This is a genomic window from Parasediminibacterium paludis (genome assembly GCF_042651445.1).
In the GTDB taxonomy this organism is placed as follows: domain Bacteria; phylum Bacteroidota; class Bacteroidia; order Chitinophagales; family Chitinophagaceae; genus Parasediminibacterium; species Parasediminibacterium paludis.
The window spans coordinates 1-115,343 of record NZ_JBHSDC010000027.1 but is presented as its reverse complement, the minus strand read 5'-3'; the positions used below and the strand labels follow the sequence as shown (position 1 = coordinate 115,343).

105 protein-coding genes and 3 tRNA genes (1 of these 108 running past the window's edge) are annotated in these 115,343 nt (G+C 36.8%); 52 read left to right on the top strand and 56 right to left on the bottom strand.

The features are described from left to right. Positions 1–1,146: the 3' portion of a glycoside hydrolase family 28 protein gene (locus ACFOW1_RS13060; protein ID WP_379014831.1), read on the top strand. Its footprint begins 96 nt before the window's first position; the window shows 1,146 of its 1,242 coding nt (coding positions 97–1,242); the start codon falls outside the window, past its left edge; its stop codon occupies positions 1,144–1,146. Between the two features lie 64 nt (positions 1,147–1,210). Further along, on the top strand, positions 1,211–1,801 hold the full coding sequence (locus tag ACFOW1_RS13055; protein WP_379014829.1) for a riboflavin synthase: 591 nt from the start codon (positions 1,211–1,213) through the stop codon (positions 1,799–1,801). Positions 1,802–1,913: 112 nt separating this feature from the next. Here the strand turns inward: ACFOW1_RS13055 and ACFOW1_RS13050 are convergent, their stop codons facing one another. After that, entirely contained in the window at positions 1,914–2,624 is a 711-nt protein-coding gene (locus ACFOW1_RS13050) for a head GIN domain-containing protein (protein ID WP_379014827.1), read from the bottom strand. 141 nt (positions 2,625–2,765) lie between these two features. Between ACFOW1_RS13050 and ACFOW1_RS13045 the strand changes: the two genes are divergently transcribed. Both ACFOW1_RS13045 and ACFOW1_RS13040 read left to right on the top strand, forming a co-directional pair. Further along, entirely contained in the window at positions 2,766–3,182 is a 417-nt protein-coding gene (locus tag ACFOW1_RS13045) for an NUDIX hydrolase (protein WP_379014826.1), read from the top strand. Between the two features lie 33 nt (positions 3,183–3,215). Beyond that, positions 3,216–3,632, top strand: a complete 417-nt coding sequence (locus tag ACFOW1_RS13040; protein ID WP_379014824.1) for a YqaE/Pmp3 family membrane protein — start codon at positions 3,216–3,218, stop codon at positions 3,630–3,632. Here the strand turns inward: ACFOW1_RS13040 and holA are convergent. From holA to ACFOW1_RS13015, 5 genes are all read right to left on the bottom strand, one after another. Then, a complete protein-coding gene (holA, locus tag ACFOW1_RS13035; protein ID WP_379014822.1) occupies positions 3,629–4,627 on the bottom strand; it encodes a DNA polymerase III subunit delta in 999 nt (332 codons plus the stop codon). The two genes, ACFOW1_RS13040 and holA, sit on opposite strands and share 4 nt — an antisense overlap. A gap of 160 nt (positions 4,628–4,787) precedes the next feature. After that, complete coding sequence (locus ACFOW1_RS13030; protein ID WP_379014820.1) at positions 4,788–5,600, bottom strand: ankyrin repeat domain-containing protein; 813 nt, start codon at positions 5,598–5,600, stop codon at positions 4,788–4,790. Positions 5,601–5,756: 156 nt separating this feature from the next. Beyond that, positions 5,757–6,803, bottom strand: a complete 1,047-nt coding sequence (locus tag ACFOW1_RS13025; RefSeq protein WP_379014819.1) for an ABC transporter permease — start codon at positions 6,801–6,803, stop codon at positions 5,757–5,759. Positions 6,804–6,841: 38 nt separating this feature from the next. Next, the gene (locus ACFOW1_RS13020) at positions 6,842–7,939 is read right to left on the bottom strand and encodes a BT_3928 family protein (protein ID WP_379014817.1); all 1,098 of its coding nucleotides are present in this window, start codon (positions 7,937–7,939) and stop codon (positions 6,842–6,844) included. An 82-nt stretch (positions 7,940–8,021) separates the two neighbouring features. Then, on the bottom strand, positions 8,022–8,564 hold the full coding sequence (locus tag ACFOW1_RS13015) for a DUF1599 domain-containing protein (protein WP_379014815.1): 543 nt from the start codon (positions 8,562–8,564) through the stop codon (positions 8,022–8,024). A gap of 156 nt (positions 8,565–8,720) precedes the next feature. On the opposite strand from ACFOW1_RS13015, the gene folP reads away from it, so the two are divergent. Beyond that, the gene (gene folP / locus ACFOW1_RS13010) at positions 8,721–9,491 is read left to right on the top strand and encodes a dihydropteroate synthase (RefSeq protein WP_379014813.1); all 771 of its coding nucleotides are present in this window, start codon (positions 8,721–8,723) and stop codon (positions 9,489–9,491) included. Between the two features lie 115 nt (positions 9,492–9,606). On the opposite strand, the gene ACFOW1_RS13005 is transcribed toward folP, so the two are convergent. From ACFOW1_RS13005 to ACFOW1_RS12980, 6 genes are all read right to left on the bottom strand, one after another. Further along, positions 9,607–10,317, bottom strand: coding sequence for a gluconate 2-dehydrogenase subunit 3 family protein (locus tag ACFOW1_RS13005; RefSeq protein ID WP_379014812.1), 711 nt, complete (start codon positions 10,315–10,317; stop codon positions 9,607–9,609). Positions 10,318–10,386: 69 nt separating this feature from the next. Further along, positions 10,387–12,129, bottom strand: coding sequence for a GMC oxidoreductase (locus tag ACFOW1_RS13000; protein WP_379014811.1), 1,743 nt, complete (start codon positions 12,127–12,129; stop codon positions 10,387–10,389). A 71-nt stretch (positions 12,130–12,200) separates the two neighbouring features. Further along, positions 12,201–12,686 (bottom strand): asparaginase domain-containing protein, encoded by a 486-nt coding sequence (locus ACFOW1_RS12995; protein ID WP_379014809.1) that lies wholly within the window; start codon positions 12,684–12,686, stop codon positions 12,201–12,203. 35 nt (positions 12,687–12,721) lie between these two features. Then, on the bottom strand, positions 12,722–13,549 hold the full coding sequence (locus ACFOW1_RS12990; protein ID WP_379014808.1) for a class I SAM-dependent methyltransferase: 828 nt from the start codon (positions 13,547–13,549) through the stop codon (positions 12,722–12,724). Positions 13,550–13,557: 8 nt separating this feature from the next. After that, positions 13,558–15,003 (bottom strand): B12-binding domain-containing radical SAM protein, encoded by a 1,446-nt coding sequence (locus tag ACFOW1_RS12985; RefSeq protein ID WP_379014807.1) that lies wholly within the window; start codon positions 15,001–15,003, stop codon positions 13,558–13,560. Between the two features lie 11 nt (positions 15,004–15,014). After that, complete coding sequence (locus ACFOW1_RS12980) at positions 15,015–15,983, bottom strand: hypothetical protein (RefSeq protein ID WP_379014805.1); 969 nt, start codon at positions 15,981–15,983, stop codon at positions 15,015–15,017. A 134-nt stretch (positions 15,984–16,117) separates the two neighbouring features. Here ACFOW1_RS12980 and ACFOW1_RS12975 point away from each other — a divergent pair, with 134 nt between their 5' ends. From ACFOW1_RS12975 to kynU, 5 genes are all read left to right on the top strand, one after another. Next, the gene (locus ACFOW1_RS12975) at positions 16,118–17,215 is read left to right on the top strand and encodes a glycosyltransferase family 4 protein (RefSeq protein WP_379014803.1); all 1,098 of its coding nucleotides are present in this window, start codon (positions 16,118–16,120) and stop codon (positions 17,213–17,215) included. Next, positions 17,212–18,336 carry a glycosyltransferase family 4 protein gene (locus ACFOW1_RS12970; protein ID WP_379014802.1) on the top strand — a complete coding sequence of 375 codons (1,125 nt, stop codon included), beginning with the start codon at positions 17,212–17,214 and terminating at the stop codon, positions 18,334–18,336. Before ACFOW1_RS12975 ends, ACFOW1_RS12970 begins: the two co-directional genes overlap by 4 nt. A 146-nt stretch (positions 18,337–18,482) precedes the next feature. Beyond that, positions 18,483–19,373, top strand: coding sequence for a hypothetical protein (locus ACFOW1_RS12965; RefSeq protein WP_379014800.1), 891 nt, complete (start codon positions 18,483–18,485; stop codon positions 19,371–19,373). 105 nt (positions 19,374–19,478) lie between these two features. Next, positions 19,479–20,783 carry a bifunctional folylpolyglutamate synthase/dihydrofolate synthase gene (locus ACFOW1_RS12960; RefSeq protein ID WP_379014799.1) on the top strand — a complete coding sequence of 435 codons (1,305 nt, stop codon included), beginning with the start codon at positions 19,479–19,481 and terminating at the stop codon, positions 20,781–20,783. A gap of 3 nt (positions 20,784–20,786) precedes the next feature. Then, the gene (gene kynU, locus ACFOW1_RS12955; protein WP_379014798.1) at positions 20,787–22,049 is read left to right on the top strand and encodes a kynureninase; all 1,263 of its coding nucleotides are present in this window, start codon (positions 20,787–20,789) and stop codon (positions 22,047–22,049) included. A gap of 328 nt (positions 22,050–22,377) precedes the next feature. On the opposite strand, the gene ccsA is transcribed toward kynU, so the two are convergent. The 11 genes from ccsA to pdhA form a co-directional block, all read right to left on the bottom strand. Then, the gene (ccsA, locus tag ACFOW1_RS12950; RefSeq protein WP_379014797.1) at positions 22,378–24,822 is read right to left on the bottom strand and encodes a cytochrome c biogenesis protein CcsA; all 2,445 of its coding nucleotides are present in this window, start codon (positions 24,820–24,822) and stop codon (positions 22,378–22,380) included. Positions 24,823–24,923: 101 nt separating this feature from the next. Continuing rightward, complete coding sequence (locus tag ACFOW1_RS12945) at positions 24,924–25,379, bottom strand: cytochrome c maturation protein CcmE domain-containing protein (RefSeq protein ID WP_379014796.1); 456 nt, start codon at positions 25,377–25,379, stop codon at positions 24,924–24,926. 300 nt (positions 25,380–25,679) lie between these two features. Next, complete coding sequence (locus ACFOW1_RS12940; protein ID WP_379014794.1) at positions 25,680–26,408, bottom strand: DUF4197 domain-containing protein; 729 nt, start codon at positions 26,406–26,408, stop codon at positions 25,680–25,682. A 65-nt stretch (positions 26,409–26,473) separates the two neighbouring features. Further along, positions 26,474–27,166 (bottom strand): Sir2 family NAD-dependent protein deacetylase, encoded by a 693-nt coding sequence (locus ACFOW1_RS12935; RefSeq protein WP_379014793.1) that lies wholly within the window; start codon positions 27,164–27,166, stop codon positions 26,474–26,476. 13 nt (positions 27,167–27,179) lie between these two features. Beyond that, entirely contained in the window at positions 27,180–28,043 is an 864-nt protein-coding gene (locus tag ACFOW1_RS12930; RefSeq protein WP_379014792.1) for a DUF4349 domain-containing protein, read from the bottom strand. A gap of 67 nt (positions 28,044–28,110) precedes the next feature. Continuing rightward, positions 28,111–28,509, bottom strand: coding sequence for a hypothetical protein (locus ACFOW1_RS12925; RefSeq protein WP_379014791.1), 399 nt, complete (start codon positions 28,507–28,509; stop codon positions 28,111–28,113). Between the two features lie 174 nt (positions 28,510–28,683). Next, a complete protein-coding gene (locus ACFOW1_RS12920) occupies positions 28,684–29,163 on the bottom strand; it encodes an EVE domain-containing protein (RefSeq protein ID WP_379014790.1) in 480 nt (159 codons plus the stop codon). 55 nt (positions 29,164–29,218) lie between these two features. Continuing rightward, the gene (locus ACFOW1_RS12915; RefSeq protein ID WP_379014789.1) at positions 29,219–29,938 is read right to left on the bottom strand and encodes a (Fe-S)-binding protein; all 720 of its coding nucleotides are present in this window, start codon (positions 29,936–29,938) and stop codon (positions 29,219–29,221) included. 22 nt (positions 29,939–29,960) lie between these two features. Beyond that, on the bottom strand, positions 29,961–30,443 hold the full coding sequence (gene ribH, locus ACFOW1_RS12910; protein WP_379014788.1) for a 6,7-dimethyl-8-ribityllumazine synthase: 483 nt from the start codon (positions 30,441–30,443) through the stop codon (positions 29,961–29,963). 3 nt (positions 30,444–30,446) lie between these two features. Next, entirely contained in the window at positions 30,447–31,145 is a 699-nt protein-coding gene (locus ACFOW1_RS12905; RefSeq protein ID WP_379014787.1) for a tetratricopeptide repeat protein, read from the bottom strand. Between the two features lie 67 nt (positions 31,146–31,212). Beyond that, positions 31,213–32,211 (bottom strand): pyruvate dehydrogenase (acetyl-transferring) E1 component subunit alpha, encoded by a 999-nt coding sequence (gene pdhA / locus ACFOW1_RS12900; protein ID WP_379014786.1) that lies wholly within the window; start codon positions 32,209–32,211, stop codon positions 31,213–31,215. A gap of 391 nt (positions 32,212–32,602) precedes the next feature. Here pdhA and ACFOW1_RS12895 point away from each other — a divergent pair, with 391 nt between their 5' ends. Together ACFOW1_RS12895 and ACFOW1_RS12890 are read left to right on the top strand one after the other, a co-directional pair. Further along, on the top strand, positions 32,603–33,700 hold the full coding sequence (locus ACFOW1_RS12895; protein ID WP_379014785.1) for a vWA domain-containing protein: 1,098 nt from the start codon (positions 32,603–32,605) through the stop codon (positions 33,698–33,700). 92 nt (positions 33,701–33,792) lie between these two features. Beyond that, positions 33,793–34,722: an SPFH domain-containing protein gene (locus ACFOW1_RS12890; RefSeq protein ID WP_379014784.1), complete on the top strand. Its 930-nt coding sequence runs from the start codon at positions 33,793–33,795 to the stop codon at positions 34,720–34,722. A gap of 56 nt (positions 34,723–34,778) precedes the next feature. Here the strand turns inward: ACFOW1_RS12890 and ACFOW1_RS12885 are convergent, their stop codons facing one another. Then, positions 34,779–35,219: a hypothetical protein gene (locus ACFOW1_RS12885; RefSeq protein WP_379014782.1), complete on the bottom strand. Its 441-nt coding sequence runs from the start codon at positions 35,217–35,219 to the stop codon at positions 34,779–34,781. A 556-nt stretch (positions 35,220–35,775) separates the two neighbouring features. Here ACFOW1_RS12885 and ACFOW1_RS12880 point away from each other — a divergent pair. From ACFOW1_RS12880 to ACFOW1_RS12870, 3 genes are all read left to right on the top strand, one after another. Then, positions 35,776–36,894 carry a 5-(carboxyamino)imidazole ribonucleotide synthase gene (locus ACFOW1_RS12880; protein WP_379014781.1) on the top strand — a complete coding sequence of 373 codons (1,119 nt, stop codon included), beginning with the start codon at positions 35,776–35,778 and terminating at the stop codon, positions 36,892–36,894. 49 nt (positions 36,895–36,943) lie between these two features. Beyond that, positions 36,944–37,525 carry a hypothetical protein gene (locus tag ACFOW1_RS12875; protein WP_379014779.1) on the top strand — a complete coding sequence of 194 codons (582 nt, stop codon included), beginning with the start codon at positions 36,944–36,946 and terminating at the stop codon, positions 37,523–37,525. A 76-nt stretch (positions 37,526–37,601) separates the two neighbouring features. After that, positions 37,602–38,900, top strand: coding sequence for a radical SAM protein (locus tag ACFOW1_RS12870; RefSeq protein WP_379014777.1), 1,299 nt, complete (start codon positions 37,602–37,604; stop codon positions 38,898–38,900). A 374-nt stretch (positions 38,901–39,274) separates the two neighbouring features. Here the strand turns inward: ACFOW1_RS12870 and ACFOW1_RS12865 are convergent, their stop codons facing one another. From ACFOW1_RS12865 to ACFOW1_RS12840, 6 genes are all read right to left on the bottom strand, one after another. Then, entirely contained in the window at positions 39,275–39,820 is a 546-nt protein-coding gene (locus tag ACFOW1_RS12865) for a hypothetical protein (protein ID WP_379014775.1), read from the bottom strand. A gap of 46 nt (positions 39,821–39,866) precedes the next feature. Beyond that, on the bottom strand, positions 39,867–40,004 hold the full coding sequence (locus tag ACFOW1_RS12860) for a hypothetical protein (protein ID WP_379014774.1): 138 nt from the start codon (positions 40,002–40,004) through the stop codon (positions 39,867–39,869). Between the two features lie 99 nt (positions 40,005–40,103). Next, positions 40,104–40,361: a transposase gene (locus ACFOW1_RS12855; protein WP_379014985.1), complete on the bottom strand. Its 258-nt coding sequence runs from the start codon at positions 40,359–40,361 to the stop codon at positions 40,104–40,106. Positions 40,362–41,096: 735 nt separating this feature from the next. After that, a complete protein-coding gene (locus ACFOW1_RS12850) occupies positions 41,097–42,569 on the bottom strand; it encodes an RHS repeat-associated core domain-containing protein (RefSeq protein WP_379014773.1) in 1,473 nt (490 codons plus the stop codon). 374 nt (positions 42,570–42,943) lie between these two features. Next, the gene (locus ACFOW1_RS12845) at positions 42,944–43,435 is read right to left on the bottom strand and encodes a hypothetical protein (RefSeq protein WP_379014771.1); all 492 of its coding nucleotides are present in this window, start codon (positions 43,433–43,435) and stop codon (positions 42,944–42,946) included. A 2-nt stretch (positions 43,436–43,437) separates the two neighbouring features. Further along, positions 43,438–44,559, bottom strand: coding sequence for an ABC transporter permease (locus tag ACFOW1_RS12840; RefSeq protein ID WP_379014769.1), 1,122 nt, complete (start codon positions 44,557–44,559; stop codon positions 43,438–43,440). 113 nt (positions 44,560–44,672) lie between these two features. Between ACFOW1_RS12840 and folK the strand changes: the two genes are divergently transcribed. The 6 genes from folK to ACFOW1_RS12810 all read left to right on the top strand — a co-directional run bounded on the left by folK (position 44,673) and on the right by ACFOW1_RS12810 (position 51,926). Next, positions 44,673–45,167: a 2-amino-4-hydroxy-6-hydroxymethyldihydropteridine diphosphokinase gene (folK, locus tag ACFOW1_RS12835; RefSeq protein WP_379014768.1), complete on the top strand. Its 495-nt coding sequence runs from the start codon at positions 44,673–44,675 to the stop codon at positions 45,165–45,167. A 23-nt stretch (positions 45,168–45,190) separates the two neighbouring features. Further along, on the top strand, positions 45,191–45,823 hold the full coding sequence (locus tag ACFOW1_RS12830) for a deoxynucleoside kinase (protein WP_379014767.1): 633 nt from the start codon (positions 45,191–45,193) through the stop codon (positions 45,821–45,823). Between the two features lie 340 nt (positions 45,824–46,163). Then, on the top strand, positions 46,164–47,414 hold the full coding sequence (locus ACFOW1_RS12825; protein ID WP_379014766.1) for an MFS transporter: 1,251 nt from the start codon (positions 46,164–46,166) through the stop codon (positions 47,412–47,414). Positions 47,415–47,500: 86 nt separating this feature from the next. Next, positions 47,501–49,135 carry a peptidase dimerization domain-containing protein gene (locus tag ACFOW1_RS12820; protein WP_379014764.1) on the top strand — a complete coding sequence of 545 codons (1,635 nt, stop codon included), beginning with the start codon at positions 47,501–47,503 and terminating at the stop codon, positions 49,133–49,135. Positions 49,136–49,290: 155 nt separating this feature from the next. Continuing rightward, entirely contained in the window at positions 49,291–50,298 is a 1,008-nt protein-coding gene (locus tag ACFOW1_RS12815) for an MlaD family protein (RefSeq protein WP_379014763.1), read from the top strand. Further along, complete coding sequence (locus tag ACFOW1_RS12810; protein WP_379014761.1) at positions 50,295–51,926, top strand: OstA-like protein; 1,632 nt, start codon at positions 50,295–50,297, stop codon at positions 51,924–51,926. Before ACFOW1_RS12815 ends, ACFOW1_RS12810 begins: the two co-directional genes overlap by 4 nt. A 58-nt stretch (positions 51,927–51,984) precedes the next feature. Here ACFOW1_RS12810 and ACFOW1_RS12805 read toward each other — a convergent pair whose 3' ends face one another. From ACFOW1_RS12805 to ACFOW1_RS12790, 4 genes are all read right to left on the bottom strand, one after another. Then, positions 51,985–52,989, bottom strand: coding sequence for a Hint domain-containing protein (locus ACFOW1_RS12805; protein WP_379014760.1), 1,005 nt, complete (start codon positions 52,987–52,989; stop codon positions 51,985–51,987). A gap of 215 nt (positions 52,990–53,204) precedes the next feature. Beyond that, entirely contained in the window at positions 53,205–54,386 is a 1,182-nt protein-coding gene (locus tag ACFOW1_RS12800; protein WP_379014759.1) for a pyridoxal phosphate-dependent aminotransferase, read from the bottom strand. Between the two features lie 94 nt (positions 54,387–54,480). Further along, positions 54,481–56,022, bottom strand: a complete 1,542-nt coding sequence (locus ACFOW1_RS12795; protein ID WP_379014757.1) for a flavin monoamine oxidase family protein — start codon at positions 56,020–56,022, stop codon at positions 54,481–54,483. A gap of 239 nt (positions 56,023–56,261) precedes the next feature. Then, a complete protein-coding gene (locus tag ACFOW1_RS12790; protein WP_379014756.1) occupies positions 56,262–57,212 on the bottom strand; it encodes a DUF3078 domain-containing protein in 951 nt (316 codons plus the stop codon). Between the two features lie 218 nt (positions 57,213–57,430). Here ACFOW1_RS12790 and miaB point away from each other — a divergent pair, with 218 nt between their 5' ends. The 8 genes from miaB to ACFOW1_RS12750 all read left to right on the top strand — a co-directional run bounded on the left by miaB (position 57,431) and on the right by ACFOW1_RS12750 (position 66,661). After that, entirely contained in the window at positions 57,431–58,855 is a 1,425-nt protein-coding gene (gene miaB, locus ACFOW1_RS12785) for a tRNA (N6-isopentenyl adenosine(37)-C2)-methylthiotransferase MiaB (RefSeq protein WP_379014755.1), read from the top strand. A 29-nt stretch (positions 58,856–58,884) separates the two neighbouring features. Continuing rightward, positions 58,885–60,171 (top strand): sigma-54 interaction domain-containing protein, encoded by a 1,287-nt coding sequence (locus ACFOW1_RS12780; RefSeq protein WP_379014753.1) that lies wholly within the window; start codon positions 58,885–58,887, stop codon positions 60,169–60,171. 25 nt (positions 60,172–60,196) lie between these two features. Next, positions 60,197–60,739, top strand: a complete 543-nt coding sequence (gene lptE / locus ACFOW1_RS12775) for an LPS assembly lipoprotein LptE (protein WP_379014752.1) — start codon at positions 60,197–60,199, stop codon at positions 60,737–60,739. 22 nt (positions 60,740–60,761) lie between these two features. Continuing rightward, the gene (locus ACFOW1_RS12770; RefSeq protein WP_379014751.1) at positions 60,762–62,174 is read left to right on the top strand and encodes a hypothetical protein; all 1,413 of its coding nucleotides are present in this window, start codon (positions 60,762–60,764) and stop codon (positions 62,172–62,174) included. A 2-nt stretch (positions 62,175–62,176) separates the two neighbouring features. Then, the gene (gene secG, locus ACFOW1_RS12765) at positions 62,177–62,485 is read left to right on the top strand and encodes a preprotein translocase subunit SecG (protein ID WP_379014749.1); all 309 of its coding nucleotides are present in this window, start codon (positions 62,177–62,179) and stop codon (positions 62,483–62,485) included. A 71-nt stretch (positions 62,486–62,556) separates the two neighbouring features. Continuing rightward, entirely contained in the window at positions 62,557–63,597 is a 1,041-nt protein-coding gene (mltG, locus tag ACFOW1_RS12760; protein ID WP_379014748.1) for an endolytic transglycosylase MltG, read from the top strand. Then, on the top strand, positions 63,590–64,534 hold the full coding sequence (locus ACFOW1_RS12755; protein WP_379014746.1) for a YihY/virulence factor BrkB family protein: 945 nt from the start codon (positions 63,590–63,592) through the stop codon (positions 64,532–64,534). Before mltG ends, ACFOW1_RS12755 begins: the two co-directional genes overlap by 8 nt. 735 nt (positions 64,535–65,269) lie before the next feature. Further along, positions 65,270–66,661, top strand: coding sequence for a Gfo/Idh/MocA family protein (locus tag ACFOW1_RS12750; protein WP_379014745.1), 1,392 nt, complete (start codon positions 65,270–65,272; stop codon positions 66,659–66,661). On the opposite strand, the gene ACFOW1_RS12745 is transcribed toward ACFOW1_RS12750, so the two are convergent. Genes ACFOW1_RS12745 through ACFOW1_RS12735 form a run of 3 tightly spaced genes read right to left on the bottom strand, consistent with a single transcriptional unit; the run spans position 66,658 to position 72,561 of the window. Next, on the bottom strand, positions 66,658–67,701 hold the full coding sequence (locus tag ACFOW1_RS12745; RefSeq protein ID WP_379014743.1) for a phosphotransferase enzyme family protein: 1,044 nt from the start codon (positions 67,699–67,701) through the stop codon (positions 66,658–66,660). The genes ACFOW1_RS12750 and ACFOW1_RS12745 overlap by 4 nt on opposite strands. 15 nt (positions 67,702–67,716) lie before the next feature. After that, a complete protein-coding gene (locus tag ACFOW1_RS12740) occupies positions 67,717–69,507 on the bottom strand; it encodes a hypothetical protein (RefSeq protein ID WP_379014742.1) in 1,791 nt (596 codons plus the stop codon). A gap of 12 nt (positions 69,508–69,519) precedes the next feature. Then, positions 69,520–72,561, bottom strand: a complete 3,042-nt coding sequence (locus ACFOW1_RS12735) for a tetratricopeptide repeat protein (RefSeq protein WP_379014740.1) — start codon at positions 72,559–72,561, stop codon at positions 69,520–69,522. A 160-nt stretch (positions 72,562–72,721) separates the two neighbouring features. Between ACFOW1_RS12735 and ACFOW1_RS12730 the strand changes: the two genes are divergently transcribed. Continuing rightward, a complete protein-coding gene (locus ACFOW1_RS12730) occupies positions 72,722–73,132 on the top strand; it encodes an acyl-CoA thioesterase (protein WP_379014739.1) in 411 nt (136 codons plus the stop codon). 57 nt (positions 73,133–73,189) lie between these two features. Here the strand turns inward: ACFOW1_RS12730 and ACFOW1_RS12725 are convergent, their stop codons facing one another. From ACFOW1_RS12725 to ACFOW1_RS12715, 3 genes are all read right to left on the bottom strand, one after another. Continuing rightward, on the bottom strand, positions 73,190–73,618 hold the full coding sequence (locus ACFOW1_RS12725; protein WP_379014738.1) for a DUF6526 family protein: 429 nt from the start codon (positions 73,616–73,618) through the stop codon (positions 73,190–73,192). Between the two features lie 114 nt (positions 73,619–73,732). After that, entirely contained in the window at positions 73,733–74,653 is a 921-nt protein-coding gene (locus ACFOW1_RS12720; RefSeq protein WP_379014737.1) for an FKBP-type peptidyl-prolyl cis-trans isomerase, read from the bottom strand. Positions 74,654–74,751: 98 nt separating this feature from the next. Beyond that, the gene (locus ACFOW1_RS12715) at positions 74,752–75,759 is read right to left on the bottom strand and encodes a DHH family phosphoesterase (RefSeq protein ID WP_379014736.1); all 1,008 of its coding nucleotides are present in this window, start codon (positions 75,757–75,759) and stop codon (positions 74,752–74,754) included. Between the two features lie 121 nt (positions 75,760–75,880). On the opposite strand from ACFOW1_RS12715, the gene ACFOW1_RS12710 reads away from it, so the two are divergent. After that, positions 75,881–76,297 (top strand): nucleoside-diphosphate kinase, encoded by a 417-nt coding sequence (locus tag ACFOW1_RS12710; protein ID WP_379014734.1) that lies wholly within the window; start codon positions 75,881–75,883, stop codon positions 76,295–76,297. A gap of 262 nt (positions 76,298–76,559) precedes the next feature. Here the strand turns inward: ACFOW1_RS12710 and ACFOW1_RS12705 are convergent, their stop codons facing one another. The 3 genes from ACFOW1_RS12705 to ACFOW1_RS12695 all read right to left on the bottom strand — a co-directional run bounded on the left by ACFOW1_RS12705 (position 76,560) and on the right by ACFOW1_RS12695 (position 80,078). Beyond that, complete coding sequence (locus tag ACFOW1_RS12705; RefSeq protein ID WP_379014733.1) at positions 76,560–77,222, bottom strand: HAD family hydrolase; 663 nt, start codon at positions 77,220–77,222, stop codon at positions 76,560–76,562. 203 nt (positions 77,223–77,425) lie between these two features. Then, positions 77,426–79,117 (bottom strand): sodium/sugar symporter, encoded by a 1,692-nt coding sequence (locus ACFOW1_RS12700; protein ID WP_379014732.1) that lies wholly within the window; start codon positions 79,115–79,117, stop codon positions 77,426–77,428. Positions 79,118–79,373: 256 nt separating this feature from the next. Further along, on the bottom strand, positions 79,374–80,078 hold the full coding sequence (locus ACFOW1_RS12695; RefSeq protein ID WP_379014730.1) for an NUDIX hydrolase: 705 nt from the start codon (positions 80,076–80,078) through the stop codon (positions 79,374–79,376). 90 nt (positions 80,079–80,168) lie between these two features. Between ACFOW1_RS12695 and truB the strand changes: the two genes are divergently transcribed. Together truB and ACFOW1_RS12685 are read left to right on the top strand one after the other, a co-directional pair. Then, the gene (truB, locus tag ACFOW1_RS12690) at positions 80,169–80,876 is read left to right on the top strand and encodes a tRNA pseudouridine(55) synthase TruB (RefSeq protein WP_379014729.1); all 708 of its coding nucleotides are present in this window, start codon (positions 80,169–80,171) and stop codon (positions 80,874–80,876) included. Positions 80,877–80,927: 51 nt separating this feature from the next. Continuing rightward, a tRNA-Ala gene (locus ACFOW1_RS12685) sits at positions 80,928–81,000 on the top strand. A 110-nt stretch (positions 81,001–81,110) separates the two neighbouring features. On the opposite strand, the gene ACFOW1_RS12680 is transcribed toward ACFOW1_RS12685, so the two are convergent. After that, a tRNA-Lys gene (locus ACFOW1_RS12680) sits at positions 81,111–81,183 on the bottom strand. 58 nt (positions 81,184–81,241) lie between these two features. Then, positions 81,242–81,314, bottom strand: a tRNA-Lys gene (locus ACFOW1_RS12675). Between the two features lie 203 nt (positions 81,315–81,517). Between ACFOW1_RS12675 and ACFOW1_RS12670 the strand changes: the two genes are divergently transcribed. Continuing rightward, positions 81,518–82,324, top strand: coding sequence for an SDR family oxidoreductase (locus ACFOW1_RS12670; RefSeq protein ID WP_379014727.1), 807 nt, complete (start codon positions 81,518–81,520; stop codon positions 82,322–82,324). Between the two features lie 30 nt (positions 82,325–82,354). After that, a complete protein-coding gene (locus ACFOW1_RS12665; RefSeq protein WP_379014726.1) occupies positions 82,355–83,176 on the top strand; it encodes an SAM hydrolase/SAM-dependent halogenase family protein in 822 nt (273 codons plus the stop codon). A gap of 144 nt (positions 83,177–83,320) precedes the next feature. Here the strand turns inward: ACFOW1_RS12665 and ACFOW1_RS12660 are convergent, their stop codons facing one another. From ACFOW1_RS12660 to ACFOW1_RS12650, 3 genes are all read right to left on the bottom strand, one after another. Further along, positions 83,321–83,563: a hypothetical protein gene (locus ACFOW1_RS12660; RefSeq protein WP_379014724.1), complete on the bottom strand. Its 243-nt coding sequence runs from the start codon at positions 83,561–83,563 to the stop codon at positions 83,321–83,323. 14 nt (positions 83,564–83,577) lie between these two features. After that, on the bottom strand, positions 83,578–83,799 hold the full coding sequence (locus ACFOW1_RS12655) for a hypothetical protein (RefSeq protein ID WP_379014723.1): 222 nt from the start codon (positions 83,797–83,799) through the stop codon (positions 83,578–83,580). Between the two features lie 366 nt (positions 83,800–84,165). After that, entirely contained in the window at positions 84,166–84,366 is a 201-nt protein-coding gene (locus ACFOW1_RS12650; RefSeq protein ID WP_379014721.1) for a hypothetical protein, read from the bottom strand. Between the two features lie 195 nt (positions 84,367–84,561). Here ACFOW1_RS12650 and lpdA point away from each other — a divergent pair, with 195 nt between their 5' ends. Then, positions 84,562–85,971: a dihydrolipoyl dehydrogenase gene (gene lpdA, locus ACFOW1_RS12645; protein WP_379014720.1), complete on the top strand. Its 1,410-nt coding sequence runs from the start codon at positions 84,562–84,564 to the stop codon at positions 85,969–85,971. Between the two features lie 86 nt (positions 85,972–86,057). Here the strand turns inward: lpdA and ACFOW1_RS12640 are convergent, their stop codons facing one another. The 4 genes from ACFOW1_RS12640 to ACFOW1_RS12625 form a co-directional block, all read right to left on the bottom strand. Then, on the bottom strand, positions 86,058–86,447 hold the full coding sequence (locus ACFOW1_RS12640; RefSeq protein ID WP_379014719.1) for a hypothetical protein: 390 nt from the start codon (positions 86,445–86,447) through the stop codon (positions 86,058–86,060). A gap of 81 nt (positions 86,448–86,528) precedes the next feature. Further along, positions 86,529–88,433, bottom strand: a complete 1,905-nt coding sequence (locus tag ACFOW1_RS12635) for a gamma-glutamyltransferase family protein (protein WP_379014718.1) — start codon at positions 88,431–88,433, stop codon at positions 86,529–86,531. Between the two features lie 136 nt (positions 88,434–88,569). Further along, positions 88,570–89,259: a 3-keto-disaccharide hydrolase gene (locus ACFOW1_RS12630; protein ID WP_379014717.1), complete on the bottom strand. Its 690-nt coding sequence runs from the start codon at positions 89,257–89,259 to the stop codon at positions 88,570–88,572. A 3-nt stretch (positions 89,260–89,262) separates the two neighbouring features. After that, the gene (locus ACFOW1_RS12625; RefSeq protein ID WP_379014716.1) at positions 89,263–89,655 is read right to left on the bottom strand and encodes a c-type cytochrome; all 393 of its coding nucleotides are present in this window, start codon (positions 89,653–89,655) and stop codon (positions 89,263–89,265) included. A 248-nt stretch (positions 89,656–89,903) separates the two neighbouring features. On the opposite strand from ACFOW1_RS12625, the gene ACFOW1_RS12620 reads away from it, so the two are divergent. From ACFOW1_RS12620 to ACFOW1_RS12600, 5 genes are all read left to right on the top strand, one after another. Further along, positions 89,904–91,112: a nucleoside permease gene (locus ACFOW1_RS12620; RefSeq protein ID WP_379014715.1), complete on the top strand. Its 1,209-nt coding sequence runs from the start codon at positions 89,904–89,906 to the stop codon at positions 91,110–91,112. A 25-nt stretch (positions 91,113–91,137) separates the two neighbouring features. Next, positions 91,138–92,016: a hydroxypyruvate isomerase family protein gene (locus ACFOW1_RS12615; RefSeq protein ID WP_379014714.1), complete on the top strand. Its 879-nt coding sequence runs from the start codon at positions 91,138–91,140 to the stop codon at positions 92,014–92,016. Between the two features lie 105 nt (positions 92,017–92,121). Next, positions 92,122–93,804, top strand: a complete 1,683-nt coding sequence (locus ACFOW1_RS12610) for a GMC oxidoreductase (RefSeq protein WP_379014712.1) — start codon at positions 92,122–92,124, stop codon at positions 93,802–93,804. Positions 93,805–93,828: 24 nt separating this feature from the next. Then, positions 93,829–94,401 carry a gluconate 2-dehydrogenase subunit 3 family protein gene (locus ACFOW1_RS12605; RefSeq protein WP_379014711.1) on the top strand — a complete coding sequence of 191 codons (573 nt, stop codon included), beginning with the start codon at positions 93,829–93,831 and terminating at the stop codon, positions 94,399–94,401. 69 nt (positions 94,402–94,470) lie between these two features. Then, the gene (locus tag ACFOW1_RS12600) at positions 94,471–95,352 is read left to right on the top strand and encodes a sugar phosphate isomerase/epimerase family protein (protein WP_379014709.1); all 882 of its coding nucleotides are present in this window, start codon (positions 94,471–94,473) and stop codon (positions 95,350–95,352) included. A 75-nt stretch (positions 95,353–95,427) separates the two neighbouring features. Here the strand turns inward: ACFOW1_RS12600 and ACFOW1_RS12595 are convergent, their stop codons facing one another. After that, on the bottom strand, positions 95,428–96,897 hold the full coding sequence (locus ACFOW1_RS12595; RefSeq protein WP_379014708.1) for a Gfo/Idh/MocA family protein: 1,470 nt from the start codon (positions 96,895–96,897) through the stop codon (positions 95,428–95,430). A 98-nt stretch (positions 96,898–96,995) separates the two neighbouring features. Continuing rightward, positions 96,996–98,048: a sugar phosphate isomerase/epimerase family protein gene (locus tag ACFOW1_RS12590; RefSeq protein WP_379014706.1), complete on the bottom strand. Its 1,053-nt coding sequence runs from the start codon at positions 98,046–98,048 to the stop codon at positions 96,996–96,998. 246 nt (positions 98,049–98,294) lie between these two features. Here ACFOW1_RS12590 and ACFOW1_RS12585 point away from each other — a divergent pair, with 246 nt between their 5' ends. From ACFOW1_RS12585 to ACFOW1_RS12575, 3 genes are all read left to right on the top strand, one after another. Next, the gene (locus tag ACFOW1_RS12585; protein ID WP_379014705.1) at positions 98,295–99,311 is read left to right on the top strand and encodes a threonine aldolase family protein; all 1,017 of its coding nucleotides are present in this window, start codon (positions 98,295–98,297) and stop codon (positions 99,309–99,311) included. A 61-nt stretch (positions 99,312–99,372) separates the two neighbouring features. Further along, positions 99,373–101,028 carry a glucose-6-phosphate isomerase gene (pgi, locus tag ACFOW1_RS12580; protein WP_379014704.1) on the top strand — a complete coding sequence of 552 codons (1,656 nt, stop codon included), beginning with the start codon at positions 99,373–99,375 and terminating at the stop codon, positions 101,026–101,028. Positions 101,029–101,148: 120 nt separating this feature from the next. After that, the gene (locus tag ACFOW1_RS12575; RefSeq protein WP_379014703.1) at positions 101,149–101,637 is read left to right on the top strand and encodes a GNAT family N-acetyltransferase; all 489 of its coding nucleotides are present in this window, start codon (positions 101,149–101,151) and stop codon (positions 101,635–101,637) included. 7 nt (positions 101,638–101,644) lie between these two features. Here ACFOW1_RS12575 and ACFOW1_RS12570 read toward each other — a convergent pair whose 3' ends face one another. Both ACFOW1_RS12570 and ACFOW1_RS12565 read right to left on the bottom strand, forming a co-directional pair. Then, positions 101,645–102,439: a cysteine peptidase family C39 domain-containing protein gene (locus tag ACFOW1_RS12570; RefSeq protein ID WP_379014701.1), complete on the bottom strand. Its 795-nt coding sequence runs from the start codon at positions 102,437–102,439 to the stop codon at positions 101,645–101,647. Beyond that, on the bottom strand, positions 102,439–102,678 hold the full coding sequence (locus ACFOW1_RS12565; RefSeq protein ID WP_379014700.1) for a TlpA family protein disulfide reductase: 240 nt from the start codon (positions 102,676–102,678) through the stop codon (positions 102,439–102,441). Before ACFOW1_RS12565 ends, ACFOW1_RS12570 begins: the two co-directional genes overlap by 1 nt. A 643-nt stretch (positions 102,679–103,321) precedes the next feature. Between ACFOW1_RS12565 and porW the strand changes: the two genes are divergently transcribed. The 8 genes from porW to ACFOW1_RS12525 all read left to right on the top strand — a co-directional run bounded on the left by porW (position 103,322) and on the right by ACFOW1_RS12525 (position 114,933). After that, positions 103,322–106,198: a type IX secretion system periplasmic lipoprotein PorW/SprE gene (gene porW / locus ACFOW1_RS12560; protein ID WP_379014699.1), complete on the top strand. Its 2,877-nt coding sequence runs from the start codon at positions 103,322–103,324 to the stop codon at positions 106,196–106,198. Between the two features lie 16 nt (positions 106,199–106,214). Continuing rightward, positions 106,215–108,692 (top strand): transglycosylase domain-containing protein, encoded by a 2,478-nt coding sequence (locus tag ACFOW1_RS12555; protein ID WP_379014697.1) that lies wholly within the window; start codon positions 106,215–106,217, stop codon positions 108,690–108,692. Positions 108,693–108,781: 89 nt separating this feature from the next. Next, complete coding sequence (locus tag ACFOW1_RS12550) at positions 108,782–110,122, top strand: sigma-54-dependent transcriptional regulator (RefSeq protein ID WP_379014696.1); 1,341 nt, start codon at positions 108,782–108,784, stop codon at positions 110,120–110,122. Positions 110,123–110,397: 275 nt separating this feature from the next. Next, positions 110,398–110,889: a hypothetical protein gene (locus ACFOW1_RS12545; RefSeq protein WP_379014695.1), complete on the top strand. Its 492-nt coding sequence runs from the start codon at positions 110,398–110,400 to the stop codon at positions 110,887–110,889. A gap of 831 nt (positions 110,890–111,720) precedes the next feature. Beyond that, positions 111,721–112,041 carry a helix-turn-helix domain-containing protein gene (locus ACFOW1_RS12540; RefSeq protein WP_379014694.1) on the top strand — a complete coding sequence of 107 codons (321 nt, stop codon included), beginning with the start codon at positions 111,721–111,723 and terminating at the stop codon, positions 112,039–112,041. Further along, a complete protein-coding gene (locus tag ACFOW1_RS12535; RefSeq protein ID WP_379014693.1) occupies positions 112,034–112,891 on the top strand; it encodes a TRM11 family SAM-dependent methyltransferase in 858 nt (285 codons plus the stop codon). The genes ACFOW1_RS12540 and ACFOW1_RS12535 overlap by 8 nt, the downstream gene beginning before the upstream one ends. Continuing rightward, a complete protein-coding gene (locus ACFOW1_RS12530; protein WP_379014692.1) occupies positions 112,888–113,661 on the top strand; it encodes a DNA-methyltransferase in 774 nt (257 codons plus the stop codon). Before ACFOW1_RS12535 ends, ACFOW1_RS12530 begins: the two co-directional genes overlap by 4 nt. 30 nt (positions 113,662–113,691) lie before the next feature. Next, positions 113,692–114,933 carry a hypothetical protein gene (locus ACFOW1_RS12525; RefSeq protein WP_379014691.1) on the top strand — a complete coding sequence of 414 codons (1,242 nt, stop codon included), beginning with the start codon at positions 113,692–113,694 and terminating at the stop codon, positions 114,931–114,933. Positions 114,934–115,343: the final 410 nt, after the last annotated feature.

The following is a 115,343-nucleotide window of genomic DNA, read 5'->3' as shown; positions in this document are numbered from 1 at the left end:
GACACGCATCGAACGGTTCTTAATTTAAATAGTGACGGTGTTACCAACCAAGCACTCGCGTTGCAACAAGCTATAGATTCTTGTTCTGCAGCTGGCGGCGGTACATTGGAGCTACCTAAAGGTACTTATATGATTGGCGCTATATACATGAAAAGTAATGTAACACTTTACTTAGATAGTTTAGCTACACTTTTGGCAAGCGGTAATATGAACGACTTTGTGGTTAATGGTAAAACACTTAATATAATTAACGGTACCAATAGTAGTAATACGGCCATTCAAAACGTTGCTATTAAAGGGAAAGGTACGATTGATGGTAATGGTGCTGCTTGGTGGGCTGCTTACAAAGCTAATACATCTATAGCTCGTCCAAGACTCGTTTATATAACCAATTGTACAAATTTAATTCTTGACAGTATTACCCTGCAAAATTCACCTTCTTTTCATTTTGTACCCAACCAATGTCAAAATGTTATTGCGAGTAATCTAAAAATAATTGCGCCCCCAACCTCGCCTAACACTGACGGCATTGATCCTTCTGATTGTAGTGGTGTTACTATCACCAATTGCACAATAGATAATGGTGATGACAATATCGCCGTAAAAGGTGGTAGAATTAATGGTGTACTCGGTGCTGGCTGCCAAGATTTAACGGTTACAAATTGTACTTTTTTACATGGTCACGGGCTTTCTGTAGGTAGCGAAACAGATGATGGTGTAAAAAATCTTACCGTTACTAATTGCACATTTAACGGCACTACCAACGGTATTCGTTTAAAGTCTTTAACAGGCGCTGGTGGTTTAATGCAAAATTTAAGTTATTCTGGCATCACTATGACCAATGTTACCTATCCAATTATTATCGATTTAAATTATAATGGCAGCGCACCTTATCCTGCAGATATTCCGTCTGTAAATGGGGTAACGATTGATCACCTTACGGTTACTGGTGCTAAAAATGCAGGTAGTTTGGTAGGCTTAACCAATAGCATCCTTCAAAATATTACATTAAGCAACCTCAATATTACTGCCCAAACCGGATTAATTCTTACAAATGGGGCTAATATTAATATGAGTAATTATGTAATTAATGTTGCAAGTGGTAAATCTATCATTGCTACAAATGCAACTGGTACTGGCTTTTAAGTAACAATACTTATTGTAAAAAAATTAGCTTATTAACTCAGTATTTTAAAGTTAATTTTGCAGTATGTTTACAGGAATCGTTGAATGTATAGGTAAGATTGAATCTATTACTCAAAATGGCACCAATTATACGTTTTGGGTAAATTCGCCCCTATCTAGTCAGTTTAAAATTGATCAGAGCGTTAGCCATAATGGGGTATGTTTAACTGTGGAAGAAGTTATAGATCATCAACATCGTGTAACTGCAATTGAAGAAACCATCAAGAAAACCAATCTACAATATTGGTCAGTTGGCAGTTATATCAATATTGAGCAATGCATGCAAATGAATGGTAAATTAGATGGTCATATTGTTCAAGGGCATGTAGACACAACCGCCATTTGTGTTGAAGCACTTACACTCGCTGGCAGTTGGGAATACCGATTCGAGTTTGCTCCTGAATTTGCACATTTGGTAATCGAAAAAGGTTCAATCTCTGTTAATGGTACAAGCCTCACCTGCTTTGATGTTACTAAAAATAGTTTTAAAGTAGCCATTATACCATATACCTATCATCACACAAGTATTCACCAAGTTGTTGTTGGTAGTATCGTAAATATCGAATTTGATATTATTGGTAAATACGTAAGCCGAATGGCCGAATTGAAAAACTAGCTGACGTTTCAGTTTTATGTGTAAAAGCCTGCAGTTAAAGGTGTTTGAGTACTATTCAGGCAATTATTACGCAAGTGAATGTCACATTAAATTTATTATCTACAACTGGTATTTACATTTTTTTTACTTCGCCACTACCCACTATTTTTTGCGTAACTGTCGCATTGCCTTGATAAAGAACAGAACCGCTGCCAGCAATATGCGCATCTAATTTTACATCTGCAAATATTTTAACATCACCACTGCCCGCAATATCAGCTTCAGCGTTTTCAGCTTTTAATTCATCACCATTAAAATTGCCGCTTCCAGCAATTTTTATAGTAAGATCCTTCGTTTCACCTTTCATTTTAATATCGCCACTGCCTGCAATACTCGCTTCTATCGTAGGTGTATTTACTTCTATATCTGTATTACCACTTCCAGCTAGGCTTACTTTTAGTTTATTGCTCCCTGTAAATTTACCTTTAGTAGTAACATTACCACTACCTGCCGATGTAATCGCTTCTAAATGTGGTGTTGTAATGTAGACTACTAACTTATTTTCGGTTAAATAACCAATACCCTCATCCATTCTAATCACTAAATAGCCATCTTTTTTTTCGGTTATAATGTGCTTAATTAGATTATCATCGCCTTCAATTTTTAAGGAGGTGCTTGTACCAGGCATGATTTCTACATCAAAACTGCCAACAGCCTTGATTTTTTCGGCATCACTAATAGTTCTTACTTCTGTAGCCATTACACCGCTACCTTTAATTGTTTCAAAATGGCAACTGGCTAATAAGGATGTAGCTATAATAATAACTGGAAAAATTTTTTTCATTTCAAATAAGTTTTCAGTTGGCTAAAGATAGGTATTTTAGAGTTTCAAGTCATATCGAAAGTAAAAACAAAGTATTTATCATAATCCAAAAATAAATCGACGATTCATCTTTGACTTCGCACTATTCATTATTTTTATCACATGGATATACAAATAATTAAAGCTGGCGGTGGCTTGGTTCTTAACGAAAACAATGAATTACTGATGATTTTTCGAAGAGGCTTTTGGGATTTACCTAAAGGTAAATTAGACGAAGGAGAAACCATCGAAGCTTGTGCTGTAAGAGAAATACAGGAAGAAACAGGCTTACAAGAAGTTACTTTGGGTAGATTTATTGGCACTACACAACATCAATATTTCGATAAATTCATGAATAAACAAGCAATAAAGGAAAGCCACTGGTACGAAATGACAGCCAATAGTAGCCAAGTATTACAACCACAAACAGAAGAAGATATTACTGATATACGCTGGGTAAGTAAAACTGAGTTGCCATTATTATTAGCCAAGAGTTACCCAAGTATTGTGGAGATTGTAAACAAATATTTAATGAACTAACAATTATTACCCATAATTTAAACTGACAAATCAATGAGAAAATTTGTATCAAAAGCCATTTTACTAGCGCTATTTTGTGTAGGCATTTGTATTGAAGCATCTGCCATTTCGCTAACGCCAAATCCTATTGATAGCGCTAGCACAACAACAGTAGATAAAACAGTGCTTAACAATGCAATGAATGACTTTAAAAATCTTTCAAGGCGAGAGCGGAAAAGTAGAATTACTGAAGCTAAAAAAGCACTGAAAGATTATAAGAAAAATAAAAGTGGTGACGCAGATACAAACACCCTTTTATTATGCATCTTGGCAATTTTGTTGCCGCCATTAGCCATCTATTTAAAAGAAGGCGAAATCAATTCTAAATTTTGGATTGGCTTGCTACTTACTTTGCTAATATGGTTGCCAGGTGTTATTTATGCCCTATTGGTAATTTTAGGCAATGCCTAAGCCATCATTTTTACAATTAACTCTTTCATTAAGCCAGCATCATCTGCGCTGCCATTGCCAATACCAATGCTGCGCAGATTGTAGCTGTGCAATAACAGTAAAATACGCTCGATACCTTGCTGGCCATAGTTTTTGGCAGATTGTAGGTAATCTTTCATGAAGTAAGGATTAACGCCAAGTGCTGTGGCAATGTCTTTCTCATTATTGCTTTGCACGCCAAAAACCATATAGGTTTTACTAAAAAAATTATACAATGCTGGTAATACCATTTGTATGGGCGCAGCTTTCGGATTTTGCTCAAAATAATGCGCAATGCGAATAGCTTTTGGTAAGTTCTTTTTAGCCAAAGCATCTTGTAATTCAAATACGTTAAACTCTTTGCTGACACCAATGTATTTCTCAATATCGTCTTCGGATATGGCTTTACGACCTGCAAGGTTCACAGCTAGTTTTTCAATTTCGTTTTGTAGGCGACTTAAATCATTACCAATATGGTCTACCAACAAAAGCAATGCTTTTTGGTCAATACTCAAGCCATGATGGTTAATCATGTTATTTGCCCAATCTGGTAATTGATTGTCGTACAGCTTTTTAGTAGACAGCAACTCGCATTTTTGCTTTAAAATCTTAGCGAGTTTACTTCTACCGTCCACTTTCTTCTCTTTGTAGCTAACTACAAAAACTGTTGATGACAGCGGATTTTCAATATAACTTTCTAGCTTATCGATATCCTTCATGTGCTGCGCTTCTTTTAGTACCACCACTTGCCTATCGGCAAACATTGGATAACGCCTACAAGCATTTACTACATCGGCCCAATTGGCATCACGACCATAAAATATGGTCAAATTAAAACTCGCTTCGCTTTCAGAAAGAATGTGATGTTCTGCATAATTTACTACTTCATCAATAAAATAAGGTTCATCGCCTTCTAACCAATAGACAGGTTTAAACGCTTTTTTCTTAAAATCAATGATAATTTTTTCAGCAGACATAGGGCAAAAGTAGCGTAGATAGCAATATAGATAATAGGGATTCTAATAGATGTGTTATGATTTTGAATTAATAATTTTACGATGCTCAATGAGGGTTGATGGCTGTAAAAGTTTTGTGATATAAAGTAATTTAGTTAAAAAAGAATGCCCAGATACTTACTTACTTACGCTGTTTAGACTTTAAAAAAACTAAAATCTCTTCCTTCAATTTGTCTCTTTCAGGATTACTTGGAAGTTCATCTTCAATCAAAGAATCAGTGATTGTCATTTTCTTTTCAGTTATATCGCCTGGGTACTTCAAATAACACCAACTTGGAATTTTAAATTGTTTTTCAATAAGAAAATATTTCAACATGTCAAGGTGATCCGACAAAAGCACAGCTGTGATTAATGACTCTCTACCTTCAATAGGATATATATCCAACCTTGCCCCATTTTCAACCATCACTTTTAAAGAGGCTAGATTACCACTTTCACACACATAAATTAAGGCTGACCTAATGAACTTTGATTTATATGCCAATGTATCACTATTTTTTGGAGTATTAATAGCATTTACATCACCACCATATTTTATGAGCATTTTTAATGTTTCAGCGCCTGTTGGATAACTTGATCTTAATTTACAAAAATCAAGAAAAGGAGTTGAACCAGTAACAGTTGATTTTATATTAGGATTTGCCCCTAATTTTAATAGCTGTTCTATAGATAGGTTCTTATTATTTAAAATTGCCAAAGTGAGCAAAGTTTCACCAAATCTTGACTCTTGAAAATCTATATTCAGCTTATCCTCGTTGACTATCTTACTCATAGCAGAAGTATCTTCTGCTTCAACAGCCCTAGCTAATTTTTGTACTGGTGTATTATTAAATAAACCAAAATCAAATCCAGGTGCAATAGATGATAGTGATTGACATGCCCCTACATTTATTGAAGCTAAAATGATAAGTGAGTATCTTAGAAATTTTAACATATGTTTTAATATTGTATAATAAAAGGCAGGTTCATATAAAGGTATTTATTTTTAATGAGATTTACTCTCAGATAACAGTAGAAAAGCGATATGAACGTACAAGTGTGCGACGCAACAGCAGCTATATAGTAGTACCAAAGTTGGTTACAACGATATCTATAATTTTACACGTGGGTCTACAATACTGTACAATACATCTGCCAAAATATTGACGAGTATAAAAAATGTGGCGGTAATGAGTACACTACCCATTACCACAGGAAAATCGAGTTTTTCTAAAGCATCTACAGTGACTTTCCCGATGCCTTTCCAACCGAAGATATATTCAACAAAAAATGCACCTGCCAGCAACTCGGCAAACCAGCCTGTAATAGCTGTAATGACTGGATTGAGCGCGTTGCGCAAAGCATGTTTAAAAATGACAGCGCGTTTGCTTAAGCCTTTGGCATACGCTGTACGAATATAGTCTTGCTCAAGCACATCTAGCATAGCGCTGCGCGTAAGCTGCACTATAATTGCCAATGGACGAATGCCCAATGTAATAGCTGGTAAAATGAGATTTTTCAGCTGTAAGTGCTTGCCACTGAAGGCGTCGATGTCGTATAAACTGCCTGTCATGCTAAGGCCAGTATAATGGCTCAGCACAAAGCCAAATAGATAAGCCAGAATAATGCCCATAAAAAAAGATGGCGCAGAAATACCTAACACACTAGCAAAAATACTGCCTGTATCATAAATGGTGTTTTGCTTTACAGCTGCCAAAACGCCTAATAAAATACCAATAACTGTGGCTATTAACATGGCCGTGAATGCTAAAATAATGGTACCTGGCAAAGCTTCAAACAACACGTCAGTAACCTCTTTTTTGGTTTGGTAAGAGCGGCGTAAATAAGGCAGCTTAATACCAATTTTGGTATTATTACTACCAATGAAAAAGCCTTTCAGTTGCTTAGTTTCAATCTCTTTAGTAGAATGAATGGCTATGGGCGACACATCATTGGCATATAGTAAAAATTGCTGCCATTTGGGCTTATCAAGCCCCAATTGTTGGCGAATATTATTGATGGTTTTTGCATCGCCACTTTGCCCTAATACCAATCTGGCAGGATCGCCAAAACCCTGAAAGAGAAAGAACACCATTACCACCACACCTGCTAAAACTAGCAAGCCATATAAGATTTTTTTGGTGATGAATTGAAGCACTGTTCTGGTTTATGATTTGAGATATATGATTTTATGTTTTAAAATTCGTGTAATCCTTTGTCAAAATCTTCGAAGCTAAATTTATCAACAATCTTAGCTTGCTTCATTAAAAAGTAGGTTGCATTTACTCTCGCTGCTGTTTTAATCAGCGTGGCATCGCATTTTAGTATGGTGATGCTATCGCTTGCTATCTTTTGCAATGCTTCGTCAGATTGAGAAGTTACATAAAACAGCGGAATTTGATGCTTTTGGCAGTAGGCTTTTGTAATGAGTAAATCAGTATGCCATTTTTCATAGTTACTAGGATATTCGTTGCTTAATACCATTATATATTTAGGTAAACTAAACACAGCATTCGTAGTATCTACACCGTTGGTATTTACAAGGTTAAAACTGATGATTTTTGGTTCATTACTACCTTTTTTTACCAATTTATCTATACGGTTAACGTAGATATAAGTGCTATCAAAATCTGCTGGAAAATTGTTTTGATCAAACGCTATGGGCTTACCATTTTTTGTGTATTGGTAAATGATGGTCGTGCTGTCAGGTACATAATTTTTAGGCTTTTGCATTTGCTCTATAATATTATTGCCCACTTTGTAAGGCAAACAATCGTGAAAAGGCAAATGGTTGAGTACATACCATTGGATACCTGTAAAGAAAAACACACAAGCAAGCGACAACATATCTGCAACGCGCAACTTAATAGTACTGGTTAGCTTTTTGTAATTAATGGTTAGTAGGACTATTAACACCAACAATACAATATCTTTTAAAAAGCTTTGTAAAGGTGTTAGCGGTAAGCAATCACCCAAGCAGCCGCAGGTTTTTATTTTGCCACTCAAAAAAGCATAGCCCGTTAAAAAAGTAAAAAAGATGATGAGTAATAATAATAAGCGGGTTACAAATTTCATTCTTTGCCCTAATAACAAAGCCACACCACAAACCACTTCAAGCACATTCATAAAAATAGCTAAGTACAAAGCGTACTTGTCTAGCGCAAACCATCCCCAAACCTCAAAAAACTCTTGCATTTTGTAGGTTAAGCCTAGTGGATCATTGACTTTAACTAAGCCAGAAAAAATAAATAATAAGCCAACTAGCCAACGGATAATTAAAAGTGCTTGTTTCATAAAGTGAATTTTGAGTGGTGAATGGTCAGTTGTCAATAGTCATTTGTGTGAATAGCATTTTAACCATCAAACAAGATAGCATCTATGCACCATTATCTTGCAATATCAAGGCAAATACTGCGTAGTTAATAATGTCCACATAATTTGCATCAATACCTTCGCTAATCAGCGTTTTACCATCGTTTAGCAATATCTGTTTAATGCGTAATAGTTTCATTAAAATTAGGTCTACAAAACTTTCTTGGCTCATGTCTCGCCAAGCCTCGCCATAGTCGTGGTTTTTGTTTTGCATGGTGTCTTTTGCAAAAGCAACTTGCTTATTATACGCAATGTTTACTTGCGCTACGGGCAGTTCTTCAATTTTCGGTTCATCTATTTCTAGCTGAATTAAACCAATAATCGCATAGTTAATGATGCCTTTAAATTCGCCTGCCACATCATCTGCTACCAATTGTAATTTCTTTTCTTGAATGGTACGAATACGAAGTGCTTTAATAAAAATTTGGTCAACTACCGATATGGTGCGTAACACACGCCAAGCTGTGCCATAATCTTGTACTTTCTTTAAAAAAATATCCTTGCTTTTGGTTATCACTGCATCGTACTGCTGCGAGGTATTGTTCATCTTGCACCGCTTAATAATATGTTTATAAATACTTAATTCAACCTCTAAGATAGCATTTGTGCTATTACCTTTGAAGCATTGCAATATAATAGAAACCACAGAATGTTTACACTCAATTGTAAAGGGCGCCTGCTGATAATAGACAAACCCATTGTAATGGGCATCATTAATGTCACGCCAGATTCTTTTTTTGAAGATAGCAGACAACAAAACATAAAAGAGGTTGTAAGCAAAGCAGAACAAATGTTGCACGATGGCGCCACCATTATTGATATTGGAGGGCAAACGACAAAGCCTGGAAGCGAAGCAATTGGTGCTAGCGAAGAAATGAAACGGGTGATACCAGTTATTAAAGCTTTGGTACAAACTTTTCCCGGCATTTATATTTCCATCGATACTTATCATGCTATTGTTGCAAAAGCAGCAGTTGAAGCTGGCGCTTGTATGGTAAATGATATAAGTGGTGGCATGATGGATACGGAAATGCTGATAACTGTCGCTAGTTTAAACGTGCCGTACATATGTATGCATATGCAAGGCACACCACAAACCATGCAAGTAAATCCAACTTATGAAAATGTTACCAAAGAAGTTCTAGACTTTTTTATAGAAAGAATGGCCGCTTGTAGGCAAGCAGGCATTAAAGATGTGATAGTAGATGTTGGCTTCGGTTTTGGCAAAACAATCGCACATAATTTTCAACTACTAAAAGAAATGGCGGTGTTTAAAATGCTTGATGCACCTATTTTAGCAGGCCTATCAAGAAAAAGTACTGTTTACAAAACCTTGGGCATTTCTGCTAAAGAAGCATTGAACGGTACAACGGTTTTAAATACTATTGCTTTACAAAACGGTGCTGATATTTTGCGTGTCCACGATGTGAAAGAAGCCAAAGAAGCGATTGTTTTGGTGGGTAAGTTGGGGTAAAATATAATATATTAAATATAAAAACGGTTGCCAAACTTTTGGCAACCGTTTTTATTATATTGTATCTACTTAAAATTTATTTTAGCGAAATCTGCGTATGCTCTGAGTATTTATTTTACTTCACCACATCAAAACTCACGCATTCTTTTAGCTCTTTCTCAGTGTAGGCAAGTCCATATTGTTTCAGCACATCATCTGGCACACCGTTCCATTGGTTAGGTACATTGCCCTTATAGCCTATGTCCTTCACCCCTATTTCTGAAGTGTAAAAACCACTAGCTACCAAATCACGCATGGTTGAGAAAAAAGCAACGCCTTGCTGCAAACCAGGTTTAACTTTTCCTTTTTTTACAGTATTGCCTTGCTCGTCTTTAAACTCAATTTCTGGGTAAGCGATATCCTCTACAATTTGTATTTGCTGCTCGTGAGAAGCATCTACAAATGCAGTATTAAAGCGCTTAAAGCTTTCCATATCTAACCAACGCAAACCACCACGTACAGGGGTTTGCAGTTCGGGCTTATCTTTTACAATAAACTCAATAAAGTCATGCACTTTAGCTTCTGAAGCACTGCCACTCACAGCATCTTTTGGTATAATGATGTCTTCAAGTACTACAATGGTCTTCATTTCATGGCTTGTAAAAAAAGTTGGTTGCGCCATGACTTTATCGTAAGCAGCTTTCTCTTCTTTCATTCTATCTAACCCTGCAAATGCATCTGCACCTGCTTGTGGATTTTTTGACGTGGGCGTTTTACAAGCTTCTACTACCAATCCTGCCGCTGCAGAACCAACTAATAATGCTTTTATCGATTTTCTCCTATCCATTTTGAATTTGAGATTTGTGATTAATAATTTGAGATTTAAAGCCCCACCTTTGAAGGGGTTTGGGGCAGCTTATATGTTCTGCTTCTTCATTTCGTCAATGATGTATTCACTTGCCCGCATTGACAGCGCTAAGATGGTCCATGTAATATTTTTATCAGCCTGACTTACAAACTGCCCGCCATCCACACAAAATAAATTTTTACAATCATGCGCTTGGCTATGTTTATTTAATGCAGAGCGTTTAGGATCGTTACCCATACGTACAGTACCAGCTTCGTGAATAATTTTACCAGGTGCTTCAAGACCGTAGTTGTTGCTTGCATCGTCGTTTCCGCCCCAAGTGATAACAGCACCCATATTGTGCATAATTTCCTTGAAAGTTTCTTTCATGTGCTTAGCTTGGTTAATCTCGTGTTCGCTCCATTTTACGTTGAACTTTAATACTGGTATGCCATATTTATCTACTACGTTAGGGTCTATAGCGCAGTAATTACTTTCTAATGCAATCGCTTCGCCGCGGCCGGCCATCCCCACACTAGCTCCATAGAAATAACGATAATCTTCTTTTAAACTTGCGCCATAACCACCAGGTTGTTTTTGCGTACCATGAACCGCATATTTCCCATTTAAAAACTGAATGGAGTTGCCAAATCCATATGCTGGTTGGCTCATACCACCCCAATATTCAATATGATAACCTCGTGGAAAATCTAGCTTTTTATTATCCAACCACCAAGGGCTGTATACATGTAATCCGCCAACGCCATCTTCGTTGTAACGCTTTCTATCAAATAGTTTTGGTAAAACACCGCCTAAAGCTGCGCCCGTGCTATCGTGTAAATATTTACCTACAACATTACTATTATTGGCCAATCCATTTGGATGCCTTGTAGACTTTGAATTCAACAATAAACGCGCACTTTCGCAAGCACTAGCAGCCACAATCACTGTGCGGCCAGATACTTGGTATTCCATGCCATCATCTTTATTGATATATGAAACCCCTGTAGCTAAACCTTCGGCATTGGTGAGCACTTCACGAGCCATTGCATTGGCTACAATATCTACATTACCAGTTTTTAAAGCTGGATAAATTAAAACATTGGTTGCAGAAAAATCAGCTTTAGCCATGCTACAGTTGCGGTTACATTGGCCACAAAAAAAGCATTGACCTCTATCATTATTTAATTTTTGGGTAAGGATAGACATACGTGACGGGATCACATTTACCCCTGCGGTGGTAGCAGCATTCTTTATAAATAATTCGTGTAAGCGCGGCTTAGGTGGCTTAAGAAAAATACCGTCTGGATCGTTTTCCAAACCTTCGTTAGTGCCAAAAATGCCTATCAAACGGTCTACTTTATCGTAATAAGGCTTCACATCTTCATAGCCAATCGGCCAATCGTCACCAAGACCATCAATACTTTTGCGTTTAAAATCTTTAGGGCCAAAACGCAATGAAATTCTACCCCAGTGATTGGTACGTCCACCAAGCATTCTAGCGCGCCACCAATCCCATTCAGTACCTTTTTCTTTGGTATAAGGTTCGCCGTCAATTTCCCAGCCCCAATAGCAAGCATCAAAATCGCCGAAAGGACGGTGCTTTGTAGAGGCACCACGACGTGGACTTTCCCAAGGATTTTTAAGTTGTGTAATGTTTTTCTGAGGGTCGTACATCGCACCAGCCTCAATAATGCAAACTTTTAAACCAGCATTTGCCAAAACATAAGCGGCCATGCCACCACCAGCGCCAGAACCTACTATGACAGCATCGTAATGCTTGGGCTGCTTTTTAATGTTGAAATCTCCCATTTTACAATCGTTAATTGAAATGGAAAGTTATGGGAAATATTTTCTGAAAAAATTATCGTTGAAAATTTTATTTATAAAGCCTCGAAAATACCATCCTGTTTGTTCTTGCGTACATTGTTCGCTTCAAAATAGCAACCGTTCATCGCTACATACACGCCTTTTGGTAAGGTTTGAACAAATGCCAATGCACTGCCTAAATTAAATAATCCATCAGAACTGCCAAATTTATAAGGTATCATGGCTCCAGTAAGTACAATAGTTTTATGAGTGATTTGTTCAGCCAATTTTTTCGCTGTTTCTACCATCGTATCTGTACCGTGCGTAATAATTATGGCCGTTTCTTCAGCGGCTTTGCAATAATCTACGATGGTTTGCCTATCAGCTTCAGTTAGTTGTAAGCTATCGGCCATCATTAACGTGTGTGATTTTACAGGCGCTAAGTTTCTGCCCAATTTTAGCATCTCTTGCAGATGCGTATCTTTAAAAAATAACTCACCTGTTAGTTCATTGTATTCTTTATCGAAGGTACCACCTGTTACCAATATTAATATTCCCATAATTAAAATAATTAAAGACGGCAAAGATGGCTATTTTATTGCTTTTTTAGTGTGATAATATAATAATCACCAATAATAGTAAAGGGCCAAAAAGTTTTTAACCGATGCTCCATTTTTACAAAAAAATAGAAGCATTTTGGAAATTTTATTGGAAAGTTTTCAATAAACGATGGGGGTACGATGGTACACATACCCTCAAGTTGTAGTAATACAAAGTCTTTTTTAAGACAATTGATAATGTAGGAAGGATTGTAATACCAACAACGGAAATATTGTCCCATAATATGTGCTTGCGCGCCATGCTTTTTAGTGCTCGTCAATCGTCTAAACGCTAATGTAAATTCGCCTTTAAAGGCTAGTAACAATTCCCAAAGCGAAAATTTAGGCATGATGACCAATGTTGCTATGCCATTTGGTTTTAAAAGTTTAGAAAAATATGCCAATACTTGCGATAGATTTTCTGCACAATTAAGCCCTGCAAAATTGCTGAAAATACAGTCGTATAGTTGCTTATCAGCAAGTGTTTCTAAGTCATTGAAACTGCATATTTCAGTGGTAATTTTGCTGGACAGGCCCGCACTTGCAACTTTTTGTTTTAGCATATTTTGCATGCCTTCCGAAATATCTGTGGCATGTACTGAATGTCCTTGTTGGGCCAACCAAATAGCATCATCACCAGTACCACTGTTTAACTCTAAAATGCGGCTATTTTCAAGTAAATATTTTTCTAAAACAGCCCTTACTCTTGCGCGTTTGTAAGCAACAATTTTATTGCCAGCGTATTCCATATCAAAGACACTCGATTGCTTGCTAAAAGCCTTGGCTGCAAGCATTTCGTGTTTTTTTATTGATGCGGTTTTCATACGATTGTTTACTGGTTTTGTAATTGCTTTAACTTAAAAGAGCTCCATTTTTTGCCAAGCCAATAATAAGGCAATTTACCTGCTGTTTTCAACTGGATAATATCTTTTTCACGCAATGATTTCCCAAGATTTCTAATGCTAAATTTACTCTTTTGCAAATGAAATTCTTTATGGGTATGACTATATAAGTGTTTATAAAAATTTGGTGTAAATGTACTCTGGTACATCATTGCTAAGTCGTCAGAATCTGTCCAATTTTGCTTCTCTTTTAATTGTGCTTTTACCTTGTTGTAAAAGCCTGTGCCTGGCAACGGATAAGACACAGATATGCCAATGTCATGTGGTAGCAAGTCTTTTACCATCTGCAATGTCAAGTCAATATCACTCGCTTCCTCGCCCAAATAGCCATATTGTAAAAACAGACAAACTTTTACACCATACTTTTTTAAAAGTTTGGTGGCATCATAAATTTGTTGAATCGTTGTGCCTTTATCCATTGCATCTAATACCTTTTGCGAGCCGCTTTCTGCACCCATCCAAACTTCGTCTAAGCCTGCTTCTACCAAATTTTGAATCGTATCTTCTTTCAATAGCAGATCAGCTCTACATTGGATTTTAAGTTTGGGTGTAATGGCAGTTGCTTGTAGATGTTGATTAAACGCACGTACCCAGCCTGGTTTTAATCCAAAAATATCATCGCAAATCCAGTAATGCGAGGCATCATACTCTGTGTACAACATCTTCAATTCTGCTACAACCGATTCTGCATCACGCGTATTATATCTATTACCATAAATAGGTTTGGCACACCAATTACATTTAAAAGGACAGCCTCTTGTGGTAGCAATATTTAGTGAAAAGTAACCATGGTGTTGCATCCAAATAGACCGATAGTTGTAAATATTGATTAAATCCCAAGCTGGCATTGGCAGCAATTCAAGATTGGTGAGTACCTGCCTTTTAGGGTTTGTAATCAGTTGTTTATTTGCAAGATAGCTGATACCTAAACATTGTTCAATAGGTGTATCTCCTTGCAATAGCTCAAGTAATGTCAATTCTGCCTCACCATTCATTACCACGTCTGCACCTGCTTCTAGATACAAAAGCGGATTATCTGTGGCATCTGGACTATTTACCAATATTTTACAACCCGCAGTTTTTGCATGCGCCATCATCTTAATGCAAGCACTACGCATAATGGTTAAACACATTTTACTGAGATAATTAAAATTATCATCATATACTACAAAATAAGCTGGTTGTACTTGGGCTATAATTGGCTGAATATTATCGGGTGAAGTCTCTAAACTGCTATCAAATAATGTCACTTCATGCCCATCTTTTCTTGCCACTGCGGCCGCTACAATAGTGCCATAAGGTGGATAGGGCTTTTGCAATTGCCATTGCTTTTCATCAAGCCTGTAGAAATATGCGTTTGTAAAAAGTACCTTCAATTTATTAGCATTTAGGAATGAAAAGAATCTGCAAAAGTTTGGTGAAACTTAATGTTTAAAAGGCTTTCATATTGCTGCAACCGATTTGTAAAAAGCGACATAATAGAACAATAATGATCTTGCGTGTGTGCCTTTGCTGTAAAGCGTTTCAACTCAAGCTCATTGGCATTTATAAACTTTCTGGTTGCCATTTTTTTACGCCAATTATTTTGCGTTAGCAACATCAATTTTTTATCAGCCCACTCACCAAATGAATTATTAAAAAGCGCTTCCAATGTTTGTTGCAAAATGCTTTGAGTATGGGGAACATATTGCGTGGCATATTGGTTTGCATTGGGGAAATATTGCTTTGTCCAATCATTATAACGTTGAAAAATACGATACGTTTTACCATTATAGGTTGGTATCAAAGTAATAATTTCCATAGCAGAATAATAGGTGCGATGTTGAATGGTAAGATGCTGCTCATCTATCATATAATTGTAACAAAAAAACTTACTACGATTAAAGAATAATAGCTTTTGGCAAATGATAAAAAATAATCTACAAACCCATAGGCGATTAGGTGCAGTGATGATGAAGTAATCGATATCAGATTGTGCATCAATATAATTTTTTGAAATAGAACCAGATAACATCACACCTCGCACAAATGGCAAGTGCTTGATAAGCGCCGTCACCCATTTAGCAATGCGTAAATATTGGGTGGCTTTGTTATTGGCTTTCAAACGTTGTTCTACCAAACCGATATCATTTCGCAACAGATAAAAGCCATTGATAAAATAGACATAACCTCCTTGAACCAATTCGCCAAGAGCAGATTGTAAAGATTCAGTGGAATCAATATCACTACGTTCAAAAATTTCGGTGAGTGTAAGCGGGTAGCTAAAAATATCCGAATATATGAGTGCTTTTAATGCTATTGCTGCTTCAGCAGACACTAAAGGCCTAGATTTGATATAGGCAACAGCTAAAGACATATTGAACGGGTTTTTTGTTAATCATTCATCGGCATTGAGTAAGCTATGGTTGCCAAAGCTTTTTAATTTTTAAACAAAACTGAAAGCAACCATTATTTTAATTTTGACGTTATGAACGCAACTGCTTGAAATATATGCGAATAGTATATTTAAATTATTTCTACTCAAAAAAATACGAGCACCCCGAAGATTGGTTGGCAACAATGCAATCTGTAAATATTGTACTAGAACAACTAGCAAAAAAGCATTCAATTATTTCTGTGCAACAGATAAATTATGCGGGTGCTTTAGCTAAAAACGGTGTGCATTATCGATTTGTAGATTTTTATCAAAAAGCTACTTTCCTACCCTTTCGTTTAAACCGATTTGTAAAAACATTAAAAGCAGATGTCATTATTATTCATGGTACTGTGTTTCCCTTACAAACCATTTTATTGAGATTGTTGGTAGGGAAACGTATTACCATCGTCATACAACATCATGCTGAACAGCCATTTAGAGGCATTAAAAAAATAGTACAAAAAATTGCTTGTACAATGGTTAATGCCTATTTCTTTCCCTCAACAATAATTAGTAGTCAGTGGCAGCAAAATGGTCATATATCTATCAGCAAGCCCATTTTTAAAATTCACGAAGGGGCATCAAGCTTTCAAAAAATAGATAAGCCCATAGCAAGATTATGTACCAAACTATCAGGTCAGCCAATATATATTTGGGTTGGAAGATTAGATACCAATAAACATCCACTACTCACAATCAAAGCTTTCGAACGGTTTTTACAAGTACAACCTACTGCGAAACTGTATATACTTTTTTATAGATATGAATTATTGGAAGAGGTAAACCATTACTTATTGCAAAAGCTGTTGACGACAAAAATAATTCTAATAGGCAAAATACCTTATCAAGAGATGCCGAATTGGTATAGTAGTGCCGATTTTTATATCTCAAGTTCGTTTAAAGAAGGCACTAGTTTTTCACTGTCAGAAGCCATGTCTTGCGGTTGTATACCTATTGTTACAAATATTCCAACACATGTAGATATGCTAGGTAATAGCAGTGGCTTATTATACGAAGCGGGTAATGAAAATGCTTTATTTGAAGCGTTAGTAACATCTTTACACCTATCTATTGAAACAGAAAGCTTAAAAGCATTTCAACAATACCAATACCATTTAAGCCCAAGTAGTATTGCTGATAGTACAGTATCAGCGTTAAGAGAATTAGTATGAGCAACAAAAAACGTATTGCAATTATTACGCACGGTGGCATTGGTGGTGGCTATCAAGCGCAAGGTATACCCGAATTAATGCAATTGGTTTCAAGATTGGCAAACGATTTTGATATAACTGTTTTTTCGTTAACACAAGTTAGTAAGGGTTTTATACCGCCACATTATACGGTAAAAACAGTACCATTAAAGGACGAGACTAACTTGTACATAAGATTATTTTTTCTGCTGCTCATACTTCTGAAAACACATATTCTCAAGCCTTTTAGTTTATTTCAAGCATATTGGGGATTTCCTGGTGGTGTACTCGCTGCTATCATGGGTAAGTTATCTGGCAAGCCAGTTGTTACTACGTTTAAAGGTGCTGAAGTGGTTGATTTACCTACTATACATTACGGTTTATGGTCTTCAAAACGCATGCGATGGCTGCTTAAGCAGGTAACAAGTCATACAGATTGTGTGGTTGCCCATACCCAATATTATCTTGAAAAAATTAAAGCAAGTGGCCTGCCCTACAAACAATTAACCATCATATATGGTGGTATTGATACCTCTGAAATACCTGATAATATTACAAAATTACTGACACCACCTTATCAATTTTTCCATGCAGCCAATCTTAATTTAGTTAAAGACCAAACAACACTTTTACATGCGTTTAAAATGCTATCTACGCAAATTGATTGTCGCCTGCATATTGTAGGTTTTGATACTTTACATGGACAAATACAGCAATTGTCTGAGGATTTAGGGTTAAGTAAAAATGTTATTTTTCATGGTATGCTTCCGTACAAGGCATTGCAAACATTCTATCAGCGCGCAGATATTTTTCTACTCACTTCTTTATCAGAATCACAAGCACTAGTTATAAATGAGGCAATGGCGAATGGCTGTGTTGTTTGCGGCACAAGGGTAGGCTTATTGGCCGATTTAGAAGATAAAGCAACATTGGCTGTGGAAATACAAAACGCAAAAGACTTAGCAGATAAAGTATTGGCATTATTGCAAAATGAAACAGAATACAAAGCTTTACAAGCCTTTGGTAAAGAATGGAGTTTAAAACATGATATCAACTACACCGTAAAAGCATACACAGATTTGTATCATCAATTGATACAATAACTACTTTTAATCATTCCTATCATTGCAATCATTTCCAATCATAGATACATTTTAACCATACTTTACATCAATCCGTTCACAACCTATGGTTAATGTGTGTAATTTTCAACATTGCAAATAATCCATTAACAGAAGTGTAAATTTGTATGAACAATTATGCCCACATGCAAGTAGATTTTGAAAGAAATAAGAACCTAAAAGCGTCAGGCATCACGCTATTGATATGTAGTTTATTGTTTATTATTTTCTTTTTTGTACAATGGTCTTTGCCAAATATTCCACCGCCTGTACAAGAAGAAGGTATTGAGGTAAACTTAGGCAATAGCGAAACAGGTATTGGTGATATTGCCCCACAAACCCCAGGCACTCCTTCAAAAACAGAAGAACCAATAGCCAACACCCCACCTGCAGCAAAACCAGCGGCACAACAACCGCAAAACATAGCAACCGACGAGAACGAAACCGATGATGCAGCAACCATCAATAAGCCTATGAAAACTATTGTAAAAGCAAAACCTAACAATAATCCACCCATAGTTGCAAAAAAGCCTAAAGCGGAAGTACCACCAACACCACCAGCTCCCAAACCTCGTGCACAAATGGGTAAATATTCTGGTGGTAATGGTACAGGCGGTAATAACGGCGATAGTTATAATGGTGTAAAGAATCAAGGTATTGCAGGCGGTACTGGTGATCAAGGCAAACCGAACGGCAATCCCAACAGTGATAGTTATACAGGTAATGGCGGCACCGGCAACAGTGGTGTTACGATCAGAAGTGGCCTAGCTGGTAGAAGATTTGCAAAATTGCCCAGCTTTGAAGATGATTTTAACGAACCAGCGAAAGTAGCTGTAGATATTGTGGTAGACAAAAACGGTAACGTGACTTCTGCAACTGTAAATCCTCGTGGTACCACCACTACAAATAGCAATATTCGTAGCATTGCGCTACGCAAAGCAAGAGAACTAAAATTGAATGCTGGTAATGAAGATGACCAAAATGGTACGATTGTTTTTAATTTTAAACTAAGAGGATAGCCTTTCAAGTTTCAAGTTTCAAGTTTCAAGTTTCAAGTGAAGAATTTATTTGCAACTACTAATATTGTGCAATCATTTAATTTTCACAATTGACCATTCGCTACAATGACTTATCAAGAAACGCTAGATTATTTATTTAATAAATTGCCGATGTTTACCCGTATTGGGGCAGCGGCTTTTAAAAAGGACTTAACCAATACCATTGCTTTATGTGAAGCATTAGGCAATCCACATAAACAATTCAAAACCATACATGTTGCTGGTACAAATGGTAAAGGCAGTACCAGCCATATGCTCGCTGCTGTATTACAAAGTGCTGGCTACAAAACTGGTTTATACACCTCCCCGCATTTACATGATTTTAGAGAGCGCATCAAGGTGAATGGGCAAATGTGTGAAGAGGCCTTCGTGGTAGATTTTACTAAGCGTATCATACCTTTCATTGAAACCATTGAGCCATCTTTTTTTGAAATTACAGTTGCCATGGCATTTGACTATTTTGCCCAACAACAAGTAGATATTGCGGTGATTGAAGTGGGTTTAGGTGGCAGGCTGGACAGTACCAATATTATCACACCAGAATTATCTGTTATTACCAATATCGGTTACGATCACATGCATATGCTTGGCAATACTTTAGCGCTCATTGCAGGTGAAAAAGTAGGTATTATTAAACCTAATATTCCTGTTGTTATTGGTGAATATTTGCCAGAAACAAAGCCTGTTTTTATCCAAAAAGCTACGCTAGAACATGCCCCAATTGTGTTTGCGCAAGACAAAAGATATGTTGCTGATTTTAAAAATGAACACCACCAATTGGCAATAGACCTAGCAGAACATGGCAGCGATATTAGGCATAGTTATATTCTAGATTTACCAGGTATTTATCAATGTAAAAATTTATTAACTGTTATTGAAGCTATTCACCAGCTACGCCTCCAAGGCTGGCAACTTGACGAAGCCATAGTAAAAAAAGCGCTTTATCAAGTAAAGAAATTAACGGGATTGTATGGTAGATGGCAATTGGTACACGAACATCCAAGCATTATATACGATGTAGCACATAACGAAGATGGCATAAGGCAATTAACCGAACAATTAGAATTATCTACTTATCAGCATTTGCATATTGTAATGGGTATGGTGAAAGATAAAGACATTTCTAAAGTGTTACAATTAATGCCAAAACATGCCTCTTATTATTTCAGCAAAGCGCCTATACCTAGGGCTTTAGAAGATGTAACGCTGCAACAAATGGCTGCTGAATTTGGCTTAACTGGTAAGCCTTATAGTACAGTGAACAATGCACTACAAGCTGCTGTTAATGCCTCTGATAAACAAGATCTAATTGTAGTATGTGGTAGCATATTCATCGTTGCAGAAGCTACTATTGACGCCATAAAATTCTAACGCATGACCAATTTTGACACATCCTTATTTACTGCTAAGCAATTAGACGAACAAGATATATTAGCCCCTTTTAAAAGACAGTTTCATTTTCCAAAACATCAAGACACAGATGTGATTTATTTTTGTGGTAACTCACTAGGCTTACAGCCCAAAAATGTTGAAGCCGCAGTATTACAAGAATTGAGTGATTGGAAAAATCTAGCTATAAGTGGTTTTGCGAAAGCTCAAAATCCTTGGCTCACTTATCAAGAATATCTCAAGCCCACATTGGCCAATATTGTTGGTGCCAAAGCGGATGAAGTGACTGTGATGAACACGCTTACCGTGAACCTGCATTTACTGATGCTATCGTTTTACAAACCCACCAAGCAACGTTTTAAAATCATGATGGAAGCAGGTGCGTTTCCATCCGACCAATATGCCATAGAAACCTTGGTTAAGCATTTTGACTTAGAACCAAATGATGCCATTATTGAAATAGAACCTAGAGAAGGCGAAAAACTATTACGCACAGAAGACATTCTCTCAGCAATCGCACAACATGGCGATAGTCTTGCTGTGGTGATGTTTGGTGGCATTAATTACTATACTGGGCAGTTATTTGATATGGCTGCTATTACAGATGCTGCTCACAAAGTAGGTGCTATTGCAGGGTTTGATTTAGCGCATGTTGTTGGTAATGTTCCAATTCAACTACATGATTGGGATGTGGATTTTGCTTGCTGGTGCAACTACAAATATTTAAATGGCGGGCCAGGTGCCATTGGTGGCTTGTATGTGCATGAAAAATATGCGAGTAATCCTAGCACGCCCCGCTTAGCAGGCTGGTGGGGCAATGAAGAAGCCATTCGTTTTAAAATGGAAAAAGGCTTTGTACCTAAAACCACGGCAAGCGGTTGGAATATTAGTACCGCGCAAATTTTAAATACCGTGTCTTTGAAAGCATCTTTAGAATTATTTGCCGATGCAACCATTGAACGGTTGAGAGAAAAAAGTATTCAGTTGACTAACTATTTAGAATTTTTACTCCATCAATTGCCTAATATTCAATTTGAAATTATTACACCCAAAAACGTAGCAGAAAGAGGGGCGCAATTAAGTTTGTATTTCCTAGAAAATGGCAAAGCCATTCACCAAAAAATGATTGACAATGGCATTATTGTCGATTATAGAGAACCAGGTGTGATTCGGGTAGCACCTGCACCCATGTATTGTAGTTTTGAGGATGTGTATCGTTTTTATGCCATTTTGAGGGATCATTTTTAAGGTTTCTTGCTTGCAGAAAATACAGGTTTCGCAGAAATAAATTGCATTTCATTGTTAATTGGACACAAATGATACGATTTACTGTCCCAACGGAATTTGCTGAAGGCAAATCATATATTTTTTCGCCCCAGCGAAGTTCGCTGAACCCTTTTTACACAAAAAATCAATCCAGAAGATGGCGCGGCTTCAAAATGACCCGTTTTTTGCTTTTCTGCAGCTATCGCTAAAGCCATTTTATAATAAAAATAGTGCCAGCGGACGGCGCTAGAGCCAAATGATGCGTTTTCCCGTTCAGCGAAGTTCGCTGACAATATTTTTAATCAATCGTCTATCTGGCCTTCACCCTTTGATACACTGCCATTCCAAATCCGAGGACTGTAATAATAACACCAATCCAAAGCAAGTTGATCATAGGAAACTCATACACTTTTAGTGTAATTAAATCTGTAATGCCTGCACTTTCTTTAACCCCAATTTCAAACTTGCCTTTGCCGTCTGTTGGCACTCGGTTAAGTGCGATGACCATGCTCTGAGAAATAACCGTATCAGTAATACTACGTAACGCCGTTCCTTTTAAAGCAAAGCCAGGTGTTGCTTTGTAGCGTTTACCTTCTTTAGAAAATACTTCAATATCTAGGAAAACCGCTTGTTCGTCGGATGTATATTTATTTTGTAATTCCACAGGATTTTTATCTACTTTATGCAACACTAAAAAGCCATTGCTATAGAAAGTGGTATCGCCTAAACCGATTTCTTTATTCTGAAAAGTAGTTGTATCGGCTTTATTATTTTCTTGGAAAGAAGAAATATAGACAAAAATATCTTTGTACCAATAATGCTTGCTTGCAGGATTGGCAGCAAAACCCTCCATGTCTTTATTGTTTTTAATCAAATCTGGATACAATGCAAATTGCTCATTGCTAGATTTTGATTGAAACTTTACTTCAAAAAAACGCTTTCTTTCTTTGGTATTAAAGGTATCCTGTACATAAGTAACATGGTATTTACCCATATCTGTTACAATACCTTTAAATAGCGTAATATTCTCCGCTGGATCTTCTTTTTTATCCTTTTTAAACGTTGCAACACCTGTGGTATTCCAGCTTAATACCGTCTTTTTACTAGAAGAAATTAAAATCCCAAGCAATACCAAACCAAAGCCTACGTGTGCCACTGAAGCGGCTGCAAATTTTAATTTCCCTTTTACACCGATAATGATGTATGAAAAATTGGCGACTATTGAATAAACCGCTGAGAAAATAGCCACATGTACCGCACCCAAAAAACCAATACCGTGTTTGTCATAGTTGATATTACCGAAGCAACTAATAGCTAAGCTAATCAGCAATGATAGAGCGGTAGGTACTAAAATTTTCTTTGTAAAAAACCCCTTTGGCGTGTCTTTATATTTTAAATATTGGGTGATAGCGGTTAACAAGCCGATAACAATAGCCACAAACACCTGAATTCGGTTGTAAGCAAACTCAGGATCTTCGGATGGTGCAATAGACGCATTAAACAGTTTGTTATAAACAGGTACAGAGGTTTTAGCGATAATTAAAATACCTGATAAAAAGAATACCAATGAGCCGATAAACATCCAAAATTCTCGGCTATAAGTGCTTTCTTCTTTTGCAATAGTGGGGATGGATTTATAACGTACAATATACAAGGTATAAGCAGGAATAACAAACACCAACAAGAACAACAATAATTGCGTATTCATACCTAAATCTGTGAATGCATGTACCGATGTATCACCTAAAATGCCACTTCTTGTTAAAAAAGTAGAATACAGAATTAATATAAACGCAGAAATGTAAAAAAAATACGTGCTACGCAAACTATAAGCGGTGTGCTTATAAATCAAGTTACAATGTAGACCAGAAATCATAACCAACCATGGAACTAATGATGCATTTTCTACAGGATCCCAAGCCCAATAGCCTCCAAAACTTAAGCTTTCGTAGGCCCAAGCTGCGCCCATCATAATGCCTAAACCCAATATACCTGCGCTAAAAGAGGCCCAAGGTAAAGCAGGTTTAATCCAAGTATGGTCTTTTTTTAATAGGCCAGCAAAAGCAAATGCAAATGGAATAGTGGTACTTGCAAAACCTAAAAACAATACAGGGGGATGAATGACCATCCAATAGTTTTGAAGCAAGGTATTTAAACCTCTACCATCTTTCATCAAGGTTAAATAATCTGCTCTTATGCCACCTGTTACGGTGTCTTGCATAATGGGTGCATTATCTAAAATGCCTTCGTTACGTAACAAACTAAAAGGACTACTGCCAAGTTTTGCGCTAAAAAAGTACAAGCCAATAAGCATAGACGCCAAGCAGAATTGGGCAAAACTCACCACCGTCATAGTGCCAGCTTCCCAGTCTTTGGCTTTCCAAATCAGCATCCATCCGAGGATACAATGCCAAAAACTCCACAACATAAAACTACCTTCTTGCCCTTCCCAAAAACAACTTAACAAATACTCCACCTGCAAGCTTTTATCACTGTGTTGCCATGCATATTTGTACTCGAACAAATGATGTGAAATAATATAATATAGGGTACCAAAGATGATAAATACAGATACTGTTTCGGCGAAAAAAGCCCAACGTGCAAGTTGTAGCCAACTTTTATGTTCAGATGTGATAGACTGCCTCTTGCTTGCTACAAAAAATGCAATAGTAGCTACTAAGGAAGCCACAAAAGAAACCACCGCAAAAAACTGTCCTATTTTACCAGGTAATAAATGTTCGCCTAAATATTCCATATTGTGAGATAGTGAAATGTGAAAATGTGAAACTTAAGATGCTACAAGTGAGTTAAAGAAAGGTAAGGGCTAACCAACCATCGCTTATTTTGCTTTACTTTCTATTTCTTCGAAAGACTGTCTGAACTAACATAACCATTAGCATCCATGGCATTGGCAGCTTGTATGCTTTTGCTAGCGGCACTTACATCGTCTTTATATTTACTAGGACATTTTAGTAGAATATCTTTACATTCAAAATGGTCACCATTCATTTTACCTTTCAATACAATACGTTCGCTTTTTTCTATATCTGTTGGCTTTGTATTGTGATATACCACTTTAACAGAATTGCCTAAAGTATCAACGGCCGTGAAACTTAAATAATTCGCATCTTTTGTGGCATCGTATTGTATTGGTTGCGACTTATCTAATTTGGCAATAAGATTTACAAATTTGCCATCTTTTTCTTTAGCAGATGCAATGGTTTCGTAAGTAGTGAGATTGCCAGTAAAGCTGATTAATACTGTGATCGCTATCACAATTAAAACTAACATGGCTATATGCGTATTCTTCATGGTACTTGATGTTTTCAGTATGCAAAAGTAGTTGAAAAACAATTCTTGAATACTGATGTTTGTCAGGTTTGGTTGTTAAAAAAGGAAACTTTGAACAAATAGATAGTACCCCCTATCTCCAAGGTAAACAACTATTACTTATTTACTTAAAAAAACTGCGCCAAACCTTTAATTTGGCGCAGGATTAATATGGTTTCACTTCTATATAAGCGCCTTAGCGATAAGAAAGTACATACCAATATCCATCACTAGTGCGACGCAACTAAGCATCATCGTCGCACTACGGCTAGTAACATAAAGCTATTTTGTACCAAATACTTTTTTCAACAAATCGGTAGTTTGAGCCGCAGGGTTTTTGCGAATCTTGGCTTCTTCTTGTGCTACTTGATAAAACATACCTGCCAATGCACGATCAGTTACATAGCCTTTTAAATCGGGATTTACCTTTTTAATAAATGGAATTTTATTGTATTGGGCAAACAAGGCAGACCATAACTGCGAAGCACCTACTTTAGACAAAGACGAGTCGATTACCGGTGTAAAAGCTGCAGTTAATGGTGCCGTGGTTTTCGTTTTTAGGTAAACTGTGGCAGCCGTATCGCTACCTTTTAAAATACCGAAAGCATCGGTAATACTCATGCTTGTAATGGCATTGACGAAAATTGGTGCAGCACTTTTGGCAGCATCTTCTGCGGCACGATTCATACTCACAATAGCATCATCTACTTGCTTATTAAAGCCCAAAGCGCGTAATTTTTTTTCTACTTGTTGGGCTTCAGGCGGTAGCAAAATTTTTACTGCAGCGTTACCCAAAAAGCCATCCACACTTGACAATTGCTCTGCACCTTTTTTAACACCTATTGTCAAAGCTTCTTTAAGCCCCTTGCCTACTTCGTCGGTGGTTAAGCCCGAAGCAGTGCCACTTTTAGCAACATCTGTGGCTTTTTTAATTAAGCCTTTTAAAGATTGTGCTTGGGATGCAGTGACTAAAACAATACTAGCAATTGCGAGTGTAATAATTTTTTTCATGAACTTTCTTAGATTGAGATAATGTGGCAAATTAACGTTGATTTTGTTAGTAAAATACTAATTTGTTACAACATATTAAGTAATAATTGAGTTAATTCTACAATACCTTCGCTAGCAGTTTTCTCAATCATGGTGATATTTTGCAGCGATGAAGTGTATGGAATTTTTTTATCAATAATGAATTTGGGTATTCTGCGTTTTGCAATATCAATTAAACTAGCAGCAGGATATACTTGTAAAGAGGTACCAACCACTACAAAAATGTCTGCTTTTGCAACCACAGCTGCAGCCACTTCAATCATCGGCACTTCTTCTTCAAACCACACAATAAATGGCCTTAATTGTGTACCATCTTCTGCCAAATCACCCAATTGTATATCGCTTCTAATATCATAGGTTTTAGTACTATTTGCAATACTCCGCATTTTAAATATTTCACCATGCAAATGCAAAACATGAGTACTGCCGCCACGTTCGTGTAAGTCATCAATATTTTGTGTGATAATGGTCACATCAAAATATTTTTCTAAAGCAGCCAAGCCGATATGGGCAGCATTTGGCTGTGCTTTTGCTACATCTTTTCTACGTTGGTTATAAAAGTCTAAAACCAATGCGGGATTCGCTTGAAAGCCTCTTGGCGTTGCTACTTCATATACATTATAACCCTCCCACAGGCCATCACTATCTCTAAACGTTCTCAAACCGCTTTCGGCGCTGATACCAGCACCAGTTAGTACTACCAATTTTTGCTTTGCCATGGCGTAAAAATAATTAAACCTTGGTGCTTTTAAGTGCCATTTTTTGATATACAAACCATGCGACAATTCCCATGATTATAAAAGGCCAAACAGAGGTTAAGAAAAGAAATAGATGACTAACAATAGAAACACCTTGCGCAAACGCATCTTTCAATTGCTTGTAAAAGCTAGGTTTATCATCAATAGTATTTGTGTCCGAATGATATTGAAAATAGCGCAGGTTGATGGTACTATACGACGCATTATGGGTTAAATAATTAACGCTGCTAGCACCACTTTCTATTGCTTCTTGAACGCCATTTATCTCTTGTTGTACCTCAAGTATTTCTTTCATGTTTTTAGCTTGTTTTAGCAAGTCCATGTATCTATTTCTCACCTGCTTTTTTGCTTCAATTCTTGCTTTTGTATCAACTACTTCACCTGTTACATCTTGTGTGTTGATTTTCCTTTCAACAACCGTTACAGCATCCTTACTAAAACTGTTTAGTAGATTTTCAAATTGTGCAACCGGCACTTTAATACTGATACTATTTTGAATCCCGCCATCTGTTTGTGATTGTTCTTCACTAGCGATATAAGCTCCAAAATTTTTTATGCTATTATGAATCTCGTCATTAAATGAGGCAAAGTCTTTTACTTGTAGTGCGATATTTGCCGTCTTAATCATCTTTTTGTCCCAATCAATATTTACAGGCGTATTGTTTTTGGTTGCTTCGGTTTTGGTTATTGGATTAGGCAATACTATACTATCAGCAGTTGCAGTAATACCAACATCTTGAGCTGCTGCTTTACTTTCAGTTTGATAAGATTGTTTTCCATGATTACATGACAGTAGCAGCACGGCTACAAAAGCCATGAATAGTGTGATTCGTTTCATTTTTTTGATTTTTAGATGAGATGCAGAGAGAGCACAATTACATACGGCAAACAATCGTGTAGAGGAATTATTGACGTTTTAAAATAATGGCCAAACTATCTTTTGAAGTGATAGCAATGATACTGTCGTTGGTTTTAGTGAGGGTATAAGGTACAAATGCGGTGTCTTGTTTTACAAACAAAGTGTCTGCTTGTAAATAGTAATAGTTATGTGTAGAATCCTTTGCTGATAAGACATTGATTGTACTATCTGCATTGAAAGTCAACTTGAAATTACTGTCAATGATGGCAGGTGATAACGCTAAAATAGCTGGTGATTTGCCATTGTTAATTACGGTATCAACTTGCCATTGGCCTACAATGTTAAAAGGCGCCTTATTGTTGGCTTTTGAGGCGAACCATTTACAGGAAATACTCATAATAATAATACTTGCAACAACTATGGTTGCGATGAATGTTTGTTTCATTTTTGCGGTTTTATTTGTGAGGAAAATAAAATTGCAGGCCCGCATAGCTTAATAGTCAATAGCAGCAAATAGTAACCATTTACAATTGTTAAAGAATTTAGAAAAGGGAAACCATCCATTTATGACATAAAAAAAGCCCCGAAGTATCGAGGCCATGTTTATTCTAAAATAATTTTACACTGCATAATCGGAAGCAGGCATGTCGCCTAATTCCATAATCACGTTCCACTCGTCGGCAGTGACGGGCTGGACAGATAAACGCCCTAAGCGTACCAATGCCATTTTCTCTAGTCTCGCATCTGCTTTCACTTGTGCCAAAGTCACAGGCTTTTTCAGCTTCTTTACAGGCTTTACATCCACCACTACCCAATTGGTATCTTCTGTTGTTGGGTCTTGATAATGTTCTTTTACTAGCTTTGCAATACCCACTATTTCCATGCCCTCATTACTATGATACCATAGCAACAAATCACCTTTTTTCATGGCTTTTAGGTTATTACGTGCTTGATAGTTACGGACACCATCCCAAAAAGTTTGTTTATCTTTTTCAAACTGATTCCAACTGTATTTAAAAGGTTCAGATTTAATAAGCCAGTACCCCCTAGCTCCTGAAGGGGGATTTTTTTCTTCAAGATGAGATTCAATTTTTGCCATAATATAAAATCTTTAATTCGAAACTATTTTCAGCACTCTTTTAGGGTTGGGGCTCCTACCAACCACTTGCCAATACGTCTGCCAAATGCATGACCTGCAAACCAGCATTGTTGTGTTTATTTCTACCATCAATATGCATCAAGCAACTCATATCGGTACTGATTAAATACTCAGCTTTAGTATCTGTAGCATTGGTTATTTTTTGATCAGCCATCGCAATACTTATTGGTTCGAACTTTACAGCAAACGTACCGCCAAAACCGCAGCAGGTTTCTACATCCTGCATCTCTACCAATTCTAGCCCTTTTACCTTACTTAATAATTGTCTTGGTTCCTTTTTAATGTTACATTCTCTTAGCCCTGCACAGCTATCATGATAAGTCGCTTTACCATTGAATGATGCACCTACATCATCTATTTTGAGCACATTGATCAAAAAATCGCTCAGTTCAAAAGTACGCTGACCTAGGGCAACCACTTCTTTGTGATTGGCAGCCGTATCAAACAATTTCGGATAATAATTTCTTACAAAACCTACGCAGCTAGCACTTGGCGCTACAATATAGTCGGCACCAGCAAAGTCTTTCATAAACTTACTACACACATCCTTACTTTCGCCCCAAAAACCCGCGTTAAATGCAGGTTGACCGCAACAAGTTTGATTGGTATTATAGCTAACCTTGCAACCCACTTTCTCCAACACTTTTACCATATTAAAAGCGACTTGTGGATATAATTGATCAACAAAACATGGTATAAAAATCTCTACAGTCATGCACCACACCCTTCTGGGAAATTTATTTTCGAAATGATTGATTGAGTGTTATCATTTTCAATGCAGTAATAGCAGCTTCCTCCCCTTTATGGCCATGAATACCACCTATTCTTTCCATGGCCTGTTGCTCTGTATCTACAGTTAAAACACCAAAAATAGTAGGTACATCTAGCTGCATATTTAAACTTACAACGCCGTCTGTTACAGCTTTACACACATAATCAAAATGTGGGGTATCGCCTCTAATCACTGTACCTAAAGCAATAAATGCATCCGCTTTTTGTGTAGCATTTGCTTGGTAAGCTTTTATGGCAAATGGGATTTCAAAAGCGCCCGGTACTGTAATTACTTTATAAGTAGCAGCTTGTTCTTTCAGGCTCTTTTTAGCTCCCGCTTCTAATTTATTTACAATATGAGCATTCCATTCTGTTTTTACTATAACAACAAAGGCATCCTTTGTTGAGGGGATGCCTTTTCGCAATGCAGTATTACCTTTTGTAGCCATACATTAATTTACGCTCAAGTCAGCCTTTTCTACACTAATTTTATTGATGTATTTATCAGCTTGTTGTGCTTTTTCTGTTTTAGGAAATTTCTCTTTTAATGATTTGAATAGGTCTAATGCTTCTTTATCTTTCTTTAAAGTAGCACTCAACAAAGCCGCACGGAATAAATATTCTGAAGACAAAGCTTCATCGAATTCGAAAGTACTACCTGCTTTTTTATAGGAGTCTATTGCATCATCGTTTTTACCCACTTCTGCGTAAGCATCACCAAGTACGCCATAAGCTGCTGCTTGAATTTGTTTCGCATCCGTTTTGAAATCTTTTAAATGCTCGATAGCTTTATTAAATTCACCAAGCTTTAAATAACTAACACCTGCATAATAGTGTGCCAAGTTTGCAGCTTTTGTACCACCATAATTATTGATAATGTACAACACACCCTTATTGGTACCATCGCCTTCAAGCACCAATCTGGCACTATCTTGTTGAAAATACTGTTGTGCTTTATAAATAGCATCAGCAGCTTTTTCCTCTTTCGGCTTGATAATAAACTGTTTGTACCCTAGAAAGCCGCCTACCACTATAATAAGACCTACTAAAAATAGGGTGATGTAGTTACCGTTTTTATCCCAAAATGATTTGGCTTTTGATAATACTTCGTTTGTTTCTATCAGCTGCGCATCAACAATCTGTTCGCTCATGAATCTTAATTTGATTTTTTGAAATTTATGGGTTTGTTATCGTTAGATTTAATTATACGTGTAGATATTAATCGTAATCGAAAGGATACGCCTCATCTAAATATACGTCTTTGTAAACTTCGCTATCATCTGGCCATGGACTTTCTTCTGCAAATTTTACGCTCTCTTCAACCACTGCGTTAATTTTTGCGTCAATAGCATCAATTTCTGCCCGAGTAGCAAATTTATTATCTAAGATCGTTTGAAGTACTCGATGAAGTGGGTCTTGGCTTTTGTATTCATCAACTTCTTCTTTGCTACGGTATTTTTGAGGATCGCTAATTGAGTGACCTTTATAGCGATATGTTTTCATTTCTAATAAAGTAGGTCCACCACCTTCTCTTGCACGTTTTACTGCTCTTGCAACAGCTTCATGCACTGTTTCTGCGGTCATACCATCTACTTTGTCAGATGGCATTTCGTAAGCATCAGCTAATTTATAAATATCTACCACGTTGCTAGTACGTTCTACCGAAGTACCCATCGCGTATTGGTTGTTTTCACAAATGAAAATAACAGGCAATTTCCAAGTCATTGCCATGTTAAATGTTTCGTGCAACATGCCTTGTCTTGAAGCCCCATCACCAAAAAAGCAAAGGCAAACATTGTCTGTACCTTTGTATTTTTCAGCAAATGCTAAACCTGCACCTGTACCTATTTGCGCACCCACAATACCGTGACCACCAAAGAAATAATTGTCTTTGCTAAAGAAGTGCATACTACCACCCTTACCTTTTGAGCATCCAGTAGCTTTACCATATAATTCGGCCATACACTCATTAGCGGTCATACCTTTTGCAAGACCTAAACCATGGTCGCGATAAGCAGTAATAAATGGATCTGTATGTTGTGTAGCCGTCATACAACCTGCCGCTAAAGCTTCTTGGCCTACATAAGCGTGGAAGAAACCACGGATTTTTCCAGCCATTTTGTACATTTCCTCAGCCTTTAATTCAAACTGACGTATCAACTGCATTACCTCGTACCAATACAGGTAAGTTTCTTTAGAAAATTTAGTTTGTGCCATACAAAAATTTGAGGTGCAAATATAGGCGTTGTACTAATACAATTTTCTGCAAGATTTTTACTTGATTTTCAACAAAGAATGGTGGTATTTCGATGTTGATACCTAGTAGGTAATTTTAATAAATGATTGAACAAGGGTGCAAAGCACCTAGAATTTAATATTTTACGCTTGTCGAAAGATGCCCTGAACTTTTTAAAGTGATAAATAGGCAACTTTATCTTTTAGTAACTGTTTGTAATTATAGCTTGAAAATTGCATAATTGAAGCAGTTGGTAATTAAGGTCACAGATGCAGTGCTACAAGAACGTACATACCGATAGCTATCGGTAGTGCGACGCAAGGGACGATGAAAAGCATTACAAATGCTGGTTACAAAAGAAATAAAAGAACTATGATAGGTAACAGATTTATAAAATTTAACCCCAACGAGAATAGTCAAACCAAGTTTGAACAAATGTTGGATTTATTTACGCAATTGCTCACCTACACCAATGGCGATGCAAGTGAGGCTTTGAGTTGGATGAATGAATTGGATAAAAAATACCAATTTACCACGAGCGAATATGGTATGGGTGATTTTATTGAAGACCTCAAACAGAATGGTTATTTGCAAGAAAATCCTGCTGATGGTAGCATGAAAATTACCGCTAAGAGCGAACAAAGTATCAGAAAACGTAGTTTGGAAGAGATTTTTGGAAAGCTAAAAAAGAGCAAAGCAGGCAATCATCAAACCTTTAAACCAGGCCAAGGTGACGAGATAAATCCAGACACGCGACCGTTTCAATTTGGTGATACCTTAGAGCAAATAGACTTTACAGAAAGCATTAGAAATGCGCAGATAAATCATGGTGTAGAGAGTTTTAGCATGCATGAAGATGACCTGCAAATACGTGAGACGGATTTTAAAACGCAAACTTCTACGGTTTTAATGATTGATATTTCTCATTCGATGATTTTGTATGGTGAAGACAGAATTACGCCTGCTAAAAAAGTAGCGATGGCTTTGAGTGAGCTAATACAAACAAAATATCCTAAAGATACCATAGATATCGTGGTGTTTGGCAATGATGCGTGGACGATTGAGGTGAAAGACCTACCCTATTTGCAAGTTGGTCCATATCATACCAATACGGTTGCAGGGCTTGAATTAGCGATGGATTTGCTGCGCAGAAGGAAGAACCCCAACAAACAGATATTTATGATTACCGACGGCAAGCCTACTTGCTTGAAGATTGGCGGTAAATATTATAAAAACAGTTTTGGGCTAGATAGAAAAGTGGTAAACAGATGCATTAATTTAGCGGCACAATGTAAAAAGCTGAAAATTCCTATCACAACCTTTATGATTGCTAGCGACCCTTATTTGCAAAGCTTCGTACAAGAATTTACTGAAATGAATAATGGCAAAGCTTTTTTTGCCAGCCTTGATAAATTGGGCGCTTTTATTTTTAAAGATTTTGAAAGCGGAAAACGAAAGACGGTGTATTAAGAATCATAATTTGTCTAAAAAAATGTCTTTTTTGAATTAAAAGATTCATACGACTAACTTATTAACTACATTACGCTTCTAAATAATAAACTATGCCATTTCTTGTTAATTTTTGGTGGGTTTTTGTGTTACTGCTTATCGCCTTTAGTGGCCTAGTAACTGTCAACCAAGGCACCATTTCTGTCATTACCATGTTTGGTAAATACCAACGTATTTTATTGCCAGGATTACGTTTTAAAATTCCTTTAGTAGAGCAGATTTACAAGCGTATCAGTATTCAAAACAGATCGGTAGAGCTTGAATTTCAGGCGGTTACTATCGATCAAGCAAATGTGTACTTTAAAAGTATGTTGCTGTATTCGGTACAAAACGAAAGCGAAGAAACCATTAAAAAAGTCGCTTTTAAATTTATCAGCGACAAAGACTTAATGCAGGCTTTAATTCGTACGGTAGAGGGGTCTATTCGTGCATTCGTTGCTACAAAAAAGCAAGCTGAAATTTTAACGGCTAGAAGCGAAATTGTAGAATATGTAAAAGAACAAATTGACCATTCGCTAGAAGAATGGGGGTATCACTTGCAAGATTTGCAAATCAATGACATCACCTTTGACAAAGCGGTTATGGAAAGCATGAGCAAAGTGGTAGCGAGTAATAACTTAAAAGCTGCTGCCGAGAATGAAGGTCAGGCATTGTTAATTACTAAAACCAAAGCGGCCGAAGCGGAAGGTAATTTTATAAAAATTTCTGCCGAGGCTGAAAAAGAAGCAGCTCGCTTACGTGGTCAAGGGGTGGCTTTGTTTAGAGAAGAAGTAGCACGTGGTATGAGTCAGGCGGCTGAACAAATGAAGCAAGCAAACTTGGATACCAATGTGATTCTATTTAGTATGTGGACAGAAGCCATTAAAAATTTTGCTGAATACGGTAAGGGCAATGTGATATTTTTAGATGGTAGTACCGAAGGCATGGATAAAACCATGAAACAGGTAATGGGGATGATGAAAACTAGAGACAATAATAGCTAAACAATACTTATAATATAAGAATCCCCACAAATGATTTGTTTGTGGGGATTTTTATATTAAGACATATCGTATTTGGTCTTTTTCTCTGGTACATATTCCAATTGTTCTAATAACGCTTCTGGAGTAGGATTTTTAGTAATGCCTACTGCTACTTGAAACAATACAAACCACATCACAATAGAGGCAACTAGCTCGCCCAAAGTTAACCAATAGCCCCAAATGGCATACACGGCGGCTTTTTTAGGGTTAGATAATTCGTAAATCACTGCTACTTTGTCGCCTGCTTGGTAGTTGCGAAACAAATAATCAGCATCAACCTGATACGCCATCGTACCTACTGTAAAATTTGCCTTTGTGACAAGCTTTTGCGAAGCACTATCTTTCACTACAACAATAGTTGCTGGCGCAAATTCACCATCAAAATAATCTGGCTGGCGTGAAAACCAAACATATAAACTGAAAATAACAAAATATAAAATGCTGATAAATTTGTACATAATTGACTTTATGGTAAAACTATGGGTCTGTTTTTGTTTGGTATGTCTTTAAATTTTGTACGAAATAATTGGCTACTACTACTACTACTACTACTATAAGTACCACTATCATCTAAAATTAGGATGACAGAGCCTACGTCCTTCTCCTTTAATATTATGACGATTGCTTTTGTAGAAATAGGTTGCAGATGTATTTGCCGTTATGCTTGTCTTATCCACATTTTCATTTAGCCAAACTACGATGGGATCATTGCCCACCCTGCCTTCCAAAACACAAGCTGATTGTACATACTTTTTGAAGAAATACTGCAAAAAACCAAAAGAAAAGGCCAACACTTCATACAGAAAATTTTATTTAAGGGTACAAATAACAGTTAATACCGTCACTTTTATACATTGTGTTTGACATATTTGTAAACCTTTATTGCGATAGCTGGTGATTCATTTGTCATTTTTTTAATGCTATTTTTATCCAACCAACTGCGATCTTCGATTTACACGATTGTTAGCCAGTATAAAATCGCAACTATTATCTTCGCTGCATAAATTAACAATAATGAGAGTTGGTATTTTAGGTGGTGGGCAATTAGGTAGAATGTTATTGCAAGCAGCAGCCAACTATCCTGTAGAAACATATGTGCTAGAAAATGATAATAATGCACCTGCAGCGCATTTGTGCCATCATTTTACAAAAGGAAGCATTACAGATTTTGATACCGTATACAACTTCGGCAAAGGTTTAGACGCTATTACCATTGAAATAGAAAACGTAAATGTTGAGGCCTTAGAAGCATTGGAAAAAGAAGGGGTACGTGTGTATCCAAAACCTGCTGCTTTGCGCATCATTAAAAACAAAATTGTTCAAAAGCAATTTTACCAAATCCATCAAATACCTACTTCTGAATTTGTCATCACACAAAACAAGCAAGATTTACACAACCACATTGATTTTTTACCCGCCGTTCACAAGCTTAGTGAGGGCGGCTACGATGGCAAAGGCGTAGAAATATTACGTGATGAAACTGCCATTAGTAAAGGCTTTAATGCACCTTCCGTTCTTGAAAAAATGGTGCATATCCATAAAGAAATTGCCCTGATTGTTGCTATGAACGAAAAAGGCGATACCGTTATTTATCCGCCAGCAGAAATGGTATTTGATACCAGATTGAACTTGCTCGATTACCAAATTTCGCCTGTAAAATTGGCTGAAAAAGCCCTTTGGAAAGCGGAAGCAATGGCAATAAAAATTGTGCAAGAACTAAAAAGTCCTGGGCTTTTTGCAGTTGAATTATTCATCGATGAAGCCGAACATGTATTTGTGAATGAAATTGCACCACGTGTACACAACAGTGGTCACCACACCATTGAAGCCAATTACAGCAGCCAGTATGATATGCTTTGGCGTATTTTATTACAATATCCTTTAGGCAATACCGATGCGATTCTGCCATCTGCCATTGTAAATATTATTGGCGAACAAGGCTTTAACGGCCCTGCCAAATACCAAGGTTTGGAAGAAGTATTAACCATGACCAATGTGTTTGTGCATTTGTATGGCAAGGCGGAAACTAAACCGGGCAGAAAAATGGGGCATGTTACGATTATTAGTAACGATTACCAAGATTTAACGTACAAGGCTAATAAAATCAAGCATTTGCTAAAAGTAGTGGCTTAGCTTTTTCAACCCAACCTTGCTAATTTTGCAAGTTTTACAACACATCATTATGGTTAAAGAATACGATTATATCATTGTACTTAAAAAGCCTGACTTTAAAGTCATCGATTGGATGAGTCAATTTATGCTATTGCTATCGCTAGGCAGTTTTGCCTATGTGGCTTATGTGTCATTATCACAAGAAAATGCAATATTACCACCTAGTAACGCATGGTTGTTGGTATTTATTTCTAGTCTTATCATTGCTTGGTGGACGTTTTGTGCGGGTCAAAAAAAGCGCGGTATCACACCCTACTACCGCTTCGCAGTAATGTTTGCAGCTTGGGGCTGGTTTGTGGTACCAAAGGGTAAATTGGTAACCCTTATATATATTGTCGCTTGCTTTTTAGAAAAGCCTGTAAAAGTAGCGCCAGAAGCGGCGTTTGATGGCGAGGAAATTGTATTTAATAGTTTTCCTAGAAAAACCATTTTATGGAAAGACGTGACTAATGTGGTGCTGAAGGATGGCTTGCTGACCATTGATTTAAAAAACAATACATTGATTCAAAAGCAAGTAAACGACCCAGTAGAACAGCCAATTGAAGACGAGTTTAACCAATTTTGCAAAGAACATTTAGTGAAGACAGTTTAACTAATTTGAAGTTTGATATTTCTAATTATCGTCGCCTCGAATTTCAAATCATAAATCACAAATCATACATTAATAAATGCTTACAGAATCACCATATATTCTATACTCTGATGGTCAGGGAAATATTTTTGAAGACACCAGTTTGTATGCGGTGGGGCGTGCTGGCTGGGATGCTTACCCTGTTGAAATTGAAGATTGGATAGAACTGCCAGAAGGTGGTAACCTATACGAGTTGCCCGGTCGCAGAGGTATTGGTATTGATGTGCTTACAGGTGATATGCGCCTGTGCGAAAAAGGTTGGGCCGTTGCCGCCTTTATCCCTCCCGCATATACGGGTTTGTTTATTGCCGCTTACGAAACCTTACCAGATGCACCTACCCTACCCTTATTTTGCTACACGGCGGCTGCTTGGCACAACGACACATTTTATGTAGCGGGTGTAAGAATTGAAGACGATATTAGACAAGAAGCTGCGGGTTACGACGAAGCTAAAATAGCCGCCGGCACCAAAGATATGTTGGCCGCTTATCCTCACAACCGCTTGGTAAAGCATTTGATGGAAAACTGTTGCATGACGTACACCTGCCCTGCTGCAAGAAATTTAAGTTTGGGTAGATGGGAATGCCCTGTACCTATGTCGCCAGCCTGCAATGCCAATTGTATTGGTTGTGTATCTTTTCAGCCTCAGGAAGAAAGCATCACTTCACCGCAAGATAGATTGACTTTTAAGCCATCGGCAGAAGAAGTGGTTGAGTTTACCGTACCCCATTTAATGAACGCCCCTTATCCTTTAATTAGTTTTGGGCAGGGTTGTGAGGGCGAACCGCTGTTAATGTGGGAAACCATTCGTGAAGCCATCATAGAAATAAGAAAACATACCGACAAAGGCAGTATTAATATTAACACCAATGGTTCTAAACCCGATGCGGTAAAAGCCCTGTGTGAAGTGGGTTTAAACAGTATTCGTGTAAGTACCAATTCTGCTCGTAAACATATTTACACACCCTATTATCGCCCAAACAATTACCAATTTGAAGACATAGTTGAGAGCCTAAAAGTAATGCGTAGTTATGGTGGCTGGGCTAGTATTAATTACTTTGTATTTCCTGGTATGACGGATAGTGTAGAGGAATACGAGGCTTTACGTAAATTGATAATTGATACCGACCTAAACATGATTCAGTGGCGCAATTTCAATATAGACCCCGATTGGTATTTAGGCCAAATAGGCGTTACCGATACAGGCGAAATCATGGGCGTCAAACAATTACAACAACTCATTAAAGAGGAATTTCCACATGTAAAATATGGTTACTTCAACCCACCAATTGAGCGGATTAAAGGCGATTACAATAAAGATTTTGCGCATTACTAATTTATTAAGAAACCTGATGACACAGATGCAAATGGGTGTTTATTAATGAGTTTTAGTTGATACTTAGCCTTTGTTCGTAAGGATATGATTGCCACCAATAATTAAACAGATGTGTAAAAATCTCGGTAACGCTTTCTTGTAATCCCGATAGCTATCGGGACTAGCCAGCTAACTATTTTAAATGTTAGAAAATACACACCTTGTTGGTCTTTAATGACATAACTATTTGGTATATCGCTAATATAGCTCTTCCATGTTTTGCAGCAAACGTTTTTTTGTTGTAGCAAATGCTACGATGATTGCAACGGCGTAGGCAGAGCCTGACGCCGAGACGATGTGGCGCAAACTTCGCTGAGTGGGCTAGTCATATATAATCATAGTATGTAATTAAACTCGTCTTCAATACATTTTTTAACATGCTTGAAATCTTCGATGTTTTCTTGGACTTCTTCAAATAAATCTTCATGGTAAAATTCTTTATAAAAGGAATTAGGCCATAGGGTAATTGAACCATCATCAAACATCTTAATTTCCCAATATTTCGACACCCTACTGTCAGTAAATTCAAAATATATTGCTGGAACACTAATTAAATGATTATAATCAGATAGAATTTCAATATTCAAAATATGTTCATCACCGTTTTTTAAAAAAGTTAATCCAAAAACAAGGTATTGTTTACCCTCAGTAATATGGAAATCACCTTTAGAATACATACCCAGATTTCTTTTTTGTTCTTCTGAGATGCAAGAAGTCTTGCAATAAGCTAACATATAATTATTTTTCGATTTAAAAAGAAACCCATAAAATGATTTAGCGACTACAACGGGAGGCGGTTGTGCCAATGAAATTTTGGTTTTTTGATTAATCCTTTGACCTGTTATTAAATTTTCTTCCCAACTAGGCTGCTCTCTTCGCACTCGGCGTACGGCTTTGCCTACGCCGTTTTTAAACTCGTAGCATTTGCTACAGTAAATATAGATTAATCAATCCTTTTTTACCTGCGTAATCTCTTGCACTACTATACACATAATCTATAGCATTATCTACTAAACCTTCTTTAACTGGATTATTGTGTATGTAGTTTAATTTACTAGCAAACATATCACTAATGTGCCCATCTATACCTACTGCATGGTTTTCATGTGTCCAGACCTGATAATCTTTGTTACGTACATGTGCTGTAGCAGCTTGCTTAAAACCTTACAATAGCCAATCACGCCTGCTTTCTGGTTCCGATTGTACAGATAACAAAATTTGCTTGGCAGTATGGCGCTTTAAATCTCTTATCGTATCAGATAATGTACCATTGGCAATACTTAATATACAGTGTATATGATTACTCATAATGCACCAAGCATGTACACGTAACCCTTTATTGGCTATGCAATAAGTAAAAGCATCTCCACAATATCTCGGTAACGCTTTCTTGTAATCCCGATAGCTATCGGGACTAGCCAGCTAACTATTTGAAATGTTAGAAAATACACACTTTGTTGGTCTTTAATGACATAGCTATCTGGCATAATGTTAAAGTAGCTATTTGAATAATTTGCTGCAAATGCTTTTTTGTTGTAGCAAATGCTACGATGAGTTAGATCTATACATTTGTTGGTATGCTTTGCACACAACCCACCCGACATATCAATAAAGTCAAAAAGTATTTAAAAATTAATTATGCAAATTTCTCATAATTACAAAATTTCAAATGTGGAATAGAATAAAAAATCCTAAAATAGGTGCGCCAACCAATAATAACATAACTATTATAAATCCTAAAACGTTTGCTAACTTAGATTCATTGGCGTAAACCAAAAGCAACGTTGGTAGATCGATTCCTTTTCTTATAAATTTTAGGTTGAAGTAGTGTATGCCTACTAAAAATGGCAAACCAAAAAGAAGGTAAAATATTTCCCCGCCTCTACCAATAATATAAAATATGAAAATTGAAGACGGCGGTACTAATATCCCAAATAATATCCATGAAATATACAGAGTGGCCGAGTATTCAGGATCACGCCCTCCTAATTTTTTTGCAAAATGATATAAGTAATAGTATATGTAATTCAAAAATTGTTTCACAATACGAAATATATTAATATTTAGCTATAATCGTATCATCAATACCAAAACGTTCTTATATTTCTTTAAAGGTACCGAAAGAGTCAAGAAGACCATAAATCCCAACCCCAATTATTAAAGCAGGATAGTAATAGTTGCCACAAGCAAAATACCAGAAACTAGGCCATCAAAAGCATCTTTCTTAGTTATACCTCCAGTAAAAAATTTATGAGTTAAAGATAATACTGTCAAACCTGCACCAACAACGCCTAAAGTTTTACTGTATTTACCAAACTTTCCTATCGCACCATCTAAATTTGCTATTGCTTTAGTTAAAGGTCTGCTTAATCCATTTGGAATATTAGCCTCATAAGCTAGGGCTCTTTCATTTCTAAGCATTCCTTCCATTGCTGATAATTGCGCCCCGACAAATGCAACTCCGATATTAAGTAAATCTTGAGCTGAATAATCACCATCGAGGAATCCCGCAATTTTTGTATAGTTCACATTCGTACTAATCCATTTACCATTTCGTATTTTGCCTGTGACAATAATTGGGTTTAATAAATCTCTTACACCAGGGTCAGTACCGCCGTTTTGGTAGTATCTATCTTTTGCATCATCAAAAGAATTGGCACGGCCATTACTTCCCCAGCCATTAAATTGGTTTAAATAAGAAGAGCCAGCTTCGAAAGCTTGTGCATCTGATTGATAGGTATTAATACCGCCATTTGCTGACCATGAACCTCCATATTGAGTATTTGTTAAGTTATTTAAAATATCATTAAACTCGTCATTAGTTACTGCACCTGAAGGATCATTAAAGAAAATAGGATTATTAAAACCAAATTGATATGGTGTTATAAAATCGTAAGCATCAGCAAAAATGTCTATTTGTTTAAACCTACCTATTTGAGCGTCATATCCTCTAAAATAGGTTTCATAAGAATCAATACCTAAATCAGTATTTAACGCTGTCCCATCATTAAATTTATACCTATTTTCCAGTTTCCCTGCTGCCTTACTACTTATCCCCGCCATCGTCAACCCGAACGGATAATAATTGTCTGTTTCCAATAGAGGCCCACGGGTATCTATTAGTTGCAGGTTATCAAAGAACACATCGATATTACTTTCGTTGCTGCAATATACGTATAAGTAGCCACCTTTTGGCACAGTTACAACGCTATGGTGACTTTTTACGGCATCAGGTGATGTGTTCACTAAGTCATAGCCGCTGCTGCTGCTGATTGGGCGGAACTGTTCATCGAACAGTATCCTGTTGATATAAGCTTTTGGAACAGTAGAAGAAGTTGGGTTGGGTACACTACCTAGCCAACTATTTAGTCCTGTATAGGTTTGGCCACTACTATTAGCCAAGGCGGTGGCCGTAGCGCCATGTACTGCGGAGCCAGCCACGGCAGAAGTACCTGCAAATGTGCCTATAAAACTGGTGAGCGCAGAAGTAAGGCTATAGCTATTGTTAGGGCTACTACCATTGCTATGCCAAAAGCTTTTGGCATAGATATCTATCACATCGCCAGTCATTACTTTTAGGGCGACACCAAGCCCTGATTTGTCACCTGTAGCCCCATTTAGACGGTACACAATATTACTAGTGGCTGTGGTAGATACATTTAGGTCGCTGTTTTACGGTGGATTGCCGTTATTATTAGGGTAGTTAAATCTACGATCAGGAGGGTTGTTAAAATCTCATAATCTAGATGCAGCTACCACGCGCAAAGACAATCTATAATCGAAAATAGCAGCTTATCCCTGAAAAGTGCCCATAGCCCAAAACCAATTATTTTAGTATTTTAGTATGTGACTGCTGTAAAGCCGAGCTATACCCGAGGTATAGCCGAAGTATGGATAGTGTATGAGGAGTGTATGAAATGACTATCTGTAAATCTCATGATTTCAACAACACTTAATCAAGGTATTTGCTATAATTGTTAGTTTTTTGCAGCAGCGGCAAATGGCTATTTCTTTTCTGCCAACACCTTTAAATTGTTCAAATTCTTTTCCATCATGGTGCCAAGAATTTTATCGTTCATCATGGATGCGAAACGCTCCCAAGGATACCATTTTAGTTGCTGCTGAAATTCCCATTGTACCACTGTTTGTATCCGAGTACTATCGCCAAAAAGATTTATATTACAACTTTGTTGGTTACCGTTTCTACCTACCCAAACAGACGTTACACTACTGTCGCTCACTTTTGTAATGGTTACATCCGTTTTACCAAGTAAGGCTTTTGTAGGCGTACTAATCACAACAGATGGGTCGTTCATGCCTTCCACCCATTTTTTCCAACCATTGATATCTTTTATCAATAATAAGATACTGTCTTTAGGCGCAGTAATATCTACCGCTCTAGATACCAATACTAGCGATGGGAATAATAAGCCCAAAGCAGTTACCAATGCAAACAAAATCACCACACTAACCCCAATAAATCTAATAAAACGCATGATTATTCCCATTTAAATACGCGTAAAACAATTATATAAATACCAACCGTCCACAATGCTAAAACGCCAATATTTTGCCAACTATCGATAATACTTGCCCCTTCAAAAGAGATTTTGCGCATTGCCAAATTAAAGTGCGTTAATGGCAATATTTTACAACAGGTTTGCAACCATTGTGGAAATACTGATATAGAGAAGAAAGTACCTGATAATAACATTTGCGGTAAGCTAAAAATATTAATCACCAACGGTATCATGGTATCGTTTTTTACCACACTAGAAATGATCAAACCTACTCCCATCAGCAGCATTAATAGCAATATGCTTAAAGACACCATCTCGATAAATGTTAGCGCACCGTGTGCCAAGGTAAAGCCTAAGAAGAAATGACCTACCGTTATTAAAACCAATACATTAATTAACTGAAAGAAAATACGGCTAAAACCAATGCCTAGTAAGATATTGAGACGGTTAACAGGCGTAGCGTAAAAGCGCTTTAACACCAATTGTTCGCGCAAGTTGTAAAAGGTAAAAGCTATGCCAAATAAGGTGGAAAACAACAATGAGAAACCAATTTGCCCCGGCAGAACAAAGTCTATTTGTTTGTATTCGCGAACATTGTAAATCTCGGTGGTAATGGTTACAAATTGCGACGTATTGCCACTCAGTTTCTTTTCTAAACTATTATCAATATTTTCTAGCAAAGGCTTTAACTGACTTAATTCAGCAGCACTTGCAGAGGTTGATTTGATGTGTAAGGTAAATACAGGTTTAGTATTTTTAAAGGAAGTATCAGGTATGTGTATTTGTTGAATATCAATTACCCCAACCAATTTTCCTTTCTCTAAATCGCTACGCATTAAAGCGGTATCAGTATAGCGCTGAAAACTAATAAAGGGTTGTTTACTCAATGTTTCAAACAAGATGTTAGCTGTATTACAGTTTGGCGCTAATGCTAGTTTAAATTTAGTGAGTCCACCACCACCAAAGGCGCCGAAAATAAAGACAAATACCAATGGAAATACCAAACTAAACACCAATGATTGTGGATTTTTAAGATTGGCTAAAAAACTGGCTTTGGTAATAGCACCAAGTGCTTTGCTTTGGCTATAGGCTTTGCTCATAAACTAATAATTATGGCAAATCTATTCTTTAATGGGGCTATCGCAAAACAAGATTCTAAGAATTTACTTCTGCCAACTATTATCTTCGTTGCTTATTAAAAATTAAGCGTTTCATGCATCATGCATATATATTATTAGGTACTAATTTGGGTGATAGATTATCTTATTTGCAACAAGCCAAAACATCTATTTTACAACAAATTGGGGACATTTCAGCAGCTTCATCTATTTATGAAACTGCTGCTTGGGGGCTTACGGAGCAGCCTGCATTTTACAACCAAGTATTGGTAGTAAAAACTACTATCGAGCCTGAAAGTTTAATGCAACAATTGCTAGCTATAGAAACGCAACTTGGTAGAATACGCACCATAAAATTTGGCCCAAGAACCATTGATATCGATATTTTACTAATAGATGATCTCATTCATCAATCCCCCATTTTAGCGTTGCCCCACCCTGCCCTGCCACAACGCAGGTTTGCACTTATGCCCTTGGCAGAAGTAGCGCCATCATTGGTGCACCCTGTTGAAAAAAAGACAATTACTACGCTATTACAAGCTTGTATAGATACCTTAGATGTGCAAAAAATTACGCCAACTGCTAGTTAATCGCCGCTAATTTTGACGCTAGCATGAAGTATCATTTTATTACGGTTGAGGGCAATATTGGGGCGGGAAAAACCACGCTAACACATTTATTAGCGAAGCATTTTAATGCGAGAATTGTATTAGAAGAATTTGCAGACAATCCTTTCTTAGCCAAATTTTATGAGAATCCTCAGCAGTACGCTTTTCCTGTAGAATTGTTTTTCATGGCCGAGCGTTACAAGCAGTTAAAAGATATGCTGCACACCAAAGATTTGTTCCAGAACATCACGATATCAGATTATCTATTTACCAAATGTTTGCTGTTTGCCAAGGTAAATTTGCCCGAAGAAGAATTTAGACTGTACCAGAAATTCTACGATATCATTCATCAGCAAATGACTCTTCCTGATATTCTCATTTATTTACATGCACCCATAAAAAAACTACAGGAGAATATTAAAAAACGTAATCGCAGCTATGAGCAAAGTATTCCAGATGCGTACTTGTTTCACCTGCAAGAAACCTATACCAGCTATATTAAGCAGCACAATATCAAAACCATATTTATTGATGCGAGTAATGCTGATTTCTTGGGCAATCCAAAACATTTACGAGTGGTACTCGATGCGCTTGAGAAAGACTATGATAGTGGGCAGCACTATTTTACTTTACCGTAATTGTTAGACTATCATTTTACAAAACAAATCATTTGTTTTTTCCAATTATTGCACTCTTATTCATCTGCTGAATATTAGCTGTAACTTATTGCAAAGTCGTTTCAACCATTTATTACTTAAAGCTTGTTTGATTATTTTCCGATATATCATAAAACATGATAAATAGTGTTATCAAATTAGTGGTATTCCAATTTTTCTCTTAAAAAATGCCTTGTTTCAATTATAAAATCTATATCGCAGAATAACATCCACATTTTCCTTTAAACTTTACCTTTTAACGCATTTAGAAACTGTGTAAACATTTTTTTCTGTTTCTTCGCCTTTTACCAATAAGCTAAGCATGCAAGAGAAGCAACAACAGCCTTATAACGCCTTTGCGGCTATACAAATACCAGAATTTCGCAATTTCCTAATTGGACGATTTACCTTTATTATGGGCTTGCGTATGTTGGGTACCTTAGTGGGTTGGTGGGTATATGAGTTGTCTAATGCACCATTTGCTATCGGATTAATCGGTTTAAGTGAAGTGATTCCTGCGGTATCGTTATCATTATATGCTGGTCATATAATCGATATTAGTGATAAACGCAAGTTAATATTAAAAGGCGTTGCGCTCTATTTTCTAGCGGTATTAGTCTTATTATTATTAACAACGAAGTTTACAAGTGCCCATCTTACTAATCATGCCATTGTTTTTTGTATTTATATCGTCATCTTTTTTACTGGTATTTTTCGCTCTTTTACTGGGCCTACATTTGGCGCCATGGTTGGTTCCATGGTACCTCGAGAAACCTTGCAAAATGCCACCACTTGGAGTCAAACAATTTGGTTGTCAGCCTCTGTGATTGGCCATGCAACTGTCGGCTTTTTAATCGCTGGTATTGGTAACACTGGTGCTATATCTGTGGTGGCGGTACTGGCATTTATCGGTTTTTCATTTTTGTTTCAGCTAAAACCGAAACCACCAATGAATAAAGTGGGCGAGAAAAAAACACTAGACAGTGTTAAAGAAGGTTTACAATATGTATTTAAAACCAAAGAAGTGCTTGGTGCTTTGTCGCTTGATTTATTTGCCGTATTGTTTGGGGGTGCAGTAGCCATGATTCCTGTTTTTGCAAAAGATATATTAAAAGTTGGGCCTGTAGGTTTTGGGTGGCTAAATGCGGCCTCTGATATTGGTTCTGCTATCATCATCATTACATTGACACTTAACCCAATAAGAAAACAACAAGGACGCAAATTAATGTACGCAGTGGCGGGTTTTGGCTTGTGTATTATCACATTTGCTTTGTCAAAAATGTTTTGGTTATCGTTTGCTGCGCTCATGATTAGCGGTATGCTTGATGGCATAAGCGTGGTTACAAGAGGTACTATTTTACAATTAAAAACACCAGAAAATATGCGTGGCCGAGTAATGAGCGTCAACTCGATGTTTATTAATAGCAGTAACGAACTTGGTCAGTTTGAAAGTGGTGTGATGGCAAAATTGATGGGCGTTATTCCTTCGGTGGTATTTGGTGGCTGTATGACCATTTTGGTGGTTATCACCACTTGGTTTAAAGCGCCTGCGCTTAAAGAAATGGAATATTAACACTAAAATGAATTAGGTATACCTTATAAACTTTTAGTTAGTTTTTTAAGCGAAAAAACTTATTTTCACTTACCAAACAAACTACTATGAGAAAATACGTTTCTAAGGCATTTTGCTATCTATTATTTAGTACCATTTTTATTACTAATCACATATTGGCTCAAACGCAAAAGTTTGATAGCACAACTATTGCTAATCTCAAAAAGCAAATAATTCCTTTGGTGTCTGCCAAAGAAAAACAAGTTCAGGAAATGGTAGACATGGTATTTAGTTTTGGCGAGTTGGGATTTCAAGAAACTGAAACGTCCAAATACTTGATAAGTGTTTTAGAAAAAAATGGGTTTGTTATTGAAAAGGGCATTGCTGGTATCCCTACTGCATGGATGGCCAGGTGGGGTAGCGGAAGCCCTGTGATTGCTTTAGGCAGCGACATTGATTGTATACCTAAAGCTTCTCAAAAACCTGGTGTTGCTTACAGAGATCCTATAGTAGAGGGTGCACCTGGGCATGGAGAAGGTCATAATTCTGGTCAGGCTGTAATTATTTTCGCTGCTATTGCAGCAAAAGAAATTATGCTAAAAAATAATATTTCAGGAACATTGGTTATTTGGCCTGGTGTTGCAGAAGAACTTGTGGGTACAAAAGCTTGGTACATTCGTGATGGCTATTTTAAAAATGTAGATGCGTGTATTTTTACACATGTTAGTGGTGATTTTAGCTGCGACTATGGTGATAATGGGGGCAATGGTTTAGTTTCCGTTGAATTTTCTTTTGAAGGTGATGCAGCTCATGCGGCTGGCGCACCTTGGCGAGGCAAAAGTGCTTTAGATGCAGTAGAGCTTATGGATGTTGGTTGGAATTTTAAACGAGAACACTTAAAACCTACACAGCGTAGTCATTACGTGATTACAGACGGAGGCGATCAACCAAATGTAGTGCCTTCAAAAGCATCAGTTTGGTATTACTTTAGAGAACGTACGTATGAAGACATTCAAAGCATGTACGATGCAGGGATAAAAATCGCCAAAGGGGCAGCAATGATGAGCGATACAAAAATGAACTATCAAATTTTAGGAACAGCCTGGCCAGGGCATTTTAATAAAGCATTGGCAAAAGTTATGCATGCAAATATTAAACAAGTAGGAATGCCAGAATGGAGCGAGGCTGACCAGCAACTAGCACGAGCAACTCAAAAATTGATGGAAGCACCAAAAATGGATCAATCTGGCAGACCTATAGACGGCTTAAGAAGTGTAATAGATACTGTAAAAGGGTCTGTACCTTATTCATGGGGAGGCGGCAGTGATGATATTGCTGATATTTCTTGGAATGTTCCAACGATTGTATTAAGATATCCTGCTAATATCCCAGGTTTAAAAGGTCACCATTGGGGGGATGCAATAGCAATGGCTACACCAATTGCTCATAAAGGTAGTTTGGCTGGCGCAAAAGCAACAGCATTAACGTTGATAGACTTGTTTACTAACCCAACTATTTTGGTTGATGCCAAGGATTATTTTAAAAATGTACAAACAAAAGATGTTCACTACATACCATTTATTACAAAGAATGACCCGCCTGCTATTTATTTAAATAAAGCAACAATGGATAAATTTCGCCCTGAAATGAAAAAATTCTATTATGACCCTAGTAAGTATAAAACTTATTTAGAGCAATTAGGCATTGTATACCCAACCATTACTAAAAAAAATACTCAATAAAAATGTTTAGTTCATCAATTAGAGACAATGAGATGATGTCCTAATTACGCCATAAAGTAATATTTAATACCTAATCCAAGCGAGAGAAATTTTTACTATACTTATTGTTCATCTTCTTTTATTCAAGTTGCAACTATCCCCCTAAATTTGTAATTATGAAGATAACTAACGAAATGAAAGTGGGTGTGCTAGCTGCAACTGGTATTGCCTTGTTTATTTTTGGGTTTAATTTTTTAAAAGGAAAAAGTCTTTTTAAAACTGGCAATTATCTATACGCAAAATATTCTAATACGAAGGGCATTAAAGTTTCTAATGAAGTAACAATCAAAGGTTTTCAAGTAGGAAATGTAGCTGATATTGAAAATTTGGATGCGAACTTGAATGAGATTTTGGTAACCATTAAGTTGAAAGACAAATATAATATTCCTTCAAATTCTGTTGCAACCATTAGCAATAACCCACTTGGTTCTGCTAGTATGGAAATAGAATTGGGCAATAGTACCAATTATTTAGCTTCAGGCGACACTTTGGTTACAGCTGATAATCCAGGTTTATTGGGTGCTTTATCTGGCAAGGTAGGCCCTGTTGCCGATCAATTAAAAACCACTTTACATAGTTTAGATAGTGTGATAAACAATGTAAATGGTACACTAGATGCTAATTCAAAAGCTAATTTGCAAGCAACCATTGCCAATATGAATAAGGTGACGGAAAGCTTGGCTGTTTCTGCGGTGTCTATTCAAACCATGTTGAACCAACAGTCTGGCGCTATTACTCAAACGATGAAAAACTTGAACAGTTTTACCAAAAATTTGGCAGACAATAACGAGAAGATCACCAAAATGATGGCTAATATTGAAAAAACAACAGAGAATCTGTCGAAAACGGATATTGATGGTACTGTTGCTTCGCTAAAAAAAGCGATTGACAATATGAATGTATTGGTAGAAAAAGTAGGCAGCAAGGATGGTACTTTGGGCTTATTGATGAACGATCCAAAATTATATTATCAATTATTAAATACTGTAAGAAGCACCAATATACTGCTAGATGATTTTAAAACACATCCTAAGCGTTACGTTAATATTTCTGTGTTTGGAGGAAAAGATAAGAGTACGCCACTAACGGCACCTCTCAATGATACGCTAATACTTCAAAAATGATTTTTCTGAAACGACTATTAATTGCGATGCTTGGTTTACTGGCATCAACTATTGTATACGCTCAAGCGCCCATAAAAGATACCTCAAGGCATGGTAAAATGATAACCATTATAAGTGCTGACAGAGAAAATTTCCAGCAAATTGATTCTCTAACGCAAGTATTGTCCCTTGCTGGCAAAGCCAAAGTGCAGCAAGAAAAAACGATTTTTGAAGCAGATAGTATTGCGCTTAATCAGCTAACCAATATTTTGGAAGCATTTGGGAATGTACACATTAACGATAATGACAGCATTCATACTTATTCTCAATACTTGAAATATGTAGGTAAGGAGAAAAAAGCTTACCTGAATAAAAAGGTAAAACTTACCGATGGCAAGGGCGTATTAACCACCGAAGAATTGGTGTACGATGAGCAAACCAAAATAGGTATTTACTACAAAGGTGGTAAGGTTGTAAACGGCAAAACGGTGCTTACAAGTACTGAGGGCTACTATTATGGCGAAACTAAAGACGTGTATTTTAAACAAAATGTATTCTTAAAAGATTCTGGATTTACTGTAAAAACCGATACACTTTTATATAACACAAAAACGGGCATCACTACTATTGTAGCGCCTTCCACCATAGTAAGTGGCAAGCAAACCATTAAAACAAAAGATGGTTACTACGATACCAAAAGCAAAAAAGCTTTCTTTAATCAAAGACCAATAATTGACGATAGCGCTTATACATTTATTGCCGATAAAATCGCGGTTGATGATAAAACAGGCTTAAGTGAATATGATGGTAATGCTGTATATAGAACAAAAGATAGTACTGGCTATGATTTAATTGCTGGCAATATAAAAGCCAATAGAAAAACGAACGCTTTATTGGCTACGCAAAAGCCATTGTTACTAATTAAACAGCCGCAAGACACCACCTATATCACTGCTGATACATTATTTACTTCAAAACTTTCTGAACTTGTAAAGAGTAGAACCGTACCTGTAGTTAGAGATTCTGTTAAAGGTAAAATACCTATGACAAAAAATCCAAAAGATTCCTCTGCAGACCGCTATTTTGAAGCCTACTTTAATGTGCGGATTTTCAACGACTCGCTGCAAGCAGTTTGTGATAGCATGTTTTATTCAGGCGAAGATTCGGTGTTTAGACTATTCAAAAATCCAATTGCTTGGGCGCAAAAAAATCAGATTACTGGTGATACGATGTATTTATTTGTACAAAACAAAAAGCCAGAAAGACTTTATGTTTTTGAAAATGCCATGAGCATTCAAAAGTTAACCGACAAATACTTTAATCAAATAAAAGGAACTACCATTAATGGTTTTTTCTTAGATGGTAAAATTGACCATTTACGTGCCAAAGGCAATGCAGAAACGGTGTACTATGGTGTAGATGAAAGCAATAAATATCTTGGTGTAAACAAAGCTTCTTGCGATGTAATAGATATGTATTTTGAACAAAAGAAATATGGTGCTTCGCCACAAAAAATAGTCTTACGCAACAATTTAGAAGGCACCGCCTACCCTATGCGCCAAATAAATCATGAAGAACTTAGATTGCGAAAGTTTAAATGGCTTGAGAACTTAAGACCAAAGAGTAAGTTTGATATATTTTCAAACTAAACATTACCACATAGGTACAAAGCCTCAACCTTGTACCTATGCGGTAAATTAAATTACTTTATAATTTCTGCCTTACAACCACATTGTTCATAATAAAAGTAGTACCGCCTTCTGCTACAATATTATATACTTTTTGTGTGCCACCTGCTTGTTCTTTTACTTGCCAAACGGTGTACAATTCATTGGTTTTCGTCACTTCATTTAAGCAAAATAACTGCTCACCTATTGCAATACTACCAGCCGCTTTGATGGCAATATTGGTTTGTATAGGATGATTGGGCGTAGCTTCTAACACTTTGCTAGTAAGCCTTACATCAATACCATCGCTATTTACTGCTTCATTAAATTTTACCAAAAGCAAGGTTGTAATGGCATAATTCTTTGCATCATGTTCTGTTAATGCTTTTACTTTTACGGCTACAGATTGTTTAGTGGCAGCATCAAACGTTAAAACCTCATCACCTTGTTGAATATCTTTTAACAGCTTTTTACTGCCATCAGCCATTGCCACTTCGTCGCCACCAGGAAAACAAATATCACTGCCATACGTCCCTGCATCTTTACTCAAATCTTTCCCTTGGTTCATGGCTTTGTAGAGTTGGAAGCCCATTTCTTTGGAAAGCACATAAGACAGTTTCAACACAAAATTTGGCTCTACTTTATCTATCGCATGAATGTCTTCAAAATACTTTTCCCATACTTTACCATCGGCGGTAAAATTTGGCATTACTGCCTTGTACACTTTGCCTTTCTCGGTGGTGTAAAATATCATTAAGCCCAATTCTTGCATGTCTTGCTTAGCCAATAATTTATACAAATCAATACGCTTTTTCTGCCCGTCATCGCCAGTAATAAAGTAGGGCTTCTTAGCTTCGTAACGGTCTAGCACATAAGTATTGTCAAATTTTACATACGTGTCTTTATCTAAATCGGCAACAGCAAATGTTTTTGCTTTTTCATACTCAGCCATGGTTAATGGTCTACTTGTAGGCTTTGTATCTTGTGCACATGTTGTAACCACTGCTAATAATAATCCCAATCCTAATAAAACGCTGATTCTCATATACCTTTTATACTTTTTTTTATAATGCTTTAATGATGTTCTAGTAGACTTTTTCTATGTACAACCTTCCTTTTGTAATATGAATATCACTCTTGCCATGTTTTAGCTTGCTTTTGACAAGTACAACTAGTTTTTTTTGCAATGTTGTAATACACTTTAATTGTTTGTAATACTTTTCAAGTCTTAAAGACTTGGAAAGTATTACAAAAGAGAAATTAAGATATCTCTTTAAACGCTTTGGCAAATGCTTCCATTTCATCCATTCTACCAATGCTTAGGCGACAATAATCTTTGCCATTCATTTTCCAATAGCGCAAGCCTACACCACGTTTCATCATTTCGTCGGCAAACTTTTTACCGTCCATTTTAATAGGAAACATTACAAAATTGGTAGACGATGGAATATAGTCGTACCCCTCAGCTTTTAACACACCGTACAAATAGGCTTTAGAAGCTTGGGTATTTTTAATAATCTCACCACAATAAGGCTGTTCTTTAAATGAAGCCATGGCAGCAGCAATGGTAGGTGCAGATATGGCGCCTTCTGAAGAATATTTTCCTAAAATATCAATCATACTTTTTTGTGCAACAATATAACCAACACGCAAACCCGCAAATCCATATAGTTTCGAGAAGGTTCTTGCAACGATAATATTCTCACCCTTGATAACATTGCCTATTAGGGTAGCACCTTTTGGGTCTTCTAAATAATCAATATATGCTTCATCTATAAATATGGGTACTTTGGCTGAAACTCTTGTGCAGAAAGCTTTTAACTTGGCTGCATCTAGCACCGTACCAGTAGGGTTGTTTGGGTTTACAATATAAATGAGCGATGTTTTGCTATCAATTTTAGCTTCAATTGCATCAAGGTCATATTTATAGTCTGACGTTAAAGGTACTTCAACCACATTGGCACCAAACGCTTTCGATTTTCTTAACAAATCATCATACGTAGGGCCACAAGTTAATATTGTACCACCATTTTTACTAAAATGAATAGCCGCCGCTTGCAACAATGGCGATGAGCCTGCTGCCATTAATATTTGCTCTTCTTGTACACCTTCTACAGCCGCAACTTTTTTGCTTAACTCTTTTTCTTCTACAAATGCGTATTGGTAGCTTGTAGCTAGTGCATCTGCAATGGCCTTTTTTGCCGCAGGTGATGGCCCCCAAGGGTTTTCATTGGCAAATAATCTAGCTTTCAATTGTTGTTTTTCTGCTGAAAACTGCGTTACTATGTCTTGTTCTGACAAAGTATCGCTGTAAGGACTAGTGCCTTGTGGCACATAATAATTAGCGCTAAGCGCGTTGAAAATGCCTGGCAAAACAGATAAGCCACCTGTCAATAAAGCGCTGTTTCTAAGCCATTGTCTGCGGTTAATGTTTGTTTGCATAGTCGTTTGTTTTGAGTGTGATTTGTTTTGGTTGCTAAAAGATTTATATTGTTAAATGCAGGCTGCTTCGTGCCTAGCAGTAACGTTAGTTGATTTATGTTGGTGATTGATAGGCCAATTTTTGTTCGTTTACTCTTGCATGAATATTGGCCACAGTACTACGTGCTGATAAAAAAGCGCCTGCCATCCAGGCATTCCAATAGGTTACATGTTCACCAGCAAAATACACATTGCCATCAGGTTTTAGCAAAGCTTGGTACACCGATTTTCGTTCTGCATCTGTATATACAGCCCAGCCGCCTTGGTTATATTTTGTGTTATGCCATGCAATAGAAAAAGACTGCTCAAATTCTTTGCTGTATTGCGGATGTATCAAGCTGCCCTTTTGTAAAGCCAATTGCTCTCGTTCGTTAAAACCCAATGCACCTGTGCGTTTGGCTTTATCGTTAAAATTATAATAACCTATCAGCACGCCTTTTTTGCCTAAATAATCATTGTTTGGGTAAAATATTTGGGTTAACTCGTTATTGGTATGTGTAATGCCTCCATAAATACCTTCATCTTCTTCCCAAAAACGCCTTTTGAATTGTAAGCCTATTTTGCAAGTATTGATGTACTGAATAAAATCTATAGCCCTACTTACATCGCTAGAAAAGTTGTGATTAATATTGCTTAATACTGGTAAAGGAATTGTACAAATACACAAATCGCCTTGTATTTGTTGCGCCCCTTGCTTGGTATTGTAATTAATAGTAACGCCATTAGTGGTGTTTTTAATATCGGTTACTTCTGCACCAAACTGTATTGGGGATTTAAGTTTTGCCTGAAAAGCGGTAGCTATTTTGTCCATACCACCCACGGCTTGAAACATGGTCATTTGCAGCTCGTAAGTGTAGTAGTTAACGTTGTAAAAATCAGGATCCATCAAGCCAGATGCAATGATATCTTGCAGTTTGTAAGCCTCGGCAATAACGCCTTCTTGGTTGGCAGCAGCAGGTTCTTGTATATAGCCACGGCGAGAAGATGCCTTGTATAGTTTATCAATGTCTAAACCACCTTCTGCGCGTAAAAATTCAATAATTTTTTGGGTATCTTCTTTAGTTAATGCAGCATCAAGCTGGCTTTTATCCATTGCTTTTGCTAGTAATTCGCTGGTGTAACCGCGCACATCATTTTGTATCTCTTTGATGCGTATTTTTTTATTTGATAATGGGCCTTTGCCCTCGGCAAAATAATAAGCCGCCTCATTCACATTGTTATAAGTTTCTAAAGGCACCCCCAATTCTTTACAATATTCTAAAGTGATGTGATGGTGGTGGGCAATGCGACTAGGGCCAGCATTAAAATATAAGCCTTTATCAAAGTTTGCAGTTTGCACTGGTTGATGTAATTCTTGATTGTTAGTACCTTGCCTTATACTAAAACATCTGCCACCTACTCTATGTCTGGCTTCGAGTAATACGCATTCGTAACCTAATTTTTCTAGTTCGTAAGCGGCACTCATGCCCGCAAGTCCAGCGCCTAAAATGATAATTTTTTTGCCTTTGCCACTACCTTGCAAGTTAAAGGCATTAGCTGGTGCTGCTTTTAACATGCCAAGCGCCAGCATGGCTGGGTAAGCGCCACCTGCTAGCATACCTGTGGATGATAGAAATTGTCTTCTAGTAAGTTCTGTCCGTTTGATACAACTTTGTTTTAGTCCGCCTCAAGATAATAAATTATTACAAACAATTTATTATTACACTAAACAAAATCTATAAATTTTTGAAGAATGGTGATAAAATATGGTATTCGATCCGCCGTTATATGCTTTTTTATAAAAAAGCTACCCTTTTGAAGCAGCTTTTACTAAAAACAAATACATGTAAATAATTTTTATCGTTTTCTTTTTACGGCCAAAGGTCTTAAATAATTTACACCAATTAAACTTTTGGTTTGTAAACCAGGTGCATTGCCATTAGGGCCGAAAATGCGCACATTATCATCATAAATTAAATCTAAACTATAGGTAGCACTAAAATTTCTATTAATTTTAATGGAAAACTGATTGGTCATAAATAGATTAATATTCCATGGGTTGTTTCTATAATTAGAGAATAAATCAACCCTGCCTTTATAGGTTACATTTTTTGCAATGTTATTATTATAGTTAACCGTCACAAAAGCACCCAATTCGTTTAATACATGCTTGCCGCTATCTAAGCCATACACCCCTTTTGCGGCTAGTTTATTACTAGCCACAATAACAGTACGAGATGTTAATGGTGATAAAAACACGGATAATTTATCAGAGGGTTTATAATCAAAACCCACCGAAAGCACCAAATAAGCTGGCGATAAAACTGTAGAAGTTAAAGTAGCAGTAGAACCGCTAAAAGAATAACCATCAAAAAATTGTGAACGAAAGTTGAACAAACTAGATAAATACCATTTGCCAGTGGTATCCATTTTATAGCCATACTTGCTCAAAAAATCTATTCTATCATCGTTTTTTCTGCCGCCAATGCTCGTACTTTGAACATAACCAAGATTAACATCTAAATTGTTATCCCAACTAATCCTTTCTTTCTTGTAGTAGAAAAAATAATTAAAATAACCGCCAACGGCCAGTGTAAAATTATCGCCACCAGCAGCCCAATTACTTAAAGAAGCTTGCGACAAATTGAAACTTAATAAGCCGCCTTGTTTCCATTTCCAAGTGCTCGTATCTGCTTCTTTTTTTATCGTTCTAGAGGTTTCACTGCGCAATTTGTTTACCACTATATCTTGTGCGATCACTGAAGAGGCACCTAAAACAATTAAAATAGACAATACTAAATGCTTCATGTAAGCTTGCTTTGCGGCGAAAATAAGCGTTGAACAAATGTCGCCCAAGCGCTGTGTAGAAAAGTTAGTCTATGGATTTTGTTAAATTTTTTAGAATCAGACATGGCTTGTCTTAAACAATATAATTCAGTATACTTTTTAAATAAGTATTTAACAAACTTTCGCTGCCAAACTGACACAAGTTTCTCTTATTTTTGCAGACAAAATTTTCTTGACTAATGGAAATGTTAGCGTTGCAAAACAAAGTGCATGATGAGACAAAGCAAGGTGAAGCGTTTGCGCCGTTTGAATTGGAACCGAATATCTTTAGAAAGCACTTTTATATTGAAAGTTATGGCTGTGCGATGAATTTTAGCGACAGCGAAATTGTGGCTTCTATATTAAATAACGAAGGCTTTGGTGCTACCAAAAACTTAGAAGAAGCCGATTTGATTTTTGTAAATACATGCTCCATTCGTGAGAAAGCTGAAGCCACCATTCGGAAGCGTTTAACTGAATTTAGGAAGCTAAAAGAAGCCAGAAAAGGTGTGTTGGTAGGTGTTTTAGGTTGCATGGCAGAACGATTAAAAGCCAAATTATTGGAAGAAGAAAAATTAGTAGATATAGTAATTGGCCCTGATGCGTATAGAAGTTTACCTAGTCTAATAGAAGAAGCAGAAGGCGGTCAAAAATCTGTGAATGTGTTGCTAAGCAGAGATGAAACTTATGCCGATATCTCACCTATTCGTTTAGATAGCAATGGCGTGAGCGCATTTGTATCTATTATGCGTGGCTGCAATAATATGTGTAGCTTTTGCGTAGTGCCTTTTACACGAGGTAGAGAACGTAGCAGAGATGCGGTTTCTATTGTAGCTGAGGCAACGGATTTGTTTAAAAAAGGATATAAAGAAGTGACGCTATTAGGGCAAAATGTAGATAGTTACTATTGGTTTAATGAGCAAAAGGATAAAGCTGTAACATTTGCCGAATTACTAGAAATGGTAGCGTTGATTCATCCAAATTTACGTGTGCGATTTAGTACGTCTCATCCTAAAGATATTACAGACGATGTATTGTTTACTATGGCCAAATATGAAAATATTTGTAACTATATTCATTTGCCCATACAAAGCGGTAACTCTCGCATTTTACAACTCATGAATAGAACCTATTCAAGAGAATGGTACTTAGCAAAAGTGGATCGAATCAGAGAAATATTGCCAGATTGTGGCATTACCACCGATATTATTACAGGTTTTTGTACAGAAACAGAAGAGGATCATCAAGACACGTTAACCGCCATGGCTTATAGTAAATACGATATGGCTTATATGTATTTTTACAGTGAAAGGCCAGGTACATTGGCAGAGAGGCGCTTTGATGATGATGTACCACTAGACGTAAAGAAAAGACGCTTACAAGAAATTGTTGATATGCAAGGTGCTTTATCTACGCAAAGTAACTTGAACGATATTGGCAAGACCTTTAAAGTATTAATAGAAGGCAATAGCAAAAAAAGCGACACAGATTGGAGTGGCAGAACAGAACAAAACAAGTCAATTGTGTTTCCCAAAGGTAATTATCAATTGCAAAAAGGTGACTATGTACACGTAAAAGTAAACGAATGTACAAGGGCTACTTTGTTGGGTGAGATTGTAAAATAGAGATTGACAACTAGGTAAAAAGATTAAGAATGGATTTACAAAGCATTAAAAATAGATTTGGCATAATAGGTAACGCACCCGCACTTAATTTTGCGTTAAATACAGCCGTACAAGTATCATTAACCGATTTAACAGTATTGGTAGTGGGTGAAAGTGGTGTAGGTAAAGAGGTGATTTCACAAATTATCCATGCCACTTCTGCCAGAAAACACAATCCTTTTATTGCGCTAAACTGCGGCGCCATTCCAGAAGGTACCATCGATAGTGAATTATTTGGCCACGAAAAAGGTGCGTTTACGGGCGCTGTTGATAGTCGTAAAGGGTACTTCGAAACTGTAAATGGCGGTACGATATTTTTAGATGAAATTGGTGAAATGCCTTTGGGTACCCAAGCACGTTTGCTACGTGTATTAGAAACTGGTGAATTTATTCGTGTAGGCTCATCTAAAGTACAAAAAACGGATGTACGTGTTATTGCAGCTACGAATAGAGAACTACTCGAGTTTGCCGAAAAAGGGCGTTTTAGACAAGATTTGTATTATCGGTTAAGCACCGTTCCTATTCGTGTACCAGCTTTGCGCGATAGAAAAGAAGATATTTTATTGTTGTTTAGAAAGTTTGTGGTCGACTTTGCAGAGCGATACAAAACCACACCTGTTCAGCTAGATGAAGAGGCTAGAAATTTGTTAATTAACTACCCTTTTCCGGGTAATGTGCGTGAATTAAAGAACCTTGCAGAACAGATTTCTGTATTGAGCAATTCGCAAACATTAAATGCTAATCAATTACGTAAATTTTTACCCGAAAAAGTGGTAAATAGAATGCCAATGCTAGCGAGCGATGCAGCACCGCAAGGCGAATTTGCCAATGAAAGAGAACTGTTGTATAAATTATTCTTCGATATGAAGAAGGATGTAACAGAGTTAAAGAAAATGTTCTTAGAAATATTACAAAATCCTTCATTAGCAGGGACTGCGGCTAATTTTACCAAAGAAAGTTTGATGAGCGATTTTCATAACAACGGAAATGCGATGGATTTGCAACCGATGTTGCCGACACCTAACTATCAGCCAACGCAGCCCATTGCTAATGCCTATCAACCAAATAATACTCAAGCGGTATTAATTAATGAAGACGATATTCATCACCATGAAGAAGTAGAAGAAACATTGAACATTATGGTGATTGAAAAAGAACTGATTATTAAAGCTTTAAAAAAGCATAAAGGCAAACGTAAAGATGCAGCAGCAGATTTAGGTATTAGTGAAAGAACATTATATAGAAAGTTGAAGGAATACGATATTGATGATCTTTAAGAAAATTAAAAAATAATCATTAACAATGAAAAATTTGAAGAAACACAATCCTTACACACTATCTACGTATTTCCTTCTATCATTATTAATTATTAATTTTTCATTATTAATTAGTAGCTGTGGCGTGTACAAGTTTAATGATGCGTCAATTGATTATAGCAAATACAAAACCATTAAGATAAATTTTATTGAAAATAGAGCGCCAATTATTAATACGCAGCTTGCACCTAAGTTAAATGACAAACTTCAGCAAAAAATTGTCAGTCAAACCAGATTGACCAGAACGAGTGACGACAATGCGCATTACCAACTAAGTGGATTTATATCTACTTATAATGTTACTACAGCGGCTATTTCATCTACGCAAGCTGCAACTAACCGACTAACAGTAGGTGTACATATGGTTGTGAAAGATATTCTAGAAAATAAAACGGATGAATTTGATGTAAGTCGTAACTTCGATTTTTCAGCCAATTTATCCATTGACCAAGCCTATGTTCAGTTGCAGGATGAAATTATTCGCAATTTAACAGATGAAATTTTTAACCATATTTTTTCTAATTGGTAATCTATTAGTATTTTCATCGCCGATGGCAATAGAACAAGTATTATACAACCTCTCAGGAAATAACCACCTATCATCTGTAGGTATAGACGATTTGCAGAAAATCGCCAACGAATTTCCCTATTTTGCACCTGCTCAATTTTTATTAGCCTTAAAACAAAAAGAACAAAGCAGCTACAGTTTTAATGGACAGTTACAAAAAGCAGCTTTGCACTTTAGTAATCCTTTATGGTTGCAATACCAATTACATAATGGGACGATTGCAGAACCCATATTGGAAAAAGTTGTCTTAAATGGACATCCGAAACAACCTGTGGTTGTACAACCAACTGTCCAAGCAGTAGTTGAAAAGCCTATTTTACAACCTACCACATATGCCTCTATACCAGTTGTTGAAAATGCTACCGCACTACCAGATTTAGAGCCTAAGGTACAAGAAGTTACACCATTAGTTGAAGCTACTGAAAAGGAAATACCTACAATTCCTGAGATTGGAACTGACGAAACTGATGTGAAAACTGTAGGAAAAGAGGCTATTGACGAATTACCCGTAGCATCTTTTGCTTCACATGTTGCTGAAGAAGTTCATCAAAGTGGCGTTGTAGATTATACTTCTTTTGCGTTATCGAATTCTTTGAGAGATACCGCGCCTCTTGTAAAAACAGAAGCACCAGTTTCGATTGAAACTCCTCATACGCCATCAACGGATAAAATCCTTACCAATAGCTTTGATAATAATGCCAATAGCTTCTCAATTCCTACTTTAGAAGCAGTAAAGCGATTATTAGATGTTAATGCGCCAGCCACAACCTCAACGGAGCCTCCTACTCAAGTTGAAGCACCAAAAACAAATATAGCAACGATACCAAATTATAGTTTTAATGGTTTTGCAGATACTACCAAAGAAATTACACCTAACGCGGTTACCTTAAGTGAGGCATTTGCTGAAGAAGAAGTGGACGGAGTAGATGAACATGATAAACATCCTACTAATAATATCGCATCGGTATTATCTAACCAGATTGCAGATTTTAAAAAGCCTATTACTGAAGATGCGAAGCTTGAGTTTGAGGCAGAACCATTGTTTAAAGTAGATTATTTTGCATCACAGGGCATCAAGATAGATCTAACTAAGCAGCCACAAGATAAACTTACAGTACAATTAAGACGCTTTACCGATTGGTTGAGACAAATTAAAGGACAAGGTCCAAACCCTCCACAAGACCTTGGCACTGACCCAGAATTGGAAAAAGCCATTGCAAATATTGCCAAAACGTCTATCGCTGCAAGAGAAATAGTTACGGAAACAATGGCTGATGTGTTTATCAAACAAGGCAAGGTTGACAAGGCCATTCAGCTTTATATAAAATTAAGTTTTTTAGATCCTGAGAAATCCGCTTATTTTGCAGGCAAAATTCAACAATTAAAAGGAATATAATCATGGTGTATTTGTTTTTAGCTTTAATAGTGTTAGCCAGTGTGGCGCTTGGTGCAATTGTTTTAATACAAAACCCAAAAGGTGGCGGATTAGCAGGTAATGTTGGTGGTTTAAGTAACAACATTATGGGCGTAAAACAAACCAATGATGTGTTAGAAAAAGGAACTTGGATTTTTGCAGGTGCTATCGCAGTCTTAGCATTAACATCTACTTTGTTTTTAAAAGGCGGTGCTACTACTTCAGTAAACAATTCTTTATTAAATAAAGTAAATACCAGTGGTGCCGCACCAACTGCACCAGTTAAAAAATAATTATTGGTTTATTAACCAGAAATTTCCCCGTCTGTTTACAACAGTCGGGGTTTTTTATGTAATTTGATGCCATGAAGCGATTTCTTACATTTTTACTGTTGATAATAGTTATTATAGGTGCGATAGCTGCCTATATGGTGTTAGGTTCTGCCACAAATTTTGATGAAAAAACAAAAAGTTTTGTTGTAGAAGATGGCAAAACCGATAAAGCTAGCGTAATTGAAACACTAGAAAAAGAACACATCATTAATAATACATCAATGTTTGGCTTATTGGCTGATCAATTAGATGTTTGGCAGCGCTTAAAGTCAGGTAGATTTCAATTAAAAAATGGCGATAATCTGTTAACGCTTGCAAAAATTTTGCGCAATAATCGTCAGGCAGAAGTGAAATTGGTTATTAATAAACTGAGAACGAAAGAAGATTTTGCAAGATTAATCGCTAAGAATTTCTCAACAGATAGTCTTACTGCTATCAATTATTTTAACAACAACGATAGTTTGCGAGTCTTCGGTGTCAATGATAAAACCCTATTTACCATTATTATACCTAATACTTATTCATTCTACTATTTTACACCTTTAAGTAAGGTATTGGCAAAAATTAAAACTGCAAGCGATGCCTTTTGGGACGCAAAAGATAGAAAAATTAAGGCCACTGCCCTCGCTTTATCGCCAGCAGAAGTGTATACCCTGGCATCCATTGTAGAGGAAGAAACCAATAAAGAAGCCGATAAAGGCAATATTGCAAGTGTGTATCTCAATCGTTATAACAAGGGCATGAAGCTTGGTGCAGACCCTACCGTACGCTTTGCTATGAACGATTTTACCATTAAACGTGTGTACGAAAAATATTTGCAAATAGAATCGCCTTACAATACCTACCGCAACCTTGGTTTACCGCCAGGCCCTATTTGTACGCCAAGTGCCAGTACCATAGATGCGGTATTAAATGCGCCAAAAACTGACTATTTATTTTTTGTAGCCGATGCCGATTTAAAAGGGGGTAGCCATTTTAGTAGCAATTACGCCGAGCATTTGCAATATGCCAAGGCCTACCAACAAGCATTAACCATCTATCTTCAAAAGAAGCAGGCACAAGGGGATGAATAAAGTAAAAAGAAACCTATTGCAGTTAAGTCCTATACGATTTTTGTCTGCCAAAAGCAAGCAAGCAATATTTCCTACTACCAATTTAAGTTGGTACGAGGTAACGACCTATTTTTTAAAACAAATCAATAAATTGGGTTTAAACGAACGCGCTTCAGCGATTTCATTTAATTTAATTATGGCTTTGCCTGCGGCGATATTATTTTTATTTTCTATCATTCCTTATCTGCCACAATCGGCTGATTTACAAACCGAAGTATTGGGTTTATTTAAAGATATTACACCTAATTCTAACACCTATATTTTTATACGTAACTTACTTAATAGCTTAATGGAACGCCAAGTGGGCTTGTTTTCATTTGGTTTTGTGTTATTAATTTATTATGCCTCTAATGCCATGATTGGGGTAATTAGAACCTTCGACCGCTCTATACTTGAAAAAAAATATTTTTTGCATCGACGCTTTCGCGCTATCAAGCTTACCCTTATTCTGATTGTCTTATTATTGGCCTCGGCTACTCTGTTAATTGGGCAAGACCAATTTGCCCTCTTACTCAAAAGTCTCTTTCACCTCAAACGCAAAGCACGTTTACAATGGTGGAATGGTGTGCGGTGGTTTATTCTCGTAGGCTTTCTATTTTATGGCATTGGTTTGGTTTATAAATTTGCCCCATCGGTTAAAAAGCGTTGGCCACTACTATCGCCAGGCTCGTTTTTAGCTACCATCCTTACCTTGCTTACAACGATTATCTTATCTTATTGGGTAAATCACTATGCCCGTTTCGACAAAGTGTACGGCTCTATCGGCACCGTGTTGGTCATCATGCTATTAATCCGTTTCAATGCCCTCATTTTGCTGATTGGCTTTGAGCTAAATGTGACCATTATGTACCTCACCGCACAAAAGGAAAAGCAAACTGTAGAAATAGAGCAACGATAGCATCTAGTCCCATTATCTATTGAGATTTTTAGCCTTATAGAGTTTTTTTCGTCTCAAACTAGTACATTTCATGCGTAGTGTAACTTTTCTTTTTCCGCGTAGTTTTTACACAAGGCAAGAAATGATGAAATTCTTCAAATTATTGGCAATATTCAGACATATTTCCCTTTTATGGAACATGATAAAAGGCACTTGTTTTTTTGTGTCATTTCGAAAAACCTATATAAAAGATACATGTAGAAAAGTAACAAGGTGAGGGAAATAACTAAGCGTCACTAAAAAATGGTTAAGCAGCAAAAAAATGGTTGAGGAGCACTGAAAAATGATAGAGCGTTGCCATAAAATGGTTGGTAGGCACGCAGAAATGGCAAATCGTCAACCAAAAATGGTTGGGGGGCACAAAGAAATGGCTCAGCGGCACTTAAAAATGGTTGGGGGGCGCAAAGAAATGACCGAGAGGCACTTTGAAATGGCTGAGAGACATATAATTGTCAATAAGTGCGGCGGCAACCTCATTTGCTTGCAATGCATACCAAAAACATTTTACGCAGTTGAATCATCAGGTTAGTCAAAACAGTTATAAGCAACATTAGAAATGACTGAACTAAATCATGCTATCAAAAAGCCAAGTAGCGGCTAATATCTTTCCTTCCTGACTAAATAATACAGATGCTTCTGCCTTAGGCATTCCAACTTTCCCAACTTTTTGTACATTGCTTTCCTAAAACTAACTCCATGTCTACATTGCATCGCCGTCAATTTATTCAGCAAACAAGCTTACTTACCCTTGGTGGTCTTACTGCCGCTTCTATCCTAGCTAATTCATTTACACCACCTACTGCTACCGTAAAAGTGGGCATTATTGGTGTGGGCTATCGTGGGCAAGAACATTTAAAATTACTCTTGCAGCGCAGCGATGTAGAACTTGTGGCCATTGCCGACCCAGATTTGCAAATGCTAGCCATGGCCGATAAAATTATTGCCGCTAGCGGCAAGGCCAAACCAGTGGTTTACAGCAATGGCAATTACGATTACAAAAACCTACTCAACCGTGCCGATATTGAAGCCGTAATAATTGCCACCCCTTGGGAATGGCATATACCACAAGCTATAGACGCTGTAAACGCTGGTAAAATTCCCGGTGTAGAAGTGTGCGGCGCTATTAAACTATCTGACTGTTGGGATATTGTAAATGCGAGTGAGAAAACGGGTATACCGGTGATGATAATGGAAAATGTGTGCTACCGTAGAGATGTGATGGCGGTACTAAACATGGTGCGTAAAGGGATGTTTGGCGAGCTATTGCACCTGCAGGGTGGTTATGAACACGATTTGCGTGGTGTAAAGTTTAACGATGGCATTACGGCTTACGATTCTGGTGTAGAATACGGGGCAAAAGGCCTTAGCGAAGCCAAATGGCGCACCCAACACAGCATAGATAGAAATGGCGAACTATACCCTACGCATGGCTTGGGCCCTGTTGCTACCATGATAGATATCAACCGTGGCAATAGATTAACCAAATTATCTTCTGTAGCTACTAAGTCAAGAGGTTTGCACCGCTATATTGTAAACCACAAAAAAGGTGGGCCTAACCACCCAAATGCAGCACTAAAGTTTAAACTAGGCGATATTGTAACCACACAAATACAAACTGCAAATGGGGAAACCATTGTATTAACACACGATACTTCCTCACCACGCCCTTACAATTTAGGCTTTAGGGTGCAAGGCACCAATGGCATTTGGCAAGACAACCATGCCGGAGAATTTAAAGCGGGCTTAATTTATTTTGAAGATAAAAGCAAGCCACACACTTGGGAAAACACAGAGGCTTATATGCAAGCCAATGACCACAGATTGTGGAAGAAATACGAAGCGCAAGCAGAAGGCGCCGGCCACGGTGGTATGGACTTTTTTGTGGTGAATGCCTTTATTGAATCTATCAAAGCCAAAGCAGAATTTCCGCTAGATGTGTATGATTTAGCTACTTGGTATGCTATTACACCGCTATCAGAAAAGTCTATTGAAGAAGGCGGTAAACTTATGACCATACCAGACTTTACAAGAGGCAAATGGAAAAACCGTAAACCGATATTTTGTGTAGATGAGAATGGTAATTATTAATAGTTGCTATTAGCCAATGTTTGCTGCAAAGCAAGCAATAACTGCATTTGATTAGTTGCCCTCACCAAATTGTGGTGGGGGTATTTTATTGGGTAATACACATCGTTTTGCAAATAGTCGGTACAAAAGCGCAGTGCTTGCATATAAATTAATACTTCACCTGCAAAGAAAAAATGGGCTTTTTCAAAGTCAGTTAAATGCTGTTCCATGTGGCTATAATAACCTTCCTGTATCGCTTGTAAATAATCTTTACGAACAATAATTTTAGATAAGTCGCTTTCCTCTTCACTTACCGGGCAAACATAGGTACGCATCATATCACCTATATCGCTGATGAAATAGCCTGGCATTACAGTATCTAAATCAATCACACAAAGGGCTTTATGTGCATCATTAAACAGCACATTACTAATCTTGGTATCGTGGTGTGTTACCCGCTTTAATGCATCGGGATGCGCAATAAAAGTCTCGTATATAGTTACAATAGCTTCTTGAGATTGTAAGTCTTCTATCAATGTTTTACAAGTAGTCAATCGCTCCTCATTGGCACTATGTAGAGCTGCTTCAAACTGTTGGTAGCGCAGCGGTAAATTATGAAAATTAGGTAAGGTTTCTTGCAAGGCCGTTGCATCCATTCCATTGCAAACGGCTGTAAATGTTGCAAATGCTTTAGCGGCTTCAAAAGCTTGTTCAGGCGTATTAACGGTAGACATGGTATGTGAGCCTTCAATAAATTCAAAAGCTCTGAAGTATTGGCTATTTACTTCGTACAAGGTATTAGCATCCATGCCTGCAATTGGCGCAACGAAAAGATAGTCAGGATGAGAAGTTTTTAATTGGTGCTTTAGTAAGCGCATGTTCGCATCAATGACTAATGGCTGCTTAAATACATTCGTATTTACTTGCTGCAAGATAAACTTACCACTTGGTGTAACTACTTTGTAAGTATGGTTGATTAAGCCAGATTCAATGGGCATCATTTGATAACTGTGCCAACCATATTTGGCTGCCATTGTATCTGGTGCACTGTCTTTAATCATATGATAGAATATCTCTTAAAAATGATACACCACGCCGCCAAGAACTTGCAATCCTAACACCTCATATTGGTTCCAACGTTGGTATTTATTGTTAAAAACATTGTTAATCTGTAACCACACATTCAATTTAGGCATCACGGTAAACTCTGTACCAATATTGGCATCTATAGCAGGGCTAAGTTTGCCACTTTTTAAATTTTGCATTTGGTAATGACTGCCATCCCAAAAAAATACATCCGATTTTACCAATAAATCTTTAAACACTTTCCAACGCAAAGCACCATTAATTTCTAATGGCAACAAACCGTAGGCTTTATCGTAAGTATTTAGTTTGGTAAACTGTGTATAATTAGCTGAAGCAATAAAAGAGAATTTTTCTTGGTCGGTATAGCCAATTTCACCGTGTAATTTAATGGCTTTTAATACTGGCTCAAATACGGCTTTAAATTCTTGCGTTTTACCAGTTGTAGTATCATTTACGTATAGCGCCGCATTATCCATGTTTAAGAACGATATACGTGCATTGTAAGTGAAATGCTTACCAGCACTGCCTTTAAAGCCAGCATATTGCTCGGTTACTTTGGTATTTAATAAACTCGTTGGTTGTATAATGTAGGGATTAATACCAGCTAATGATTGGTAGGTATTTTTATTGACATAACCGCGCCAGCCTGCCTGTACCACGAATTTTTCTTCATTAATTTTTGCCTCGGCGGTAACATTTGGCAACAACCAAAAGCTTTGGTTATCCCATGTTGGTTGAATACCCGCATTCAATTTAATATTGGGGGTTTTAAACTGAATGGTAGGGTTTACATAAAATAAATTGTTATTAACTGTTGCCGCGTTAGGCACCAATTGGCGCTTAAATGAGCTAATATCAGCGGTGGCAGCTACGTCTAAAGCTAAGAATCTACCAAAAGATTTATTGATGGGTAACTTGGCAAGCAAACTAATTTCATTGCCATTATGGTTATCAAAAAAGGTACTGGCTTTAATTTGTGGGTGGTAAGTAACACCAAAACTATTTGGTAATTTATTTTGCAAACCAAGCTCTAAACCTACGTTATTAAACGCTTGGCGCAAATCATCTTTTGTAAATACCGAGGTACTAGGTTGATAACCATACCGATACTGAACACTATTATCCCAAAAAGCTTTAGCCGAAATTTCATTGTTGTTTTTAGTAGTAATACTGCCAAGAAAATCGACACCGGTTTTACTAAAATCTTGGAAAGTCAATCTACCTGTGGAAGAAGTGTGCTTGCCATGTAAACTAAACATCGTTTGTTTACCATCGCCAAAAGCAATGCCTGCTTCGGCGTAAGGGCTAGCAAAATTGCCAAAGCCTACCTTTACGTAGGCATCATTGTGCCAATAGATAGATGTATCTACAAATAAGGCAACAGGCTTTATTGCAACAGGCTGGTAACTAAAAAATAAATTGGAAGACGGAATATTATAACTCAACGGTAATTTGTTGGTATCGATAATCGGCGTAGCTGCCGTAAAATTTATTTTAGCAGCATTGCGTAAGGATGGCTTGAAAGAAGATGTAATTGTTACTTCTTTAGGGGCTGTCGTATCGCTAGCGTTTGTAATGGGTTTAAAGTTAATGGCAGCGGGTTGCTCGTTGCTTACTTTAGATGTTGCCTTTTTAGTTGAAGCGCTTTTAAGTTTAGCTGTTGACGATGTGCGATTGACCGTTGTAGATTTTGTTTTCTTTTTTTTGTTTTGTGCAGCTACAGTGCCATACGTTAATGTAAAAGCAACTATTAGCAACAATATATTTCTTATGTTATTCATGTGGTGATAAGTTTATTGAGGGTTAGCTACTTTATTCGTTTTATCTTTTTCAGCAATTACTTGGGCCAATTTATTACTTGCTTCATCTTTCAATTCAGCCACATTCGCATTTTCTGAAACGCTTTTGAACGTTGCTTCAGCGTTAAACAAATCATTGGTTTTAAAATAAATATCGCCAAGTAACAAGTAGCTTTTTGTAACCCAATATTCATAGGAACCTACTTTCTTAATCACATCAAATGCGGCCTTCTCAGCTTCAGAATATTTAGCTTGCAAAAACAAAAGCTCTGCAAGGCGATATTGCGCTTCAGCACTGTATTCACTTTTGCCTAAAGCAACCACTGCTTTATAGGCGTTGGTGGCTTGATCTATCTGATTGTCTGCTTGTGCATTTTTGGCAACTATTAAATTGGCCATCATTTTATCATCGGTAGCTGCGCCTTTTTCCTGCAAAATATCTTGTGCATTAGCTAGAGCTTCTTTATACTGTTGCGAGCGATATTGACAACGCAACAAGCCGCGCATGGCTTCTATCCTATTTTCTTGCTGTGTGGCCAATGTTTTTAGCTGCGCAAAAAACGTTTGTGCCTTGGCATAATCTTTTAGATCGAAGTAATAAATTCTGGCACTTTGTAAACTCGCCCGCTCAGCATATCTATTAGGTGCTTTTGCTGCAACTGCGTTGTAATAAGGCAAGGCAGCATTAAAATCTTTGTTGCTAATATTAATTTCAGCAAGAAAATAATTGCTCTCAATTGTATTATTCCCTTCAGGATATCTTGCTAAATAATCGATAAAACCAATTTTAGCAGAAGGAAAATCTTTTGCTTCGTATCGTAAGTAAGCGGAGCGATAGGTTAAACTATCGGCTTCATTAGTAGTAATGTTTTTGCCATTGCTTTGCATGAAATTGACAAAGTCTCCAGGCTTCTGATTTTCAATAAAAATATTGCGGATATATTCAATCGCTTCATCACTTTCAGGCGCATTTGGATATTGCTTTACCAATGTGGTGAAATTACTTAGTGCTTCATCGTTTTTATTAGTATTAAAATAAGCAACGCCAGTTTTTAAATAAGCGGTAGGCCACAATGCTGTTGCTTTTGTATCTTTTAAAACCGTTTGTAATGGCGCTAATGCTTCATTAAATTTTTCATCCGCTAAATAACTGTTGGCAACTTCTAAGCTTGCATCTGCCAATAAATTTGAGTTGGGATAACGTTGAATGAGTTGCTGCATCAACGCTATTTTATCAGCGTTTTTATTGGAAGCGCCGGCAATTACTGCTTTTTGAAACAAGGCATAGTCTGCACTTTTCCAATTTTGGCTCAAAGCATCTTCATATACTTTAATTGCTTGCTTGTATTGCTTATTCATAAAGTAACAATCACCAGTGCGTATATAAGCATCTTGTTCTATTGGCGCTGAAGTAGCTGCTGCATAACCAGCCACTTGCTGAAAATAATTGATCGCTACACTATAATCACCACGTTTTAAAAAGCAATAGCCCAAATTGTATCTCGCATTGGTAATATTCACTTCCCCACTGGTTCTAGGCGCTTTTAAATACGTAGTTAAATAGCCAATAGCATCATCTAAATTACCAGTTCTGTAAGCAATTTCACCCTTCCAAAAGTTGGTATAAGGCAATTGCTCGTTATTGTAAGGCAACGTTAAAATCCGATTGAACAAAGCATCAGCTTTCTCTATTTGCTGATCATTAATCAGTTCTACAGCTCTGCCGTACAATATTCTTGGGTAAATCTTTTTTACATTGTCGCTTTGCGAAGGCAAGCTCTCAAAAAGCGCTAACGCTTCTTTGAAATTACTCGTGTTCGATAAGACTGCTATCAATAATTCTCTAGCTTCTTGGGTGTTTTTTGTATTAGGATAATCTTTTAAATATTGCTGTAAATCTTTTAAAGCGATATCGGTATAACCTAACTCGTAAGATAATTTTGCATAACTAAAACTGGAAATTTCTTTTTGAGTCGGATTACTATTATTGCTAGCGCAGAATAAGAAAGCATTGCGTGCATTCAGCTTTTGATCTGTTTTTAAATACGCATCAGCCAATAAATACATGCTGTTTTGCGCCAAAGAATCTTCCTTACCACCTAACTGTTTAAAGCCTTCAATACTTTTTTTCCAAGTACCTGCTTCATAATAGCAATAGCTGAGCTCATACAAATCTTCTCGACTAACTTTTTCCGTTTTATTTACATAAGTTTCTAAGTAAGGTTGCGCTTTGGCAAATTGTCTTTTATCAAAATACAAATGGCCAACTAACTGCTTTAATTGAAGCTCATAAAACTGGCCACCTTTATTTAAAGCGGTTTCACTATAACTTATGGCTTTATCTCTTTGATTATTAAAGTAGTAAATTTCTGCTATATAAAAAGGCACTACGTTTACATAATTGGCATTGCTTTCTGCTACTGTAAATGCAGCTAAAGCGTCGCTATAGTTTTTATCGTAAAAGGATATAAAACCATAATAATAATTTGCATCAATATAGTTAGGATCACTTGGTATTTGTCTAATCGTATTAAACAAAGGTTTTGCCTCGTTGAACTGCTTTAAGGTGAATAATGCATAAGCTTTGTGAAACTTCATGGCAGCTACATCGCTATTGCTTAAATTATCAATACCAGCTTTGGTATAGTAGGTTAATGCATCGGTATAATTACCTTGTCTGTATAAATATTCGCCCAGCTCAAAACTCATCATTTGCGTACGGGGTTCATGGTGTTCAAGCGCAATAAACTCAGAGGCTTTGGGCGCAGCAGAAGCATCGTTTAAGCGCAAACCACAAGTGATATAATAAAATTTTGTTTCTAGATTAACAGTAGTGCTATAGTTACTATTAGCAACGCCGTTGTTATACAAGTTTTTAAAGATTGGATAGGCTAAACTGTATTGTTCTTTAAGATAATACTCTTTCGCTAATTTAAAATGGGCATCAACATCGTTGTTTACCATGGTGTATTGTGCTTGCGCCGAAAATAGTAGCGTGCTTAGCAAAAAGGTTATCAATATTGTAATCCTACGCATATGAAGTATTGATGGGTTTAAACAAAGATTCGTTTTTCAATCTTAACAAAATGTAAAATACGCCTTAAAGGTAAATTGAAGCAGAAGGAACAAACATCGTTCCATCATTTTGTGCATAAACAACAAATGCCAATAACTTTACCAACAAAAAATAAGCAACATGTACGAAAGCAACACACAAATACGCGTTAGATATGCAGAAACAGACCAGATGAATGTGGTATATCATGGAAATTATGCCCAATATTTTGAAGTAGGCCGTGCAGAAGCCATACGTAATCTAGGCTTTACGTATAAAGATTTAGAAGCAATGGGTATCATCATGCCTATTGTTGAGTTGACTTGTAAATTTTTGCGCCCTGCGCATTATGATGATTTACTAACCATTAAAACCATGTTAAAAGAATTACCACAAGAACATAGAATAGAATTTCACCAAGAAGTATATAACCAACAGGAGAAGTTACTCACTATTGGCAAAGTGGTATTGTACTTTATAGATGCGGTAACTAAAGAGAAAGCCACCATGCCTAAAGAATGGCATGATGCTGTGGCGCCTTATTTCAAATAAGCAAAGCCCTTGTAATAATTAAATTACAAGGGCTTTTTCTTATTCTGCATTATTTTACTACACTCTATGATAATCAGCTTTCCAATCTACAATGGCTTCTTTAATAGCTTTTTGAGTTAAATTTTCTTCAGCGGCTTTATTAGCTAGTGCTATAAATTCAGCATCAGATGCAAATCGTAAAGCGATGATTTGACCAATACGCAAACGACTATCTAGTAGTTTACCTGTTAACGCAAAATGGCGTAAATTTTCTTCTGCACGAATCGCTCTGTCTTGCGCTTTAAGCGCAAATACTCTTGCAAACCAAAAGATAAAAACCAAGATAAGGGCTACTAATACAAGTAATGAGGCTGAATACAAATTCTCTTTTGCAGAATGGCAGAGGTTTATTATTGCACCGATTAATAAAGCCAAAATGGCTAAAGCGGTAATGCCATGCCAACCAAGTAATAAACGTGCATGATTTTTAAAGTTTTGAGATGTCATAAGTAATCATTTATAATTTACAGCAAGATAATTGGAATAATATATTCGAAAATAAAAAACGTCCGACAGTAAACAAAACTATCGGACGTTATCAGTTATTTATGAAGAAAACCATTAATGCTGCGGCATACCTTGAGGCATCATAGGCTGTTGTTGTGGTGCTGGCGCAACTCTAACATCTACCACTTCAATATCGAATATTAAATTGCTATTCGCTTTAATAGGACCTTGAGCTTGTGGGCCATAAGCTAAGCTTGAAGGAATAAAAATGGTACCTTTACCACCTTTACCAAAAAACTTCAAACCTATTTCCATACCTGGAATTACTGAATGCGTACCGATACTCACTGGCAAAGGTTGTGCACCAGGTTTCCCAATATTACTATCAAATACTTTACCATCCTCAGTATAACCTTTGTACATAACTAGAACTTGCTTACCAGTATCTACTTTATTGGTTAAATCACCAACTGTACCTATTTGAGCAAATACACCTTCTGGACTTTTTTCTGCTTTAATTCCTTTTTTAGCAATATAAGCTTCTAGTGCTTTTATTTCGATCGCTTTTTGTTTTTCTATTTCTTGTGTTCTATCGGCAGTTGCAGCTTTATCGTCGTTAAATGCAGCTAATAATTCCGCTTTACCTTTAATCACAGAACCTTTAGAAAACACTCTACTATAATCAGGTATTAGACCTAATCTTTTTAAAGTATCTACGTTTAACTGAAATTCTACTTTATCGCCTACATTTAAGAGTGGAAATACTTCCATTAAATCGTATTTTTTAGAGTTTACTTGTGCGGTATCGTATGGTAGATACACTGGTACACCACCATAAGAACTATTTAAAATACTGTCCTTTCCACTTATTTTAACCGTAAATTCAAAGTTAAACTTAGCTATTTGACCTTGTTTTAATTTGTCTGTTTTGCCACCTTTAGTGATTTTATATGGCAAGCCAGATTTTGTTTTACTGTACTGATTACAGCTTACCAATAAAATGGCAATCGCTAAAAGTGATGTTAATTGTTTCATGCGTAAATGTTTGAGATTGTTTTTTGTTTTTTATTACTAATAAACCACGAATTAAGGTTAATTGTACGAATAGTTCGCAGTCTGTTTATGAAGGGTTGTTATTGTAAGTCTTCTTCGTATGCAGTTATTACTTCTTTAAACTTTTTTATCGTTTGCTCAAGTGAGTCGCTACTTCTACCGCCAGCGGCGTTAAAATGCCCACCACCTTCAAAATGCTTTCTTGCAAAAGTATTGACATCAAAATTACCTTTGCTTCTAAAGCTCCATTTGCGCTCTTCATCTCTATCTATACAGATAGCACCAAATTTTATTCCTTGAATGGTTAATAAATAACTTACCAATCCTTCAGAGTCGCCAGTTTTAATGTGAAATTTTAGCAAATCTTGCTTGGTAATATACATTAAGGCTGTATTGTATTCGTACAATACTTCTAGCCTATTCAATAACGCATGGCCGGTAAAGCGCAATCTATTTTCAAGAAAGTTATCGTATATATTATTATGTATAGAAGTATGTTCTAAGCCTAATTCTTTAAAATGCGCCACCATTCTATGAACCGAAGCTTTGGTTGATGGAAAACGGAAAGAACCCGTATCAGTCATAACACCAGTGTACAAACAAGTTGCTACAGCAATATTGATTTTATCTTGATAACCAGATTGCATGATAAAATCGTACACCATTTCGCAAGTACTACTTTTAGAAGTATCACTAATACCAAAATCAAATTGCGATTCTTGTGGTTCTTGGTGATGATCAATTAGAACTTTAATGGCTTTTGAAGCTATAATTGGTTGTTCCAAATGTTTTGTGCGATAAAGCACATTAAAATCTAAACAAAATACAATATCAGCTTTATCTAAAATTGCTTGTGCACGATGCTTGCCTGCTTCATAATCTAATACAGCATCTACCCCTGGCATCCAATTTAAAAAATCGGCCCAATTGGTAGGCGATATTACAGTAACATTATGTCCAAATTGAATCAAAAAATGGTACAAGCCAAGTGTACTGCCCATTGCATCACCATCTGGTTTTTGATGACATGTAATAACAATGTGTTTGGGCGTTGTGATCTGCGGAAAAAATTGCGCTATTGCTTCCATAAGGTGGCGGCAAAATTGCAGTATTCAGTCCATACACTCAAATTGATTTTTAAATGATAATGGTAATTTCTTGGATAGGCATAATATTCTATTACTTTTGCCGCCGAAAAAACATTATACAATGAGCAATAGAACTTTCACAATGATTAAGCCTGATGCAACAAGCAAAGGTTACACAGGTGCAATTTTAGACCAGATTATTAAAGCTGGGTTTAGCATAAAAGCTATGAAATGGATAAAATTAAGTGAAGAACAAGCAGGTTTATTTTACGATATCCACAGATCACGTCCTTTCTTTGGTGAATTAGTAGAATTTATGAGTAGTGGCCCTATCGTGGCTGCAATATTAGAAAAAGACAATGCAGTGGCTGATTTTAGAACTTTAATTGGTGCAACTAATCCTGCGCAAGCAGCTGAAGGGACGATTAGAAAAAACTTTGCAGCATCTATTGGCGAGAACGCAGTTCATGGTAGCGATAGCGATGACAATGCAGCTATTGAAAGCGATTTTTTCTTTAGCAAATTAGAGCGTTTTTAACCGTTCGTAAAAGAATTGTCATATTTCGTGAAAATATTTTTTTAGTGTAGAATATTTCCCTAATTTTAATCGTTTTTTAAGGGTTTAGGGTTGAAAAACGGGGCGGTGGTTTTCCACCAGCCCCTCTTTTTTGACTTAAACTGCTCAATTTAATTGATTTTCTCTTGTCTTCAGGTAACGACAGTTTTATTGAGCAACTTTTTGTACTTGTACCAATAAATTTGATGTTTACATCATACATTATTATTGTCAAATAATGTCATTATATCAGATCTTCAATTCGTAGTTGTTTGTAGTCTTTAATAAAACAAATAATATTTTTATATTTTTTGAATGCTTCAGGTTCGTGCATAGTGGTGATTACTACACAATGCATTCCAGCATTTTGTGCAGCTTCTACTCCTTTTGGGGCATCTTCAAATACAACACAGTGCTCAGGCGCTACGCCCATTAATGCTGCAGCTTTGGTAAATGTTTCAGGATGTGGCTTACTAATAGCGACATCATCCGCACTGACCACGGCTTTAAAATATTGGTGTAAATGCAAATTATCCAATACAAAATTGATATTGAAAGGAATAGCCGCAGACCCAATAGACATGGGAATTTGTGCATTATATGCAGCATCAAAAAATTGTTGTAACCCATCAATCAATTTTAGATTTGGTAAGTAAGCATCTTGATAACGTTTTTCTTTTTCAAGGCCCCAAAAATCCATCTCCGCTTGCGTAAACCTTCCTTTACCAAAAACACGTTCCATTACTTCGCTGTTTTTACCATACATCTCTTTGCTTACTTCTTCAAAACTGAGTTTTGCATCTAAATCTTGCGTTAATAAATTGTACCAAGCCTTAACGTGATAAGCCATATCATCCACCATCGTACCATTCATATCAAAAATAAATGCCTTGTTTATTCTTGTCATTGTTTGCTTATTTTACTGATTGTAACAAAAATAACGGCTGACAGATAGGATTGCATTGATTTCTGCTGAATTATCATACTTACTATTTGATAATTCAGATAATTGGTCTTGCTAAGCCAATCTGCCATCCATTAAAAAATTACTAAAGCATGAACTTTCTATGATGCATGCTTTAGTTCCTGAGATCGGCAATCAAATAATATCTACCAAAAGAAAGTATATAAAGCAACGATAAGACCACCAATAATTAAAGCACCTACCGCAAATGCATTGGTAGTTTTAAACATTTTGGTATCTACTTCCAAGCCATGTGGTGTTACACCATTTCGATTATCGAACATACTAATAAAATACATAATAATTACACAAAGAATAAACACAAAGCCCATTCTATCTAAAAAAGGAATCTCGTATAAAAAACTGCCATTTTCTTGTTTTACAGAAGTTGATAAACCGAAGCCGCTTAAAAATTCTAAATTCATCAGTTTGGGAAGAAATTTAAACAACACAGATAAGCCAAAACCACCAATTGTGGCAAATAAAGCAGCATTGGAGGTAGTTTTCTTCCAGAAAAAGCCTAAAATAAACATGGCAAAAATACCAGGACTAACAAAGCCTGTATATTCCTGAATAAAATCAAAACCCCCTTTTTTATCAATCCCCAAAAATGGTGAAATCAAACAGCCAATCATCATCGCTAATAGCACTGCAATTTTACCTGTTTTCACCAATTCAGATTCAGTTGCAGATGGCTTAATTTTTTTCTGGTAAATATCTAGTGTAAAGATGGTTGCTATACTATTTGCTTTACCAGCCAAAGAAGCCACAATAGCAGCAGTAAGCGCTGCAACCGATAGACCCTTAAAGCCAATCGGCAATAAATTTAAAAGTGTTGGGTAGGCCTTATCACCAATTACTTCACCGCTTCTGTCCATCAATTCATGATGGGTAAAATACCCTCTTTGGTTCAATACATAAGCTGCAATCCCTGGCAGTACCACAATGACCGGCATTAATAATTTTAAAAATGACGCAAATAAAAGCCCGCCCCGAGCAGTTTTTAAATCTGCTCCTAAAGCTCTTTGCGTGATGTATTGATTGCAACCCCAATAATTTAAATTCACAATCCACATACCCCCTATTAAAACTGTTAAACCAGGTAAGCTTGTATAGTTTGGATTATCTCTTTTCAATATCATATGAAAATGGTCATTGGCCCCTGACATCATCAATTTAAAACCACTAATCACTCCAGAACTTCCGCTTTGTTTTGCCACTAAGTTTAGAGCTAAATAAGTAGTGACCAAACCTCCGAGAATTAAGAAGAAAACTTGTATAACATCCGTAAAACCAATGACTTTCATACCACCAAGTGTAATAATAACAGCAAAAATGGCTAGCGCATACATACAAACATAAAGGTTAAGACCAGAAATACTGCTAATGGCTAAAGCGCCTAAATATAAAATTGACGTAAGGTTTACTATCACATACAATAACAACCAAAAAACAGCCATAATCATTGCTACAGTTGAATTGTAACGTTGATTAAGAAATTGAGGCATTGTGTAAATCTTGTTTTTAAGATATACTGGAATAAAGAAAATTGCAACAATCATTAAAGTTGCTGCAGCCATCCATTCGTAAGCAGAAATTGCCAAACCCATTTTGAAGCCATTACCACTCATGCCTATAAATTGCTCTGCTGAAATATTTGAAGCAATTAACGAAGCCCCGATTGCCCACCAAGTAAGCGAACCTTCTGCTAAGAAATAGTCGTGTGAGGCGCTTGCAGACGCAACTTTCTTTTTATTATAAACCCAATATCCATACAGTGCTACAATTAAAAAATAACCTAAGAACACTAAATAGTCAATTGTTTGTAATGTCTTCATTTTGGCAGAAATTGTTAGTTCGTTTTAATACTTGCGTAAATTTGAATAATAAATATAGGAGAATAAGTTGCAAATTTTCAAATGATTACATAAAATTTGCAATCGGTTACAAATTGAAAGAATTTCTTAAGTATTTAATTTTTATATTAATTTATAGTTGATTGCATCCAATCTGTACAGATATTGCGTTTAGCAGCTATAAATTTATTTGAAAAAAAGTAAGTTTTAAAATTCAAAATTCTTTATTCTTATTCGATTATTTTAATTTATGTGCATTGGGAATGATATTTAAAAAGGCTTGAAAATTAGCTTTATAACTCCTTTTATTTAATTTATAAAAAAAAGCACCTTTTTTTGAAGAGGCTTTTTCCTTTTCCTTTTGCTTAATTAAAAGTCCTGTCGACAACACTTTTCTACTAAAATTCCTTTTATCAAATTCGGTATCGTAGACGCCTTCATAAAGGCTTTGCAACTGTGGCAATGTGAATTTATCTGGCAATAATTCAAACAAAATGGGATGCAAAGCGGCTTTATATTGCAGTTTTGCTTTAGCCATTTTAATCATTTGCGGATGATCAAAAATTAAAGCAGGTACTTGCTTTACGGGCATCCATTCTGCATGATATTCTTCACTTATTTGTGTTTGATATTTGTGAATATCGATTAATGCAAAATAAGCAATTGAAATGGTTCGTTCAAGTGGGTCTCTGTCAATTGCACCAAAAGCATAAAGTTGCTCAAGATATACCCCATCCAGGCCAGTTAACTGTTTTAACACTCTTTTTGCAGCTTCATCAAAATTTTCTGTAGCTTGTACAAAGCCGCCCATCAAACTCCAGTTGCCTTTTTGAGGCTCAAAAGCGCGTTTTATTAAGAGTAGTTTTAGTTCTGTACCATCAAAACCAAATATGATACAGTCTACTGCTGTTAAAATACGTGTTTGTTTAGTATACTTATTCATTGTATTAAAACCGATATGTAACAAATATATTGTTAGCAGATCGCTTTTGTTACAAAAAAATAAACAAAGGCTGTTACTTACATTTGCCAAATGTTACCAATACAAGAATATAGTGAAGGCAAAGTGCTATTGTTTGATAAGCCTTTAACATGGACGAGTTTTAATGTTGTAAGTAAGGTACGATATCTTACAAAAGTGAAAAAAGTAGGGCATGCAGGCACTTTAGATCCTTTGGCAACAGGATTACTAATTGTATGTACTGGAAAGTTTACAAAAAAAATTAATGATTACATGGGCATGCCTAAAGAATATATTGGTAGCATAACATTGGGTAGTACCACACAAAGTTTTGATTTAGAAACCGAACCTGAGAATTTTAAAAGCACTTCTCACCTTACAAACGAACAAATTATTGCTGCTACAGAACAATTTAAAGGTAATATTTTACAATATCCACCACAACATTCTGCTATAAAAAAAGATGGGAAACGCTTGTATGAATCGGCACGACAAGGTATTATGGTAGAGGTAGAACCAAGACCAGTCACCATTTACGAATTTGATATTGTAACTATTAAAATGCCCGTTGTACATTTTAGAGTACGTTGTTCTACAGGTACCTATATTAGAAGTTTGGCAAATGATTTTGGTGCAGCTTTAAGTGTAGGGGGCTATATGAGTAGTTTATGCAGAACTAAAATTGGCGATTTTGATATAAAGGATGCCTTGCAAGTGGCTGATTTTGAAATAGAATTGAAAGCTTTGAGAGCAAAATTGTTGGCGCAAGAAGGGCAATAATTTTATTTTGGTGTTGTCAATCACGAAACTTTACATTTGTAGGCGTTTATCGGGGTGTTAGCTCAGTTGGTAGAGCGCTTGCATGGCATGCAAGAGGTCAGCGGTTCGACCCCGCTACGCTCCACTCAATCACATCTATTTTAGGTGTGATTTTTTTTGCAATCAATTTTCAACCCAACCATCAATATTGAACATTATGGACAAAAAAATGCCTCACAATTGTGAGGCATTTAGTGATCCCGTTGGGACTCGAACCCAAGACCCCATCATTAAAAGTGATGTGCTCTACCAACTGAGCTACGAGATCTTAATAAAAAAGCCGTAAAAAATGGTTTACGGCTTTGGAAAGCGTTTAATTTATATTGTGATTCCGTTGGGATTCGAACCCAAGACCCCATCATTAAAAGTGATGTGCTCTACCGGCTGAGCTACGAAATCTTGCCCATTTTCAATTAAGATTTAACTCTTTTTTCATTTTGGGAGTGCAAAAATAGGGGTTTTGATAATTGCACCAAATAATTTAGAAAAAAAATGAAAATATTTTCGCCTGTATTACTTTTTCCTAATACCTAAACTAATTTTTAAAAGAACTGATATTTAAAACGTGGTAAGCTTATTTTTGTTCAGAATATTTAAATATTATGTCAGTGTTTCAAAATAAAATAGTTGTTATTACGGGTGGTAGCGATGGTATTGGTAAGGCTTTAGTAGATGCTTTTTTATCATTAGGTGCTAAAGTGGCAACCTGTGGCAGAAATTACGATAAGTTGTATCAATTGCAAGCAGCGCATCCTGGCAAACCTTTGGTTATCCACGCAGCAGATGTAAGTAAAGAACAGGAGTGTGCATTGTTTATAGAAAAGGTCATAAAAAACTTTTCTACCATCGATATTCTAATTAATAATGCTGGCGTTTCAATGCGTGCTTTATTGCAAGATGTGGAGTTAGATGCATTGCGAAAAGTGATGGATATCAATTTTTGGGGCACCGTATATTGTACCAAGTTTGCCTTACCATATATTACTGCTAATAAAGGTACCATTGTTGGGGTATCATCAATAGCAGGTTTTAGAGGTTTACCTGGCAGAAGTGGTTATAGTGCTAGCAAGTTCGCCGTTAATGGTTGGCTTGAAGCGATAAGAACAGAATTGCTTGATAGTGGTGTCAACGTCATGTGGGTTTGCCCTGGCTTTACAGCTTCTAATATTAGGATTGCAGCTTTAAATAGCAAAGGCGAATCGCATGGCGAAACTCCTATGGACGAAGGCAAAATGATGACAAGCGAGGCTTGCGCACAGCATATTATCACCTCAATTGAGAAAAGAAAGCGAACGCTCGTATTAACTGCTACTGGTAAGCGGACGGTTTTTATGAATAAATTTTTCCCATCACTAGCTGATAAACTAACACGTAATTACTTTTATAAAAATGGGGAATTAGTAAAATAATAACTACCTGTTTTACGTTACCGATTACTAATGCCCATTGTTACCTTAACAACAGATATAGGCCAGCAAGACTTTGTAGTTGGCGCCATAAAAGGTCAGCTACTATCGCAGTATGCTGGCTTTAATATCGTTGATATCACACATTATTTACCAAAAGACAATTATCCACAGGCTGCCTATATCTGCGCCAATGCTTTTAAACATTTTCCAGACAATACTTGCCACGTGGTAATACTCGATTTTTTTGAAAATGCTTTACAATACCTATTGGTAGCAAAGCATCACAATCAATACATCATTTGCCCAGATAACGGTATTATTACCATGATTACAGGTAATAAACCTGAAGAAATTGTAGCTATTCCTATAAGTGGTTACTACAGTTTATTATCTGTAACAGCAATTGTGGCAAAAGCCATTGCTGCTTTATTGCATACCAATAATTTATCTGAAGTAGGCTACCCCGTTCAACAATTAATAGAGAAATATCCGCTACGCGCTACCATTGGCCCCGATTGGATGGAAGGTCAAATATTGTTTATCGATAATTTTGAAAATGTTATCATCAATATTACCAAACAAGAGTTTGAAGAACAACGGCGTGATAGAAACTTTAAAATTGTATTTAAGCGCAATGAAGTAATTGATAAGATCAGCAATAATTATTCAAGCGTTGTTGAAGGCGAGAAACTGGCATGGTTCAATTCGGCAGGCTATTTAGAAATTGCTATCAATAGCGGTAATTTGGCAGGCTTGTTTGGCTTACAAGGCTTTAATCAAAAAATGCAACAGCAAGGTGCGGCTGTACAAAACAAATGGTTTTACCAAACGGTTAGAATTTTCTTTGAGTAGTTAATACTTTTATTTGTTTAATTTTATTTCCTTTTTAGTTTCGCTGCTGTCTTTATTCAAGTTCAACTACATGTAGCGTCCGCTCACTATTCCTTCGAGATGCTGTAATTGAACAACACGGAGAGAATTAAAGTTATCTACATTTTACCAAACAGAATCTATTTTAAACTCGCCCTTTTCTTTTATAACATTAATATGAAGTACAACCTCTTTAGTAATAGGCTTATAAGAAGGACTAAAAGTATCGTAAACATAAAAGACGATATAAGAATTTGCTCGAGTTGAATCTTTTGTGACAGTTAATGTTTTTAAAGATTTATTGTCTGCACCTTCGTTATTGGTTAGAAAATCATTATCCAACCCACCTTTTTTGAATTCTTGTTTCAATTTGTTTTTGAAACTTAACGAACAGTATTTTTTTCCAATGAATCAATTCTTTTTATCAATATATCAAATCTTTTGGTCTCTTTAGTTGTAATCCATTCTGTATGATAAGCAGTATAAAATTCCTTTAGCATTTCTAACGCTTGTCTTTCTGTACTGTCTTTTTGTGTAAAAGCAAAACAATTGCTGCTTAAGAGTATTAATGAACTAGTTAAAAAAGAGATAAATAGATTTTTCATATTTTCTATTTCTTTCGTAATTTGATAATTATTAATAAAGCTGCTTATTAACGTCGATAACAAATTTAATAAGTTTTACGAAATTGCAGTGCCACGAGTGATATCCTTGTTTTTAAAGGCACAGATTATAACAAAGAAATAAGTTTTGACAAGCCTGTGCTTCTTTCTTTGCTACTTAGCCCACTGATAAATTAGAATACTACAATCAAGGGTTAAAATTCGAGAAACTTCAATCAATAAATAACTAGTTAGGCGTTACAAATTTCCAAGCTAGGAAAAAAAATTAGCATGCTAGGAAATTGGAATTTCCTAGCTAGGAAAATATCATTACCAAGGCAGGGAATTTTTTAGCCCTTTGTAGGTATTTTAAGTTGCGTATTGCAATACCTTCAATAGTGTAGTAGCTACCACTTTCTTAACCTGCTGCACGATTGCGTAAGGGATGGCTGTGGCTACCCCGCTGAAGGCTTTGCAGCCAAGCTTTTGTGGCGGAGTAATAACGGACAGCCCGACCGCCTTAGCGGTTACGCCATCATTATTCTTGTGCTTAAACAATCTTACTAACACAACTAGTTTTTTACGCTATTGTTTGCGTAACACCTTTTCTGTAATTCTTTATCTTATAATTACAACAGTGCTTTGCTGTTTGCACTTTAGCAACTAAATTCGCAATCTGTAAAATAAAACGGGAAAGTTTAGAATCGTCATTCAGTTAAATGCCGATGATGTATTTACAACCACCCATTCAATAAATTAAAAATTATGGCATACGATGTAATTGTTTTAGGTAGTGGTCCTGGTGGTTATCCTGCCGCTATCCGTGCTTCTCAGTTAGGCTTAAAAGTGGCTATTATTGAGAAAGAAAGTTTAGGTGGTGTGTGTTTAAACTGGGGTTGTATCCCTACTAAAGCGTTGTTGAAAAGTGCTAATGTGTACGATTATTTAAAACACGCTAGTGATTACGGTATTACTGCTACAGGTGTAGAGAAAGACTTTGGTGGTGTGGTAAAACGTAGCCGTGGTGTTGCAGATAAAATGAGCAAAGGTGTTCAATTTTTAATGCGCAAAAACAAAATTGATGTAGTAATGGGCTATGGTAAAATTAAAGCCAAAGGCCAAATAGAAGTGACTGCAGCAGATGGTAGCAAACAAGTGGTAGAAGGTAAATACATTATTATAGCTACAGGTGGTAGAGGTAGAGTATTACCAAACTTACCGGTAGATGGTAAAAAAATTATTGGCTACAGAGAAGCAATGGTGTTGCCAGAGCAACCAAAAAGCCTAATTATTGTAGGTAGTGGTGCGATAGGTTGTGAGTTTGGTTATTTCTACAATAGCATGGGTACAAAAGTTACTATTGTTGAGTTTTTACCAAAAATTGTTCCTGTAGAAGATGATGATATCAGCAAAGAATTAGAAAAAGCGTTTAAAAAACAAGGCATTACAGTAATGACGAATGCTTCAGTAGAAAGTGTAGACACTGCTGGTGCTGGCGTTAAAGCTAAAGTAAAACAACAAGATGGTAGCTACGTAACCCTTGAAGCTGACTTAGTATTGAGCGCTGTAGGTGTGGTTGCAAATATTGAAAATATTGGTTTAGAAGAACTTGGTATTAAAACAGAAAAAGGTAAAATAGTAGTAGATAAATACGGACAAACAAATGTGGCTGGTATTTACGCTATTGGTGATGCGACACCCGGCCAAGCGCTTGCTCACGTAGCTAGTAAAGAAGCGATAAACGCTGCTGAAGCTATTGCTTATAACGAAAAGAAATTTGCACACTTACCAGAAGCTTTAGACTACAACAATATTCCTGGCTGTACTTATTGCACACCAGAAATTGCTAGCGTAGGTATGACAGAAAAAGCTGCAAAAGAAGCTGGCTACGAACTAAAAATTGGTAAGTTCCCATTTATGGCTAGCGGTAAAGCGAGTGCTGCTGGCGCAACGGATGGTTTTGTAAAAGTAATTTACGATGCTAAATACGGTGAATTGCTAGGCGTTCACATGATTGGTATGAATGTAACTGATATGATTGCAGAAGCAGTTGTGGCGCGTAAACTTGAAACTACCGCACACGAAATTCTTGGTGCTGTTCACCCCCACCCTACAATGAGCGAAGCTTTTAAAGAAGCAACCGCTATGGCTTACGGTGAAGCAATTGACATTTAATTAAGTGTATCTATTTATAAAAAATCCTGTTGCAGTAGTTGCAACAGGATTTTTTGTTTACACAATAATTCTTTAGCCGATATCAATTAAGCTTTATTTACATCTATTTTAGGGAAGAAGGTCATTAACAAACTAATGGCAGATGTAAACACCAATGCCAATAAAGCCCAATGTCTCTCAGGGCAAATACCCATCATACAAGTAGTAAGTAAGATATAGTTTCTAATAGCCCACGAAAAGTTTAGTGCGCCAAGAAATACATTGGTACGTTTTGCCCAAATTTTTGGCAATAAAAAGCAGATTGCCATAATAACACTAAAAAAGATATTTACTTTACCTGGTGTGCCAAAGTCAGTACCTTTTGCATTCATACCTGTAACTACCAATTCTTTTGTTGGTATGGTTACCCAAGGTAAAAAGCAAATGCCTAATATAGCCAAAGCAGCTAATAATCCTATTGTTTGCGAGTGTTTCAAAGCCTAATGTTTTAATGAATAAATGGCTGGCGAAGATAAGGGACTAACTAGCGAAATTTTGATAGTAATTAACACTTATCATTACCAACCAATGCCATAATCTTCACCATTATTACTACTACCACCCCATAAACTACCATGTTTCCAATCGAACAAAATAGCATTTATAGGGCCGCTACTTCTGTCGTCATAACTCAATTTATAGCCCATTTTTTCTAGCTCGGCAACTAGTTCAGAATTCTTAGTTCTTGTATTTAACAATAAATTACCTGCTTTTGGTTTTCTATCGTCAATTTTAGAGCCGCCTAAGCTCAACCAAAGTTGATTGGTATTAATATTAGCAGCTTCACAAGCTTGTTGAATGGTCATACCAAATTCTACCACATTTAAAAAGCATTGTAATAAGTTTTGGTCTTGCGTATCACCGCCTTGCACACCAAAACACATAAATGGCTTACCATCTTTCAAGGCAATACTTGGTGTAAGTGTTACTCTTGGTCTTTTGCCTGGTGCCACCACATTAAAAGGATTAATAGTACTATCTAATACAAAACTTTGCATGCGTTGGCTCATTCCAACACCCGTATTACCCGCAATGCAAGCTGGTATCCAACCACCACTTGGTGTAATGGAAACCACCCAGCCTTCTTTATCTGCGGCTTCTACGCTTGTTGTACCACGTTTCAATCTATCCATATATTCCTCGTCCACTACTTCAATACTAGATGTTCTGGTATCATGTTTCGGTTGAAAATTGCTGTTATTATTTGTAGTATCGGGGTTAAATAGTTGCTGCCTTTTAGCTAATAATGTTGCAAAAGGATTTGTTTTTCCTTCAAATGGATAGGGATCGCCAGGAAAAATATTAGGATAATTTTTGTCAAATTGAATCAATTTGGCTCGTTCTTTTGCATAATCTTTACTTAATAAACCAGCCATGGGTTGTTGCTTGGTAAAACGAGGATCACCGTAATAAAAATCCCTATCTGCAAATGCTAAACTCATTGTTTGATACAAGGTATGGATATATTTAGTACTATTATAACCCATTGATTTCAAGTCGAAATTTTCCAATATATTCAAACTTTGTAAAAGCATTGGTCCTTGGGTCCATTGCTGCAATTTGTACACATCAATGCCTTTATAGTTAATAGACAAAGGCGTTTCTTCTACAGGTTTCCAATTGGCTAAATCCTGTAAAGTTATCAAGCCACCTTGTTCTTGGCAACCACGTACAAATTCTTTGGCAATATCACCTTTATAAAATCTATCAAAAGCGGCCATAATTGCTTCTTTACGAGATTTATGTGCTTTTAAAGCCGCTTGTTCAGCTTCTACAAGTTTGGTAAGTGTTGCTAATAAATCTTTTTGAACAAATATTTCACCAGCTTCTGGGGCTTCTCTTTTTTCACCCAAATGCGGTAGCATCACTGCTTTACTATAAGGCCATTGTTTTAATTTGTCTTTTGCTTTTTCTATGCTGTTAGCAGTTTGTGCTTCAATGGGGTAGCCTGCTGCCAATTGCATACAAGGCGCTAAAACCTCTTTCAAACTCATGCTACCATATTCTGATAGCATATAACAAAGCCCACCAACTGTACCTGGTGTTGTTGCTGCCAATGGCCCATATTCTGGTGGAAATTGATAGCCTTTGCTTTTAAAAAATTCAACGGTTGCGCCTGTTGGTGCTACACCCATAGCATTTATCGCAATTACTTTTTTAGTTTTAGGATTATAAATGAGTGCCTGCGTTTCGCCGCCCCAGCTAAGCACATCCCACATGGTACAAGTAGCGGCAAGCATCGCACAGCTTGCATCTACAGCGTTACCGCCACGTTCAAATATTAGTGCCCCGGCCGTTGCGGCCAATGGTTTTCCCGTAACCGCCATCCAATTTTTACCATGTAAGGGAGGCTTTTGGGTTTGCTGCGCAGATATATTTAAGGCTAGGCAAATAGCAGCAAGTAAAGTAAGAGAACGTAACATAGTTTGTGGTTTGTGATAAAGATAACAACGGCTGCCATTTAAATGTTAATAGTGCTTCGTTTTTTAGATGAAAGGATTGAAAATAAAAATGCCTGCTACTAATAATAACAGGCATTTTGAAGTATATAACAAAATACTATAGTTGTTTTATTTTAATATTTCTATACCAAACTTCATCACCGTGATCTTGTAAACAAATTTTACCTTTTTTAGCTGTTCCAAAGTCGGCCCATTGTTTAAATTTACTTTTAGCAACCATGGCTTTCCAATTGTCATCAAACATAGTTGTGTGCACCACTTTTTCACCATTTAAAACAAATGTCAAATCGCCATTATTTAAAATAATTTCGGCTTTATTCCATTCACCAACAGGCTTTACAGTTTCTTTGTTACAAGCAATTAAGTCGTACAAATCGCCAGCTCTATGTTTTATTATTTTCCCATCTGGATGGCCATCATTGTCTAACACTTGCATTTCTGGGCCAGTAAAATAAGGTTCACTGTATTTGGCATCTTCTATTACATTAAACAATAACCCACTATTCCCTTTTGGCGAAATTTTCCATTCGTATTTTAAATGGTAGTTGTCATAAGCCGCGTCAGTTACTAAATTACCTCTACCTTCTTTAGCTGTTGCATCTAGGTGTAATGCGCCATCTTCTACTTTCCACGCGGCGCCAGCACTCGTTTTATTGTAGCTATGCCACCCTTTCGTGGTTTTGCCATCAAATATTTTCATAAAGCCTTTGGCAGTATGTTTAGTAATGGTGGTAAATCCAAAAATCACCACCAAAGCGCAACTTGCAATCGTTAGTTTATTGTACATGACTTAGCTATTTTTAAGTAATAAAATGTATTTCACCATTTGTTCTGCATCAGCTTGCGATACTTGCGGATGCGGTGTCATTGGTATAGCACCCCAAACGCCAGAACCCCCAGCAATTATTTTTCCTGCAAGTCTTGTAATAGTGCTATCCGCGGCACCAGCATATTTCGCGGCCACTTCATTGTAAGCAGGTCCAGTTGATTTTTCATTGATTTTATGACATGTGAGACAATCAGATTTGGCAACTAAATCAAGCCCTTTTTTATAATTTGGATCGGCACTTATATCCGTTGTAACAGACGCAACAACTGTTTTGTCTTTAGTTTCAGCACCACCACATGCTATAATACTAGCTGCAATAGAAGTGGCAAATAGAACGGTAAACACTTTTTTCATCTTAATCGTTTGAGTTTATTTTTAACAAATTAATACTTGTAAAAGTAGGGATAGAACAGATAAATAATATTATTGCAACAATTTTTTTCTAGTAAGAGGTTGAAAAAAACCGTTCAAAAAAAAGTTTATAAATAGCAAAGGCTTGCATTAAAACAAAGCATTATAAATATTTAAAAAAGCTATTGTTAGTTCAAATTTATTTCTACATTTAAACCGCCAACCCATTTTATTATATATCTAACGATTTTATGCAAAGTAGTATTCGTATTCGCTTGTCTTTAATGATGTTCTTACAATTTTTTATTTGGGGTGCTTGGTATGTAACCATGGGTACCTATCTAGCGAATGCGCTTAAAGCTGATGGTGTACAAATTGGAGCAGCCTATAGCGCTATGGCCATTGCCACAATCATATCACCATTCTTTGTTGGGATGATTGCCGACAGATTTTTTGCGGCACAAAAGTTATTAGGAGTTTTACATTTAGTAGGCGCTGCGGTTCTATATTACATAACATCTGTGAGCAACGCAGATAATTTCTATTGGTGGGTTTTATTATACTCATTATTATATGCCCCCACTTTAGCACTAACAAATACGGTTGCTTTTGGTCAAATGAAAGATCCTGGTCAATCATTTGCAGGCATTAGGGTATTTGGTACCATCGGTTGGATTATCGCAGGTATTTGTATTGATAGAGTGTTTCATATCAAAGCAGAGCAAATGGCATTTACTTTTAAAATGGCCGCAATTGCATCTGCTGTTCTTGGTATTTTAAGTTTTATGTTACCAGCCACACCACCAAAAGCCAAAGGTCAAAAAGCCACTTTTGGGCAAATATTGGGCAGCGACGCATTTGTATTGTTTAAAGACAAATCATTCGTAACTTTCTTTATTGCCTCTATTTTAATTTGTATACCATTATCTTTTTATTACAGCCAAGCTAACCAGTTTTTAAATGAAGTGGGTATGGCAAACGCCACTAGCAACATGACGTTTGGGCAGTTTTCTGAAGCCGCTTTCATCCTCTTAATTCCTATTTTATTTAGAAAATTAGGGGTAAAATGGATGATTATGATAGGTATGTTGGCTTGGGTATTGCGCTTTTTATGTTTTGGTTTTGGTAACGCTAATGCAGGTTTATGGATGTTATTTGCTGGCATTATACTACATGGTGTATGCTACGATTTCTTCTTTGTAACTGGACAAATTTATACAGATAATAGAGCTGGTGAAAATATTAAGAGCTCTGCACAAGGCATGATTACAATGGCAACTTATGGTTTAGGTATGTGGATTGGTTCACTACTTTCTGGTTATGTTGCAAAAAGATATACTACTGGCGATAATGTGCATGCATGGCAAAGCATTTGGTTAATTCCTGCAGGTATTTCTGCTGTGGTATTAGTTCTATTTGGGCTATTTTTTACAGATAAGAAAACACGGGAAACAGTTTAATTATTCATTACCAATTTTCGAACCAATGTCTACTACCAATAGAAGAACTGTTATTAAAAATATATTAGCTGGTTCTGTAGCTGCATCTACAACGGGTATCTTATCTAGTTTTTCTTCGCCACAAGCCCAAACTAGTGCGTTGAAAAGAAATATTAACCATTCAGTTTGTAGATGGACATATGATTTTTTAACGCTCGACGAATTGTGCCAAGTGGTAAACAGTATTGGCTTTAGCGCTATTGATTTATGTGGTCCGAAAGATTGGCCAATACTAAAGCAATACAACATTTTTAGTAGCATGTGCAATGGTGCAGAAATTAGCTTAGTAAAAGGTTGGAATGACACGCAATATCATGCTACTTTAATTAAGAATTACACAGAAATGATACCATTAGTGGCGGCTGCGGGTTATAAAAACTTAATTTGCTTTAGCGGTAACAGAAATGGTATGGCTGATGACTTAGGAATGAAAAATGCTGCTGACGGCTTGAAACAGATTATGTCTACCGCAGAGAAATATGGCGTTACCATACAAATGGAATTGTTAAATAGCAAAGTCAACCACAAAGATTATATGTGCGATAGAAGCCAATGGGGTGTGGATTTGTGTAAAATGATTGGCTCAGAAAACTTTAAATTGCTATACGATATTTATCACATGCAAATTGATGAAGGGGATGTGATTAGTACCATTAATGCGCATCATCAATATTTTGGTCATTATCATACTGGCGGTGTACCTGGTAGACACGAAATAAACGACACACAGGAATTGTACTACCCTGCCATTATGAAAGCCATTTTGGCAACAGGCTACAAAGGATATGTTGCACAAGAGTTTATACCTACCGGCAACGATAAAGTTGCTTCTTTAAAACAAGCTATTAATATTTGTGATATATAAAAAATAGTTTTTTCAGATTGCTGTTTTCTTAAAACGGACTAAATAGCTTCTTAAACTATCCTAAAAATATTTAAATTATAACATTCAAACTTCAAAACAATCCATATGGCAGAAAACACTTACGATGCGATCGTTATCGGCAGCGGTATTAGCGGTGGCTGGGCAGCAAAAGAACTAACTGAAAAAGGGCTAAAAGTGCTCATGCTCGAACGTGGTAGAAATATCGAGCACGTGAAAGATTATGTAAACGCTACTAAAAATCCTTGGGAATTTCCTCATAGAGGTGGCAAAACACAGCAAATGATTGCTGATTATCCAGTATTAAGTAGAGAGTACACTTTAAATGAACAAAACCTCGATTATTGGACCAATGAAAAAGAAAGTCCATACACAGAAGTAAAGCGATTCGATTGGTTTAGAGGTTATCACGTAGGTGGTCGTTCACTAATGTGGGGCAGACAAAGTTACCGTTGGAGCGACTTTGATTTTGAAGCTAATGCAAAAGACGGGCATGGCGTTGATTGGCCTATTCGTTATAAAGATTTAGAAAAATGGTACGATCATGTAGAACGTTTTGCAGGTATCAGTGGTTCCAAAGAAGGATTGCCACAATTACCAGATGGTCAGTTTTTGCCGCCAATGGAAATGACTTGCGTAGAAAAAGATGTCGCTGCGCGAATTAAGTCGCATTACAAAGGTGCGCGTACCATGATTATCGGGCGTACAGCTAATCTTACAGAAGCTCATGAAGGCAGAACCAATTGCCAATACAGAAATAAATGCTGGCTAGGTTGCCCATTTGGCGCATACTTCAGCACACAATCTTCTACCCTACCTGCGGCGATGAAAACAGGTAATTTAACCGTACGTCCATTTAGTATTGTTACAAAAATATTATATAACAAAGACACGAAAAAAGCAACAGGTGTAGAGGTGTTAGATTCTGAAACCAACAAAACCTACGAGTTTAAATCAAAAATTGTGTTTGTAAATGCCTCTGCCTTAAACTCAGCTTGGGTGTTGATGAATTCTGCAACGGATGTTTGGGAAGGCGGTTTAGGTAGCAGCAGCGACCAGCTTGGTAGAAACGTGATGGACCACCATTTAGGTGTAGGCGCTAATGGTACCGTAGATGGCTATGAAGATAAATACACTTACGGCAGAAGAGCGAATGGTATTTATATACCTCGTTACCGTAATTTGTTTGGCGATAAAAGGGATTATGTACGCGGTTTTGGTTACCAAGGTGGCGGTAGTCGCCAAGGTTGGCATAGAGATCTCGCAGAAGCGGGAAGCTTAGGTGCTGCTTTTAAGGATGCCTTAACAGAACCAGGTGGTTGGTCGATGGGAATGATGGGCTTTGGTGAAGTATTACCTTACCAAGAAAACAGAATAACACTTGACAAAAACAAGAAAGACAAATGGGGCTTGCCTGTATTATCATTTGACTGCGAGTTAAAAGATAATGAACTTAAAATGCGAAAAGACATGATGAACGATGCTGCTGAAATGCTTGAAGCGGCAGGTGTTAAAAACATCAAGACTTACGAAGGCAATGGTATTTTGGGTAGAGGTATCCACGAAATGGGTACAGCACGTATGGGTAAAGATCCTAAAACATCTGTATTAAATGGCAATAACCAAGTGTGGGACGCATTAAATGTGTTTGTAACAGATGGTGCTGCCATGACATCAGCTGCTTGTGTAAACCCATCATTAACTTATATGGCTTTAACCGCAAGAGCATGTGATTTTGCTGTTAGCGAATTGAAAAAAGGCAACTTATAATTATCTAATTTTAAAATATTTACAATGAATAGACGTGAAGTAATCTCAAGAATAGGTCTGCTACTTGGCGGCACAGTTGTTGGCGCAGAAGTGTTTGTCAATTCGGGCTGTGGTCCAACTGATACACAAGTAAACAAGCTCTTTAAACAAAGCGATGTTGCTTTATTTGATGAAATAGCAGAAACTATTTTACCAGCAACTTCTACACCTGGCGCAAAAGCCGCAAAAGTGGGTGCTTTTATTGCCATGATGGTACAAGACTGTTACACTGTTGCTGACCAAAAAGTATTCTCAGACGGTATAAAATCGTTACAAGAAGGCTTTAACAAGCAATACAATACGAGTTTTATAAAAGGTACAGTAGAGCAACGTACTGCCTTTTTAAATGCACTTGATAAAGAGCAACAAGCTTATCAATCAACTAAGAAAAAGGAAGAGCCAAGCCATTATTTTCGCATGTTAAAAGAAACAACCTTACTTGGCTTCTTTACATCGGAGGTAGGGGCTACCAAAGTGTTGCGCTATATAGAAACACCTGGACGCTTCGATGGCGCTGCACCTTATAAAAAAGGTGATAAAGCTTGGGCTACAACATAAAGCAATGTATGATTTGGAATTCCTAATCAGTTTAAAATCGACTATTTACTAATAAATTAAAATTGCATTATGTCTATTAATAAAAGAAGAGAATTTTTAAAGCTTTCTGCACTAGCAGCGGGTGGCTTTTTATTACCATCTGCTAGTACCCAAGCAGCCAATTGGCTAAGCGGTGCGGGTGCCACTACCCATAAATTCGGATTGCAGTTATGGTCTCTAAGAGATGATTTACCCAAAGACCCAAAAGGCGTTTTAAAACAAGTAGCAGCATTTGGTTATAACCAAATTGAAAGTTTTGAAGGTAAACAAGGCATGTTTTGGAGCATGACAAATAAAGAATTTAAAAGCTATATTGGCGATTTAGGTATGCAAATCGTATCTAGCCACTGTGACTTTAGGAAAGACTTTGAACGCAAAGCCACTGAAGCCGCTGAAATAGGCATGAAATATTTAATTGCACCTTATTTAGGCCCTCAAAAAAGCATTGATGATTTTAAAAAAGCCGCTGACGAGTTTAATAAATGCGGTGAGATTTGTAAAAAGAATGGCTTGAAATTCGCTTACCACAATCATGATTATTCTTTTAAGAAAATTGATGGAGAAGTGCCAATTGATGTTATGTTAAAAAACACGGATTCAAATACCGTATTTTTTGAATTAGATATTTATTGGGCAGTTACTGCTGGTGTAAATCCTGCCGATTACTTTACAAAGCATAAAAATCGTTTCACACTTTGTCATGTAAAAGATAGAATGAAAAATGCAGTAGCAACTGATCAAAACTCTTCTTGCGTGTTAGGTGAAGGTGTGATTGATTATGCACCAATTTTAAAAGTAGCTAAAGCCAATGGTATGCAATATTTTATTGTAGAACAAGAACGTTATGATACTGCCACACCACTTGAAAGTGCTAAAAAAGATGCTGCTTACATGAAGCAATTGAAGTTTTAAACCTTTCAATGTTTGATACAAATTAAAAAAGGATTGAGTTAACTCAATCCTTTTTTAATAGCTAGCTTTTGCTATTTATACGCCTAAAGACCAACCTTCTCGGTATTGTCTTTTTACAAATTGATTAGCATCATCAAAGTTGGTCACTTTCATATTTGGGCCATCCCACAAAAGTTTGGTATATCTGCCTGGATAATCAAATTTTGTAGCATCAGTTGCTCTCGGTTTTCTAATATCAAAACTTCTGATAGCCAAATTTCCCATTAAAATCGTTTCGGTTAATGGGCCAGCAATGCTAAATGGCGAACTTAGGTTGTTAGCAGCATCACTACCATAGCCTGCAATAGCAGCTTCTACCCATTGTGCGTAGTGCCCGTCGGCACCATTGGGTACACGTGCAATAGTTTGAGGTACGTGCACTTGTTCCATTTTTGAGAGAGGCAATAATTTGGGATTTGCACCATACGTACTACACATCATTTTACCTTTCGTACCTATAATTAAAACCGCATTACCGCCATCACCAAATGGTTCATTCGCCAATAGTTCTTCTGGTCTTTCTGGTTGAATTCCCCCATCCATCCAATGCATTTTAATATCTGGCTTATGCTTTTTGCCTTTAAACTTTAATATAACGTGCGATGATGGTGGGCAACCGTCAGGAAAATACCCTCGTTTAAACTCATCAACATATACAGAACCAACACTACATTCTGCTTCGGTAGGATAGCCTAATTCTAAGGTTCTAAATGCAGGTTCAATTAAATGGCAACCCATATCGCCCAGCGCCCCAGTACCATAATCCCACCAGCCACGCCAATTAAATGGCACCAATTTATCTACATAATCTTTTTGAGGCGCAGTACCCAACCACAAATTCCAATCAAGTGTAGATGGTACCGTTGATTTTTGCGCAGGCCAAGCGATGCCTTGTGGCCACACAGGTCTATCGGTAAATATATAAACTGTATGGGCGTCGCCTATTATACCAGCATTGTACCATTCGCGCATTTGCCTTACGCCATCCCCAGAAGCACCTTGGTTGCCCATCTGCGCCACCACTTTGTATTTATCTACAGCTTCTGTCAACATTCTTGCTTCGTAAATATCGTGCGTCAATGGCTTTTGCACATATACATGCTTGCCAAGTTGCATAGCAGCCATGGTTTGTACAGCATGGTTATGATCTGGTGTAGAAACAGACACTGCATCAAAATACTGGTGCTCTTTTTCTAGCATTTCACGATAGTCTTTGTAGTACTTTGCTTTTGGAAAAGCCGTTCTACTGGCAAGTGAACGCTTATCATCTACATCGCATAGAAAAGCAATTTCTGCTTTGCCACTTTTATAGAAGTTAGCAAGGTCGCTTTGCCCTTTACCGCCAGCACCTATGCCAGCAATTAATAATTTATCACTAGGCGCAATAAAACCTCTACCGCCTAATACATGTCTTGGTAAAATATAAATACCTGCAAATGCAGTTAAAGAGTTCTTCAGAAATTTCCTTCTTGAATTGTCTGAAGTAAGTTGTTTGTTTTCTTTCATATGGCTGGCTTTTTTAGTGAATAGTAAGAATAAAAATATTATGTTTAGTAAACATATTTATAAAATCATCATAAATTTCAAATACAAATCAAAAATCATCAGATCCCCAATATCTTTCTATTGGCCGCATCATCCACACCACTATTGGCAAAATCATCAAATGCTTTCTCTGTTACCTGTATAATATGATTTTTAATAAATACGGCACCTTCTGTTGCGCCTTGAACACTGTCTTTAATGGCGCACTCCCATTCTAACACAGCCCAACCTTTATAATCATATTGCGCTAGTTTCGAAAAAATACTTTTAAAGTCAACCTGACCGTCACCCAAACTTCTAAATCTACCAGCACGATTTACCCAGCTTTGATAACCACCATACACCCCCTGTTTACCTGTGGGGTTAAATTCAGCATCTTTTACATGAAACATTTTAATTTTTTCATGATAAAAATCGATGTATTGCAAATAATCTAGGCATTGCAATATAAAATGTGACGGATCGTATAATAGATTTACGCGTTGATGATTGCCCGTAGCTTCTAAAAACATTTCGAAAGTAATCCCGTCATGGATATCTTCCCCTGCATGTACTTCATAACAAAGATCGACACCACAAGCATCAAATTCGTTCAATATTGGCAACCATCTTTTGGCAAGTTCACTAAATCCTGCTTCTACGATACCTGAGGGTCTTTGCGGCCATGGGTACACATACGGCCAAATCAATGCCCCGCTAAACGTAGCATGCACATTTATCCCCAAATTTTGCGATGCTTTTGCAGCGTACTTTAATTGCTGCACCGCCCAAGCTGTTCTCGCAGCGCTATTGCCATGGACTTCTTTTGGAGCAAAGCCATCAAACATAACATCGTAAGCAGGATTTATCGCTACCAATTGTCCTTGTAAGTGTGTAGATAGTTCAGTAATTTCCAAGCCATAAGCTGCCACTTTACCTTTCAATTCATCGGCATAGGTTTTACTGTCTGCCGCTAATTGTAGATTGATGCAACGATTATCCCATGTAGGTATTTGGATGCCTTTAAAACCTAGGCTAGCAACCCATTGGCAAATGGTATCTAAAGAATTAAATGGTGCTTTATCACCTAAAAACTGCGCTAAAAAAACGGCAGGCCCTTTAATAGTAGTCATATGGTAAGCATTTATTTTTTGCGAGGTTGAAGTAACGTGTTTTTTACATACAAATCGTTCATCTTTTCTTTTTTTTGTTAACTGGTAAAAAGACGTCTGTTTGTTATATAATGCTTTAAACACCCCTCAAGCGGTTGCATGGTAATATCCATTCGTCTTTCACACAAAATGTTAAAAACAATCTTGAAAATATAATCATTTCACACAGCTTTGTACAAAATATCATGCACCTTATCTTTACAACCTATGATAGATTTTAGAAGTGATACGGTAACGCAACCTACAGAAGCGATGTTACAGGCCATGCTTAGCGCCAAAGTTGGAGATGATGTATTTGGAGAAGATCCAACCATTAATCAGCTAGAACAAATGACTGCTGAGATGTTTGGTTTGGAAGCAGGTTTGTTTTGTCCTAGTGGTACCATGACAAATCAAATTGCTATTAAAGCCCACACACAGCCTGGTGACGAAGTGATTTGTGATGAATTGAGCCATATTTACCAATATGAAGGTGGTGGTGTGGCAGTTAATAGTGCTTGTTCGGTAAGATTACTACACGGAAATAACGGCCGCTTAACAGCCGATATGGTAAAAAATGCCATCAATAATCCTGAGGATGTTCACAAGCCCATTAGCCGTTTGGTAAGTTTAGAAAATACAGTCAATAAAGGCGGTGGTTGCTGTTACGAACTCGCTGATATTGAAGATATTAAAACAGTTTGCTTAAGTTATAATCTAGGCCTACATCTAGATGGTGCTAGGCTATTTAACGCCCTAGTTTACAAGCAACAAAAGGCGAGCGATTATGGCCAATTATTCGATAGTATTTCTATTTGTTTAAGTAAAGGCTTGGGTACTCCAGTGGGTAGTGTGCTATTAGGTAATAAAGCTTTTATCAAAAAATCGAGACGTATTCGTAAAGTAATGGGCGGCGGTATGCGACAAGCGGGCATTTTAGCGGCCGCTGGTATTTATGCCTTAGAAAACAATATTAATCGCTTGGCAGAAGACCATTTACATGCCACACAAATTGCGGCAGCATTAGCGGAAACTGACTATGTAGGTGATATTTTACCCGTAGAAACCAATATAGTAATTGCAACAATTAAAGGTAGATTTACACCTACTACTTTTATTGAAGCAATGGCCAAACATAACATTAAGTTGTTTAGTGTTTCGAGCACACAGATTCGTTTAGTGTTACATTTGAATATTACCAAGGAAATGGTTGAAACAACCATTGATACCATAAAAAAATTATAAGTATAACATCTTGCAGTTTTAACTGCAACTATTTACAGCAATCAATTAAATCAGCTTATTTATGTTACCAAAAATCAATCCAACCAATACACAAGCTTGGCTATTGCTACGCAAACATTACGAAGACGAAATGAGCCGCAAACACATGAAAGACCTGTTTGCACAAGACCCAGAACGTTTTGAAAAATTTAGCCTAAGGCTTGAGGAGATTGTTTTCGATTACTCTAAAAATATCATCAATTCAAAAACTTTACAATTACTGCTACAACTAGCAGATGATTGTCAAGTATACGATGCCATTCACGATATGTTTGCTGGTTTAAAAATTAATGAAACCGAGCAACGATCTGTATTACATACGGCATTGCGTAATTTTTCAGATATGCCTATTTTGGTAGATGGTAAAGATGTAATGCCATCTGTGCAAAAGGTTTTGGCACACATGAAGAGCTTTTGCGCTAAAATACACAGCGGCGAATGGAAAGGTTTTACTGGCAAGCCGATTAAATACATTGTCAATATTGGTATTGGTGGTAGCGATTTGGGGCCAGTAATGGTTACGGAAGCCTTAAAACCTTATTGGGTTGAGGGCATCCAAACCTATTTTGTAAGTAATGTGGATGCTACACATATTGCAGAAACTTTGAAAAAAGTAACTGCCGATGAAACCCTATTTTTAGTGGCTTCTAAAACATTTACCACACAAGAAACCATGACCAATGCGCATACTGCACGCAATTGGTTTTTAGAAACAGCAACAGATGAAGCGCATATTGCTAAGCATTTCGCCGCTTTAAGCACCAACGAAAAAGCCGTTACAGCCTTCGGTATTGATAAGGCCAATATGTTTGAATTTTGGGATTGGGTTGGCGGTAGATACAGCTTGTGGAGCGCTATTGGTTTATCCATTGCCTTAACGATTGGTTATGATCATTTCGAACAATTATTAAAAGGTGCTTACACCGTAGACGAACATTTTAGAAAAGAAAAAGGGGCTAAAAATATCCCTGTATTAATGGCACTTTTGGGTATTTGGTACACCAATTTCTTTGGTGCTCAAAGCGAAGCTATTTTACCATACGACCAATATTTACACCGTTTCGCAGCTTATTTTCAACAAGGGAATATGGAAAGTAATGGCAAAAGCGTAGATAGAAGCGGTAATTCGGTGGATTATGCTACTGGTCCAGTTATTTGGGGCGAACCAGGTACTAATGGACAGCATGCATTTTACCAACTCATACACCAAGGCACATTGATAATTCCTTGCGATTTTATTGCGCCAGCTATTAGCCACAACCCTATTGGTGATCATCACAACAAACTCTTGTCAAACTTTTTTGCACAAACAGAAGCATTAATGAATGGTAAAAGCGAAAATGAAGTGCGTGTAGAACTGATGAAAGCTGGTAAAAGTGATGATGAAATTAAGAAATTGATGAAGTTCAAAGTATTTGACGGTAATAGACCTACCAATTCTTTCTTATTAAAACAAATTACACCATACAGTTTGGGTAGCTTAATTGCGTTGTATGAACATAAAATATTTGTACAGGGTGTTATATGGAACATTTTCAGTTTCGACCAATGGGGTGTTGAATTAGGCAAGCAATTAGCTGGCCAAATTTTACCAGAACTAGAAAATGAAGATACCATTACTAGCCACGATAGTAGCACCAATGGTTTAATTAATTTGTATAAGAAATTTAGAGCTTAGTTATATCGCATTCAGATTTCGCAGGAAATAACAATCAGCTATACAAAATTTCAAAACTTGTATAGCTGATTTTTTAGAAAATTAGCGGTAAGACAATCTGCAAGAACCTTATTTAATACAATGCAACAAATTACTATCAGAGATATACAACCGCAAGACAATCCATTTATTGCCAAAATTATTCGAACGGCCTTAGAGGAATTCGGTGCCAATAAACCTGGTACTGTTTATTTTGATGACAGTACAGACCATTTGTATGAATTATTTACTGCTGAACCCAAAAGCCACTATTTTATTGCTTTGGTAAATGGTGAAATGGTTGGTGGTGGTGGACTCTACCCTACTGAAGGTTTGCCTACAGGTACTTGCGAATTAGTGAAAATGTATTTGAAAAAAGAATATCGTGGTATTGGTTTGGGCAAAACCATGCTAGCAACTTGCTTAAAATGGGCCAAAGACAACGGCAATACCTATGTCTATCTTGAAACCATGCCCGAACTAAAAAATGCAGTAGCAGTATATGAAAAACTAGGCTTCCAATACCTTACTGCACCAATGGGTAATAGTGGTCACAATGGCTGTGATATATGGATGTTAAAGGCATTGTAGGTGTACTTTATTGATTGACCCCTTTTATGATATTAGCATAAAAGCTCTCTAGTAAATTCCTATCCTTTGTAATAATTAATGCTTCAGCTTTTAGCCCGCTATTATAGTTCAATACTTTTCTTTGGCTGGTTAAAAGTCCTTCAGGAAGTGAAATTTTAGCAAGAAAACCACTATCTGTTGCTGTGGTACTAATATATTGAAGCCTCCCCCTTACAAATCCAAATTCGTTAAAAGGGTAAGCTGAAAGCCTTAATTGTACTTGTTGCCCAACCGCAATCTTACCAAAATTGTTTTGCGGCAACATTGTTTCAGCATAAAATGCAGATGAATCAGGATTTACAAAACCTAATGACCTGCCACTCTTTAAAAATTGGTTTTCTTGTATTGGTAACGAGAATTGTACTTTACCAGCTATAGGTGCTTGAATTAGGAATCGTTTTTTCCAATCTTCAATTTGACTTCGTAGGTTCTGTATAGCTTGTTTAAAAATCAATTGCTGCTGCGAAATGCTATGCGACAACTCATTAATTTCTTTTTGCTTTTCGTGCATTTGTGTTTCATTGTTCAATAACCCGGCTTCAATTTGTGGTAATTGGTAGTATGTCAATTGTACCCCTCTTGTTCTAAAACCTATTTGTTCTGCTGCTTCTGCAATGCCTAGTAGGCTTACACCATCCTTACCAAAACCAGCCGTATTACGTATGCCATCTGTACGGTAATGCTTACCATAAAATTTAGCCACCATACGCAAGCAGGTAGGCCCACAATCCATGGCATTGAGTTGACGGTAGAGTTGAAACATTAATTTGCTAATAATTTATCTAAATTTTTTTTCAGTTCAGGCTTGCTTGGACGTGGTGCATTAATATTGAAAACCTTTCCATTTCTATCTATTAATAAATATCTAGGTATTGAGTTAATTTTGAAGTATAGCGCAAACATCGACTCAAAATTTTTAACTAGAATATAACTATTGCCTTTAGGCAAATCAATTGTCTTAATTTTTTGTAGCCATAAAGCAGAGTCTTTGTCAAAAGACAAGTATAAGAACTTTATTTTTCCTCTATATTGCTTTTCTAAAATTAACGAATTAGGAATTTCGCGTATACAAGGTGCGCCTACACACCATTTTTTTAAAACTATATTTGTATAACTACAACAGGATTTATTGAATAACCTGTATAGTTATTTTAAGACGGTACACATCCTTCGTTCATCCTTCGTTGCTAAAGTATAAGTAAAGTATACTTGAAGTATCTATAATAGGGGGATAAAGTATGCTAGATTCTACTATCCATTTACTTTACCTTCAAACAAAAAAGATAGAAATATATTGCTAACAAGAATAGTTGGTGAAAATCTTGGCATTGAGCTTATTGATAATATAACTAAAATTTTGTGTGGAAGTCAAACTTAGCTTATTTTGAGATTTAGCGCTATATCTTGATACGAATATTACCTTTCACATTATTTCATTAAAGATGCTTTAATAAAAGCAGAAATCTTTTACGCTGTGATAGATAATTACATTTCTATAAAAATTTACTGACGCTTTCCTATTGTATGATCATTTCACGGGTAAATAAATTATGTTTGTAGTATTGGAATGATGCCTTTACGTATGAATCGTCTCTTACTTATTATTTTCACGATGGCTCTGCTGCTTGTAAGTCGTTGTGCGCTTATGGCACAGCCCTATGCAACTATCGATTTAGACAAGGATAAACCGAAACAATACGAGAACCGACAACTACGTTCTGAAAAAACAGGCGAAAAAAAACTCACCGCCAATAAGCGCTTATTTCAGAATGCTTTTACCCACTACAATTACTATTTTAACGCCAACAATAAGCTGAACGATATTATCACCCGTTCTAAACTGGCTTTTAAAGATGACTATACCAAGCTATTACCATTTTATAACTACTCATTGGATGTTACCGCCAATGAAAAAACCGAACTCGATTCAGTTATTTATAAATGTACAGCGGGTATTTTGCTACACGATTTAAGAAACGATTGGATAGATAATTTGTATTTATTATTAGGTAAAGCTTATTTGCTGCGTAAAAAATATGACAGCGCTGCTATTGTGTTTCAATACATTAACTATGCATGGGCACCTAAAGATGATGGCTATGACATTATTTTGGGTAGTAATGCCAGCAATACAAATGGTGTATTTACGGTTTCTACCAATGAAAAAGCTTCTATTTTTAAAAAAGCATTTAGTACCGCACCTAGCCGTAACGAGAGCTTATTGTGGGAAGCACGTAACTATTTAGAACAAGATAAAATTGGGGATGCTACAGGTTTATTATCGATACTAAATAGCGATCCTGTTTTTCCCAAACGCTTGCAAACAGATTTGCAAGAATTATTGGCTTATAATTATTACAAACAAGGGTCTTACGATAGTGCCGCATCTCATTTAAAACGAGCGCTTAGTAATGCTGAAAACAGGTTTGAAACAGCCCGCTGGGAATATTTATGTGGCCAAATGTATGCTTTGGCAAATAAAAACGACGATGCGATCGATATGTTTGATAGGAGTATTGCACATACTACCGATCCAGTAATGGAAGTGTATGCAAGATTGAATTATGTAGACCTCGCTTCTTCCAAAAGAAATAATGGCATTCAATCAAACTTGCTAGAAATGTATCGGCTCGCAAGACGAGAAAAATATATTAGATATCGGGATATCATTTACCAAGCCATTGCAATAATAGAGAAAAGATTAAATAATATTCCTAATACCAAATTGGCTTTAAACGAAGGTATTAAAAATGCTAACCCTGAAAATGCGGCACTGAAGCAAAAAAGCCTGTTAATGCTGGCGGATATTTATTATAATGAAAAGAATTATCCAATTGCCGCTAATTATTATGATAGTATACAAACCAATTTATTGCCTCAAAATGATAAAGATAAAGTTGAAAGCATAAGACCTACACTAAAAAACATTAGTACGAATATCCGTATTATTGAGCGACAAGATAGTTTGCAATATTTAGCTAAACTATCAGATGCTGAGCGAAATAGTTATGTAAAAAAACTTGTGCGTAAGCTACGCAAAGAACAAGGTTTAAAAGATGATGCTGCATTTGAAGCTCTTGATAATGCTGCATTTGGTAGCCCTACAGCCACAGTAGGTTTATTCGATAATAAATCTACCTCAGATTTTTATTTTTCGAATACCACATTAAAACAAAAAGGTTTTTCTGAATTTAAAGCGAAATGGGGTGTGCGTCAAAACGTAGATAATTGGCAAAGACAGGCCGTTACACAAAATGTTGCACCAAGTTTGTTTACAGACGTAGACGATATAGCAAAAGGATTGAACAAAGGCACCACCAACGACAAACCAAAAGACTTGAGCGTTGAAGGTTTAATGGGTGATATTCCTTTAACGGAAGATCAATTATTTGCTTCAAATGCAAGTATTGCCAAAGCCTATTTTGCCAATGGTATCAGTTTTCAAAATGAATTGCAAGACTACCCTTCTGCCATTGCTTGTTTTGATAGTTTACTGACACGTTTTCCTAACGATGATAGACGACCACAAGCTATGTTGAATTTGGCATTTTGTTACAAGCAAATCAGTCAAGTAGTAAAAGCGGATTCACTCAACAGACTCTTGAAAACCAGCTATCCCAAGCAAAAATTCACCAATATTTTTGCTAATGAAATGACTGCAAGAGATACTGCTAATGCCATTTATCAAAACGTATACAATTTATTTGTAGAAGGTAAATTTGAACAAGCTAAAGAAGCAAAAAAACAAGCGGATAGCCAGCTTGGCAAATCTTACTGGACACCCCAATTGTTATACATTGAGTCAATATACTATGTAAAGCAAAAAGATGATAGCACTGCCATAAATAGATTAAATAGCTTGGTGAGTAATTTTCCAAAATCGCCTTTGGCAGACAAAGCCAAAACCATGATCGATGTCTTGAAAAGACGTGCAGAAATTGAGGCCCACTTAACTAATTTTAACGAAGAGAAAAAAGAAGACGACGCTACAAAACGTATAGATTTATCTGAGCCGACAGGCATTAAGCTCGCACCAGCTACCATTGCAAAAATTGATACAGTTAGGAAATCACCAGCATTGGTGGCTAAACCTATCGAGATAAAAATCGAAAATAAATTGGTTGTAAGCGATAGTAAAACGTTTCAATTTGTACCAACAGACGAGCATTATGCAGCCTTACTTTTAGATAAAGTAGATGAAACATTTGCCGGCGAAGTGAAAAATGCCTTCAACCGCTTTAATAGAGAACGCTATGCAAGTACCAAGCTTAATATTACGAATATTACTATTACATCGCAATATTCCATGATGTTAATTGGGCCATTTGCCAATGCAAGTGATGCACTAGATTATATTGATAAAACAAAACCATCGGCGGCAGGAAGAATTATTCCATGGTTGCAAGCAAGCAAATATTCATTTTCTATTATTAGCAACAAAAACCTAGATATTTTAAAAACTGGCAAAGAAGTTGCACTGTACACGCAATTTTTAAAAGGCATTTTCCCTGATAAATTTTAGTTTTAATCCCACTCGTATGAATCGTTTTGTAAGGATATTTTGGCGTTTATTTTTTAGTGGCCTTGCCTTGGTAATACTTATTTTACTATTGGCAAATTTTGGTGCTTTGGGCGAAATGCCTTCTATTGATGATATCGAAAATCCAACGGCTAACTTATCTAGTCAGGTATATGCACAAGATGGCACTTTGATGGGTAAATACTACCTTGAAGACCGCGTCAACGTTGAATATAAAGATATTAGCAAACATGTTATAAATGCTTTGGTAGCTACAGAAGATAAACGTTTTTACAAACACAGCGGTGTAGATGGCAAAGGTTTATTACGCGCATTTTCACATTTTGGTAGTTCAGGCGGAGCAAGTACCATAACGATGCAAACAGCCAAAAATTTATTTACAGAAAACTGGGCTACTAAAAATTTTCTTTTAAGAGGCATCCAAAAAATAAAAGAATGCATTATTGCCGTTAAACTAGAACAGCATTTTACCAAAGAAGAAATTGCCACTATCTATTTAAACACCGTTGCCTTTAGCGATAATGTTTATGGTATTAGAAACGCTTCAAAAACCTTTTTCCAGAAAGAACCAGACAGACTTGATATTAGCGAATCTGCCGTATTAATTGGCATGGTAAACGGGCCGGGCATTTACAATCCAAGAAGATTTCCAAAACAATCGCAAGAAAGAAGAAATTTAGTCATGAGTAGAATGGTTGAATTTGGTTCTATTACCCAAGCAGACTATGATAAACTCAAAAAACAACCCATACAACTCAATTATCAAAAGCTAGATGAAACCACTGGTCTTGGGCCTTACTTTAGAATGATATTGGGTGAGGAAATGAAAAAATGGTGTAAAGACCACAAAAAAAGCAATGGTGATAATTACGATTTATACAGAGATGGTTTAAAAATTTATACCACTATCAACCCACGCATGCAAGTGTATGCCGAAGAAGCTGTAGCAAAACACATGAGCTACATGCAAAAAATATTAGATAACCAATCTGATATAAAATCAGGCTCTGTATGGAATGACCATGCCAATATTTTAGAAAATGCCATGAAGCAAACAGACCGCTGGCGCAACATGAAAAAAGAAGGCATAGACGAAACCGAGATTGCCAAAAGTTTTATGACGCCAACAAGAATGAAAGTCTTTGCTTGGAACAACAATAGAAATAAAGATACGGTTATGACACCATTAGACTCTATCAAGTACCACCGACAAATGCTTGAGACCGGTTTTATGGCCATGGATGCGCAAAGCGGTGAAGTACGTGCTTGGGTGGGCGGCATTGATTTTAAAACGTTTAAATACGACCACGTTAACTTCAATACTAAAAGGCAGGTAGGTAGTACTATGAAGCCTTTGCTATACAGTTTAGCCATTGAAGAAGCTGGCTTTACACCAAATACTACTGTGTACGATCAACAACAAAGTTTTGGTGCTTATGGCAAAGTACCTGCCACTACCAAAAGCTGTAGCGGGGCAGCCATGCCGATGAGTAGTGCATTGGCATTCTCTAAAAACTGTGCTACTGCCTATATTATGAAGCAATTGGATGGCACAGGTAATAATGCTGCCAAACGTTTTGTTGACTTTTTAAACAACAAATGTGGCTTGCAAACAAAAATTGAACCTAATCCCTCTATCGCTTTGGGTGCTTGCGAAATTTCTTTGTACGAAATGATGCAGGCTTACAGCATGTTACCAGGTCGTGGGTTTAACGTAAAGCCCATGTTTATTACTCGTATTGAAGATAGAAATGGCAATACTTTACAAAGCTTTACGCCTGTAAGAAGAGAAGTGATTAGTGATGTAACTGCTTATTCTATGATTAAAATGATGCAAGGTGTGATGCAATTTGGTACTGGTAGACGTATATGGGGCTATGGTGTAAATGGCGAAATTGCTGGAAAAACAGGTACTACCAACGATAACAGCGATGCTTGGTTTATGGGCTATACACCCCAATTGTTATGTGGTGCATGGGTGGGTTGCGACGATCGTTTTATTCGTTTTAAAGCCACTGAAATAGGACAAGGTTCTTCGGCAGCATTACCTATTTGGGCCTATTTCTACGAAAAAGTACAAAACGATAGAAACATTGTAGGTATTGACCCAGGTGCAACGTTTGTAAAACCAGACGTCATGCCAAACGATATTTCTTTTGACCAGTTGAATGGTACAACACCTCCTTTGGGCGCCGAAGGTGAAGATATGGGTAACGGTACTTCTAAAGATTATGAAATTCCTAGCAATATAAAACCAGAGGATATTGGTGCAGAATCGCAAATAACACCAGCAGACGCGGATAAACCTGTTACCAAACCTGCTGACACAAAACCACCTGTAACCAAACCAACCACCACCGTACCGCCTGCCAAACTGCCCGAAAATAAGGTACAACCACAGCCGGCTACTAAACCTCCAACCATACCAACAAACAATCAACAGCCTAAAGCGGTAATGCCGCCTAAAAAGCCTTAGCAAATATTTGCACCATTATTGTAGTACCAAGGTCGCCTGTAAAGTTTTTCAGGCGACCTTATTATTTTTGAACCTATAAATACCGCAGTTTGAAAACAGTATTAATCATAGATGACGAAGAAAAATTACGTGGCCTACTTGCTAGAATTATTAAAGCAGAAGGTTTTGACGTAGTAGAAGCCGCCAACCTGAAAGATGGGCAAAAACAATTGGCGCAAAAGCCCATAGACGTGGTACTATGCGATGTAAAACTACCCGATGGTAATGGTGTAGAATTTATAGCTACTATTAAGCCCAAATATCCTTGCATAGAAGTGATATTATTAACGGCCTATGGCAATATTGCCGATGGTGTGCAAGCCATGCGTAACGGCGCGTTTGACTATATTACCAAGGGCGACGACAACCACAAAATCATTCCTTTGGTAAATAGAGCACTTGAAAAAGCCAATTTACAAAAACGTGTAGAACAACTAGAAGAACAAGTGGGTAAGCGCTATGGCTTTGAAAGCATATTAGGCGAAGCCACCATGATACAAGATGCCATTAACCTTGCCAAACGTGTGGCACCCACCGAAGCCACGGTATTATTACTAGGCGAAACAGGCACGGGTAAAGAGGTATTTGCGCAAGCTATACACAATGGCAGCAAGCGTGCAGGTAAGCCTTTTATGGCGCTAAACTGCAGTGCTTTTGGCAAAGAATTATTGGAAAGTGAAATATTTGGCCATAAAGCAGGTGCATTTACAGGTGCTTTGAAGGATAAAAAAGGCTTGATTGAAGAAGCAAGTACAGGTACTTTGTTTTTAGATGAAATAGGCGAAATGCATATTGATTTACAAAGCAAACTACTACGAGTACTAGAAACAAGCGAGTTTATAAAAGTAGGCGATACAAAACCCACCAAGGTTAGTGTGCGTATTGTTGCCGCTACCAACCGCGACTTACAACAAGAAGTAAAAGAAGGCAAGTTTAGAGAAGACCTGTTTTATAGACTGAATGTATTTACCATTTCCCTACCTGCATTAAGAGATAGACGAAAAGACATCCCCTTACTAGCGCAGCATTTCGTGAACATGTTTGCCCAAAAAACCAATCAGCGGATTGATGGCATGAGCGAGGAATTTAAGCAACGTCTACAACAACACGATTGGAAAGGCAATATCCGTGAGCTAAAAAATGTGATAGAACGTGCCGTTATTTTAGCCAATAGCCCACAATTATCGGTTGATAGCCTACCCTTTGATATGCAATACCAAACACCGCAACAAGGCAAACTACTCTCTGCTTTTGACCTTGCAAGCGTAGAAAAGCTACATATACAGCGTGTACTCAACCATACCAAAGGCAATAAAACCGAAACCGCCAAGTTGCTAAATATTGGCCTAACCACGCTTTATAGAAAAATTGAGGAGTATGGGTTGGGTTAGTAGTGAAAAGTGTTGATGAAAATGACACCAACTGGGCCTAAAATAATTATAATTATCAAAAGAAATCTCATTTTACAGCAATCCTTTTTACAATTATAATCGTCTAAAAATTAACCGAAAGTTGTAATTAATACCTTGTATGCATATACTACTTCAACAAACTAACCTTAAAAAAGGCTTAAAATTTTAACGTTTTCCTATAAATAAATCTTTTTCACCATTAGTATTTATCTATATCATTGTATCACTATTTGTTAATTTTAAAAAGAACAATGATGTCAAAAAACACCAACAGGATTTCTTCAGTGATTCCTCAAACTGACCTTGATGCTGCATTAAAATTGATTGAGCAAGGTTACAACAAACTCAAGCCTTACCTTATCGAGGCATTGAGCAAGCATGAAATAGAAGCTTATGCCAAACTTGGCGAAAAAAGCGAACCTTTTGTAGGTAAGGGTATTGAATTTGCCAAAAACAATACACAGCTTGTGCCTCGCAGGTGCAATATTGCAGAATCAGAAAAAGATTTTAAAGTATTTGAGGTACTACGCCCCTTAGATGTATTGGTGGCTCAATTAGCATTACGCATTAGCCAAACAAGAACCATTGCGGGTGCAGAAGCATTGGATTGTATCAATGATTTTTATAAAAGTGTAAAACAAGATGCACAAGATGGTATTGCAGATGCGGTTCCTGTATATGAAGAATTGAAGAAACGGTATATTGGTAATGGTCATAGAAAACCAATAAGCACTAATAGTAAATAATTCACCAATAAAATACTGCCATAAGGTAACAGGAGTTCGCTGTAGCGAACTCCTGTTCATTTTTACGAACTAGTGTTCTTCTACAGAAACTACAGTCACCCAAAAGCAAACAGTAGTTAAGAAAAAAGGAACTAGAGTTCGTATACAGGAACTACAGTTCGTATGGAGGAACTACAGTTACCATAAAGTAAACTATAGTTAGGAAAATAGGAACTACTGTTCGTATACAGGAAGGCTTGTTTGGAAAAAATAGACTGAGCGCCTGTTTAAAATGATTTATGGAATTGGCTACAGCCGTGGTTCGTGTCCCCACGAAACACTTGAAAACAATATTGATACGTGAAGACAGGTACCAAGGCGAAGACTGGTGAATACCCGACAATACAAATGGCGAATAGATTGGATTGTGACAACGACAATACAATAAAGCGAAGACTAATACATTAATAATCAGCAGCAAGAAAATATTTGATAGTGCGCCTAATATCATAAATACTTGCGTTGTACGTCACCCTAAACGACATCCTGCAAATATTTAAACATCCATGATTTTGCCGACACGACCCCACGCTATTTTTAGCACATTGCAAGGCACACAAAACCCCGACACAAAGCCAACCTTGCAAAGAGCTAAAAATGCCAACGCCCCATGCCCACCCACCACCTAGCGGACGGATTACTTATCAGCTTGAACAAAATACATCAGCGATATAACAACTATCAACAATGCACAGAATAAACATTTCCACATTTTGCTAAAAATGTTACTAAAATATTTGGCAATTACATTGAGGACACGTTATATTTGGACAAATATTGACCTTTTATAAAATGTCCAAACAAAAAATCACATCTTTTGGCGAATACATAAGAGGGCTTCGAGAAGCCGAAGGGCTTCCCTTGCGAAAAATTGCGGCTCAATTAGATATTGACCCATCATTATTAGGAAAAATCGAACGCAACGAAAGACAACCTACAAAAGGACAGATTAAAAAGATTGCAGAAATTTTTAATCAGGACGAGAGTTTTCTTTTATCAGAAATTTTAAGCGACCAGATTGCATATAAAATTCTTGAAGAAGAAAGTGATATTGATATTTTAAAAGTTGCAGAAGAAAAAGTTAACTATCTAAAAAAGAAAAAGAATGGCTGAAACACTGATGATAAATGGCTCTGCTGTTGATAAAAGAAATGATTTAAATGACTTGACTTCAAAAGAATGGATTCAGGAAACAAAAAGTTTTTTCTATCAAAAAGGATTAGGGGCAGGAAGTCCAGAGGCAAAGTATGAGAAAATGCACCCTGCACCATTTTCATTTACTGACATTACAAAACTTATTCGATTCTTTACGAAGCATAAAGCTAAAGTGTTAGACCCGTTTGTAGGCGTAGGCTCAACAATTAAAGCTTGTGTGGAACTTGACAGAGAAGGCTTTGGAGTTGAACTCTCTCCAAAATGGTGTGAAATTACAAGACAAAGATTAGCTGCCGAATCAAATCATGAATTAGATGATGAGCATTTAGTTTGTGGTGACAGCAGAAAACTGAAGCAATATTTTAAAAAAGAAACGTTTGATTTCATTGTTACTTCGCCACCATACTGGAATATATTGGAAAAGAAAGACCATAAAGCTAATGAAAGAGTTATAAATGGACATGATACAAAATACAGCGAAAGCAAAAGCGACTTAGGTAATATTGAGGATTACAACAAATTTTTGGATGACCTTGCAAAAATATTTTTATCCTGTCATGACCTGCTGAAACCGGGAAAGTATATGTGCATCATTGTAAGCGATTTTAGACATAAATCAGAGTTTTATCCTTTTCATTCAGACCTATTGAGCAAATTAACAGATAAGAAACAAAAGAAATTTTTTCAGTTAAAAGGAATTAAGGTTCTTATTCAGAATGCAAAAAAATTGTTCCCGTACGGCTACCCTTTTTCTTATGTAGAGAATATCCATCATCAATATGTTTTAATCTTACAAAAGCAAAAATGAAAGAACTAAATAAAATATACCTTCAAGACTGTACCACATTCATGCAGGATTTAGAAGCTGAATCAGTAGATTTAATTATAGCTGACCCGCCATATAATTTGAAGAAAGATTTTGGAAATAAGAGTGACCATTGGGATACTGTTCAAGAGTGGTTAAAATGGAGTAAAGAATGGATTGATGAAAGCATCCGTATCCTGAAGCCAAATGGAAATCTTTTCATTTATGGCATTCACCACTACCTATGTTACATTCAATGCCATCTTTATGAAAAAAATATGCGTTACAGAAGGCAAATCATTTGGCACTATGAAAATGGATTTTCAGGATATAAAACTTTAAACGCATTTTATGAACCTCTTTTATGGTTCAGCAAAACTGACGACTTTACATTTCATGAAATTAGAGAACCATACAAAAGCCAAGAACGTTTAAAAAATAAGATTACTAAAAATGGAAAGGTATGGACACCCAATCCAGAAGGAAGGTTAGCTGGTGACGTTTGGAGTTTCCCTACACTTGCCGGAAAAAGATTTGAGAATGAAAAAGTTGACCATCCAACTCAAAAGCCACTTGCCTTGTGCAATAGACTTGTAACCCATTTTAGTAACCCCAATGACATTGTTTATATACCTTTTGGCGGCAGTGGTTCAGAATGTGTCAGCAGTATAGCTAACAATAGAAATTTCTTAGCTACAGAAATAAACACCAACTATATAGATATAGCGAACGAAAGACTAGAAGAAATTCTTCTCCATAAGCGGGTAAAGTGATAAAAGAATCTAATTCTTTACATTTGAGGAATGAAAAATTTCCCACATCAATTCAATGATTTAACTAAGCTATTCAATGCGTTAGCGGTTGCAAGGCAACTTATAAATAATGAAACTCCTTTAACAGACGAAAATTTTGGAGAGCAGCTTACAAGAGGCGGTATATATACATACCGTGACCGAACATTGTCTATTGATGAATTTCTTGCAGCCGAAGCACAGAAACCAGCAGCAAACCGTGGTTATTTAACTGTATCAAGAGACATCCGGCGATTTTTTGAATTGATGGGATTTATATCTGTCTTTCCAGATAAAACTGCAAGGTTAAGCCCCGCAGCCAGTCAACTTCTACGAACGGATTCAGAAGATATTCGCAAAGAACTTTGGAAAAACTCATTATTACAATTAGGACTCGAAGGAACGGACGGGGAAGTTAGTCATCCTTATAGAATCCTTTTGAAAATTGTAAATACGTTCCCAGGAATAGAAACTCCTAAACTAATGCTTGCATTAGAAGCAGAAAACGATTCCGAGGAAGAGTTTGAAAGAATTTCAAATCTTGCCCAAAGAGATATGGGGCAAATAATTGAGGACACAGGAACCAGTACAGCAATGGCTGCAAATGCAGTCAAAATACTTCCGGGAATTGCAGAACAATTAGGTGATATTGAAAGGATAAATAGCAGAGCATATCCAGTTGGACAACTTGTTATCACTGAAGATGAAATTACCACAGAAGAACAACCAGCAAGGAGACCAAGAACTGATTTCCGAGAAACAAATTCAGCAGGCATTGCAAGAGACCCAATTCTAAATGTAGTTTCTTCTGTAAGTATTGACCTTGCTGATGCAATAAGAATTAGGCAGAGACGACTTGCAGAGCACCAAGAAATTGTAAGACAGCTTGCGTTATTAAATGAAGAGAAAGGGTTCCAGCTTTTTGAAGGAAAATTTGATTGCCTTGCTATTAAAGATGATACAGCGATACTCTACGAAGTGAAGACAATTCTTGAAAGTTCAACAGATGAAGAAAAGCAAACTGTAAAAGGCGTTGGACAATTAAAGTATTACAAATATTCAATAGTTCATAGACAAATGGGGTATACGAACATCAAAGAAGTTCTTGTTTTTTCTCACAAACCCAATGATGGAATAATCGAATTCTGTTCAGCAGAAAATATCCGAGTTGTTTGGAAAGACGGAGGTACTTTTCAAATTTTTAATGTGCAAAATGGAGCAGACGAATTATTTAATCCAGACAACTTAATTTAGCTAACGCACCAAGTCAGGCACATTTGCAAGGCACACAAAGCCGACACACAAAAGCCAACCTTGCAAAAGAGCCTGCCTTGTGCCAACGCACAGGCAACACTCTTCGGTTAGTCACAGACCCACATTATAGATGACCGACGAGAAGGGCGAACGTACAACAGGGGGTTTGCCAAAATACGGGCTGACGGAAGTTATCTTCGGCTTTTTGTAATTCTATTGTACTTCATATCGGGCTAGACATTATCTATTTAGCTTTTTGTTGTTAACTTCATCTTAAGTTTTTCAATCATCATTGGTACCGGGCGGACGGAATACTAATTCCCGTACTTCGGCAAGCCCTGTCCGTCAGACTGTGAAAAAACTCTGTTTATTGATTTTTTAATCTTTTTTCCTCGTTGCGGTTAGCTTTG

What these genes read in the sequence shown, in the direction of transcription:
- ACFOW1_RS13055 (WP_379014829.1), top strand. Translation starts at nt 1,211, where the DNA reads ATGTTTACAGGAATCGTTGAATGTATAGGTAAGATTGAATCTATTACT.
- ACFOW1_RS13050 (WP_379014827.1), bottom strand. Translation starts at nt 2,624, where the DNA reads ATGAAAAAAATTTTTCCAGTTATTATTATAGCTACATCCTTATTAGCC.
- ACFOW1_RS13045 (WP_379014826.1), top strand. Translation starts at nt 2,766, where the DNA reads ATGGATATACAAATAATTAAAGCTGGCGGTGGCTTGGTTCTTAACGAA.
- ACFOW1_RS13040 (WP_379014824.1), top strand. Translation starts at nt 3,216, where the DNA reads ATGAGAAAATTTGTATCAAAAGCCATTTTACTAGCGCTATTTTGTGTA.
- holA (WP_379014822.1), bottom strand. Translation starts at nt 4,627, where the DNA reads ATGTCTGCTGAAAAAATTATCATTGATTTTAAGAAAAAAGCGTTTAAA.
- ACFOW1_RS13030 (WP_379014820.1), bottom strand. Translation starts at nt 5,600, where the DNA reads ATGTTAAAATTTCTAAGATACTCACTTATCATTTTAGCTTCAATAAAT.
- ACFOW1_RS13020 (WP_379014817.1), bottom strand. Translation starts at nt 7,939, where the DNA reads ATGAAACAAGCACTTTTAATTATCCGTTGGCTAGTTGGCTTATTATTT.
- ACFOW1_RS13015 (WP_379014815.1), bottom strand. Translation starts at nt 8,564, where the DNA reads ATGAACAATACCTCGCAGCAGTACGATGCAGTGATAACCAAAAGCAAG.
- folP (WP_379014813.1), top strand. Translation starts at nt 8,721, where the DNA reads ATGGGCATCATTAATGTCACGCCAGATTCTTTTTTTGAAGATAGCAGA.
- ACFOW1_RS13005 (WP_379014812.1), bottom strand. Translation starts at nt 10,317, where the DNA reads ATGGATAGGAGAAAATCGATAAAAGCATTATTAGTTGGTTCTGCAGCG.
- ACFOW1_RS13000 (WP_379014811.1), bottom strand. Translation starts at nt 12,129, where the DNA reads ATGGGAGATTTCAACATTAAAAAGCAGCCCAAGCATTACGATGCTGTC.
- ACFOW1_RS12995 (WP_379014809.1), bottom strand. Translation starts at nt 12,686, where the DNA reads ATGGGAATATTAATATTGGTAACAGGTGGTACCTTCGATAAAGAATAC.
- ACFOW1_RS12990 (WP_379014808.1), bottom strand. Translation starts at nt 13,549, where the DNA reads ATGAAAACCGCATCAATAAAAAAACACGAAATGCTTGCAGCCAAGGCT.
- ACFOW1_RS12980 (WP_379014805.1), bottom strand. Translation starts at nt 15,983, where the DNA reads ATGTCTTTAGCTGTTGCCTATATCAAATCTAGGCCTTTAGTGTCTGCT.
- ACFOW1_RS12975 (WP_379014803.1), top strand. Translation starts at nt 16,118, where the DNA reads ATGCGAATAGTATATTTAAATTATTTCTACTCAAAAAAATACGAGCAC.
- ACFOW1_RS12970 (WP_379014802.1), top strand. Translation starts at nt 17,212, where the DNA reads ATGAGCAACAAAAAACGTATTGCAATTATTACGCACGGTGGCATTGGT.
- ACFOW1_RS12965 (WP_379014800.1), top strand. Translation starts at nt 18,483, where the DNA reads ATGAACAATTATGCCCACATGCAAGTAGATTTTGAAAGAAATAAGAAC.
- ACFOW1_RS12960 (WP_379014799.1), top strand. Translation starts at nt 19,479, where the DNA reads ATGACTTATCAAGAAACGCTAGATTATTTATTTAATAAATTGCCGATG.
- kynU (WP_379014798.1), top strand. Translation starts at nt 20,787, where the DNA reads ATGACCAATTTTGACACATCCTTATTTACTGCTAAGCAATTAGACGAA.
- ccsA (WP_379014797.1), bottom strand. Translation starts at nt 24,822, where the DNA reads ATGGAATATTTAGGCGAACATTTATTACCTGGTAAAATAGGACAGTTT.
- ACFOW1_RS12945 (WP_379014796.1), bottom strand. Translation starts at nt 25,379, where the DNA reads ATGAAGAATACGCATATAGCCATGTTAGTTTTAATTGTGATAGCGATC.
- ACFOW1_RS12940 (WP_379014794.1), bottom strand. Translation starts at nt 26,408, where the DNA reads ATGAAAAAAATTATTACACTCGCAATTGCTAGTATTGTTTTAGTCACT.
- ACFOW1_RS12935 (WP_379014793.1), bottom strand. Translation starts at nt 27,166, where the DNA reads ATGGCAAAGCAAAAATTGGTAGTACTAACTGGTGCTGGTATCAGCGCC.
- ACFOW1_RS12930 (WP_379014792.1), bottom strand. Translation starts at nt 28,043, where the DNA reads ATGAAACGAATCACACTATTCATGGCTTTTGTAGCCGTGCTGCTACTG.
- ACFOW1_RS12925 (WP_379014791.1), bottom strand. Translation starts at nt 28,509, where the DNA reads ATGAAACAAACATTCATCGCAACCATAGTTGTTGCAAGTATTATTATT.
- ACFOW1_RS12920 (WP_379014790.1), bottom strand. Translation starts at nt 29,163, where the DNA reads ATGGCAAAAATTGAATCTCATCTTGAAGAAAAAAATCCCCCTTCAGGA.
- ACFOW1_RS12915 (WP_379014789.1), bottom strand. Translation starts at nt 29,938, where the DNA reads ATGACTGTAGAGATTTTTATACCATGTTTTGTTGATCAATTATATCCA.
- ribH (WP_379014788.1), bottom strand. Translation starts at nt 30,443, where the DNA reads ATGGCTACAAAAGGTAATACTGCATTGCGAAAAGGCATCCCCTCAACA.
- ACFOW1_RS12905 (WP_379014787.1), bottom strand. Translation starts at nt 31,145, where the DNA reads ATGAGCGAACAGATTGTTGATGCGCAGCTGATAGAAACAAACGAAGTA.
- pdhA (WP_379014786.1), bottom strand. Translation starts at nt 32,211, where the DNA reads ATGGCACAAACTAAATTTTCTAAAGAAACTTACCTGTATTGGTACGAG.
- ACFOW1_RS12895 (WP_379014785.1), top strand. Translation starts at nt 32,603, where the DNA reads ATGATAGGTAACAGATTTATAAAATTTAACCCCAACGAGAATAGTCAA.
- ACFOW1_RS12890 (WP_379014784.1), top strand. Translation starts at nt 33,793, where the DNA reads ATGCCATTTCTTGTTAATTTTTGGTGGGTTTTTGTGTTACTGCTTATC.
- ACFOW1_RS12885 (WP_379014782.1), bottom strand. Translation starts at nt 35,219, where the DNA reads ATGTACAAATTTATCAGCATTTTATATTTTGTTATTTTCAGTTTATAT.
- ACFOW1_RS12880 (WP_379014781.1), top strand. Translation starts at nt 35,776, where the DNA reads ATGAGAGTTGGTATTTTAGGTGGTGGGCAATTAGGTAGAATGTTATTG.
- ACFOW1_RS12875 (WP_379014779.1), top strand. Translation starts at nt 36,944, where the DNA reads ATGGTTAAAGAATACGATTATATCATTGTACTTAAAAAGCCTGACTTT.
- ACFOW1_RS12870 (WP_379014777.1), top strand. Translation starts at nt 37,602, where the DNA reads ATGCTTACAGAATCACCATATATTCTATACTCTGATGGTCAGGGAAAT.
- ACFOW1_RS12860 (WP_379014774.1), bottom strand. Translation starts at nt 40,004, where the DNA reads ATGTTTGCTAGTAAATTAAACTACATACACAATAATCCAGTTAAAGAA.
- ACFOW1_RS12845 (WP_379014771.1), bottom strand. Translation starts at nt 43,435, where the DNA reads ATGCGTTTTATTAGATTTATTGGGGTTAGTGTGGTGATTTTGTTTGCA.
- ACFOW1_RS12840 (WP_379014769.1), bottom strand. Translation starts at nt 44,559, where the DNA reads ATGAGCAAAGCCTATAGCCAAAGCAAAGCACTTGGTGCTATTACCAAA.
- folK (WP_379014768.1), top strand. Translation starts at nt 44,673, where the DNA reads ATGCATCATGCATATATATTATTAGGTACTAATTTGGGTGATAGATTA.
- ACFOW1_RS12830 (WP_379014767.1), top strand. Translation starts at nt 45,191, where the DNA reads ATGAAGTATCATTTTATTACGGTTGAGGGCAATATTGGGGCGGGAAAA.
- ACFOW1_RS12825 (WP_379014766.1), top strand. Translation starts at nt 46,164, where the DNA reads ATGCAAGAGAAGCAACAACAGCCTTATAACGCCTTTGCGGCTATACAA.
- ACFOW1_RS12820 (WP_379014764.1), top strand. Translation starts at nt 47,501, where the DNA reads ATGAGAAAATACGTTTCTAAGGCATTTTGCTATCTATTATTTAGTACC.
- ACFOW1_RS12815 (WP_379014763.1), top strand. Translation starts at nt 49,291, where the DNA reads ATGAAGATAACTAACGAAATGAAAGTGGGTGTGCTAGCTGCAACTGGT.
- ACFOW1_RS12810 (WP_379014761.1), top strand. Translation starts at nt 50,295, where the DNA reads ATGATTTTTCTGAAACGACTATTAATTGCGATGCTTGGTTTACTGGCA.
- ACFOW1_RS12805 (WP_379014760.1), bottom strand. Translation starts at nt 52,989, where the DNA reads ATGAGAATCAGCGTTTTATTAGGATTGGGATTATTATTAGCAGTGGTT.
- ACFOW1_RS12800 (WP_379014759.1), bottom strand. Translation starts at nt 54,386, where the DNA reads ATGCAAACAAACATTAACCGCAGACAATGGCTTAGAAACAGCGCTTTA.
- ACFOW1_RS12795 (WP_379014757.1), bottom strand. Translation starts at nt 56,022, where the DNA reads ATGCTAGCAGGTGGCGCTTACCCAGCCATGCTGGCGCTTGGCATGTTA.
- ACFOW1_RS12790 (WP_379014756.1), bottom strand. Translation starts at nt 57,212, where the DNA reads ATGAAGCATTTAGTATTGTCTATTTTAATTGTTTTAGGTGCCTCTTCA.
- miaB (WP_379014755.1), top strand. Translation starts at nt 57,431, where the DNA reads ATGGAAATGTTAGCGTTGCAAAACAAAGTGCATGATGAGACAAAGCAA.
- ACFOW1_RS12780 (WP_379014753.1), top strand. Translation starts at nt 58,885, where the DNA reads ATGGATTTACAAAGCATTAAAAATAGATTTGGCATAATAGGTAACGCA.
- lptE (WP_379014752.1), top strand. Translation starts at nt 60,197, where the DNA reads ATGAAAAATTTGAAGAAACACAATCCTTACACACTATCTACGTATTTC.
- ACFOW1_RS12770 (WP_379014751.1), top strand. Translation starts at nt 60,762, where the DNA reads ATGGCAATAGAACAAGTATTATACAACCTCTCAGGAAATAACCACCTA.
- secG (WP_379014749.1), top strand. Translation starts at nt 62,177, where the DNA reads ATGGTGTATTTGTTTTTAGCTTTAATAGTGTTAGCCAGTGTGGCGCTT.
- mltG (WP_379014748.1), top strand. Translation starts at nt 62,557, where the DNA reads ATGAAGCGATTTCTTACATTTTTACTGTTGATAATAGTTATTATAGGT.
- ACFOW1_RS12755 (WP_379014746.1), top strand. Translation starts at nt 63,590, where the DNA reads ATGAATAAAGTAAAAAGAAACCTATTGCAGTTAAGTCCTATACGATTT.
- ACFOW1_RS12750 (WP_379014745.1), top strand. Translation starts at nt 65,270, where the DNA reads ATGTCTACATTGCATCGCCGTCAATTTATTCAGCAAACAAGCTTACTT.
- ACFOW1_RS12745 (WP_379014743.1), bottom strand. Translation starts at nt 67,701, where the DNA reads ATGATTAAAGACAGTGCACCAGATACAATGGCAGCCAAATATGGTTGG.
- ACFOW1_RS12740 (WP_379014742.1), bottom strand. Translation starts at nt 69,507, where the DNA reads ATGAATAACATAAGAAATATATTGTTGCTAATAGTTGCTTTTACATTA.
- ACFOW1_RS12735 (WP_379014740.1), bottom strand. Translation starts at nt 72,561, where the DNA reads ATGCGTAGGATTACAATATTGATAACCTTTTTGCTAAGCACGCTACTA.
- ACFOW1_RS12730 (WP_379014739.1), top strand. Translation starts at nt 72,722, where the DNA reads ATGTACGAAAGCAACACACAAATACGCGTTAGATATGCAGAAACAGAC.
- ACFOW1_RS12725 (WP_379014738.1), bottom strand. Translation starts at nt 73,618, where the DNA reads ATGACATCTCAAAACTTTAAAAATCATGCACGTTTATTACTTGGTTGG.
- ACFOW1_RS12720 (WP_379014737.1), bottom strand. Translation starts at nt 74,653, where the DNA reads ATGAAACAATTAACATCACTTTTAGCGATTGCCATTTTATTGGTAAGC.
- ACFOW1_RS12715 (WP_379014736.1), bottom strand. Translation starts at nt 75,759, where the DNA reads ATGGAAGCAATAGCGCAATTTTTTCCGCAGATCACAACGCCCAAACAC.
- ACFOW1_RS12710 (WP_379014734.1), top strand. Translation starts at nt 75,881, where the DNA reads ATGAGCAATAGAACTTTCACAATGATTAAGCCTGATGCAACAAGCAAA.
- ACFOW1_RS12705 (WP_379014733.1), bottom strand. Translation starts at nt 77,222, where the DNA reads ATGACAAGAATAAACAAGGCATTTATTTTTGATATGAATGGTACGATG.
- ACFOW1_RS12700 (WP_379014732.1), bottom strand. Translation starts at nt 79,117, where the DNA reads ATGAAGACATTACAAACAATTGACTATTTAGTGTTCTTAGGTTATTTT.
- ACFOW1_RS12695 (WP_379014730.1), bottom strand. Translation starts at nt 80,078, where the DNA reads ATGAATAAGTATACTAAACAAACACGTATTTTAACAGCAGTAGACTGT.
- truB (WP_379014729.1), top strand. Translation starts at nt 80,169, where the DNA reads ATGTTACCAATACAAGAATATAGTGAAGGCAAAGTGCTATTGTTTGAT.
- ACFOW1_RS12670 (WP_379014727.1), top strand. Translation starts at nt 81,518, where the DNA reads ATGTCAGTGTTTCAAAATAAAATAGTTGTTATTACGGGTGGTAGCGAT.
- ACFOW1_RS12665 (WP_379014726.1), top strand. Translation starts at nt 82,355, where the DNA reads ATGCCCATTGTTACCTTAACAACAGATATAGGCCAGCAAGACTTTGTA.
- ACFOW1_RS12655 (WP_379014723.1), bottom strand. Translation starts at nt 83,799, where the DNA reads ATGAAAAATCTATTTATCTCTTTTTTAACTAGTTCATTAATACTCTTA.
- lpdA (WP_379014720.1), top strand. Translation starts at nt 84,562, where the DNA reads ATGGCATACGATGTAATTGTTTTAGGTAGTGGTCCTGGTGGTTATCCT.
- ACFOW1_RS12635 (WP_379014718.1), bottom strand. Translation starts at nt 88,433, where the DNA reads ATGTTACGTTCTCTTACTTTACTTGCTGCTATTTGCCTAGCCTTAAAT.
- ACFOW1_RS12630 (WP_379014717.1), bottom strand. Translation starts at nt 89,259, where the DNA reads ATGTACAATAAACTAACGATTGCAAGTTGCGCTTTGGTGGTGATTTTT.
- ACFOW1_RS12625 (WP_379014716.1), bottom strand. Translation starts at nt 89,655, where the DNA reads ATGAAAAAAGTGTTTACCGTTCTATTTGCCACTTCTATTGCAGCTAGT.
- ACFOW1_RS12620 (WP_379014715.1), top strand. Translation starts at nt 89,904, where the DNA reads ATGCAAAGTAGTATTCGTATTCGCTTGTCTTTAATGATGTTCTTACAA.
- ACFOW1_RS12615 (WP_379014714.1), top strand. Translation starts at nt 91,138, where the DNA reads ATGTCTACTACCAATAGAAGAACTGTTATTAAAAATATATTAGCTGGT.
- ACFOW1_RS12610 (WP_379014712.1), top strand. Translation starts at nt 92,122, where the DNA reads ATGGCAGAAAACACTTACGATGCGATCGTTATCGGCAGCGGTATTAGC.
- ACFOW1_RS12605 (WP_379014711.1), top strand. Translation starts at nt 93,829, where the DNA reads ATGAATAGACGTGAAGTAATCTCAAGAATAGGTCTGCTACTTGGCGGC.
- ACFOW1_RS12600 (WP_379014709.1), top strand. Translation starts at nt 94,471, where the DNA reads ATGTCTATTAATAAAAGAAGAGAATTTTTAAAGCTTTCTGCACTAGCA.
- ACFOW1_RS12595 (WP_379014708.1), bottom strand. Translation starts at nt 96,897, where the DNA reads ATGAAAGAAAACAAACAACTTACTTCAGACAATTCAAGAAGGAAATTT.
- ACFOW1_RS12590 (WP_379014706.1), bottom strand. Translation starts at nt 98,048, where the DNA reads ATGACTACTATTAAAGGGCCTGCCGTTTTTTTAGCGCAGTTTTTAGGT.
- ACFOW1_RS12585 (WP_379014705.1), top strand. Translation starts at nt 98,295, where the DNA reads ATGATAGATTTTAGAAGTGATACGGTAACGCAACCTACAGAAGCGATG.
- pgi (WP_379014704.1), top strand. Translation starts at nt 99,373, where the DNA reads ATGTTACCAAAAATCAATCCAACCAATACACAAGCTTGGCTATTGCTA.
- ACFOW1_RS12575 (WP_379014703.1), top strand. Translation starts at nt 101,149, where the DNA reads ATGCAACAAATTACTATCAGAGATATACAACCGCAAGACAATCCATTT.
- ACFOW1_RS12570 (WP_379014701.1), bottom strand. Translation starts at nt 102,439, where the DNA reads ATGTTTCAACTCTACCGTCAACTCAATGCCATGGATTGTGGGCCTACC.
- porW (WP_379014699.1), top strand. Translation starts at nt 103,322, where the DNA reads ATGGCACAGCCCTATGCAACTATCGATTTAGACAAGGATAAACCGAAA.
- ACFOW1_RS12555 (WP_379014697.1), top strand. Translation starts at nt 106,215, where the DNA reads ATGAATCGTTTTGTAAGGATATTTTGGCGTTTATTTTTTAGTGGCCTT.
- ACFOW1_RS12545 (WP_379014695.1), top strand. Translation starts at nt 110,398, where the DNA reads ATGTCAAAAAACACCAACAGGATTTCTTCAGTGATTCCTCAAACTGAC.
- ACFOW1_RS12540 (WP_379014694.1), top strand. Translation starts at nt 111,721, where the DNA reads ATGTCCAAACAAAAAATCACATCTTTTGGCGAATACATAAGAGGGCTT.
- ACFOW1_RS12535 (WP_379014693.1), top strand. Translation starts at nt 112,034, where the DNA reads ATGGCTGAAACACTGATGATAAATGGCTCTGCTGTTGATAAAAGAAAT.
- ACFOW1_RS12530 (WP_379014692.1), top strand. Translation starts at nt 112,888, where the DNA reads ATGAAAGAACTAAATAAAATATACCTTCAAGACTGTACCACATTCATG.
- ACFOW1_RS12525 (WP_379014691.1), top strand. Translation starts at nt 113,692, where the DNA reads ATGAAAAATTTCCCACATCAATTCAATGATTTAACTAAGCTATTCAAT.